Below are 101279 nucleotides of genomic sequence, written 5' to 3'. Positions count from 1 at the left end.
ACGCGCGCCCGGCGGCCATCTGCGCCGCCGCCCGCCGCGCAGCAGCGCGCGTCAAGGCCGGAACCAGACAGCCGCCCGGCACGACCGGTCAGTCGCCGCGATATGACACGGCCCCAAAGGCAACCCGAATAAGGCTGTATTATGTGATGGAGGAGTTGCTCGCCGCCCGCTCGTGATGGCGGATGACTTCCTCGATAATGAAACGCAGGAATTTTTCGCTGAATTCAGGGTCAAGCTGGGCTTCTTCGGCCAGCCCGCGTAGCCGCGCGATCTGGCGCGCTTCACGGCCAGGATCAGCCGGGGGCAGCGTCACTCTTGCTTTATACTCGCCAACCGCCTGCGTGATGCGGAACCGTTCTGCCAGCATGTGAATCAGCGCCGCGTCGATATTGTCGATGCTACGCCGGAACGACGCCAATTGCTCGTCATGTGCGGGCATGTGCCCGGTGCTGGCCGTTGTGCTAGCCGCGGTACTGCTGGGGCTGTCTGTGTTGCTCATCCTGCGCAGCTCTATCACGCATTTTGCAACCTTTCTACGCCGCTTCGCACTTGCCATTGAAGCGATGGATGGCCATGTGCGAGTACGTAATGAGCGCAGACATCATCCCCCTCCCGCAAGGGCGCCCGACGCTGGACCCGATGCTGGCGCTGACCGCGCAGGACATGAATTCGGTCAACTCGGTTATTCTGGACCGGATGCAGAGCGAGATACCGCTGATACCGGCACTGGCCGGCCATTTGATATCGGGCGGCGGAAAACGCCTGCGCCCCATGTTGACCTTGGCTGGGGCGGAACTGGTCGGTTATCAGGGCACCCGCCATCACAAACTGGCTGCAGCGGTCGAATTTATTCATACGGCCACATTATTGCATGATGATGTGGTGGACGGATCCGATCTGCGCCGGGGCAAGGCGGCGGCCAATATCATATTCGGTAATCCGGCGACAGTACTGGTCGGCGATTTTCTGTTCAGCAGAGCGTTTGAGCTGATGGTGGAGGATGGCAGCCTGAAAGTTCTGAAAATCCTGTCGAGCGCCAGCGCGATCATCGCAGAGGGCGAAGTTGATCAATTAACCGCGCAGCGCCAGATCGAAACCAGCGAGGAGCGGTACCTCAACATCATCAGCGCAAAAACCGCAGCCCTGTTCGCCGCAGCCAGCCGTATATCGGCGGTTGTTGCTGAGTGTGACGATGCGCAGGAACGCGCCCTGGATGATTATGGCCGCAATCTGGGCGTCGCGTTCCAACTGGTTGACGATGCGATTGATTACGATTCCAACGCTGCTGAAATGGGCAAGGATCAAGGCGATGATTTCCGTGAAGGGAAAATGACGTTACCCGTTATTCTGGCCTATTCACGCGGGACCGAGACCGAACGGAAATTCTGGAAAGCCGCAATTTCGGGCGTACGCAGCTCTGATGATGATCTGGCCGAAGCAATCGCCCTGATTGCCAAATATGATGCGGTAAGCGACACGCGTGAAAGAGCGCGCCATTTCACGCACCGTGCGATCGATGCAATTTCGATCTTTCGCGACAGCAAGGCGCGTCAGGCAATGGCCGAAGCGGCGCAATTTGCCGTTGCACGCGGATATTGAGGCGCAGCCTCTTTTCTTTCGTCTAACCTCCGATCCCGCTACAGCAGCGGCGTGACCACGCTGCCGATCCATTCTGTCCTGCCTGAATTGCTAGAGGCGCTCGGCACATCGGGTGCCGCCGTGCTGATTGCTCCGCCGGGGGCCGGGAAAACGACATCGGTTGCGCCAGCCTTGTTGAACGAGAGCTGGTGCAGCGGCGCGATCATCCTGCTGAGCCCCCGCCGGGTCGCTGCACGGGCAGCGGCTGAACGCATTGCGGACATTCTGGGCGAAAAGCCGGGAGAGACGGCCGGTTATCTGACCCGGATGGACAGCAGGCAATCGGCCAGAACGCGCATTCTGGTCATGACCGAGGCGATTTTCGTGAACCGCATCATCAGCGATCCCGAATTAACCGGGGTCAGCGCGGTGTTGTTCGATGAAGCGCATGAACGCCATCTGGACAGCGATTTGGGGCTGGCGCTGGCGCTGGAAAGCCGCGCTATTGTTCGCGAGGATTTACGCATCTGTGTGATGTCTGCCACCATTGATGGCGAGCGGTTCGGGCAATTGCTGGGCCCTGACGCGGCAATAATCGAAAGCGAAGGCAAGGCCCATCCGCTGCATATTGAATGGCTGGGCACGCGCGCAGAATTGCCATTGGAAGATCAGATGAGCGGGGCGGTCATCACTGCATGGCAGGGCGGCGCAGGCGATATTCTGGCGTTTCTGCCCGGTGTGCGTGAAATTGAGCGATTGCGCGAAAAGCTGACGGTCAAACTACCGAATACGCCGATACATCCGCTTCACGGCCAAGTTGATCCGGCTGGGCAACGCACAGCATTACGCCGTGATCCGGAAGGCAAGCGCCGGATCATTCTGGCGACCTCTATCGCTGAAACGTCATTGACGTTGGATGGTGTGTCCATCGTGGTCGATAGCGGATTATCGCGCCGCGCTGAGTTTGACCGTGCTGCGGGTACGACGCATCTGGTGACAGGACGGGCCAGCCAGGCCGCATCTGCGCAGCGGGCGGGGCGCGCCGCGCGGCAGGGGCCGGGCACGGCCTACCGCCTATGGACCAAAGCCGGTCACGCGGGGCGGCCTGCCTTTGATCCGCCAGAAATGGAAACGGCAGATTTGGCGCCGCTGGTGCTGTCTCTGGCACGGTGGGGTGTGCAGGATGCAGGCTCCTTGGCGTGGCTCGATCAGCCGCCGCCCGCATCGCTGCAATCTGCGCAAGACAGGTTGCGCCAATTGGGCGCGCTGGATGATGGCGGGGCGATTACCGATTGGGGCGAGAAAGTCGCGGCTCTGCCAATGGCACCGTCCCATGCAGCGGCGGTATTATTCGCTGCAAAATCGGGTGATGCCCTGAACGGGGCAAAGCTGGTTTTGCTGCTGCAAGAACGCGCCCTGGGCGGACGCGGGGAAGATTTACTTGGCCGATTGGCGCGCTGGAACACTGACCGTTCGCCTCGCGCGAAAGCATCGACACAATTGGCGGCGCGCTGGGCAAAACAGGCGGAAAAGCTGGTTGATGGCACGCAAGCACAGCCCATTCCGCCCGCCATATATCTCGCGCAGGCGATGCCTGCCAATATCGCAAAGCGGCGCGGTGCGGGCGGTGAACACTGGATTTCTGCGGGCGGGCGCGGCTATGGGCTCGACCCCATATCACCTTTGGCGCGCGCCGAATGGCTGGTGATCGGTGATGCTCAGGGCCATGCGAAAGGCGCACGGATAACTGCGGCTGCGCCTTTGGAGGCGGATGAGGCCGAACATTATCTGGCCGAGATGATCGCTCAGCAATCGGTGCTCAACTGGAACGCGCAGGCACAGCGTGTCGAGGCGCGGCTGGAGCGGCGACTGGGCGCAATCATGCTATCGAGTGGTCCTGATCCGCAACCCGATGATGGTGCCGTGCTGGATATGGTGCGCGGTAAAGCCCTGGACATGCTGGAAACACTCATTCCCGCCGCGCTGCTTGCGCGCGGCCGTTTTGCAGCAATTGCATCGCTGTCACCCGACGCATTGCGGGACAGCGCCCCGCTATGGCTTGATCCGATTTTGGCGGGCAAGCGCACTCTTGATTTTGGCGCGGGACAGATCGCCAATGCGGTGCTCAACATGATGGGTTGGCACGATCGGCAGACGCTGGATGCGCGCGCGCCGGAATATTTCATCAGTCCTGCAGGTTCGCATCATGCAATTGCGTATGCAGGCGATGGCGCCCCATCTGTGGAGGTGCGCGTGCAGGCTCTGTTCGGGTTAGACCGGCATCCGCTTATCGGTGACACGCCGTTGCTGCTCAATCTGACCAGTCCGGCACAGCGCCCGATCCAGGCAACGCGCGATTTGCCCACATTTTGGCGAGGCAGCTGGAATGATGTGCGCAAGGATATGAAGGGGCGATATCCAAAACACCGCTGGCCCGATCAGCCGTGGCTGGAGAAGCCCAGCCTCAAAACCAAGAATGCCTTTTCACGCAGCGATTCCTGATTTAAGGGCGGACACCTTATAAGGCAGGGCATCATGGCAGCACGTATTTATCAAATCCCGAAAAGCGCAATGCAATCTGGCAAGGCAAAAACGGATACATGGCTGCTGGAATTTGAACAAAGCGAAGCGCGCAGGCCCGATCCGCTGATGGGCTGGACCGGCAGCGGTGATACGCAGGCCCAAGTGCAGCTGAAATTCCCGACCAAGGACGCGGCAAAGGGCTATGCTGAAAAGCACGGGATCGCGGCACGGGTGCATCAGACCCCGCCCAGAACGCTCAAAATACAGGCTTACGCGGATAATTTCCGCTAAGGTTCTGACGGCTTTATCGCAGGTTTAGCTGGCCAGCTTCATACGCCGCGCGGCAATCATTGGCATCCCCGCGAATATCTTCATCAAGCAGCGGTGTGGTGGTCATGCCCGGACCTGCAAAACGCGGATCATCGCATTCGCCATCATTGGCCCATTCGCTGCTGTTATCACCGAAATCGATCGATGAAACCGGCTTGCGCGGGGCGGACGCTTTCAGCGTTAATTGCCCTGCCTCATAGGCTGTGCGGCAATCGGTTGCATCGCGTTTAATGTCGGTATCGAGCAAAGTCGTGCGTGTCATGCCGGGGCCCTCAAACCGTGGATCGTCGCATTCGCCATCATTGGCCCATTCGCTGTCATCATTGCCGAAATCAATCGATTGCCCGAGCACTGGCTGCGGCAAAGTGAGAGCGAGGGCAATGCAGCCCGCGGTTAGTTTGGTGATTGCGCGTGTCATATGTGTCCTCTCGCGATTTTCAGTACTGATGGCTGCGTGCCAGCGCGCCAATCCGCTGTCCAGTCTTGGCCAGTAGAGCGAGACATCATTATTGCATTATTGCGGCCACCCCTTGAGATACGCATGTGACGGCAGCGTTGGGGTATGGCGGCGTTGGGGTACGGCGGCGTTGGGGTACGGCGGCCGGGCCAATCCGTTTTCAGCATGACCGCGCTCTTGATTAACCGCCGCCGCTTCGCCATATCGTTCGCGGGAGTCGGGTGGACGTTTGCGTTCGCCAACCTGGTCAGGTCCGGAAGGAAGCAGCCACAACGATTTTGCTGCGGGTCGCCCGGCTCCTTTTTTTCCCCAGAAACAGTTCTGTTCAGCGCACAAATTCATCGCCGAGCGGTCATGACATTGCCGTGGCTTCATCCTACACTGAGGGGATGAGCGACTCACCTGACCAATCTGACACTCCGCCTTGGCAACATGGTGCGCATGATGGCGCTGGTCAAAGCGCCGGGGGGGACGAGCCACAAACCGCGCCGACTGCTGCCGAGCTGGAGGCCGCCGGTCAGGATACGATGTTTGGTTCCGCGGCGCCTGTGCCTACTCCTGCGTCTGTGCCTGCGCCTGCGTGTGAGCCTGAGCCTGGCGCACAAACGCCGCACCTGCATGCCGGGCCGAAACCTGAGGTCAGTGACCAGCCTTACCGTGTTCTGGCGCGCAAATATCGCCCGCAGACATTCAGCGAGCTGATTGGACAAGAGCCGATGGTGCGCACGCTGGCCAATGCGATAGAGCGTGACCGGCTGGCGCATGCGTTTCTGATGACCGGGGTGCGCGGGGTCGGGAAAACCTCGACCGCGCGGCTTATCGCGAAGGCTCTTAATTGCATCGGCGCTGACGGCCAATGCGGCCCGACGATTGACCCATGCGGACAATGCGAACCCTGCGTCGCCATTGCAGAGGGCCGCCATATCGACGTTATCGAAATGGATGCCGCATCGCATACCGGTGTTGATGATGTGCGCGAAATTATCGAGGCGGTCCGCTATGCTGCGGTCAGTGCCCGGTACAAAATCTATATCATCGATGAAGTCCATATGCTGTCGCGCAATGCTTTCAATGCCTTGCTTAAGACACTTGAGGAACCGCCAGCGCATGTGAAATTCCTCTTTGCAACCACCGAGGTGGACAAACTGCCGGTCACAGTGCTCAGCCGGACCCAGCGATTTGATTTGCGGCGTATTACCAGCGATCTGTTGCACCAGCATTTTGCCAAGATTTGCAGCCTCGAAGGGGTTGAGGCGGAGGCCGAGGCGCTGCACATGATCGCCGCCGCTGCCGAGGGATCGGTGCGCGACGGGCTGTCAATACTGGACCAGGCAATCGCCCATGCGGATTTGGGCGGGGACGGCGCGGTTGCGGCCAGCCGCGTTCAGGAAATGCTCGGCCTGGCCGATAAAAGCGCGCAGCGCCGCTTGCTCGGCTGTTTGCTGGATGGCGATGCGACTGGCTTGCTGGCATCAGTGAACAGCCAATATGCGTTGGGCGTAGAGCCGCTGGCATTGATGCGCGGCCTGATGGATCTGGTGCACCGGATCACGGTCAGCCAGGTGAGCGGCGGGGAACCCGATGCGCCAACCAGCGAAGAGCGTGATGCGCTGAAAGACTGGGCAGGGCGCCTGTCCGCCGCGCAGCTCCACCGGCTGTGGCAATTGCTGCTGAAGGGGCATGACGAAACGCGCCAATCGCCCGATCCGCTGATGTCCGCGCAAATGGCGTTGCTGCGTGCATTGCACGCATCCGACATGCCTGATCCGGGTAAGCTCGCCAAAAAGATTGAGCATCTGGCCGCCACCGGTGTGCCGGCCGCATCTGCGGGATCAGGTGACGCATCTGGCACGTCTGGAAGTGCGGCCGGTTCGCTCAATTGGAAGCAACTGGTCGAACAGGTCGAGGCCAATGGCAATCATTTGGCAGCGAGCATCATGCGGATGCAGGTGCGGCCCATCAGTGTCGAAAAAACCAGCTTGATATTTTCTCGCTCGCCGCAGTTCAAGGACGATATCATCCCGCAAATACGTGAGGCGCTGATGGGCGCAACCGGAGAGCGGTGGACAGTCGAGCACGTCGCCGAAGGCGGCGCGCCCTCTCTGGTGGAGGTGAGCGAAGCGCAAAGAGTTTCCGAATTGGAGAAACTTCGCGCCCATCCGCTCGTTCAAGCAACAATGACAGCCTTTCCAGAGGCGGAAATGGTTGAAGAAGATCACGGCCCGCATGCGCAATCTGCGGGCCGAAATACGTGGAGTAAACGCGCATGAAATCGATGGAAGAAATGATCCAGGCGGCGCAAAAAGCTGCTGAAACCATCCAGACCCAGATGAACGATGTTCAGTCCAAACTCGATGCAATCGAAGTCACGGGCGAGGCAGGCGGCGGTCTGGTGAAAGTGAAATGTTCTGCCAAGGGCCGCGTTCTGGGCGTCAACATCGATGACAGCCTGATGAAACCCGAAGAAAAGCAGATGGTGGAGGATCTGGTGACGGCGGCATTCAATGATGCGCGCGGCAAGGCAGACCGTGTTTCTGAAGAGGAAATGAAGAATATCCAGCAGGGTATGGGTCTGCCACCAGGGTTCAACTTGCCCGGTATGGGGTAATACCGGTTCTTAGGACGGTGTTAACATCTCTGCCCTAGGCCGGTAGACGGCTAGGAGGCCACGATAAAAGGTAACGTCATGCGTGACATTATCACCACAATTGCATGTGTTGCAGCGTCGCTTGTCATAGCGGGTTCGGCATCTGCAAGTTCGACATCCAGCACAATGGATGTCTCTGTAGAAGTACAAAATAACTGCCAGATTTCGGCTGGCGCACTGTCATTTCCGGTGGCGCAAATCCGCGATGTTGCATCGGCAAAAACAGCGATTGATGCGCAGAGCCATATCGATGTCCTGTGCACTGCCAACAGCCAGTATCAGCTCGCCATTGATGGCGGATCGAACCCGGTTGACGGCCGCCGCGCCATGTCGAACGATTCTGGCGGGCATCTGTTCTATGATCTTTACACTGACCAGGGCCGCTCGCAAGAATGGCTGGCCGGGACACTGCGTGATGGAGCGCAAGGCTCGGCGACAGGCCCGGTCCGGACGGTGGTATATGGCCGGATCAATGGTCTGTCTGCGACCACCCAGTCAGGCATTTACCGGGATACTCTGACAGTTACAGTCAACTTTTAAGGCGGGATAACATATGCGCCTGTTTGGCCGGGAAAACCGATAATCGTTAATGGCGGGTTATCCTAAGTTTAATCTGTCCCTAAGTCTTTTTGGCTAACCCAGCCGAACAGATAGAGGACTCTGAAACTCGGGTGAGTAAACGCACTATTCTTGGTATGACCGGCTGCCTGGCCGGATTGGTATGTTCTGTGCCGGCATTCGCCCAGTCCGAAAGCGCGAGCATGCCTGTGAGCGGGCAAGTCGTGAACCGCTGCGGCGTACGCGCAACGCCAATGGATTTTGGAACAATCAATCCCCGCAGAACCGGGCCGATTGACGCGACCGCCACTGTCACTGTGCGGTGCACGGTGTTTCAGTATGTTCAGATCCGCATGGATAATGGGCAGAATGCGATTGGAAACCAGCGGCGGATGGTCAATGGATCGGGCGAGTTTATCGAGTATAATGTCTATCTGAATGCTGCGCGCACTTTCCGCTGGGGCCCAGCGCCCGGCGGATATATGCTGGCGGGCAATACTGCCGGCATCAGCGATATCGGCCTTACAGCCTATGGCCGGATTGATGCATTGCCGGCGGGCGTGAACGGCGCATATTCCGATGTCGTAACGGTAAGCGTCATTTTCTGACGGCTTGCCCGATCGCCGCTGGCGGCACTGCACGCATCAACCGGCGGCGGCCCATCCACCACCGCCCGGCACAACGCCATTGCAGCGCGCCGAGTCTATACCCATATCTGTCCAGGCAGCGCATCTGCGCGGCGCAATATCGATCAAACGGACCCTTACATGAGCACTTTCCCCCTTCTTCCCCTTCGCGATATCGTCGTTTTTCCCGGTATGGTCGTGCCGTTATTTGTCGGGCGGGATAAATCTGTGGCGGCATTGGAAGTGGCAATGGAGGGCGATAAGGACATCTTCCTGCTGGCCCAGCTCGATCCCGGCTGCGATGATCCGCAGCGCGACGATCTGTTTGATGTCGGCGTCATCGCTCAGGTCCTGCAATTGCTCAAATTGCCCGATGGCACCGTGCGGGTACTGGTAGAAGGCACCAGCCGCGCAACATTGGAACAGCTTAAGGCTGCTGGCGGGCACACGCTCGCCGATGTCAGCATTGGCGAACCGGTGACCGCATCGGGTAACGAAGTGGTGGCGACCATGCGGTCCGTCACCAAGCAATTCGGCGAATATTCCAAGCTGAATAAGAAGCTGGGTGACGATGCATCGCAGGAGCTGGAAGAGATAGATGATGCCGGGGCGCTGGCCGATGCTGTTGCCGCTGCCATCAATGCCAAGGTGAATGATAAACAGGCTCTGCTGACCGAAGCCGATCCGTTGAAGCGGCTGGAAATGGTCATGTCCTTCATGGAAGGCGAATTGTCTGTTCTGCAGGTCGAACGCAAGATCCGCGGGCGGGTGAAACGCCAGATGGAAAAGACGCAGCGCGAATATTATCTCAACGAGCAGATGAAAGCGATCCAGAACGAGCTGGGCGGTGAAGCGGAAGAGGCCAATGAAATGGCCGAGCTGACCGAAAAAATCGAAAAGCTCAAACTGTCAAAAGAGGCGAAGGCCAAAGCCAAAAGCGAGCTGAAGAAGCTTAAGGGCATGCAGCCGATGAGCGCCGAAGCCACCGTGGTGCGCAACTATCTCGACGTGCTTCTGGGTCTGCCCTGGGGCAAGAAAAGCAAAGTCAAAAAAGACATCGCAGAGGCGCAGGAAATTCTCGATGCCGATCACTATGCACTGGAAAAGGTGAAGGACCGGATCATTGAATATCTGGCCGTGCAGGCGCGGACGAACAAGCTGAAAGGCCCGATCCTGTGTCTGGTCGGCCCGCCCGGTGTTGGTAAGACCAGCTTAGGTAAATCCATTGCCCGTGCCACCGGACGCGAATTTGTGCGCCAGTCATTGGGCGGTGTGCGCGATGAAGCCGAAATTCGCGGCCACCGGCGGACCTATATCGGGTCTTTGCCGGGCAAGATCGTCACCAATCTGAAAAAGGCCGGAACCAGCAACCCGCTGTTTCTGCTCGACGAGATTGACAAGCTTGGTCAGGACTTTCGCGGTGATCCGGCCTCGGCGCTGCTCGAAGTGCTAGATCCGGAACAGAATGGAAAATTCCAGGATCACTATCTCGAACTCGACCTTGACCTGTCGGATATCATGTTCGTGACCACCGCCAACAGCCTGAACCTGCCGCAGCCTTTGCTTGACCGGATGGAGATCATTCGGCTGGAGGGCTATACTGAAGACGAGAAAGTGCAGATTGCCCAGCGCCATCTGATCGCGAAACAGGTGGACGATCACGGGCTGAAAGACGGCGAGTTTGAACTGACTGAAGACGGATTGCGCGATCTGATCCGTTATTACACCCGCGAAGCCGGGGTGCGGACGCTGGAACGCGAAATCGCCCGGCTAGCGCGTAAGAGCCTGCGCAAAATTCTTGAAAAGGAAGCGAGCAGTGTGGTGATCACGCCAGACAATCTTGGCGATTTTGCCGGGGTGCGCAAATTCAAACACGGCATGTCCGACAGCGAAGCGCAGGTGGGCGCGGTCACTGGCCTTGCCTGGACCGAAGTTGGCGGGGAACTGCTGACGATTGAAAGCGTGACCACGCCGGGTAAAGGCGAAATCAAGACCACTGGAAAGCTGGGCGATGTGATGAATGAATCCGTCGCGGCGGCATTCAGTTTTGTAAAAGCGCGGGCACCAGCCTACGGTATTAAACCGTCGATTTTTCAGCGCAAAAATATCCATATACATTTGCCCGAGGGCGCTGTGCCCAAAGATGGCCCCAGCGCAGGTGTCGGCATGGTGACGTCGATCGTATCGACCCTGGCCGGCATTGCCGTGCGCGCCGATGTTGCCATGACAGGCGAAGTCACGTTGCGCGGCCGGGTGCTGCCAATTGGCGGGCTCAAGGAAAAGCTGCTCGCGGCACTGCGCGGCGGCATCACCACCGTGCTGATTCCGGAAGATAATGTGAAGGATCTGGCCGAAATTCCGGCCAATGTGAAAGACGGGCTCAAGATCGTGCCGGTCAGTCACGTTGATCAGGTTCTGGAGACGGCGCTGACATCAATGCCGCGCGCGATCGAGTGGACCGAGGCGGATGATCTTGCATCGCAGCCGGGCGCTGCGGGACATGGCGTGACCCCGCCGACTGCGCATTGAGTACCGCGACGCAACCGATTCGTAACAGAATGAAAACACTGGCGATAATCACCTAGCGCGAATCCGGCAGAGCCGTTTTGGAGAGAATCCGGCGTCTCTGAGTTCAAAAAGTCAGGTTTTGGCGGATTGTCTTTGACAGCCCGCGTAAAATTCCCTTCTAATCGCGTCTTTCGAATTGCTGATTCATATCGGCTGCGGTTGACAAAGATTTCAATGGGGGTTCATCATGAACAAGAACGATCTGATTGGTGCTGTTGCGGAAAATAGCGGCCTGTCCAAAAGCGATTCCGCCAGCGCGGTAGAAGGCGTCTTTCAAACAATCACGAAAGCCCTGTCGAGCGGCGACGAAGTCCGTCTCGTAGGGTTTGGCACTTTTTCTGTCGCCAAGCGGAAGGCATCGACCGGGCGCAATCCGCGTACCGGCGAACCGATGGCGATCAAGGCCTCCAATCAGCCCAAGTTCAAAGCGGGCAAGGGATTGAAAGACGCAGTCAACTAGGGTCCTGACCCTAAGGATCACGTGCAAGCGCGCTGGGTCCAGCCCATCTGAAAAAGCCCCGTTCGGTCCCGTGCCTGACGGGGCTTTTTCAGTGTGGGATCGTCTCCGGCGTGCGCACGACATTCCGGTGGGCATCTGTCCATGCTCCCGCCAGATCCCCGCCAGATCCCCGCCAGATCCCCGCAAGATCCCCGCAAGATCCCCGCCAAATCTTCGCCAAATCTCCGCCATTTCAGCGGGAGCGGGGCGCGTTCCCACCGGCTGCGCGGGGCCGCTTCGGATGTCAGCATCCGGCCAGCGCAGAAACAGCGCGGCAGCGCCGCAGCGCCGCAGCTACCGAGTGGCAATGGCATATAGGGCAATGGCTGCCGCGTTGGACACATTCAGGCTTTCGATGGCGTTGCTGATTGGCAAACGGGCCAGCGCATCGCAATGCGCCGCGATATTTGGCCGCATTCCGCCCCCTTCCGCGCCCATCACCAGCGCCACGCGCCCTGCCGGAAGTGCCTGTGAAAACGTTGCTTCGGCTTCACCTGCCATGCCAATCCGCCAATACCCCGCTGCCGCAATGTCGTCGAGTGCGCGGGCGAGGTTGACCACCCGAACCCACGGCACGGTTTCCAGCGCGCCCGATGCAGATTTCGCGACCACGCCCGATTCCGGCGGCGCGTGCCGGTCCTGCGTGATAATCGCGGCTGCCCCAAATGCCGATGCGGACCGCAGGATCGCGCCGACATTATGCGGATCGGTCACGTGATCCAAAATCAGCAGAGGCCCCTCAGATGGCGTCTCCAGCACATCGCCCAGATGCAAATCCTCCAGCGGCGCGCATTCCAGCACGAGGCCCTGATGCGGGGCATCGCGGCTGACCAGACGGGCCAGATCAGCCACTTCGGCATATTCAATCGGGAAAGTTTCCGGCAGTTCCCCGTCAAGCGATGCAATGCCTTCGCGCGTGGCCCATAATTTGTGGTGGCTGCGCTGGGGGTTTTTCAAGGCAGCCTCTACCGCGTGGCGGCCCCACAGGCGGATTTGGCCGGAACTTGCCCGCCCGCTGCCGCGCCCACCCTGCATCCGGCCCGCGCGGCCACGTAATGCGCGTTTGCTACCGCCTTTGGCCATGAGCACTCCCTTAAAAAATTGGATCAGTTCAGCGGTTGCCCCGCTGATTATCGATGCCATGCCAGCAGACCCCCTTATGCCAGCAGGCCCCCCATGCCAGCAGCCCCATTGACAGGCAAGCGCCGCTTCGCCATTGGGGCGCTTCTCGGCGGGTCAGTCTTGTAAATACGGTCCGTATTTGCAGATCACCAACGCAGCGGGTCTTCCCGTATCAAGCAAGCCAGTGGACAGGTGGCCGAGTGGTTAAAGGCAGCAGACTGTAAATCTGCCCGCGCAAGCGTACATAGGTTCGAATCCTATCCTGTCCACCACTTGCCTCAGCAACTTGCCCGCGCCGCTCATCGCCATGTTGAATGTGCATACGCGGCGCTTTGCGTACCTGTTCCTGTTCGCACGCGGTATCCTGTGCGCATGCGGTAGAGCGTAAAGCGGGGCGGGGCGGGCCGCGCACCCCCGCCATCCCCCTTCTCCCCCGGTGTCAGAACCGCCCAGTTACCAGCGCCCCGGGCACCGCGCGCATGCGCGGCTGGATATGATGCAATTAAGACACTCAAGCGGAATGTTGCGCAAAAAACGACTAACATGTCATTGTGTAACTCTGCATAGCTATGCAATAGCGTTTCGTAACAGCTTTGATCCGCAAAAGCGGGCGCTGCGTAACACAGTATCGGCAACGATACGCGATAAAAAGGGAAGAGGATGAAGAAAGCACTTTTGGGTTCGACAGCTGCCGTCTTGGCATTCGGTCTACCAGCCACGGCCTACGCGCAGGATGCTGACAGCAGCGAGGCTGCATCTGCCCTTGATGATGAAGACATTATCATCGTTACGGCGACCCGCCGGGCTCAGGATGTTCAGGATATTCCTCTTGCGGTTACGGCGGTCGGGCCCGCACAGCTGGAGCGGCAGGGCGTGAGTAACATCACCCAGGTTACGTCAGTCGCGCCGAGCTTCTCCAGCTCCACCGCGCAAATCGCATCCGGATCAGTCGTTCTGCGTATTCGGGGCGTTGGTACCACGTCGAATAACATCGGTTTTGAATCGGCAGTGGGCATCTTTGTTGATGGTGCGTACCAGTCCCGTCCTGGCGTTGCCCTGTCTGAATTTGTCGATGTCGAGCGGGTCGAAGTCCTGCGCGGGCCGCAAGGTACATTGTTCGGGCGCAACACATCCGCTGGTGCGCTCAACATTACCAATGTCCGCCCTGATCTCAGCGAATTCGGCGGTTTTGCGAATGCGTCTTACGGCAATTTCGATGAGTTGAGTCTGCAAGGCGCGGTGAACGTGCCGATTGTTCAGGATTCATTGGCTCTTCGTGTGACCGGCGCTTACCGTAAGCGGGACGGCTATCTCACCGTTGTGGACGAGAACGGTACACCGTTCGATGATACGAATGATGTCGATCAGTTCTTGGTCAGGGGCCAGCTGGGTTTTGAAACCGAAGGCGGCATTCGCGGCCGTCTGATCGCGGATTATTCAAAAAGTACCAGCAGTTGCTGCGGCGCTATCGAGCTATATGAAACGCCGCTGGTCGCTTTGGGCGCGTTTAATGCAGTCGGCCTTGGCCCAAATGCGGGTAACGGACAAAGAACCGTATCGCGCAATCCGTTTGGCCAGGATACCTTCCAGCAGGCGGTTGACGATCGTATTGTGTCGCTCAATTTTGCACCCGAGGCCAATGTCAAAAATTATGGTGTGACGGGTGAGATTGAAGTACCGATCAGCGATAGTGCGGATCTGATCTTCATTGGTTCCTATCGTAATTTTGACTCGTTCGAACGGTATGACAGCGACTTTACAGCACTCGATATTTTCGATGTTGATCCAAACCTCGTTAAAATTGAAACATACACCGCCGAATTGCGCCTCCAGGGCGAAGCTGCTGGCGGTCGTTTGAATTATCTGATCGGCGGTTATTATTCTGACGAGCAGATTAATACCGAACAAACATTTGTTCTGGGCGAAGATTACGGTGAAAATGTTGGTGCATTTCTGGGTGGGGGCTTCGGCGCAAACCCGCTGACGACATTTACCGGCGTGGAGCCTGCCGGCACGCGTACCACCAATGCGTTCAACCAAAGCGCGCAAAGCTATTCGCTTTTCACGCATAATTCATTCGAACTGGTCGACGGTCTGACGCTGACACTCGGCGCACGATATTCGTTTGAGGAGAAGCAAGGCGGCTTCGATCAGCTCTCTACCAATAATGCAATCTGCCCGGCATCGGTAAACACCGTTCTGGCGGCTCCAACCAGTCCGCTTGTACCGGCACTGATCGGATTGGGTTGCTTTGGTTTTGCAGCGCCAGCGGATTTGCCTCAGGCTTTCGCGCCGTTCAACTTGCCGCTGGTCCGGACATTTGACGCGGCGTTTGAAGATGAAGAGCTGATTTATACCATCAATGTCGGGTATGAATTTGCCGCGCCGGTCAATGTTTACGCCAGCTTCACACATGGCTACAAATCAGGTGGTATCAACCTCGATACCACGGCGGCTGTGGGCGGCGCTGACCCGACCTTTGCCTCCGAAGAGGTCGATGCCTATGAAGTCGGCCTGAAAGCCAAACTGCTTGATAATGCGGTAACGCTGAACCTGGCTGGTTTCCACGAGGAGTTTACAAACTTCCAGGTGCTGGAATTCACGGGCACCGCATTCCAGACTTTCAATGTCCCGGTTGCAAAATCGACCGGGGTTGAGCTGGAAACCGTTATCAGACCGAGTGATTACCTTACGGTTAGTGGCGGCATGACAATTCTGGATGCACGCTATCCTGAAAATTGTGCGGGTACATCCACTGCCATTACGGTAAATTCGCTGTGCGGAAACGATCTGACAAATGCGCCGAATATCGTCGGATTGCTGGGTGTCCTGTACGAGCGTCCGATCTCTGATGATTATGAATTCTCTCTGTCAGGCCAATTGCGGATCGAGAGTGATCAGCGGACGTCGACCCAAGCAATTGTACCGCCAAGTGCAGCCCAGGTGGCGGCACTTGGGCTTCAAGCGGCGATTGATGCAGCGCCGCTGATTATTGCCGATGTTCAAGATGGCAGCGCGTTTGTTAATCTGCGGGCCGGTTTTGGCCGTATTGATGATATGTTCAAAATCGAGTTCTACGTAAACAACCTGACTGACCGTGTGACCCGCGGCGTTACGTTCAACACCACTTTGCGGAGCACTGGTGCGAACAACTCACGCTCGGCGTTCACCCTGGCACCGCGGACATATGGCGTGACTGTCCGGACAAAGTTCTAAGGGCTGACTGCACTGAAGAAGAAAGGGCGCTTGCCGCAGGGCAGGCGCCCTTTTTCGTGTCATGTAGTGTGCGTGCGAAATTGAGCCGTCACAAATCTTGCGGCATCCCGCTGCTGCCATTAGTGGAAGATGATGCAATATACACACGCCCCAGTGATTTCATCGACCGGCCTGTTTACGCCCGAGGACAGCATTTCCAACGCGGAACTGGTCGATAGCTTCAACAAATATGTCGATGAATTCAATCGCGACAATGCCGCTGCGATCGGGGCGGGCGAGATCGAGGCGCTCTCGCCAAGCTCGGTCGAATTTATCGAGAAAGCCAGCGGTATCAAGGCCCGCCATGTCATGTCCAAAACCCCGGTTCTGGATACCGCCATCATGGAGCCGCGCTGGGAAGAACGCAGCAATGACGAGATTTCGGTACTTGCAGAGATTGGCGTGAAGGCCGCCCGGCAGGCGCTCGAGAAGGCAGGGCGCGACCCAAAAGATGTCGATGCGGTGCTCTGCGCGGCCTCCAATATGGAGCGGCCCTATCCGGCGATGGCTATCGAGATTCAGCAGGCGCTGGGAATTGACGGTTTTGGCTTTGACATGAATGTCGCCTGTTCGTCTGCGACCTTTGGTATCCAGACTGCGGCCGATTATGTCCGCGCGGGCAATGCGCGTTCGGTTCTGGTGGTCAGCCCCGAAATAACCAGCGGCCATCTGAACTGGCGCGACCGGGACAGTCACTTCATCTTCGGCGATGTCGCCACGGCGGTGCTGGTGGAAGATGCCGCATTGGCGCCGGCCCGGCATTGGGACATTTTGGGGACCAGGCTGAAAACGGTCTTTTCCAACAATATCCGCAATAATTTCGGCTATTTGAACAAGGCCAGCCCCGAAACCGCAGATGCGCCGGACAAATTATTCGTGCAGGAAGGGCGTAAAGTTTTCAAGGAAGTCGTGCCGATGGTTGCCCAGATGATCATCGAGGAGGCGGACCGGCTTCAGATCGATCCGGCAGAATTGCGCCGCCTGTGGCTGCACCAGGCCAATGCCGGGATGAACCGCCTGATTGCGCAAAGGGTATTGGGGCATGAAGCCAGCGCGGATGAAAGCCCGACCGTGCTCGATACCTATGGCAATACGTCCAGTGCAGGTTCAATCATCGCGTTTCATTTGAACAATGATGATCTTGCCGCCGGTGACACCGGTCTGATTTGCAGCTTTGGCGCGGGCTATTCAGCTGGCACGGTCTTTGTCCGCGCGGCCGGGTAAGCCGATTGATTTAACAGACTGTCCCATGCGCCGATCACTGCGCCGCTGACTTTCCAGAAGACTGTGACGGCCAGTACCGATACCAGCCCGTCGACCGCATAGTGATAGGCAAGGTGGACCGAGCTGAGCCATGTGACCGCGAAAAATGCAGCGAATGCCGTTCCGAAACGGTGTGAATGCCTGCGCACGGCCAGCCAGAACAGGAATGCGATGGCGACATGCATACTGGGCATGGCGGTGATACCACTACCCAGGCCGTTGGCATCGGCGGCAAACCAGTCGAGCAGCATTTGCTGTACGGTCAAGGTCATGACCGGGAGCTGATCATTGGCGGCATTGAGATAGGCCATCTGTTCATCGAATGCAGGATTGCCCAATATCGGGCCGACAAAGCACGGACCGACCGATGCAAGCCATGTTGCCATCGCCCCGCCAATCAGGCTCCAGCTCAAAACATAGGTCAGGAAAAACTGCCGTTTCAGCAACGGATCGATGCGCGCAAACGCAAAGAACAGGCAGCCGGGATAGAGTAGTAAAAACCAGACCTGATAAAGAAACGCCAGAAACGCGGTGATGACTGGATAGCCTATCACGGGCTGCATAATCTCCCACGCATCATATCCGCCAAAAATCGCGCGGTCCCACGCGATAAAGGCTGCATCCCAGGTATAATCGTTAAACAGAGGGATCGCCGCCTTCATTTTGGAGAAAAACGGTATCAGGACAATCAGGATCACGAGACAGGGCAATCCGCGCAGCGCCTGTTTGATCGCGCAGCGGGAGGTATAGCGCGCAGTGACAGCGGCAACCGGGTCAGCAGGGCGTTCTCGCCACAGAAACACCCCCGTATCCACCGCGCCCAGACCCAGGATAGTCAGCAGATAAAGATGCCCGTTGGCAAGTATCGGCGCGAAGTCAGGATAGATCCCGTTTTGCGCCAGCAGAGTGATGCACGCGGCAAACAGCGTCAGCGTGACCGCGTAAAGCGGAATTTCCCCGCACCATGTTGCAGGAATGGATGCGCTGGTATTCATTCATTCGGGTTAGGCAATCGTGGTCAAAAAAAGGTTAACATGCAGATATAGGCTGTGCAGCACAGCCGCGCGGCGTCTTGTTTGCGGCGCTGGCAGCGCCTACGAGGGAGTAATGGCAGGCGATATAGTTGATAATCAGGGGCGCGGCGAGACGGATTGGCAGTGGCCGTCAATTCATACCGAGGGGCGCAAATTCGGAGTAATCTCCGGCGTTCTTGCGCTGGTGTTTCTGGTGTTGTTCGATGTGTCGTGGATCGGATGGCCATTGGCTGCGCTCACCATCGCAATTCTGGCGTTTTTCCGCGATCCGGAGCGCGTTGTCCCGCAGGGCGAGATGGCCATATTGTCGCCCGCTGACGGACATGTAAGCCAGATAGCTATCGTCGATCCGCCTGCCGAACTGGTTGGTGATGATGCCGCAGGACACCCCGGGCTGCGCGCCGAACCGGTCACGCGCATCTCGATTTTTATGAGCGTGTTTGATGTCCATATAAACCGCTCCCCGATAGGCGGGATGGTGCGCCGTTTGGTGTATATGCCGGGCAAATTCATGAGCGCAGATCTCGACAAGGCGAGCGAAGAGAATGAACGCCAGCATATTCTGGTCGAGCGCGGTGACGGAGTGATGATTGGCTTCACCCAGATTGCGGGTCTTGTCGCGCGGCGAATTGTGCCGTTTGTGAAGCCGGGCGATCTGATTGCCGCGGGCCAGCGGGTTGGCCTGATCCGATTTGGCAGCCGCGTGGACATATATCTACCCGCTGGTACCAGCGCGAAAGTGTTGCTTGGCCAAAAAATGGTCGCGGGCGAAACGGTGCTTGCTGAACTGGGTGAGCAGCCTGTGATTGAGGGTGTGTATCAATGAGTGATAATAACAATCCCCGGCTTGGCCCCAAATCCGCCGAAGATGAACCGCCGTCCAAAGGGCGAAAGAGCAAAGGCCTAGCCTTGAGAGGGGTGATCCCCAATGCAATTACCGCAGCGGCCCTGTGTTCCGGTTTGACCGGCATAAAATTTGCAATCGCACAGCAGTGGTCTTTTGCCGTTCTTGCCATTGTGGTGGCGGGCGTACTTGATGGTATTGATGGCCGGATTGCCAGACTGCTCAACGCGCAATCGCGTTTCGGGGCCGAGCTTGACAGCTTGGCGGACTCGCTGTCTTTTGGAATGGCCCCGGCGATCATTTTCTATCTGTGGACATTGCAGGAATTGCCGCGGGTGGGCTGGCTGGCGGCATTGGCATTTGCGATTTGTTGCGCGCTGCGACTGGCACGGTTCAACGCGCAGATTGATATGGATGAACAACCCCATAAATCAGCAGGATTTCTGACCGGTATTCCCGCGCCAGTGGCAGCGGGGCTGATGTTCCTGCCGTTCTATCTATGGACTGCGACCGGTATCGAAGAATTCCGGCTGCCAATACTCAATGCGGTGTGGATGGTTGTCATCGCGTTCTGGATGATTTCGAATACGGCGACACTCAGCTGGTCATCGCTGAGGCCCCGGCGCAATATTCGATTGGAATTTATCGCACTGTTCGGGCTGATTTTTGGAGGGGCAATCTGGATCGATCCGTGGTGGACCCTTGCGATTATCTCCATCGGCTATCTGGCGTTGATGCCGTATGGCTGGCTGCGTTACGCAAAAGTCAAGCGGCTGCGCAAAACGGCTGGGTGAGGGCAGGAAACCTGGCCGGGATTACAGCGATGTTTGCGACCGGCGCAGGACGGGCTGTCGCAGGACGGGGTGTCTCGGGATGGGGGCGCGTTTGGCCCAATTGGCGATCACTCGCCCGGCCAGCCACATTGCCAGTCACATTTCCTGCCACATTGCCAGAAACCTCGACAGCGGCTGACGTCAATGCTCCGGCCGAGCCAATAACACGCTGCAATTGTGTGTAGCGCGCTTTACCCCGAATAAATCCGTCAGCCAGTACGGCGGCCGCAGCGATGCTGGCAATCGCGAACAATACTGTAATTCCAAAACTTAACATGACAGTCGCTTCCTTTCGCCCGTTACCCGTTTTGCACAACCCTGTTGAAAACATGTGAATTCAAGGTTGATAATTGCTGTTCGGTTCATTGGTTCCACGGTGTTCACTGTTTGTTCCGTCATGTCAAGCGTTTTTGCGCCCAACCCCCTTTTTTTATCGATAGATTGAGGCTGGATTTATCGATTGGTGGCCGGTATAGGCGCGAGCTCTAGAGAGAATGTTGCCCATTCCGGGCTGCGCAAACGCTAGAAAATCCACATGGAAAGCACACATACCGGTGCCGGAGAGAGCAATCTCGGCGGTTCCAGCTTTTCAGAGGCATAACCGGAAGGAATTTACCTATGGCGGCACCTACCGTCTCAATGCAGCAATTGATCGAGGCCGGAGCACATTTCGGCCACCAGACCCACCGCTGGAACCCGCGTATGAAACCGTATATTTTCGGTGCGCGCAACGGTGTTCACATTCTTGACCTGTCGCAGACCGTGCCTTTGTTCGCACGCGCGCTGGACTTTGTGGAATCCACAGTCCGCGCTGGCGGCAAGGTGCTGTTCGTCGGCACCAAACGTCAGGCGCAGGAACCGATCGCGGAAGCGGCACGCCGCAGCGGCCAGCATTTCGTCAATCACCGCTGGCTCGGCGGAATGCTGACCAATTGGCAAACCATTTCAGGATCGATCAAGCGTCTGAAAACGCTTGAAGAGCAGCTGTCGGGTGAACAATCCGGCCTGACCAAGAAAGAGATCCTGCAACTGACGCGTGAGCGTGACAAGCTCGAACTCTCGCTTGGCGGTATCCGCGACATGGGCGGCATCCCCGATGTCATGTTCGTGATAGATGCCAACAAGGAAGAACTGGCGATCAAGGAAGCCAACGTCCTGGGCATTCCGGTCGTCGGTATCCTCGACACCAATGTTGACCCGTCGGGCATCGCGTTCCCGGTTCCGGCCAATGATGATGCCAGCCGGGCGGTGCGGATGTATTGTGATGCGATTGCAGAGGCTGCGATGTCGGGCAAGGGCGGTAAGGCTGCCGATTCGGGCGTTGACGTCGGGGCAATGGCAGAGCCGCCCGTCGAAGCATAATATTGGCGTAACAAACGCATAATACCAGCGCCGGACAATCCGATTGACCCCGTAAGACCTTCGGGGTCCGGCGCCGCATATTTTTGAAAGGATCAGACAATGGCTGCATTCTCAGTCGCTGACGTAAAAACACTGCGCGAAAAAACCGGCGCAGGCATGATGGATGCCAAGAAGGCACTCACCGAAGCTATGGGCGATATCGAAGCCGCAGTGGACGCATTGCGCGCCAAGGGCCTTGCCACCGCACAGAAAAAGTCCAGCCGTACTGCGGCAGAGGGCCTTGTCGGTGTGGCGGTCGAGGGTACACGCGGCGTGGCTGTGGAAGTGAATTCGGAAACAGACTTTGTTGCGAAAAACGAACAGTTTCAGGACTTCGTCCGGCAGACCACCAAAGCGGCCCTGGGCGTGGACGGTGATGATGTGGAGGCGCTGAAAGGCGCGCCCTATCCCGCGGGCGGCACTGTGGCTGACAAGCTGACTGACAATGTCGCTACGATTGGTGAAAACCAGCAAGTGCGCCGGATGAAAACCGTGACTGTATCAAACGGCGTCGTGGTTCCATACATGCACAATGCGGCTGCAGAAGGCCTCGGCAAGATCGGTGTTCTGGTTGCGCTGGAAAGCGACGCCGGTGCGGACGTGCTGGAGCCTTTGGGCAAGCAACTGGCGATGCATATTGCCGCTGCATTCCCGCAGGCGCTGAACGCTGAGGGTCTTGATGCAGACATGATCGCCCGCGAACGCGCGATTGCGGCAGAAAAAGCGGCTGAGAGCGGCAAGCCTGACAACGTGCAGGAAAAAATGGTTGACGGCGCGGTGAACAAATTCGCCAAGGAAAACGCGCTTCTCAGCCAGATTTTCGTGATGGACAACAAAACCCCGATTGCCGATGTTGTTGCCAATGCGGGCAAAGATGCGGGCAAGGACATCGTGCTGAAGGATTACGTCCGCTTCCAGCTCGGTGAGGGAATCGAGAAAGAAGAAAGCGATTTCGCAGCGGAGGTTGCGGCTGCCGTTGGCGGATAGTCGGAGCGCATGGATCGTTCAGACGGGCGGGGTGACTTCGGTTTCCCCGCCCTTCTTTTTACCCATTTCCTACGCGGAAACAAAAGCGTAGGCTCGGCATGTGCCGGAAATGTTTCCCGTGCTTGCTCTTTCATATGGTGGATACTCTGCGGCACGCTGCCGCGCCGCGCGTGACCGGGCAAAGGTCACACGCTTTTGTTAGGCGGCACGGCCAACCATCTGATTTTTCATGCGTTAAGCCGGAAAGTCACAGATGTGCAAGATGCGCTAAGCGTCCTTTTCCTACTGATAGGCTTGCTGACACGCGAGAATGCAAGCGGTTGCTGGACTGCAAAGGCTGGTCAAATGTGGCTGCGGCCCGGCGGGCTTTCTCTTTGCGCGTGACCGAGTGTCAGGCTAAGGAACGCAACAGCCATTCATTTACCGGATTCTACTGACCCATGCCTGCACCTAAATATAAGCGCGTCCTGTTGAAACTTTCGGGCGAGGTTTTGATGGGCGGGCAGGAGTACGGGATCGATCCCGCCTATGTGGCGCGGCTGGCTGAGGAAGTGAAAGCGGCAAAGGATACGGGGCTTGAGATCTGCCTCGTTATCGGCGGCGGGAATATCTTCCGCGGTGTAGCGGGCGCGGCGCGGGGGCTGGACCGCACGACTGGCGATTATATGGGTATGCTGGCCACGGTAATGAACGCACTGGCGATGCAGAACGCGCTGGAACAAGCGGGCGTGCCCACCCGGGTGCAATCGGCCATCCCCATGTCCTCTGTGTGTGAGCCCTATATCCGCCGCCGGGCAGAGCGGCATCTTGAAAAGGGGCGGATCGTTATTTTCGCGGCGGGCACGGGCAATCCGTTTTTCACCACCGATACAGGCGCGGCCTTGCGCGCGGCGGAGATGAACTGCGATGCGCTGCTCAAGGGGACCAGCGTTGATGGTGTCTATGACAGTGATCCCAAAACCAATCCCGCTGCAAAACGGTTTGACGAGATTACCTATAGCCGCGTGCTGAATGACAATTTGAAAGTTATGGATGCCACCGCGATTGCCCTTTGCCGCGAAAACAGCATTCCCATCGTGGTTTTTTCGATCCGGGAGAAAGGCAATGTCGCGCAAGTGATTGATGGCAAAGGCACGCAAACTGTGGTGAGTGAGCCGCAAAACTGATCGGCTGACCCATTACCCAAACCACTGCATAATTGAGAGGATGCCCAAGATGGCAAAATTTGACAAAGCCGACATCGAACGCCGCATGGCGGGCGCTGTGGAATCGCTCAAAAGCGATCTTGGTGGTTTGCGAACTGGCCGCGCCAATGTGACCTTGCTCGATCCGGTGGTGTGCGATGTATATGGCGCGCATATGCCGCTCAATCAGGTCGCGACAGTGTCGGCCCCGGAACCGCGCATGTTGACAGTGCAGGTGTGGGACAAGTCCAACATGGCTGCGGTGGAGAAAGGTATCGCCTATGCCAATCTTGGCCTCAATCCCATGATTGACGGGCAAACGCTGCGTCTGCCAATGCCCGATCTGACCGAGGAGCGCCGCAAGGATCTGGCCAAGCTGGCGGGCAAATATGCCGAGAATGCGAAAATCGCCATCCGCAATGTCCGCCGCGACGGTATGGAGGCTCTGAAAGAGGATGAAAAGAAGAAGGAAATCTCCGAGGATGACCGCAAACGGTCCGAGGATGAGGTCCAGAAGCTGACCGATAAATTTGTTGCCGAATGTGACAGCGCCGCAGAGGCCAAAGAAAAAGAAATTATGACCCAGTGATTGTTTTCGCCGGGAGTTTTTTTAATGGATAGCGACCACCAGCAGGCCAAACATGTCGCCATTATCATGGATGGCAATGGCCGCTGGGCCAAACGCAAGCATTTGCCGCGTCTGATGGGGCACCAGCGCGGGGTTGAGGCTGTGCGCAAGCTCGTCCGCAGTGTGGAGGATATGGGCATTGACTGCCTGACTCTCTACGCATTTTCTTCCGAAAACTGGAAGCGGCCAGAGGACGAAGTCGGCGATTTGATGGATCTGCTGCGCAAATTTATCAAATCCGATCTGCCCGAATTTATTGCCCATGATGTACGTCTGAAAATTATCGGTGATTACAAAAGCCTGGCGCCCGATATTGTCGCCCAGCTCGAAGACGCCCTGGAGCAGACCAGCAAGGGTTCGCGCATTTTGGCGGTTGCGTTGAATTATGGTTCGCACGACGAAATCGTCCGTGCCGCCAATGCTGCATCGGCGGAAGGCGCGATTACGGCGGAGGGGTTGGAGAAGCATCTCGATACCGCCGATATGCCGCCGCTCGACCTGCTGATCCGTACGAGCGGTGAAGTTCGTCTGTCCAACTTTCTGCTCTGGCAATGCGCCTATGCGGAAATGAGTTTTGTCGATGTGCTATGGCCTGATTTTACGCCGGAGCATTTGCAAGCCGAGCTTGATAATTTTGCCGTGCGGGAGAGACGTTATGGCGCACGGTAATATCTCGATCGCGCCGCTCCATCCTGTTTTCTGGGAGGGGAGGCCCGGTGGGGGTGTCTGGCCTTGGCAATTGCCGTGCCGCCAATCCGCGCCGAACATACGCCTCCGACGCCCTCGTCAGGGGAGCGGGGCAGTATGAGCGCGACCGAACCAGTAAAGAATAACTCTGACCTTCCGGTTCGGGTGGCATCCGCAATTATTATGCTGGTGATTGCGGGCGGCGCATTGTGGTTTGGTGGCTGGCTGTGGTACGGATTTGTCGCGCTGGTCGCAGGCGCGTGCTTTTTTGAGCTAGCGCGGTTGGTCCGCAAAGCTTTCGGGTCCGGACTTCGTGCGACGCTGGGTGTGCTGGCCGGTGCAGCCTATGTCGGGCTGGCCGGATTGTCGCTTGTAAATTTGCCGACCGGCGTTTTGCTGGGCGTTATTCTGGTTGTGATCGGCACCGATGTCGGGGCATATTTCAGCGGACGGGCCATTGGCGGCCCCAAAATTGCGCCCACAATCAGCCCGTCAAAAACCTGGGCCGGATTGGTGGGCGGGGCATTATTGGCGGGCACGGTTTCAATGTCCCTGTTTGTCTATAATGTCGGTGCGCTCACACTGTCGGTCATGCTGATCATCGCATTTCTGATCGGTGCGGCGCTTGCCGTGGTGGCGCAATGCGGTGACTTTCTGGAAAGCTGGCTCAAGCGCAAAGCCGGGCAGAAAGACAGCTCCACCCTGATCCCCGGACATGGCGGAGTGTTTGACCGGATTGACGGGCTGTTGCCGGTCGCGATTGCGGCGATGCCTTTATGGGCGCTGCATCCGGCATGACCCGCTCAATCTCCATCCTGGGCGCGACAGGTTCGGTTGGCGCGTCAACGCTTGATCTGATCCGGCGGGAGCGCGATCAGTGGCATGTGGCGGCACTCACGGCCAATTGCAGCGCCGCCGAGCTGGCGCGGCTGGCGATCGAATTTGATGCAGAGACAGCCATTGTCGGTGATGAGAGCTGCCTTGCCGATCTGCGCGAGGCGTTGTCGGGCACCGGTATCAAGGCGGCGGGCGGCGCCCGGGCATTGTGCGATGCGGCCGCGCGTCCGGTGGATATAACCGTTGCCGCCATAGTCGGCTGCGCCGGGCTCGCACCGGTGATGGCCGCGATAGAGCAGGGCGGCACGATCGCGCTCGCCAACAAGGAAGCGTTGGTTTCTGCAGGCGATGTGATGATTGCGGCTGTCGCGAAACATGGCGCGGTTCTGCTGCCGGTGGATTCTGAACACAACGCGATTTTCCAATGCCTGCAAGGGAACAATATTGCCGATGTGCGCTGGATTACGCTGACAGCGAGCGGCGGCCCGTTCCGCGAATGGACGCAGGCGCAATTGGACGCTGCGACGCCCAAGCAGGCCGTGGCGCATCCCAATTGGGATATGGGTGCCAAGATCAGCGTCGATTCCGCGACGATGATGAACAAGGGGCTGGAATTTATCGAAGCGCATCATCTGTTCCCGGTTGGGCTCGACCGGCTGCGGATTGTGGTTCACCCGCAAAGCGTCATCCATTCAATGGTGGAGTACCGCGACGGATCGACACTGGCGCAGCTTGGCCCGTCCGACATGAAAGTGCCGATCGCATCGTGTCTGGCTTGGCCGAAGCGGATGGAGACCGGCTGCGCGCCGCTTGATCTACCGGCAATAGGCACCTTGCAGTTCTGTGCGCCTGATGAAGGCCGCTTCCCGGCCACCAGGCTCGCGCGCGATGCTGTCCATGCGGGCGGTGCCGCACCGGCCACATTGAACGCGGCTAATGAAGTGGCGGTGGCAGCATTTCTTTCCGGTCAGATCGGGTTCACGCAGATTGCGGCAATAGTGGCGCAAACGCTGGACGGCAGTATAGGGTCTGCACCTGCATCGCTTGACGAGGTGCTGGATGTCGATGCCGCCGCCCGCCAGCGCGCGCAAGAAATTCTGGAGTTGCTGTAACAGTGCTTGAATCGGTACCTATCTGGATGTGGCCTGTTGGCTTTCTGCTGATCCTCGGGCCGCTCGTCACCGTGCATGAGCTGGGACACTATCTGGTAGGCCGCTGGTTTGGTGTGAAGGCAGAGGCTTTTTCCGTCGGGTTTGGCAAAGAAATCGCCGGTTTCAACGACCGGCGCGGTACGCGCTGGAAGCTGTCGGTGCTGCCGCTGGGCGGATATGTGCAGTTCAAAGGCGATATGAACCCGGCCAGCATGCCGGACCGCGAAGCGATCAGAAATCTCTCGCCAGAGGAACGCGATGGCAGCTTTGAACAGGCGGCGCTGTGGCAACGCGCGTTGATCGTATTTGCAGGGCCTGCGACGAATATCATCGTCGCCATCGCCATTTTTGCCGCTTTCCTGATGGTGTTTGGCAAATCGGTACCCGCCGATCCCGCTACTGAAAATATCATCGCTGAATTTGCCGAAGAGTCCCCCGCGCGCGATGCCGGCCTTCAAGTGGGGGACCGGATTACCGCCGTCGATGGGGAGCAATTGACCGATTTTCGTCACTTGCTCCGGTTGGTGGCGCTTTATCCCAATAAAAATATCGCGCTGACTTATGTCCGCAATGGGCAGGAAGTGACCGTGCCCATCACCATTGGCAGCGTGTCCACGACAGACAACTTCGGCAATGAATCGACAGTGGGCAGGATTGGCATATCGCCAGCGCCCTTCGAAACCGAAATGATGCCCGTCGGGCCGATTGATGCGGTTGTTCTGGGTGCGCGGCAGACGGTCGATGTCACCGATATGATGGTTACCGGCCTGGTTCAGATCATCACGGGCAAGCGGTCTGTGCGTGAAATGGGCGGGCCGATCAAGATCGCGAAATTCTCTGGCGAGCAGCTTAGCCTCGGGTTGACACAATTTGTCTGGTTCGCGGCAATGATCTCGCTTAACTTGGCATTCATCAATCTCCTGCCAATCCCTGCGCTCGACGGCGGCCATCTGGCATTTTATGCTGCAGAAGCCATCCGGCGCAAACCGGTTGGTCCGCAGGGCACTGAATGGGCATATCGTATTGGAGTGGGCATGGTGCTGACGCTGATGGTGTTCGTCACGATAAATGATGTGATTTCTTTGCCCATTTTTTCAGGGTGAAACAGTCCGCAACCTAGCTGTTGCAAAAGCCATTGGGGGCCAATTTTCTTACGCTGCTTGATTGGGGGGACAGCATCGGGCAAAGGCGTGCGCACACGCTTGGGCTGATGGGGTGTCAGGCATAGCGAAGAAACAGATTTTTGGACGGGATATCCGTGTCGATGAATGAACTTACAATGCGCGGCGAGACTATGCCAATATCTGCCACCGGCGCAGCGGGTTTCACCCGTTTGACCGGCCGCCGCTTGGCATTGGTGCTGCTCGGCGGAACGATGCTGGGGGGAATGCCTGCGCCAGCATTCGCGCAGACGGCGGGTGAAGCGGCGGATGCGGCACCTGCGCCGGTTATCCCGCAGGCACAGATCATCCGGTCTATCCAAATTACCGGTTCGCAGCGTTTGGAGCCCACCACCATCCTGAGCTATATTCGTCTGCGCGTGGGAGATGAATACACCCAGGCCGCAGCTGACCAGGCGTTGAAAGAGCTGTACGCGACAGAGCTGTTTGCCAATGCCAGCGTCCGCAATGAAGGCGGAAATGTGATTATCGAGGTGGTGGAAAACCCGGTCATCAACCGGATCATTCTGGAAGGCAACAGACGCCTGAAGAATGACAAGATTCTACCCGAAATCAAATTGGCGCCGCGGCAGATTTTCACCCGTTCAAAAGTCCGCGCCGATGTCGCGCGGATTATTGAACTGTATAAACGGCAGGGGCGCTTTGCAGCCACTGTCGAGCCGAAAATGGTCGAACTGAGCCAGAACCGTGTCGATATTGTCTTTGAGATCACCGAAGGTCCGAAATCCAAAGTCCGCCAGATCAACATTATCGGCAACGAGGTGTTTTCCGACGGCGCCTTGCGCGGGGAAATGGTGACCAAGCAAGCGCGCCTCACCAGTTTTCTCAGTTCCAATACCAGCTACGATCCTGATCGTCTGGCGTTTGACCAGCAAAAGTTGCGGCAGTTCTATCTGACCGAAGGTTACGCAGATTTCCGGGTCGTGTCAGCCGTTGCGGAACTGACGCCCGATAAAGAAGACTTCATCATCACTTACGTCGTCGAAGAAGGCGAACGGTACAAATTCGGTGAAGTTCTGGTGGATAGCCAGATCCGGGATTTCGACAGTGATGCTCTGGCGGTCAATCTGCCGATGAAAGCAGATGATTGGTACGATGCCAAGCTGGTTGAAGACACGGTGGAGCAATTAACCGAGCTTGCCGGTTCGTTTGGTTATGCCTTTGCCGAGGTCCAGCCCAGTTTCAGCCGGAATAAAGATGACCTGACAATGGGTATCACTTTCGTGCTGAACGAGGCCCCGCGGGTTTATGTTGAGCGGGTTGATGTGAACGGGAACACGCTCACGCAGGATAAGGTTCTGCGCCGCGAATTCCGCGTTTCCGAAGGGGATGCATTCAGCACCATCGGGGTTAAGCGAACCACCAACCGAATTAAGTCGCTTGGGTTCTTTCAGGAAAACTTTGAAGTTGAACAGCGCGAAGGGTCCCAGCCTGACCGGATTATCCTGGAGGCTAATATTGAAGAGCAGCCGACCGGTGAAATCCAGCTTTCGGCAGGTTTTTCATCAATCGAAAGCTTCATTCTGTCGGCGTCGATCCGTCAACGCAATTTTCGTGGACGCGGGCAAACGGTTGGTGCCGGGATCAATTACTCGCGCTTCTCCCGCTCTTTCAATCTGAGTTTTACAGAGCCATATCTGTTCGACCGCAATATCTCGGCCGGGCTGGATGTCTACCGGCGTGATTTCAATAATTTCGGCTTCAACAATAATAACCGCGTCAGCAGTTACGAACAATCGACGACCGGTTTTTCCGGCCGGGTTGGCGTGCCCTTGTCTGAATTCATGTCGCTTGTCGGCAGCTATACATTCAACATTGACGATGTCAGCTTGGGCAACCAGTTTTTCCGCGATATCAATGGCGATGGTATTCAAAATTGCGATCCATTGACCGCTGGCCGTTTCTTATGCGATGCGATCGGCAAGCGGACCAGTTCGATCGTCGGCGCAACGGTGGCCTTCAATAACCTGAACAGCAACTTCCGTCCGACGCGCGGTGAACAGGTGTCGCTTACGGCCGAATTTGCCGGACTGGGCGGGGACGTGAAATATGCCCGCATGCGGGCGAATGCATCCAAATACTGGAACGTGTTTAACGGCTTTATTTTCTCGGTCGCTGCCGAAGGCGGATGGATCAAGGGGTATGGCGGGGATGATGTTCAGCTCACGGACCGCTTCTTCCTCGGGGAGCCACAGATTCGCGGGTTTGACATTCGCGGTATTGGACCGCGCGTTCTGCGCCAGCCCATCATTGACGATGGCGATGGTGGCCCGCTTGTCTTAACCGATCGTGACCGGATCCAGGACGATGCGATTGGCGGGGAAGCCTTCTATCGCGGGCGCGCTGAACTTGAAATTCCGCTCGGCTCCGGCGCTTCGGAGCTGGGGCTGCGGCCCTCTATATTCATGGATGTCGGCGCGGTATTCAACGTTGACCGGCCTGACTTGCAGCAAAGCCCGTTTCCCGGGGGCATAGACATTCCTGTTCGGGATGCTGATGGCAATGCTCTGTTCCGGCAGTCGATTGTGAATACAGACGGCACCACGACGGTTACGACAGTCACTAGCCCAACGGCACCTGATGGCAGCGCGAACACCGCTCTCACCAGCAATATCCCGGCATTCCAGGAGGTTTTCCTTGGGGACTCCGCCAAACCCCGTGTCACCATCGGTATTGGCGTAAACTGGAACTCACCCTTTGGTCCTTTCAGGATCGACTTCGCGCACGCTCTTTCCACTGTGGAAGGCGACGATACGAAGAAATTCTCCTTTAACGTAGGAACGCAATTCTAATGAAAATTCTTTTGAAACCGGTATTTGCTGCCGGCCTCCTTCTGACTGCAACGGCTGGCGTAATGGTTGCCGCACCAGTTTCTGCGCAACAGACGCAGAATATCGGCGTGGTCAATTTACCCGCGATCATTGTCAATTCTGAAGCCTATAAACTGGCTGAGCAACAGCGCCCGGTCACCTATAAGCCGCAGATAGACCAGGCGAATGCGCGCCGTCAGGCGATTGCTACCCAGCTTGAACCGCTTTACACCAAATTGCAGGCTGACCAGCAGGCCAATGTGGCCCAGGCGACCTTACAGCAACAGGCGGCACAGATTCAGCAGATCGAGCAAAACGGCCAACGCGAATTGCAGCAGCTGGTTGCTCCCGTTCAATTGAGCCGGGCCTATGTGACCGAACAGATTGAGGATAAGCTGGACGAAGCAGTACAGGCCGCCGCGACCAGGAAAGGTGTCGGGATCATTCTTGAAACGTCGGGCGGGCAAGTTGTGTTCGCCCAGGCGAGTTACAATATAAACCAGGATGTTCTGGCAGAACTCAACAGACTTCTTCCAACGGCTGTTCTGGTACCGCCGCAAGGGTGGTTGCCGCGTGAAATTCGCCAGCAGCAGGCCGCTGCACAGGCTGCTCAGGCTGCACAGCAGGGCACGGCGCCAGCCGCCCCTGCGCCGGCACAACCGTCGGGCCGGTAATTCCTGCCGCGTTGGCGACACGAGATTTCTGGGGGCAGGGCAATGGGTATAGATACCGAAAGCAAGGATGGCGGCGGCAAAATGCCCTATGACATCCAAAAAATACTCAAGGCTCTGCCGCACCGCTATCCATTATTGCTGGTTGACCGGGTAAAATCGATTACGCTGGGTGAGCGTATCCATGCAGTGAAGGCAGTGTCGTTTAATGAAGAATTCTTTCAGGGGCATTTCCCCGGCGCGCCGATTATGCCCGGTGTTCTGCAGATCGAGGCGATGGCGCAGGCTGCCGCGATACTCGGTATAGAAACGCTTGAACTGGCTGGTACGGGCAAGCTGGTATTCTTCATGGGTATCGATAATGCAAAATTTCGCGCGCCTGTAACGCCGGGATGTCTGCTCGATATGGATGTAGAATTTGTCCAGAAACGCAGCCGCGTCTATAAATTCAAGGGCAAGGCGAGCGTAGAAGGTACCGTAACCTGTCAGGCGGAATTTACCGCAATGATCGCCGATCCGCCGTCCAGCGATTAATTCCGGCAACCGATATCCGCGACTGATATTGGCGACGGATATCTGCGACTATCGCTTGCCAAAATTGCTGTCTGCGCCTATTGGCCCGCAGCAGATTTCATTGCTGGTCCGGTCGGAACCGGTCCGAACGCATAAAGGACAGATGATATGAAGGCCGAAGGTCACCCCGATTACCACATGATCACAGTCAAAATGACTGATGGCACCGAATTTCAAACCAAATCCACATGGGGCAAGGAAGGCGACACGCTCGCTCTGGAAATTGACCCGACCAGCCATCCCGCCTGGACTGGCGGTAAGCAGCAATTGCAGGAAGGTGGCCGGGTGGCCCAGTTCAACAAACGTTTCGGCGGGCTCAGCCTCAAGAAATAAGCCACCTGCGCAGTATTGGAACCACTAAAAGGCGGTCCTGCGGGCCGCCTTTTTTGTAGGTTATTGCGCAGTTTTCTCTCACCTCCACTCGCGTTCGCGGTACCATTTGTGATCACATATATGGTCCCTTTGCGCACTTTCATTCCGTGATGCAGCGTATCGGGGTTCACGCCCCCATCGGGCTGGCGGTTATTCCAGCACAGCAATTTTCCCGGCTCGGGCTTGAATATCTTGTTGAACGCTTTGAAACGGGTCGCTCCGCCTGCGCTGACCGATTTGAGATAGACCATAAAAGTCCATGTCCGCTGTCCGGCGACAGAACAGAATTGCTGGTAATCCTGACCGCCTGTTTGAAAATAATCGGTATGGGGTTTGAACGCCTGCCCCTGGGCATAACGTTGCCCCTGCAGGGGCTCGCCATATTTCGCATCGACACCGGACACGGTACTGAGTAAGGCTTCCAGTTCCTGCACGCTGCCATTGCCGGGCGGTAAGTCGCACGTCTCGCTGGTCCAGAAATACCGATCCCCGTTGCTATCTGCGATGGTGGAGGGGCGCCGTTTCTGGTCAATCAAGGCAATCAGTCTGGAGCACAGTTCCGCCCCGGCCAATCCGCGCATCTGAACCAGCTCGATCTTGGGCGAAGGCACGCGCTGCATCGCCGGATGCCAGGCCAAAATGAGGGCGCCAAAATGAGCGCGCCAAAATGAGGGCAGAAGATTTGCGGCGGCTGCGCATCTGCCATTGGTGCCGCGAACCGGCACGCACTGCAAGCGGCGAAACAATCTTGCGTAAATTGGTATTTGAGGCAGTTTTCGCTTCCAAAAACTGAAAAGCTATGCAATTGGCGCAGCCCTGCACCCGAAGCGGCTTGACCCGCGGCGAACGGGCCTTAACAGGCCCCGCAAGGCGGCATGTTTTCGATATGCGGGCTGGATATGTGGCGACCGTAGCTCAGTTGGTTAGAGCGCCGGTTTGTGGTACCGGAGGTCGGGGATTCGAGCTCCCTCGGTCGCCCCACTATCCTTTTCTGACACGTGTGTCCGTCCTGCCGCGCGCAGACTGCCTGCGCGAACAAAGGGGATGTGTGATGGCTGCGTTTTGGACCGAACCGGATTTTGACGATCATGAACATGTGCAGGTCGTGCGCGATCGCATGTCCGGCCTGACCGCCATTATCGCGCTGCATTCCACGCATCTGGGCCCCGGCGCGGGCGGCACGCGGTACTGGCATTATCCAGAACCCAAAGACGCTGTGCGCGATGCGCTGCGGCTGAGCCGCGGCATGAGCTATAAAAATGCGATGGCAGGGCTGCCTTTAGGCGGCGGCAAAGCGGTTATTCTGGCGGATAAGAGCGGGCAGAAAACCCAGTCGATGCTCGAAGCCTTTGGCGATAGCGTCAACGCGCTGGGCGGCCGCTATGTGACCGCAGAGGATGTCGGCATTAGCGAGGCCGATATGGTCACTGTTGCGGGCAGAACGCGCTATGTATCGGGATTGCCAGTCGCTGGCGAGAATGCAGCTGGCGGCGATCCTGGACCCTTTACCGCGATGGGCATCTATCATGGGATCAGGGCAGCCGTGCGGCATAGACTTGGTAAAGACAGCATGGCTGGCATCCATGTCGCGATACAAGGCACCGGCAGTGTTGGGACGGGGGTGGCGCGATTGCTGGCCCGCGACGGTGCCACACTGACAGTGGCCGATATTAATGACGAGCGCGCTGCAGGATTGGCGCGCGAACTGGGCGGCAAAGCTGTTCCCAGCGAAGCGATCATGAGCGTGGAGTGTGATGTATTCAGCCCCAACGCGCTGGGTGCGATCCTTGACGATGACGGCATAGCCCGTCTGCAAGCGCCGATTGTCGCTGGCGGCGCCAATAACCAGCTGGCGCGGCAGGAACATGGCGCGAAATTGGCCGCGCGCGATATTTTATATGCGCCGGATTATGTCATCAATGCGGGCGGCATCATCAGCGTTGCGATGGAATATCTGGCCAAGCGTCAGGGCGAGCCGAGCGACATTAACGAAGTGCGCAAACGGATCGCCACCATTCCGGGGCGGCTGGAAGACATCTGGCGCGAAAGCGATGCGACCGGTGTGTCGTCCGATGCCGTGGCAGACGCAATGGCGCAAAAGCTGATCGGACGCTGATTCGTACTCTTGATTGCACCATAAAGCCCTGCCATTACTGCATTTACTCTATCGGGTGATTGACGCTCCATGCATGGCTTTGCCAATCCAAAACGGTTCCTCTCTCTGGCGCGCTGGCTTACGCCGCTGCTGCTGCTTAGCGGGATTGTGATTGCCGCACTTGCACTGGTCTGGGGTATGTTTTTCGTTCCGCCTGACAGGCTGATGGGCGAAACTGTGCGGATCCTGTTTGTCCACGTCCCTGCTGCCTGGCTGGGCATGGGTGGGTGGACCGCAATCGCCGTCTCCAGCCTGGTATTTTTGGTGTGGAAACATCCGCTCGCCAGCCTGGCTGCGCGTGCTGCGGCGGTGCCCGGGGCGGTCTTCACAGCTATCTGTCTTGTCACCGGCGCCGTCTGGGGCCGCCCGACATGGGGCACGTGGTGGGTCTGGGATGGGCGGCTAACCTCCATGCTGATACTGCTGTTTCTGTATTTTGGATATATCGCCCTGTCCCAAGCGGTCAGCCGCGAAGGTGGATCGAGCAAAATTCCGGCCATTTTCGGACTTGTTGGCGCGATCAACATCCCGATCATCAACCGTTCGGTCGTGTGGTGGAATTCGCTGCACCAACCGCCCAGCATCACCGTCGGCAAAAGCGCGATTGATGCAGAATTTCTGGTGCCATTGCTGATTGCGGTGATTGGGTTTTCGCTGATTTTTGGCGGGATTGTCCTGGCGTGCATGCGTACGCTGCTGGCAGACATTCAGACACAGGCCCGTTTGCGCCGCAAGGCTCTGGGCTGAAGGCTGGCAAATTGATGCGCGAAAATCTTGATCAATGGGACTATGTCCTTGCCTGCTACGCCGTCACGATTGCAGCAACGCTGGCGACGATGGTATGGGCATGGATGGCAATGCGGCGCGCGGAAAACCGCCGCGACGAGGTGAAACGGAAATGACCGGAACTGCAAAAACAGGGATTAAGGCCAAGCATCAGAGGCTGGTTCTGGTAATGATTGCACTGGTTGCGATCATTGGCGCGGGGGTGCTTGCTGCCTATGCGCTGCGGAATGAGGTGAATTATTTTTACTTGCCGGGCCAGATGGCCGCCAATCCGCCCGAAGCGGGGCAGGCGGTACGCCTCGGTGGAATGGTGCAGGAAGGGTCGATCACCACATTGGCCGACGGGGTCACGGTATCCTTTGTTGTGACGGACAAGGAAAGCGCGACCGTGCCAGTACGCTATACCGGCATTCTGCCAGATCTGTTCGTCGAGGGGTCGGGCGTGGTCGCCGATGGCCGGCTGGATGATGGCGGGGTGTTCGTGGCCGATGAGCTGCTCGCCAAACATGATGAAAACTATGTTCCCCGTGAATTGGAGGATCTGGACCAGCATAGCGCGGACCAGACCCTGGCTGCGACGGAGACCTATTGATGCTGGCAGAGCTTGGCCTTGCTGCCTTGTGGCTGGCGGCGGCATTGTCGGCTCTGCAACTGATTGGCGGTGCGCTGGCCCTGCGCGATCCGCATGGCGACATCGCGCAACTGGTCCGGCCCGCTGCGATTATGCAAGGTGTGCTGGCGGGTTTTGCCTTTCTGATGTTATTGTGGCTGTTTGCGGTGACCGATCTGTCGGTCAAGCTGGTTGCGGCCAATTCACATTCCGACAAGCCGATGATTTTCAAACTGGCCGGAACCTGGGGCAATCATGAAGGCTCCATGCTGTTATGGATCACCGTGATGGCGATGGCGGGCGCGCTGATCGGGTGGCTGGAGCGGCGCTTGCCCGAACAGACGATGATGGCGACATTATCTGCCCAGGCCTTTGTTGGGTTGGGGTTCTATGCCTTCCTGCTGCTGAGTTCCAACCCGTTTGAGCGGCTGCCGGAACCTGCCTTGCAGGGTATGGGGCTTAATCCGCTGCTGCAGGATATCGGCCTCGCATTCCACCCGCCGACATTATATTTCGGGTATGTCGGCCTCTCGGTCGCGTTTAGTTTTGCGGTGGGTGCGCTGATAACCCGCCAGGTCAATCCGGACTTCGCGCGCGCAATGCGGCCTTGGGTTCTGGGCGCGTGGATATTCCTGACGCTGGGGATCACAGCAGGCAGTTACTGGGCGTATTATGAGCTGGGCTGGGGCGGCTGGTGGTTTTGGGATCCGGTTGAAAACGCCTCGCTCATGCCGTGGCTCGCGGCGACCGCTTTGCTCCATTCGGTTAGCGTGCTGGCCGCGCGCGACGCATTGCGGACATGGACGATCATGCTGGGCGTGATCGCGTTCTCAATGTCGATGCTGGGGACGTTTTTGGTCCGTTCCGGTATTTTGACCAGCGTGCATGCTTTTGCGGTGGATCCGGAACGCGGCTCTTTCATTCTGGTGTTGCTGATCCTGTATATTGGCGGGGCGCTGTTACTGTTCGGGCTGCGCGCCGCGAGCATTTCGGAAGGGGATAGGTTTTCCTTCACCAGCCGAGAGGGCGCGCTGGTATTCAATAATGTGATGCTCAGCGCAATCCTCGGCATCGTGCTGCTGGGCACACTCTACCCCTTGCTGACCGAGGCATTTGATGTGCGGGTTTCGGTTGGGCCGCCATATTTCAATCCGGTTGGGGCGATCTTCACAATCCCAATGCTGATGGTGATGGCGGTTGGTCCGCTGCTGCGCTGGCGGCAAGATTCGTTTGAGCGGGTCAAGACGCCAATATTGATATCTGCGGCGGTTATGGCCGCAGTGCTGATATTGGTGGTCTTGCTGGGATCATACAGCATTCTGGCTGACCTCGGCCTCGCGGTGGCGGCGGCTTTGGCAGTTGGCAGCTTCATGCCGCTGCGGGGGCGCAAGCTGACCCGCGTGCCGATGGCAAGCTGGGGTATGGTTATTGCGCATTTCGGCATCGCTGTGGCTTTGTTCGGTATGGCAAGCGAATCGGCTTTTTCCGAAGAAAAATTGGCGGCTGTGGCGGTGGGTGATAGCACGCAGGTCGGCCCGTGGACGGTTAGGCTTGACGCGGTGAAGCCGGTTGCCGGGCCCAATTGGACCGCGATCCGGGGCGATCTCGCGGCCAGCTATGACGGCGGTACTCCGCGCGAATTGGCGCCGCAATCACGCAATTTCTGGGCCCCTCCGCAGGAAACCACCGAAAGCGTTCTGGCAACGCGCTGGAACGGCCAGCTCTACGCTGTGATCGGCAATCAGGCAGGCGATGGCAGGTGGCAATTGCGGCTGTGGTGGAAACCGTTTGTTACGCTGATCTGGTATGGCGGGATGCTGGTGGCGCTAGGCGGTCTGCTCGCTCTGGCCGGACGGCTGAGGACTGATCTGAAACGGCGCTATGTCACCAGGCGCGCCCAATTGCGCCGTGCGGAGATGGCTGCGTGAACAAGCTGTCAATCTGGGTACCGCTGGGCATTTTTCTGATATTCTGCGGTTTGGCAGGATATCAGTTGAGCCAGCCCAAGAATGCATTCGTTCAAAGCACGATGATCGGCAAGCCGGTACCCGCCTTTGAATTACCCGCTGCCCATAATGGCCAGCCCGGATTGTCGCTGGCGGATTTGCAGGATGGCAGGCCCAAACTGCTGAATATCTGGGCCAGCTGGTGCGTGCCGTGCATTGCAGAGGCGCCGCATCTGGAAATGTTGAAACAGCAAGGGGCCGAGATTGTCGGCGTCGCCATTCGCGACCGGCCCGCCGATGTCGCGCGGTTTTTGGCCCGCAACGGCAATCCCTATACCCGGATTGGCGCGGACGATATCTCGGCAGTGCAGGTGAGCATCGGTTCGTCCGGGGTACCGGAAACATTTGTTGTCGATGGCAATGGTATTATCCGTCACCAGCATATTGGCGATGTCCGCGCAGAACATGTCCCCATGTTGCTTGAAAAACTTGCCGAAGCAGGAGCAGGCGCGTGATGCGGCTTTATGTCGCGCTGCTGTGCGCGCTGCTGATGGTGCCTCCGGCGGCGGCGCAGCAATCGCTCCCGCCAGCACCGCTGGCCTATGTCCAGTTAGACAATCCGGCTGATGAGGCGAGGGCACAGGCGTTGATGGCGACATTGCGCTGCCTCACATGCCAGAGCCAGTCGATTGCCGACAGCGATGCACCAATGGCGGGCGATATGCGCCATCAGGTGCGCGCCCGTATACAGGCGGGAGAGGACCCCGAAGCGATCCGTGCATGGCTGGTGGAGCGGTATGGCGATTATGTCAGTTACGCGCCAACGGCGAGCAATACCACATGGCCGCTTTTTGCCATTCCGCTGCTGCTGTTGATTGGGGCAATTATCATCATCCGCAGCAGAGTCGGCAAACGCGCAGTCAGTGCGCCGTCATGAGCTTTGCACCGATCCTTGTTCTGGCGGCTGCGGTGTTCGCGATGGCAGCCCTGATCCTCCGATTACCACGGGCGGGCTGGATGCTTTTTGGCGCGACGCTGTTATTCGGACTGACCGGATATGCAATGCAAGGTGCGCCCGGTTATGCTGGTTCGCCAACGCCCCCCAGAGCGGAGATATCGCAAAGCAATTTTGCAATGATTGATGCGCGGCGGGACTTTTTCGGGCGGACCACTGTGCCCAGCCGTTATGTCACGATATCGGACGGGTTTGCGCGTCAGGGACAGTTCAAGGATGCTGCTGATTTTCTCAACAATGCGCTTGAAGAGAACGCTCAGGATGCGGAGGCATGGGTTGCGCTCGGCAATGCCATCAGCGAGCATGCTGACGGCGCGCTGACACCGGCGTCGCTCTATGCCTATGCCCAGGCGGATAGCGCCGCCCCGGGCAATCCTGCGGCGTCTTATTTTCTCGGCGTCGGTTTGATCCGGTCTGGCCGTCCGGGCGATGCGCGCGGCGTGTGGGCGGATATATTGGCCAAAGCGCCGCCGGATGCGGAATGGCGCGAGCAGTTGGCGGGCCGCCTGGCACGGCTGGATGAGGTGCTTGCCCAAATCAGTCCGGTAGACCCCGCGGCGCCTGCGGGACAATAGCGCACCCGTGGTTGCGGCACGGGTTTGATGCTGCTACGCGCGCTGCCTTCCGGTGGTGATTGTGGTACCGGAGTAACGCCGCCGGGATACCCGTTCTATGAGCGAAACCGCCAAGCACGTTGTTTCTGCCCCGCCTGGTTCTGAAGCCGGGCATCACGCATCGACCACCAAGCTGGCCGTTGGCGCGATTGGCATTGTCTTCGGCGATATCGGCACCAGCCCGCTTTACGCGTTCCGCGAGACATTTGTTGGCGCGCACCAATTGCCGCTGGATACTGACCATGTGCTGGGTGTGGTCAGCCTGATTTTCTGGTCGATGACGCTGGTCGTCTCGATCCAGTATGTCACCATTCTGATGCGCGCCGACAATAAGGGGCAGGGCGGCAGCCTCGCTTTGGTTGCGCTGATTTCCAGCAAGATCAGCGGGTCGAAATATGGCTGGGTGGCGGTATTGCTGGGTGTGTTTGCCACCGCCCTGTTCTATGGTGACAGCATGATCACGCCCGCAATTTCGGTATTGTCGGCGGTGGAGGGGCTTACCGTGGTGGAGAAGAGCCTGTCCCCCTTTGTTATCCCGATTGCGGTGGTGCTGCTGATTTGTCTGTTCCTGTTGCAGAAACGCGGCACGGCGAAAGTGGGGGCTCTGTTTGCGCCGGTTATGATCATCTATTTCACGGTGATTGCGTTTCTGGGCATTTCGCAAATCATCATGACTCCCGAAGTGCTCTATGCGCTCAATCCGTGGTATGCGGTGAAATTCTTTATCACAGACGGTTTTCTGGCGTTTCTCGCACTGGGTTCGGTGGTTCTGGCTGTGACCGGGTCGGAGGCACTGTATTCCGATATGGGCCATTTCGGGCGCGGACCCATGCGGCTGAGCTGGTTCGGTTTTGTGATGCCGTGTCTGCTGCTCAATTATTTTGGACAGGGCGCGATGATTATCGGGCTCGATTCGGCCAGCGCGGCAGAAGCGATCCAGAACCCGTTCTTCTTCCTTGCGCCGGAAATGTGGCGTTTGCCGCTGGTGATCCTCGCGACGTTCGCGACATTCATCGCCAGCCAAGCGGTTATTTCTGGCGCGTTTTCGATCACGCATCAAGCGATGCAGATGGGTTTCATCCCGCGCCTGTCGATCCGTCACACGAGCGAGACCGAGGGCGGTCAGATTTACATCCCGATTGTCAATTGGGCGCTGATGATTGCGGTTCTGGTTCTGGTATTTACCTTCCAGAACAGCTCCAACCTCGCGTCCGCCTATGGCATTGCTGTGACCGGTGCGGTTACCATTGATACGCTGCTGATGGCGGTATTGCTGGTCGGCGTGTGGAAATGGAAATGGTGGTATGCCGCGCCAGTGGTGATCCTGTTCCTGATCGTCGATGGCGCCTATTTCGCCGCGAACCTGACCAAAGTGCCCGATGGCGGCTGGTTCCCGCTGCTGGTGGGCGCAATTGCCTTTACCTTGCTGACCACGTGGGCGCGCGGCCGCAAGCTGATGCGCGAACGGATGGGCGAAGTGGCTCTGCCAATGGAAATCTTCGCCAAATCGGCCAAGAACAGCGCCACCCGCGTGCCCGGCACGGCCATCTTTATGGCCTCTGCCAAGGGCGGAGTGCCATCAGCGTTGCTGCATAATATAAAGCATAACAGGGTCCTGCACGAGCGGGTCGTGATCCTGACGGTAGAAATCGCCGAAATACCCTATGTCGATCCCGATGGGCGGTGCGAATATCACGATCTGGGTGACGGGTTCTTCCGCGCCGTTCTGCATTATGGCTTCATGGAAGAAACCAATGTGCCCGAAGGCCTCAAGAAAATGGACCGTTGCGGCGGCGAATTTGACATGATGCAAACCAGCTTCTTCCTCTCGCGGCAGACCCTATTGCCATCGGACAAGCCGGGAATGCCGATCTGGCGGGAGAAGATCTTCGCATGGATGCTGCGCAATTCCGCAACCGCGATGGAGTTCTTCAGACTGCCGACCAACCGCGTCGTGGAACTGGGCAGCCAGGTTCGGATTTAGGCGTTCATCTGCGCGCGGTGCGTGATTGGCGCTTGACACTTGCTTGACACAATTGACACTGTGTCAAGCGACCTGTATCATAGATAATATAGTACAATCAACAGCTTACAGGCAAGACATCCATATTGACCTTCGAGGAGAGGCCCCCCGGCTTTACTTGTCCGTCCACCCGTCCGTATGTTCCATTTGAAGTGTGATACGGCAGGCAGTGGCAGCAATTCAGCGTGTAGGAAAACGCTATCGTGTCACTCGCCAGTTGGCGGCTTGTTTTCAATCACTTCATCTTCCTGCCCCACATCCAAACCATGCTTCAGTAACATCGGGATCTGGCTGAATGTGAACAGGAATGTCAGCGGCATAAACACCCAGAATTTGGCCCATAGCCATGTTTCAAAGGTGCCATTTTCGACATTGTAGACATAGCGCAGAGCCTCGTTAAGAACGGCGAGAGCAAGGAAGAAAAACCCCCAATTGCGCGAGAGTTTGAGCCATCCCTGATCGCTCAACCCTTCAAAGGCGGCTTCGAGCAAGACTTTCAGCATCGCCTTGCCTTTCCAGAAATATCCGGCGAGCAAGATCATGCCAAAGGCAGCGTAAATGATGGTGGGTTTGAGCTGGACGAAAGTCGGATCGCCAAAGAAAATCGTCAATGCGCCAAATCCGACAATCAGCGCGGTGGAGAACCACAGCATGGGAGAGATTTTGCCCAGTTTCCATTTGGAAAAGGCCAAAGCAATCACGGCGGCGACCATAAAGGCGAGCGTGCCTTTGATCACGGCTGCGATCTCTGCAATCGCTTCGCTTTCTTCAGGCGCGTGATATTTATACACGCCGAGGAACACGATCAGCGGCCCGTAATCGACCAGCACAGTGAGCCAGCCGGAACCTTGCGGTCTGTGCTGGGTGGCGGATTGGCTCTGGGTGTCCGGGTTGCCCATCACGCCACTCCTGCAATAACGCGCGCGACCAGATCGGGATCGAAGGGGCGCAAATCATCAATTTTCTCGCCCACGCCAATGGCATGGATCGGCAGCCCGAATTGCTCGGCAGCCGCGACCAGAACGCCGCCGCGCGCGGTCCCGTCCAGCTTGGTCATAATCAGGCCGGTAACGCCGGCGACCTGTTTGAAAGTATCGATCTGGGCGAGGGCATTCTGGCCGTTGGTGGCATCGAGCACCAGCACGACATCATGCGGTGCCTCTGGGTTGAGGCGGCCCAGAACTTTGCGGATCTTGGCAAGTTCATCCATCAGCTCGCGCTTGTTCTGCAACCGGCCGGCAGTGTCGACAATCAGCGCATCGATGCCTTGCTGCGTGGCGGCTTTCACGCCGTCAAATACGACACTGGCCGGGTCGCCGCCTTCGGGGCCGCGGATCAGCGAAACGCCGATCCGCTCTGCCCAGGTCGCCAATTGGCCGATGGCTGCGGCGCGGAACGTATCGCCAGCGGCGAGCATAACGCCGTAATCATCTTCCTGAAACAGATGGGCGAGTTTCGCGATAGTGGTGGTTTTGCCGCTGCCATTGACACCGATCACCAGCACCACTTGCGGGCGCGGAAACGCAGTCACTTCCAGCGGCTGTGCCACGGGGCGCAAAATCTCGGCGATTTCTTCCGCAACTGCCTCTTTCAATTCGGTTTCGGTGATGTTCAACCCGAACTTTTTTTCCGACAGTTTGGCACGGATACGCGCTGCGGCGGACGGGCCAAGATCGGACAGGATCAGCGCATCCTCGACCGTGTCGAGCGTGGTATCGTCCAGCTTGGCAGTGCCGACGACGCTGGCCAGATTTTCGGAAAGCCGCTCTGATGTCTTGCGGAACCCGCCAAACAGGCGCTCGCTCCAGCCTGCCTCACTCATCGCGGTGACCCTTCATTGCAACAAACCCTTATCCAAGCCGGTCGGTGTAATTGTGGCGATGGTACCGCCGCTCAGCTCGGCGGGCAGCTGAACCCGCGCGAAATTGGGCGCATAGCCGGTTCCGTCCCGTTCGGCGAGAACCGATAGCGGCTTACCAATATGTGCGGCCAGCCAGCTATCGCGCTGGGCCGCCACCGCTTGGCGCAGCTGCGCCGCGCGCCGTTTGATGATGGGCCGGTCCACTTGCGGCATCCGTGCAGCAGGCGTGTTCGGGCGCGGTGAATAAGGAAAAATATGCCCATGCACGATCGACAGTTCTTCTATCACCGAAAGGTTGGCGGCATGCATGGCGTCATCCTCGGTCGGGAAACCCGCAATCAGATCAGCCCCGATGGCGATCTCCGGGCGCGCAGCTTTCAGCCGGGTGACCAGTTGCACCGCGTCCCCGCGCAAATGGCGGCGTTTCATCCGTTTCAGGACCAGATCATGGCCGTGTTGCAGCGACAGGTGGAGATGCGGCATCAGCCGCTCTTCGCTGATAAACAGCTCTTCGAGCAGAGGATCAATCTCGATCCCGTCAAGCGATGACATGCGCAGGCGCTGCAATTCCGGGAATACGCGCAGTATCGCGGCGACCAGCGATCCCAGCGGCGGGGTGTCAGGCAGATCATGGCCCCAAGATGTTACGTCCACACCGGTCAGGACAATCTCTGGCGCGCCTTGCTCCAGATGGGTTTCCACCTGTTTCAGGACCCGCGCGATAGGCATCGACCGGCTGGCGCCGCGCCCCTGCGGAATGACGCAGAAGGTACAGGCATGGTCGCATCCATTCTGCACCGCGATAAAGGCGCGCGTGCGGGCGGGCACATGGGGCGGGACATCGAGCGGAACATTCCAGGCGCGCGGATCGAGCTTGGCCGTATTGGCGATCAGGCCGTCCACTTCGGGCATGGCGCCCAATTGGTCACGTTCAATATCAGCCGCGCAGCCGGTCACCAGCAGCCGTGCCTCGGGCCGTAACTTGCGAGTCTTGCGGATCGCCTGGCGGGTTTGCCGGACGGCTTCTAATGTCACCGCGCAGCTATTGATGACAACGACATTATCCTCTGCGGCGAGCATGGCCTCAATCTGCTCGCTTTCCGATATGTTAAGACGGCAGCCGAGCGAGATCACTTTGTCAGAGCGCCCCGATTTAGACACCGGCGCAGTCATGCGAAATCGCTCCATTCAAACGTCCCGCGAAATGATTCTGCGGCCGGGCCCTCCATCATTATTGAACCGCCCCTCTGCCACGCAACCTGCAAATCTCCACCAGGTAAGCGAATATGGGCCGGGGAAGTGACCAGCCCCTTGTCAATCGCCGCAACCGCTGCGGCGCAGGCACCGGTGCCGCATGCTTTGGTCAGGCCTACACCGCGTTCCCACACGCGCAGATTGATGATACCGCCGCGTATATCCGCCACATTTACGTTGATCCGGGCGGGGAACAGCGCGTCATGCTCTATCAGCGGGCCCAGCCTGTCGAGCGGCACCGCCTCGCTATCAGCTACGAAAAAGACGACATGCGGGTTGCCTACATTCACCGCAAATGGCGCTTTCAGCATTTCCCATGAAACCGGCATCGCCGCGCAATCCATCGGATAATCGAGCGGAATTGCATCCCAGGCGAAGCGCGGCTTCCCCATATCAACCCGGGCGCCGTTGCGAGTTGGGGACAATGCGATAATACCGCCCGCCGTTTCGACCTGCGCATCACGGCCATGCAGCAGGGCAACCGCGCGCGACGCATTACCGCACGCCTCCACCTCGCCGCCATCGCTGTTGAAAATCCGCATGGTGAAGTCCGCGGTATCTGACGGTTCGAGCAGTATCACCTGATCGCAGCCAATTCCGGTATGCCGGTTAGCCAGCGCAGCCGCGGCGCCCAGCGTCAGATCAGGCACATTATGCCTGCGCCCGTCCAGCACAACGAAATCATTGCCCAAACCGTGCATTTTGATGAAAGCGACGCGCATGATCCTGCGCATCTATGCGCCGCAGGTCGCTGCGTCCAGTATTATGGCCAACGTAACGGGCCGGGTTTTGGGGCCGGGTTATGGAGATGCCCGGGTGCAGGGGGTCACGCGCGTTTGCGCAAGCCCAATTGGTGCGTGCGGCCCGCTGTGCCGTTCGAAGCACCGGCAGGTGTGGCGCGGGCGGGCGCGTTTGCCAGCAGCCCTTGGGCGGCCAGCCGCTCACGAACTTTCGCAGCGGTTTCAGGTCGGCCATACAGATAGCCTTGCCCCTTTATCGCCCCCTTGTCTTTCAGCACGTCCACGACGCGCTGATCTTCAATACCCTCCGCAGTGACCGGCATGTCCAAACCGTCGCCCAGCGAAATGATCGCATTGACGATTTTCTCGCTCGCATCCTCTTCCTTCAATTCGCCGACAAAGCTGCGATCGATTTTAAGCCGATCAAATGGCAGGCTGCGCAGCTGTGACAGGCTGGAATAGCCGGTGCCAAAATCATCCAGGCTGATTTTTATGCCCTGGGTCTTGAGGCTGGTGATCATGGATTTCACCACCCCGATATTTTCATGCAGGCAGCTTTCGGTAATCTCGATTTCCAGCCGTTGCGGAGGAAAATTATGTTTGACCAGCAGTTTGAGCAGTTTTTGCGAGAACCACGGGTCACGCAACTGGATTGGCGATATGTTGACGGATAAAGTCAGGCTGGGGTGCCAATCCTTGGCGTCTTTCAGCGATTGTTCGATCAATTGCTCCGACAGGGCGGCGATGACGCCCAGTTCTTCAGCGACAGGGATGAACACGGCCGGATTGACCAGGCCCAATTCTGGCGAATTCCACCGGGCCAGCATTTCAAACCCGACAATCTCGTTGGTAGCCAGATCGATTTGCTGTTCATAATAGGGTTCATATTCGCCCTCAAGAATGCCGCGCTTTATCCCGGATTCCAGTTCGTTGCGAAACCGCAATTCTTTTTCCATCGACGGATCGAACCAGAAATAGCGGTCCTTGCCCTGCTTTTTCGCGTGATACATGGCAATATCTGCGCGGTGCATCATCGCCTCTCCATCAAGCAATACCGCATCCTCGGACGGCTGATGCATATTGGTCGCAATGCCGACTGATATAGTGATTTCCACAGGATAGCCATCAATCGTCATCGGTTTGCCGACTGCGGTAATGAGCGCGCTGGCGATTTGGTCTATGGTGTCGGGCGCGTTTTTCGCAAAAGTCATTATGCAGGCAAACTCATCTCCGCCTAGGCGGGCAATTTTGCCGTCGGCGGGCATGGTTTTCCGCAATGTGTCAGCGGTTTCTTTCAACAGCCGGTCGCCGACCTTATGTCCATTAAGGTCATTGACCTGCTTGAAATTGTCGAGATCAATCATCAGGAAAGCGACAGCGCGGTCAGATTTGGCGGCGGTTTTGATCAGTGTATCTGTTTCGGGGGTCACGCTACGGCGGTTAAGGCATCCGGTCAGCGGGTCGGTTTCCGCCAGCATCTGTGCGCGGGATTCCGCTTTGCACCGTTCCTCAATTTCAGCAATCAGTTCGCGGTACCGGCGCAAGCCAAAAATGATTAGCGCAATATTCAGCAACAAAGCATTCACCAGAACGGCGTCAGGCCCGGCAGAACCGGTTGACCAGCTGCGCAGTATCTGCGGCAATACAGTGCCGCCGGTGCCGACAAACATGACAATCGCCGCGACGGCGATACCGATGGCGATAATGTCCCGGCTGGCCTTGGTTCTGGTGTCTGCCCGTTTGTCTGTTTTGTGCACCGCTGCCCCCATTGCGGATAGTGTGTATCAATGGATTTCCACGCAATCCGAGATAGCGGTACACGACACCCCTTAAATAAGGCGTTAATTCAGGCCAGCCCGAGGAGGGGAATTGCCCGTGAGTGAACGCTGGCCGGCAACCGGCGCAACAGTAAAGGAGATATGATGGCGCGGCGGTGGCTGATGAAATCGGAACCCGATGTCTATAGCTGGGATGATCTGGTTGCAGAGGGCGAAGGCACTTGGGATGGTGTGCGCAATCACCGTGCCAAGAACAATATGATCGCTATGGCACGAGGCGATCAGCTGTTCTTCTATCATTCGAATACCGGATTGGAGATTGTCGGTATCGCCCAGGTGAGCGTGACGGGCATCAAGGATCCGACTGACCCGGACGGCAAATGGGCTTGTGTGAAAATCAAGCCCGTGCGTAAACTGGCCCGCCCGGTGAGCCTGAAAGAGATCAAGGCCGATCCGCGTTTGGCGAGGATGGAGCTGGTCAGGCTGATGCGCCTCTCGGTGAGCGAGGTGCTACCGGCGGAATGGGACATTATTCTGGACATGGCGAAAGAGGCAAACGCGCCAATGCGGGCACGCAGCACGGACAGCTGACCAAGCCGATGCAGTGCGGTAACAAACACCGTTAACGTCCCATGCTGTGACAGGCGCGATGGGGTGCGCGCGCTATAGTTAGCGATGCGTTAACGGCGGGCGCATGAGACGATCCCTAGTTCTGACCGATGAAACCGCAGGCCACCCATTTCTGGCATCGCTTCCCCCGCATATCCGCGAGGAAGCGATACCTGTTCAGGCACGGCCAAAGCTGCGGGTCACACGCGAAGATATTCGCGGCTTTGCCTTGGCCTATGTCGCCTGTTTCGTCGCTGTAACTGTCTTTATCATGTGATCTGTGCGGCTGCCGTCTCGGCGCGGAACAGGCGGTAGCCGAGCCACGACGATACCAGGCACATCACGGCGCTGAGCAGGATCTGTTCGGTGATTGCAACACCCGCTGCGGTCAGCGCCATCGATATCAATGCCCCGGCCACCATTGCCCCGGAATTGATGATATTATTTGCCGCAATGGTGCGGGCGGCCTGTTCGGGCCGCGCCCTGGTGGTCAGAAATGCGTAAAGCGGAACCACAAACATGCCCCCGGCAACCGCAATCCCCAGCAAAGTCAGCAGCAATACGGTGGCCATCGGCCATGCCAGAAACTCGCCCACCGACAGCAATTGCGCCGGTTGATCTGCCTCCCACATTTTCGTGACAAGATAGAACGCCACCACGAACAGACCCATCACGATCACCGACATTGGCGAATAACGCGCTGAGACTGTGCCTTTCAGCATGGTGTTGACCGCGACAGACCCTGCCGCCACGCCGACCGAGAACACGACCAGAAACAGGCTCGCGACTTCCTTGCTGGCCATGATCGTATTTTTAGCCAGCGGGGGGAACTGGATGAACAGCACCGCGCCAATCGTCCAGAAAAAACTGATGGCCAGAATGGCATAGAATATTTCGCGATTGCCGGTGGTTTCACGAATCAAATTCACCGAGGCGCGGAAGATATTCCAGTCGATTTTCTCAAGCGCCCCCTGCCGCGGGGCGTCAGGTATCTGGCGGCTGACCATATAGCCAATAATCGCCGTGACAATGATGCCGCCCGCTGCCCATTCCACATCGATCCAGCCGGCCAGAATCGTACCTGTCAAAATCGCGACATAGGTACCGGCCTCGACCAGTCCGGTGCCCGCCAGAACTTCCTCTTTACGCAGATGCTGCGGCAAGATGGCATATTTGATCGGCCCCAGAAATGTCGACTGAACCCCGGTCAGAAACAGCGCAAACAGCAGCAATAGGATGGGCACGGTGGTATCGATGGCGGTAAAGCCGAGCGGAATGGTCACCGGCATCATATAGCCTTGCCAGGCCAATAGCAGGCCCGCGCTGCCGATGATCATCAGAACAATCTCGCACGCTTTCACCTTACGGACGATGGCCGCCTTGTCGTGCATATCAGCCAGCTGGCCCGCCAGAGCGGACAGGATGAAGAAAGGCAGGATAAACAGGCCGGAGGCAACCGCGCTGAACAGGCCTTCCGCCTCTTCTGAATCGTAAATGCTATAGACCACGAACAGCACCATCGCGGTTTTGTACAGATTGTCATTAAAGGCATTAAACAGCTGGGTTATGAACAGCGGCAGGAAACGCCTGCGGCGCAACAGAAGCGTCGTTGTGGTCATAATGCGCAGTTTCCCCTTGCGATCTGTGCGCGTGTAGAGGTTTGGCCGTATTGGACAAGCAGAAAACCGGTAAAGAGGGGAGAGTGGGCTCACAAACGCTTTTGCACGGCGGGCGGTTCGGCTAAGGCGCTGCGGTAATGATGACGCTTCCCAACATACTCACCCTGTCGCGGATCGTTGCGGTACCTCTGCTGGCAGCGTTGCTGTGGTGGCCAAACTGGTCGCTTGGTTACTGGATGGCATTGGTATTATACGGGTTAATGGCCATTACCGATTATTTCGATGGCTATCTCGCCCGGTCGAGCGGGGCGGTGTCGAAACTGGGCATCTTTCTTGATCCGATTGCGGACAAGATCATGGTCGCTTCGGTTATCCTGGTGCTGACCGCGCAAGGGTATTTGCGCGGACCCTATGTTGGCGATTTGCACGTGATTGCCGGGCTCATCATCCTGATCCGCGAAATTGCCGTGTCTGGCCTCAGGGAATTTCTCGCCGGAGCGCAGGTGTCTGTGCCCGTGACCCAATTGGCCAAATGGAAAACGACATTGCAATTGGTGGCGCTGGGCGCATTGATCGGCGGCGGCGCGGTGCATGGGCCGCCGCCGGTTCTGTTGGAGAATGCCGTCCGGCCGCTGTCCGATCAGTGGATCCATCTGGTTGGTCTGGCAAGCCTGTGGGGCGCTGCCATATTGACCGTGATAACCGGTTGGGATTACCTCCGCGTAGGCCTAAAGCATATGGACTGACGCATATTTATTTGCGGGCGCGGCTGGTGCGTGCCCAGCGGATGCGTTCCTAGCCTACACCGATATGAGACAGTAGCTCGATATAGGGATCATCCGCAATCAGCGGTATTCCGAAGCGGTCACGCGGATCGTGTTGATCGAAATCTTCCTGCCCGCCCGAAAAACCGAAATATTCAACCACACGCTGGTGCAGAATGGTTTCAAATTTCACACCGGCATTGCGTCCGACTTTCCAGACTATTTTTCCCGGAACCGCGCCCATATCTTTCAGCACAACGTCAATCGCATCGCCTTTGGCTGCATCAGGGTTGGAAATTTCAATCATGCAGCCGCCGCTGGAAAGGTTGTACAGCATGACATAATCACGCGCGCCATTTAAAACGCATTCGATTTCCTGATCGACGATAAATCGGTTGTATGAACGCATTGCAGCCTCCTAGCTGTCAGCAATGTTTGCCTTGGTGATGGTAATCAATCATATATTTACCAATAAATTATGAATGGCGACGCCGCTAATATCTGGCAGCGGATACGCCTCAGCCGATCCGAAATTCCTCTGCCAGCAGCCGGAAATCATCCGCGCGGGGCGAATTCCTGCGCCAGACCAGCGCAATATCGCGGTTGGCATTCGCAGCTTTCAAAGGGCGCGCGACAATGTCCGTTCCGGTCAGGATACCGGCATCGATGGCCATTTCAGGCAATATGGTCACGCCCAGCCTGTTATCCACCATCTGCACCAGAGTGTGCAGGCTGGTGCCGATCATCGTGGCGCCAGTGCCCAGTTCCGGCCGGTTGCAAGCGGCCAATGCGTGTTCTTTCAAACAGTGCCCATCCTCCAGCAGGAGCAGCTGCCCTTCATCCAGCATTGCGGGGGTGATGATCTGTGGCGGATCGCGCGGTTCACCCTGCGGGAACGCAACGAATAATCTGTCGTCTGCGATATGTTCATAATCGACGTCGCCGGTTGTGAAAGGCAGCGCCAGCAGCACGCAATCCGCGCGCCCGTGATGCAGTGATTCGATCGCGTCGGCGCTGGTTTCCTCGCGCAGAAACAATTTAAGGGCAGGGCGCTCTTGCCGCAATCTGGGCAGAATGCGCGGCAGCAGAAACGGTGCAATAGTGGGGATCACGCTCATACGCAGTTCGCCCGATAACGGTTTGCCCGCTGCCTGAACCAGTTCGCTTAATTCTTCCGCCTCGCGCAGCAGCCGGTGCGCTTTGGCGACGACCGAATTGCCCAGCGGGGTGAAGCGCACGACGCGGCGGCTGCGTTCGACCAGAGTGATACCCAGCAGCGTTTCAAGCTCGCGAATGCCGGCGGACAGAGTGGATTGCGAGACAAAGCTGGCCTCCGCCGCACGGCCGAAATGGCCATGTTCATGCAGCGCAACCAGATATTGCAGCTGTTTGATAGTGGGGAGGTAGGTACTCACTCGGCTGCTTCGCCCACCTCATCATTATCTGCGCCGCTATTGGCTTTTGCCCCTTCCGCATCGCTGCTCTCCACGTTGAGCATATCGGCCCGCATATCGGCCCGCATATCCGCCCGCATGGCATCGGCGCTGCTCATGATCAGCTTGCCGTTCTTGACCGTAAAGCCGGTCTTCCCTTCGACCAAGGCCAGCGCATCCTTGCCAAACACGTCATAGCGCCAGCCTTTCAGGATCGGGACATCGCGCATGCCAGCGGCCAAAGCCTCCAGCTCGTCCGACCTGGTCAGCAGGCGGCTCGCCACATCAATCTCACGCGCGCGGATTTTCAGCAGCAGCTTGAGCAGATCGGCCACCAATGCGCCTTCCTTGCCGAGCGGCGCGCCGCGCTTTTTCTTGTCGGGCATTTCACCGGGAGGAAGCGGTTTGGCATTTTCGATAACGCCCATCATCCGCTTGCCGATATCATTCTCTCGCCAGGCGTTGGACAGTCCGCGCACTTTGGCAAGGTCAGCCTGGCTCTTGGGCGGATGGCTGGCCACATCGGACAGAGTTTCATCGCGCATGATGCGGCCGCGCGGAATATCTTTATGCTGCGCCTCGCTTTCGCGCCAGGCAGCCAGTGCTTTCAGGCGGCCGAGAACGTGCGGATTGCGCCCGACAGAGCGGATACGCCGCCACGCATGTTCCGGCGTGTTGCGGTAATTCTCCGGATCGGCGAGCTTCTCCATCTCGGCATTGAGCCATGCCCCGCGCCCCGTCTTGATCAGCTTTTTCAGCATCATCGGGAAAATTTGCGCCAGATGGGTGACATCGCCAATGGCATATTCGATCTGCCGCTCGGTCAGCGGGCGACGGGCCCAATCGGTGAAGCGTGCCCCCTTGTCGACCGTAATGCCGAGCCAGCTTTCGCAGAGGTTGGCGTAACCGATCTGCTCGCTCTGGCTGATTGCCATCATCGCAATCTGGGTGTCAAAAATCGGTTGCGGGGTCTTGCCGGTGAGATTGTAGATAATCTCCACATCCTGCCCGCCGGCGTGAAATATTTTGAGGATATCCTCGTTGTCGCACATCAGATCGAGCAGACTGGTCAGGTCGATCCCGCTCGCCATCGGATCAATCGCAGCCGCCTCCTGTTCATTGCCAATTTGGATCAGGCACAATTCCGGCCAATAGGTGTTCTCGCGCATGAACTCGGTATCGATGCAGACGAACTCCGATTGTGCGAGGCGGGCGACCAGATCATCGAGTGCGCCGGTGGTGGTAATCAGATCATGTATTTTCATGCGGACCATTCTATAGTCGGGCGGAGTACCGCCGCTCGGGACCCGCATTGGCGCTCTGTCATCTTGACAAACCCAAGCGGTTCCCCTGTTAGCGCGCCCATAGACCAGAGCGCAGGAGTAGTTGGTGCGCATAGCGCCATAGCCGCCAAATTGGAAAGATATTAGATGCACGCCTATCGTACCCACACTTGCGCCGCCCTGACCCGGGCGAATGTTGGCGAAACCGTTCGGCTATCCGGCTGGGTTCACCGTAAGCGCGATCATGGCGGGGTCCTGTTTGCCGATTTGCGCGATCATTACGGCCTGACCCAGATTGTCGCGGATGAGGATTCGCCTGCCTTGCCGGTTCTGGACGGTCTGCGTGTTGAAAGCGTTGTAACCATCGATGGCGAAGTGAAAGCCCGCGCCGAAGGGACCACTAACGCCAACCTGCCAACCGGCGATATTGAAGTGTTTGCGCGGTCGATCACCATTCAGTCAAGGGCCGACGAATTGCCGCTCCCGGTCGCGGGGGAGCAGGAATATCCCGAAGAAATCCGCTTGAAATACCGCTTCGTCGATTTGCGGCGGGACCGGGTCCATAAAAATATTATGCTGCGCAGCCAAGTGATCACATCGCTTCGTTCCCGCATGACGGCCCAAGGTTTTACCGAGTTCCAGACGCCCATCCTGGGCGCTTCCAGCCCGGAAGGCGCGCGCGATTATCTGGTACCGAGCCGGTTGCATCCCGGCAGCTTCTATGCGCTGCCGCAAGCCCCGCAGATGTTCAAGCAATTGTTGATGGTGGCCGGGTTTGACCGCTATTTCCAGATCGCGCCCTGTTTCCGTGATGAAGATCTGCGGTCTGACCGTAGCCCGGAATTCTATCAGCTCGATCTGGAAATGAGTTTTGTCACGCAGGAAGATGTGTTTCAGGCGCTGGAGCCGGTACTTGCCGGCGTGTTTGAGGAATTTTCGGGCGGCAAGACCGTAACGCCGGCAGGCGAATTTCCGCGTATTGCGTATAAGGACGCGATGCTGAAATATGGCAGCGACAAGCCCGATTTGCGCAATCCGCTGCTGATCTCGGATGTTACCAGCCATTTTACCACATCGGGTTTCGGCTTGTTTGAGAAGATTGTCAGCGGGGGCGGGGTGGTCCGGGTCATTCCGGCACCCAACACCCACGAGAAAAGCCGCAAATTCTTTGACGATATGAACAACTGGGCGCGCGGCGAAGGGTTTGCAGGGCTGGGCTATGTCACGCGCAAAGGCGGCGAATTTGGCGGACCAATTGCGAAAAACCACGGCGCGGAGAGAATGGCGCAGCTTTATGAGGAGCTGGGCCTTGGCGATGATGACGGATTGTTTTTCGCCGCCGGTAAGGAGAAAGAAGCCGCCAAATTGGCAGGCGCGGCGCGCACCCGGTGTGCAGAAGAGCTTGGCCTGATCGAGCAGGGCTGCTTCAAATTCTGCTGGATCGTCGATTTCCCGATGTTCGAATATGACGAGGAAACCAAGAAAGTCGATTTCAGCCACAACCCGTTCTCCATGCCGCAGGGCGAGATGGAGGCGCTCGAGACGCAGGACCCGCTCGATATTCTGGCGTGGCAATATGACATTGTCTGTAACGGCTATGAGCTGTCGAGCGGCGCGATCCGGAATCACAAGCCGGAGATCATGTATAAGGCGTTTGAAGTCGCCGGGTATGATAATGCCACCGTTGACAAGGAATTTGGCGGGATGATCGAAGCGTTCAAGCTGGGCGCGCCGCCGCATGGCGGTTCTGCGCCGGGGATCGACCGGATCGTGATGCTGCTGGCGGATGAACCGAACATCCGTGAAGTCATTGCTTTCCCGCTTAACCAGAAAGCGCAGGATTTGATGATGGGCGCGCCGGGCGGTGTGTCCAGCCAGCAATTGCGCGATGTCCATGTCCGGGTGGTGGAGCCGCCCAAACCCGCCGGATAGCTCATATACGCGCCGGATCTCCCCGGTACTGCCGGTCAGGCCCTACACCGCCAAGGGTGCCGGTATCGGCTTCGTAACCGCCATTCCATCGGTTGGAACAGGCGCATTGCTGAAGAATGTCCGGTGTATGGCAATCATGCCAAGGGCCACGATCGTACCGGCGATAATGTCTGCCGCATAATGGCTGCCAAACACTGGGGTGGATGCAATCATGAGCAGGTTGATGGCCAGCATCGGGCCAAACAGCCACCACGTCCCGCGAGAACAATAGATGGCGATAACCCCCATCGCGGTATGGAATGATGGAAACGTCACGAGGCCCGGCAATTGCTGCAAATGCAGCACATGGCCAGGGTCCGTGCGCAGCGCGGTGAGCGATTGCATATGATAGGATCCGGTATCATGCGTTGCCCACAGGAACAACGATTCGTCAGGCGCATAATAGAGCATCGCAGCCTCTGCCGGAAATAACGCGCCCACACCCATGCAGAACAGTGCAGTCCACAAAAACAGCCGGATAAATTCTCCGCATCTTTCGCGCGCATTGCTGCGCAGGGCAAGTAGCAGGAACAGCAATGCGGCATAATGGTCAAGCCGGGTATAGGCCTGGTCCATCGCATAGCGTAGCCAGTAATTCTGATCGACCCACAAAGAATATGCCAGCCAGTCAAACCCGATGGCGTGGTCCAATGCGGATATCCAGGGGTCAGCAAAAGGCATGCTGTTGGCCATGCTGATATGGTTGAGAAGGCGCAGCACCGGCCAAGCCGCCAGCATGACGCCCGCACCTGCCAGAACCGCGCTAAGCCGTTCAAGATGGCGCAGCAAATATGCCAGCCATGCAGCACAGACAGACAGGATACCGACCTGGAACAGTTGAAACAGCGTTCCATCTGCAAGGCGAATGGGTGAAACTGCTATCCAGAGGCTGACAAGCCACGCGGCCGCCAGCACGGTCGCCCAGTTCCATCCGTTCCAGTACCGGTTTGGCCAGTACCGATTTGGCCAGTACCGATTTGGCCAGTACCGGTTTGGCCAGTACCGGTTTGGCCAGTACCGGTTTGGCCGACCCGCGCCAGTCATAGCCGCACGCGCCACGCCCTCCTGCAAGCCGGCCACCATTTCCGCCCTTGGCCGCGCCCGTAGGGCAGGAGATGCAATATGTTTCATCCTGCAGCGGCTAGGCACGCATGGTTAAATTTGATTTAAGGCCGCTGTTAAATCGGGCCAGCGGCACGTGTTTATGGCTTGCGCTGCGCGAATATCCGCCTACCTTTTACATTATGCACAATCTGCGTGTGGTCCATTGCGGCGGGGCCAAGTATGGGCGCCAAGTACAGGCGCCAAGTATGGGGGGCAAGTACGGGGGCCATATCACAGCATCCCCCTTGCCACAGCGCCCGCCGTTCATTAGGGCGAAAGAATAGTTTTTAACCCCTAATCTCTGAGAGGGAAAATATGTCCGATACTGCTGACCGCGTTTCCAAAATTGTTGTTGAGCACCTTGGCGTAGAAGCCGATAAAGTGAATCAGGAAGCCAGCTTCATTGACGATCTGGGCGCTGACAGCCTCGATATCGTCGAGCTGGTGATGGCTTTTGAAGAAGAATTCGGCGTCGAGATTCCGGATGATGCGGCGGAGAAAATCACCACTGTCGGTGATGCCACGAAATTCATCGAAGAGCATAATAAAGGCTAATCGCCTATTCCCGCCGCGCTTACCCGACAGCCAGTGCTCGGCATCGACATGCCGGGATGCTTGTGACAGGCCGCAGGGGGGAAACTGACAGGCTCGGCCCAAAGGCCGGGCCTGTTCTGTTTTGGCCGAGCATAATGGTCAGGCCGCAGATCTGCGGCCTTGCTCGCTATATTGGAGAAGATAATGCGCCGTGTCGTCGTAACTGGTCTGGGTCTTGTCACGCCGTTGGGCGGAGATGTCGAAACAAGCTGGGCCAACCTTCTGGCCAGCAAAAGCGGTGCCGGGCCGATTACCCATTTTGACACAGAGGGGCAGAAATGCACCATCGCGTGTGAGGTCAAACCCAAAGACCACGCATACGGCTTTGACCCGGACAAGCGTGTCGATCACAAGGTCCAGCGCCAGGTGGACCCGTTCATCATTTACGGTATTGATGCCGCCGGCCAGGCGTTGGAAGACGCCGGACTGGAGGATATGGACGATGCGCTGAAAATGCGAACCGGCTGTTCGATCGGCTCCGGTATTGGGGGACTTCCGGGGATTGAGCGCGAATCCATCGTGCTGAAGGAACGCGGTCCGGGCCGCGTCAGCCCGCATTTCGTCCACGGACGCCTGATCAATCTCATCTCAGGCCAGGTTTCGATCAAATACGGGTTGATGGGGCCAAACCATGCGGTCGTGACGGCCTGCTCCACTGGCGCGCACTCAATCGGCGATGCTGCACGGATGATCCGCGACGATGATGCCGACATCATGCTCGCGGGCGGTGCGGAAAGCACTGTCAACCCGCTCGGCGTGGCCGGATTTGCGCAGGCACGCGCGCTCAATACCAGCATGAATGACCGCCCGGCGGAGGCAAGCCGCCCCTATGACCGGGACCGCGATGGCTTCGTGATGGGCGAGGGGGCCGGGGTGCTGGTGCTGGAAGAATATGACCATGCCCGGGCGCGCGGCGCGAAAATCTATGCCGAAGTCGTGGGATACGGCCTATCTGGCGATGCCTATCACGTCACTGCGCCCCATCCCGAGGGCAAAGGCGCAGAACTTGCCATGACTATGGCGCTGCGCAAAGCCGGGCTGTCAGCGGGCGATATTGATTATGTCAACGCGCACGGAACATCGACGATGGCCGACACGATCGAGCTGGCCGCAGTGAAACGCGTGCTGGGGCACGATCTGGGCGGGGCATCGATGAGCTCGACAAAATCCGCCATTGGTCACTTGCTGGGCGGTGCGGGTGCGGTTGAGGCAATTTTCTGTATTCTGGCCATCCGCGATCAGATTGTGCCGCCGACGCTCAATCTCGACAATCCTGACGAGGGGACTGAAGGCGTTGACCTGGTGCCGCATATCGCAAAAAAGCGTGCCGTGAATGCGGTGCTCAATAACAGTTTCGGTTTTGGCGGCACGAATGCCAGCCTGGTGATGAAAAAGGTCGATTGATCCGATGAAGCGGGTGGGTATTATTCTGGGCGGGGCGGCGCTGATAGGTCTTCTCGCCATCACGCTGTTTTTCTCAAGCTGGTGGCGGGCCGCCAATGTGGCGCAAGACACGGTATTTATGGTCAGCCAGGGCGATACTCTGACCGCGGTCGCCAATCGCCTGGAGGAACGCGGCGTCATAGGCGATGCGGACCGGTTCTTGCTGGCAGCCAAGATATTTGGCGCCTCCGATCCGGTGCAGGCGGGCGAATTCAATCTGCCCGTCGGGGTGTCTCCATCGCAAATCCTGGGTATTATGCAATCGGGCAATGTCGTTAGGCAGTTCATCACCATCCCGGAGGGCATGCCCTCCATCATGGTGTATGAGCGGCTGATGGCCGAACCGCTGCTGGACGGGGAGATCCCGATCCCGGTTGAGGGGTCTGTCCTGCCCGACACCTACGATTTTGAGCGCGGCGAAGACAGGATGAAGGTCCTCGCGCGGATGCAAGTTGCGATGCGCACCTATCTGGCTGAAGCGTGGCCCAAGCGCACGGCAGATATTGCTGTCAAATCGGTGGAGGAAGCGGTTGTGCTGGCCTCCATCGTGGAAAAAGAAACAGGGATCGCATCGGAACGGCGCAAAGTAGCGGGCCTCTATTCAAACCGGGTGAAGGCCGGCATGTTGCTGCAAGCCGACCCGACAATAATCTATCCGATTACCAAGGGAAAACCGCTGGGGCGCCGCATCCGGCAATCTGAAATTGCCGCTGTGAATGATTACAATACCTATACCATGACCGGGTTGCCGAAAGGGCCGATTACCAATCCAGGGCGCGCAGCCATTGCGGCTGTACTTGATCCGGAGGAAACGAGCGCGCTGTATATGGTGGCAGATGGCAAGGGCGGTCACATATTCGGCGACACTCTGGCGGAACACAACGCCAATGTCGAACAATGGTTCGCTTTGCGGCGCGAACGCGGCGAGATGTGAGGCAGCATCATTTCTGACACCGTGAATGCTGACGCTCCATTTATTATCACTGCGCAATTGCCGCCTGATCTGGGGCGCTGGGCAACGCGGCTTCGCACCGCGCATTTTCCGCCAGAGCGTAATTTTCTCGATGCGCATGTTACGTTGTTTCACTCGCTGCCGCCGTCCTGTGCGGGCGAGATAAAGACGGCTCTGGCTTCGCTCACAGCGGAATATGCGCCGGTCAATGCCTGTCTTGAGGGCGTAATGCCTTTGGGGAAGGGAACTGCATTGCGGATTGCCAGCCCAGCCATGCTGGATGTGTGGCGCGATCTGGCTGACCGGTTTTTCGGCCTCTTGACCCCGCAAGACGAACATGCCCCGCAGCTTCATGTGACCGTGCAGAACAAGGTCAGTATCGAGGAGGCGAAAGCTCTGCAGACACAGCTGTCATTATCGATCGAGCCGCGCGCGTTCCGCTTTGCCGGGCTGTCGCTGTATATCTATCGCGGCGGCCCGTGGGAACTGGTGCGCATATACCCGTTTCGCGGTAAGCATGGCTGATCAGCTGTTGCGCTGCTAAAGTGTTGACGGGCGCGCCAGCCAGCCCTAAACGCGCCGCCTGCACCGGATATTTGCCCGGCATGGCCCGATCGGGGCGGAGTAGCTCAGCTGGTTAGAGCAGCGGAATCATAATCCGCGTGTCGGGGGTTCGAGTCCCTCCTCCGCTACCACCATCAACCGCGCCTGATCCTATCGGGCGATCAGCCTTTGCAGGTGAGGGCGATATCGCAAGAATATACGGTAGGCGCGCTCCAACAGCCAGAGAACAGCGGGTATCTGCGCCAGTTTTCCCAGCGGGCGAAGCATGGGAACCGCGCGCCACATGGCCGCAAATGCCGCCGCGCCGGACAGGATTTCGCCATTTTCCTTGGCATGGAAGCGGGCCAGCAGCTGCGCGCGGTCGATCGGACAATTTTCTACGGAATTTTCAGATATATCAACGAATTCTATAGCATTATGCCTGTCAATTCGGCGCATGAAAGCGATCTCTTTCAGGCATAGGGGGCATGCGCCATCATACCAAACGGTGACTGTGTGTTGCATTGTGTGAATATGGGGAGGGACGAGCAAAATTCCAGCAGGCCGGGGGGCTCTTCCGCGTGCCCCATTTGCGGCCAGCGGCAGTCGCGCAATTGCGGAGGGTGACGTGGCCGCCGCAATCGCCTAGTGCCTGTTCATGCAGTTTGAGATTATCTTCGCAATCGGGTGGGCGCTTATCCTGGCGGGCGGCGGCGGATTGCTGACAACCATAGATGACTGGTATCATGATCTGAAGAAGCCCAGCTGGCAACCGCCGAACTGGTTGTTCGGGCCTGCCTGGACAATCATTCTGGGCCTGGCTGCGTGGGCTTTCGTGCTTGCCTGGCGCGGCACGGCGACAGATGCGGACCGTGTGCTGTTGCTGGCACTCTACAGCGCAAATTTTGTATTTCATTTCCTCTGGTCGCCGTTATTTTTCAAGTTGCAGCGGCCCGACTGGGCATTGATCGAGGTGCCTTTTCTATGGGGTTCGGTGCTCGCGCTTTTCTTGCTGCTCGGCCAGTGGTCAGCGCCTGCAATGTGGATGATAACCCCCTATCTCGCATGGGTGAGCTTCGCGGCGGTGCTGAACTGGAAGATAGTCCGGCTGAACCGGCCGTTTGGTAAAGTCTAAACGAATGTGAGACGCGCCGATTGGCGGCGGTATTGCAGCGCAGCGGCTGTCCCCAAAGCACCTGTGACCCGGGCGCGCGGGCAGGCCGCAGATGTGGCGTGGGCTTGTGATTGTGCACGCAAACTGGCACTGTTAGGGAATGGATTTTCAACGCGTATTACCGCTTAGCGGGGTGCATAATTTCCGCGATTATGGCGGCTACCGGGTTACTGGCGGCGGGCAAGTGAAAACCGGCATTCTGTTCCGGTCCGGCGAACACGGCCGAGCGAGCGATGCCGATCTGGCTGTGATCGGTGCGCTGGATGTGCGCCATGTCATTGATCTGCGCGGGAATAGCGAACGCCGCGCCAATCCGTGCCGCCGCAGCGAGGGTTTTTCAGCCGAAGTCCATTTTTTCGATGGTGAAACAGCCGGCCTTGCCCCGCATGTGGAGGCGGCCAGGGACGCCATTGATACCGCGGCTGCCCATGCAGCGATGGAGCGGCTTTATTCTCAATTACCGGCGCGCGACAATTTGATCTGGATATTTCGGCGCTATTTCAGAGCTTTGGCTGAGGGCAGCGGCGCCAGCGTGATCCATTGCCTTGCCGGAAAGGATCGCACCGGAATGGCCGTCGACATGCTGCATCACATTCTGGGCGTCCATCCTGATGATGCGATGGAGGATTATTTGCTGACCAATACGGCCGGGGATCTGGACGCACGGGTGGCCGCCGGGGCCCGCGCGGTGCGCGCAAAATACGGCGATATTGATGACGCAACAATCCGGGTCTTGATGGGGGTTGATGCGCGCTATCTACACGCCTCGCGCAAAGCTGTGGAGACAGAGCACGGGTCCATTGATGCGTTCCTGAAAGATGTGCTGCATGTCGATGATGCTATGCGCGAATCGCTTCGGTTGCATCTCATCGAAGCGTAACCAAGTTCACCCATATAACAAAGACAGTGCCGATCAGTTATACCGGCATGCAATTGGACATTCCTATGGCGACCCATCACACCAAAATGCTCATCATCGGTTCCGGACCGGCGGGATATTCCGCTGCGATTTACGGTGCGCGCGCGATGCTGGAACCGATTGTGGTGCAGGGCCTGCAACCCGGCGGCCAGTTGACCATCACCACCGATGTGGAAAACTATCCTGGCTACCGCGATGTGGTGCAGGGCCCGTGGCTGATGGAGGAAATGCAGGCACAGGCCGAGCATGTCGGAACGCGGATGATGTGGGATACGATCGTTGAGGTCGATATCGCGAAGGGATCGCCGTTCCGCGCGATTGGCGATAGCGGCGATGAATATATTGGCGATACGCTGGTGATCGCGACCGGGGCGCAGGCCAAATGGCTGGGCGTGCCGGGGGAACAGGAACTGGGCGGCAAGGGCGTTTCCGCCTGCGCGACCTGCGACGGGTTTTTCTATCGCGGCAAGAAAGTGGTGGTAATCGGCGGCGGCAATACTGCGGTTGAGGAGGCGTTATATCTGACCAACCATTCCGATGATGTGACGCTGATCCACCGGCGCGATGAATTGCGGGCGGAGAAAATTCTGCAGGAACGGCTCTTCGCATCCGACAAGACCAACACTTTATGGAACAAGACCGTGTCCGCCTTTGTCGCTGGTGATAATGGCGCGCTTAGCCATCTGGAATTAACCGATACAGTGACTGGCGAAAGGTCCACGCTGGATGCTGACGGCGCATTTGTCGCGATTGGCCATGCTCCGGCAACGGAACTGTTCAAAGGCAAATTGCCAATGGATGATGGCGGCTATCTGCTGGTTCAACCGGGCACCCCGATGACGGAGATTCCGGGTGTATTTGCATGCGGCGACGTGATGGACCATACCTATCGTCAGGCGGTCACGGCTGCGGGCACAGGCTGCATGGCTGCGCTTGATGCCGAGCGGTTCCTGGCGACGCTCGATTTTGCGAAGAACGAGGCCGAAGCCGCTGAATGATAGATGGACAGGCGCGGCCCTGGTGGCTGCTGACCGCTGACCGCGCCATACCCATTACATGTGAATATCAAACACCGTCACGGCGGCGTGGAATATGAGCGCAATCAGCACCAGGCTCGACAGGGCGAACAATATGAAACGGACCATAACCTTATTGGCGGTCGCTTGCACCAGAGAGTGAGCGATCCGCAGGCCGACATAGATCCATGCCAGCAAAGCATTCATGCCATCACCCTGGCCAATGCTCGCCAATATAATCGTAACCGCATAAAATACCGTAGGTTGCTCGTGCAAGTGATTGTAATTATGGGCTTTTGATTGCACGCTGGAGGGCAAGGCCTGGTCCAGTTTTCCGGTCACCGCAGCCTCGTCGGGGGCAATTCCGGCTTTTGACATGGCCGGAATACGCGTGACGTACATCCATGCCCACATCACCATAGTCCACGCCATCAGGATGATGACAGGTTTGAAAATTGCAGCGTCCAGCATCAAAATACTCCAGGATCAGCGAACAGGGTGGCCATTACAGCGCGGACAGCAAGCACGCCCAGAGCAACCGCGCTTAGCAGAAATAATGCAAAGCGCACGGGGATGGTATTGACCAGAATTTGCCACAGCGAATGGATGATCCGCACGGCGACATATATCCACGCAAACAGCACATCGACCGGGCCTGCGCCCATCATCGCCAAGATCACAATTACCGCATAAAAGGTGGTTGGCTGCTCCATCAGATGCGCAAAATTATGCGCCGGCCAATTGGCCTTGTCGGGCAGCAGGCCTTCCAGATCCTGACCGCGAACGCCGTGCTTCTTGGGCAGGGCAGATTTGTCCATCCTGCCAATTGCCCCAAACCGGCGCGGTATTATCCATACCATGACCACCAGCGTCCAAAGTACCAACACCGCAGCGGGTGCCAGAATTTGAGCCTGCATTAGAGTGTCTCCCTGTGATTGGCGGGCTGAATGGGCAAAGGGTTGCCAATTGTCAAACGCGGCCGTTTTTAAGCTGTTATTGTCGCGGCATAGCTGTCCGCGTCGGTATTGCCGCCGGTCAGCATGATCACGCTATCGCCATCCAGCGCGGCTTTACCGGCCAAGGCAGCAGCCAGCGCGGCGGCGCCGCCGGGTTCCAGCACCAGCTGCAAGCGGGAGAAAGCGAACCGCTGCGCCTCGCGGACCTCCTCGTCAGTTACAGTGACGCCGGGCTGCGACCGGCCCTGCAATACGGCCAGATTGATTGGCGCGGTGGCGGGCGGCTGCAACGCATCGCAAATGGTTTTGGGCGCATCATCACCTGCGCAGATAATTGCGCCGTGTTTTAACGCCCGCCCGACCATGTCCCAGCCGACCGGCTCGACCGGAACGATCTGCGCATCGGGGCAAGCAAGCGACAGGCCTGCGGCCAATCCGCCGCCGCCGCAGCAGGTGATAATACGCGTAGGCTGGCGGCCCAGTTGGGCTGTTATTTCCACGCCTGCGCTGCCTTGCCCTTCTATCACCCAGGGGTCGGCGAAGGCATGGACGAGCACCGAGCCGGTTGCGGCGAGTATGTCTGCGGCGACTGCATCGCGGTTTTCGCCGGGACGATCATAGAGAACGACGCTGGCCCCCAGCGCCCTGGTCGCGGCCAGTTTTACCGCCGGCGCATCCCGCGGCATCACTATCGTCGCGGCAATCCCCAGCTTTTGCGCTGCCCAGGCGACTCCTTGCGCGTGATTGCCGCTGCTGACGGCGACGACACCCCGCGCACGTTCCTGTGCTGTCAGATCGCTCAGCCGGTGCCACCCGCCACGTATTTTGAAAGCGCCAATGGGCTGCAGGTTCTCTGCCTTGACCCAGCAGGATGTTGTGCCAATTTGCACCGGCAGTAACGGCGTTTCTGGCAGAATCGCCGCGATCTTGCCAGCGGCTCTGCGGACACCATTCAGCGTTGGCATGCGGTCGATTTTCATGCAAAATCCTGTAGGGAAATGAAACATTCTTGTAGGGAAGGGACACATGGGACACAGTACAAAGGCAGAAAACTAATCGGCCCAAATCCCTTTGGCCGAGCGTGCTCTGCACGGCCAATTTTCGGGCGGGGCACCGGGGCCAATAAAGATCGCGGGTGTATCATCATGCCGCTGTGCCAGCTTTGTCGGCGGTAGGAAATGGACCACCGCCGGATGGATCGTTTTACGCCGCCGAAGCATTGCCTTACACAGCCCCCGTAAACAGCACCGTAAACAGAACCGCAAGATTCGCATTTGAAAGGTTTTTCCATGTCCACCGTACTCGTTATCGGCGCAGGCGGCGTCAGTTCCGTATGTGTCCACAAGATGGCGTTCAATGCGCAGATATTCTCCAGCATTCACCTGGCCAGCCGTACCAAGAGCAAATGCGATGCGATTGCCGCCTCGGTCAAAGAGCGCAGCGGACAGGATGTTACCACCTATGAGATTGATGCGGAAGAAGTGCCCGCGATGGTCAATCTGATCCGCAAGGTTCAGCCCAGCCTGGTCGTCAACCTTGCGCTGCCTTATCAGGATCTGCCGATCATGGATGCGTGCCTCGAAGCGGGCGTCGCCTATCTCGATACGGCAAATTACGAACCGAAAGACGAAGCCAAGTTCGAATATCACTGGCAATGGGCCTATCATGACCGGTTCAGAAAAGCGGGCATTATGGCGCTGCTCGGTTCAGGTTTCGATCCCGGCGTGACCAGCGTGTTCACCATGTGGCTGCGGAAACACAAGCTGAAAACTATCCGCACGCTCGATATTCTTGACTGCAATGGCGGCGATCACGGGCAGGCTTTCGCGACCAATTTCAATCCCGAAATCAATATTCGCGAAGTGACCGCGCCCGCCCGTCATTGGGAGAACGGCCAGTTTGTCGAAACCCCTGCGCTGAGCAAAAAGGTTGAATTTGACTTCGAAGCGGTTGGCCCCAAGACGATGTATATGATGTATCACGAGGAGCTGGAAAGCCTTTCCAAATTCATCCCGGAGCTGGAGCGGGGCCGCTTCTGGATGACCTTTGGCGATGAATATATCAAGCATCTGACCGTGCTGCAGAATGTCGGCATGACCGGGATTGATCCGATCAAATATCAGGGCAAGGACATTATCCCGCTGCAATTCCTCGCGGCGGTATTGCCCAAGCCGGAAACGCTGGGCGAAACCACCACCGGCAACACCAATATCGGCGTAATCGCCACCGGAGAGGCACTAGATGGCTCGGGCGAGAAGACGTTCTACATCAACAATATTTGTTCGCATGAGGCCGCGTATAAAGAAACCGGCAACCAAGGCGTCAGCTATACCACCGGCGTGCCCGCGATGATTGGCAGCGCCCTGATGCTGCAGGGAACATGGGCCGGAGACGGCGTGTTCAATATGGAGCAGTTCGATCCCGATCCGTTCATGGAAATGCTGGGTGACCACGGCCTGCCGTGGAACGTGGTGGAGATGGACGGACCGGTCGGGTTTTAAGTATTCTTTCGCACAGAGGCGCGAAATCAATTGGACTTGCTAAAAATGGAAACCAAAGCTGGCGATCCGGGGGCATTTGCGCGGTTCGATCTGAACCGTGTCGATAGCCCGGCTTTCGTGGTGGATGCCGCGAAACTGCGCGCGAACTTGCAGATACTCGCCGAAATCCGCGATGCGGCGGATATCAAGATGCTCGGCGCGCTCAAGGCGTTTTCGATGTGGTCGGTCGCGCCGATCATGGGCGATTATCTGGACGGTGTATGCTCCTCCGGCCTGTGGGAATCGCGGCTGGCGGGCGAGTTTTATGACGGGGAAATCTCCACCTATTGCGCGGCTTACAAGCCCGATGAGCTCGAAGAAGTCTGCCGCCTGTCCGATCATGTGATCTTCAACACACCCTCCCAGATGGAGCGTGCTGCGTTGATCATGGAGCAAGCACGCGCCACGGGCGGCGCGTTCGATGTGGGTCTGCGGATCAACCCGATGCATGCCGAGGGGGAAGTTGAAAAATATGATCCCTCCGCGCCGTTCTCGCGCCTTGGCTTCCCGATTGACCAGCTTGAGGACGAACATATCGAGCCGCTCGACGGTATCCACTTTCACAATCTGTGCGAGCAGGGTTTTGCGCCGCTGCGCAATACATGGGATGCGGTGCGCGAGCATCTCGAACCCTATTTCGGGCATTTCAAATGGATCAATCTGGGCGGCGGACACCATATTACTCGCGCCGATTATGACCGTGATGCGCTGGTGGAATTCCTGATCGAAGTGAAGGAAGAAACCGGCGCAGAGATATATATGGAACCGGGCGAGGCAATTGCGCTCGATGCGGGCATCCTGGCCGGTACCATTCTGGATAGCCACTGGAACGCAATGCCGCTGGCCATCACCGATATTTCCGCCACCTGCCATATGCCCGATGTGATCGAGGCACCGTACCGCCCGGCCATGCTGGGTGAGGCAGAGGATGGCACGGGCGATCCGGTGCGGCTGGGCGGGCCGTCATGCCTTGCAGGCGATGTGATCGGTGATTATCAATTGCCCGTGCCATGCGAGGCAGGGCAGCGGATCGCGTTCCTCGATCAGGCGCATTATTCGATGGTCAAAACCAATACGTTTAATGGCGTACAATTGCCGTCTATCTGGCTGTGGGATAGCGGGCTGGACCAGCTGGAGCAGATCAAGAGCTTCGGTTACGAGGATTTTCGCGGCCGTTTGAGCTGAGCGGATCGCGCTATCGCCGATCGGGCGCGATTATGCGTCGTTCTGCAGGAAGAGCCCGGAACTCTCCGGGCGTTCGGCGATTATAGCCGGTACAGCCTGTCACTGGCGCGGCTGGCATGCACATTTCGCTTGCAGTTTCGCCCGCCGATTATATACGCACCGGTTACTGCCAAACGCTCCTGATCTCAGGGGGACCAATCGCCAGGCAGCCTTGGCCGTTTATTACCTTCAGGGGGTCCCTTGAGTTGCACATCTATCCCGATGCCACTGCTGTAATCCGCGACTTATCGCCGGATGAACCGGTTATCCTCAACCGCCCGCACGCCGCCGCGCGCGCTGCCCGCTTCTTTGCCGAAAAGTTTCCCGGCAAATCACTTTATGCGGTGAAGGCCAATCCGTCTCCTGAATTGCTGCGCATCCTGTTCGATAATGGCATCACCCATTTTGATGTGGCATCCATTGCCGAAGTACGTTTGGCGCGCAAAGCTGTGCCAGAGGCGGTGCTGTGCTTCATGCATCCGGTCAAAACCGCCCGCGCGATAAGCGAAGCCTATCACGATCACGGCGTTAGAACATTCACACTTGATACGGTGGACGAGCTGGAGAAGATTGTCAGCGCATGCCGCGATGCTGACGGTAATGCTGCGGCCGATCTACGTCTGCTGGTGCGGCTGCGCGTGTCGAGCGAATATGCCGAATTGTCGCTCGCGTCCAAATTCGGCATTGACCTTGCCGATGCGGGCGAACTGCTGCAAATCACGCGCCAGCATTGCGATTGGCTGGGCGTCTGTTTCCATGTCGGCAGCCAGGCAATGACGCCGTTTGCCTATGTCCAGGCGCTGGAACGGGTACGCGCGGCAATTGCCGATGCCAGCGTGGTGATTGATATGGTCGATGTCGGCGGGGGCTTCCCCAGCGTCTATCCCGATATGGAACCGCCCCCGCTGGAAGATTATTTCAGCGTCATCCATCGCCATTTTTACGAGCTGCCGATTGCCTATAATGCGGAGCTGTGGTGCGAACCGGGCAGGGCACTGGCGGCGGAATATTCATCGCTGATCGTGCGCGTGGAAAAGCGGCGCGGGGATGAGCTTTATATCAATGACGGAGCCTATGGCGCGCTGTATGATGCAGCCCATGTCGGCTGGCGTTTTCCGGTCGAGGCACTCGAAGACGATCTGCGCGACCCGCTGGAAGAGTTTAGCTTCTTTGGCCCGACCTGCGATGATGCGGATTTTATGAAAGGCCCGTTCTGGCTCCCCGGCGATATCAAGGCCGATGATTATATCGAAGTCGGCATGCTGGGCGCCTATGGCTCGGCAATGAAAACCGGCTTCAACGGGTTTGGCGATGCCGAGCAAGTGAATGTGGCCGATGAACCAATGGCGAGCCTGTACCGCGGCGACCGTATCGATCCCCGAGCGAATGGGCGTGAGAGTGATAATGTGGTGAGTTTGCGGTGATCAGGTTGAACGGCGCAAAGCCGAGAATTTCAGCTACTTAGTCGCTGCACCGACCGTATGATGGTCAGCAAGTATTAGCGGCAGGTTTGTAGGAAGCATACGCGAAACCATTACGCTCAGCGACAATCCGGATGCTTGGGTCAAGGCGCAGACTTTGATGCGTGAATTGCGGCTAAGCCGAAAGGCCCAGGCCGATTTGTCGGATATTGCGCATTATACAATTGCTGCACTTGGTAGCATCCGATTGCGCAAATATCGCAATCAGTTTCAGCCATGTTTCAGTTATTTTGGTCGACAATTCAATGCTGGGCCGCAATGCCGGAGACATTGCACCCAACTTACAGCAGAATAGGCAGCCAACCCGCATACTCTTCTATGTCGCCAATGAGAGCGATATTTCCAATATGAGAGTTCTTCATCACAGCGTGCATTTTGGGCGACATGTGGGAATTAACCCTCAATCAAACCCGACAAACCGAGCTGCTTCATCAACCTCGCGCCGGGTGATTTTCACCGGATTGGCGGGGAAATCTTCATCCGGCCAGCCCATGGCTACGGCTTTCATGATGACCTGATCGTCAGGGATATTTGCATGTTCGCGCACCACGGGGCTTTGCATGATGCCTTGCGAATTGATTACGCAGCCGAGGCCTCTGCTCCATGCCGCATTGACCAGCGCGGTCGTGACAGCGCCGCAGTCGAAAGCGGTATCGTCGCTGCCCGATAGTTCCTTGTCATAGGTCACAATAATGCAGACGGGCGCGTCAAACTGGCGGAAGCCGCGCAGCACCCAGTCCTGCCGTTTTTCCTTGTCATCGCGCGCGATACCCATCGCCTCGAACAGCTGAATAGCGCAGCCAACCTGCCGCTGCCGGTGGACCCCGGCGAAGGGTTCGCCCATGCGAAATTCGCGGCTGTCGGGCTTTCCGGCCAGAATATTTTCGGTGTTGCCCGTACGGATTTTGTCGAGCGGCTCGCCGGTAATGACATGAAAATGGTACGGCTGCGTATTCATCGAGGAAGGCGAGCGCATGGCGAGCCGCAGCACATCTTCGATCACGTCACGCGGGACCGGCTTGTCGAGGTACCCGCGGATGGAACGGCGGCCGAGGACGACCTCGTCATAATTCATATCGGTCATAGATACTTTCAGTAAGCGCCTTTTATACAGCGCAAATTATATAGCGGCGATTATGCGGCGGCCTGCAATTCAAGATCGAGCCGGTCCCAAATTTCCACCAGAGCGCCAACCAGTTCGTCGATCATGTCCTGCGTATGCGCAGGTCCAGGAGTGAAGCGGAGCCGCTCCGTGCCGCGCGGGACGGTGGGAAAATTGATCGGCTGCACATAGACACCGTACTCAGCGAGCAGGATGTCGCTGATCTTTTTTGCGCGAACAGGGTCGCCGACCATCAGCGGCACGATGTGCGTTTCACTGCGCATGACCGGCAGCCCCGCATCGGCCATTTTCGCCTTGAGCGACGCGGCATTGGCGTGCTGCGCATCACGTTCCGCACTGGAATGTTTGAGATGCTTCACCGATGCCAGAACCCCCGCCACCAATGCCGGGCTGAGCGATGTGGTGAAGATAAAGCCTGGCGCATAGGACCGGATGCAATCGACGATCTTCTGATCGGCCGCGATATAGCCGCCCATTACCCCGAATGCCTTACCCAAGGTGCCTTCGATGATGTCGATCCGGTCAGCGGCTTCATCGCGTTCGGAAATGCCGCCGCCATGTTCCCCGTACATGCCCACGGCGTGGACTTCATCGATATAGGTCAGCGCGTTATATTTCTCTGCCAGATCGCAAATTGCATGGATTGGCGCGACATCTCCATCCATCGAATAGACGCTTTCAAATGCGATTAATTTGGGCGTGTCCAGTTCTTCTTCCGCCAGCAATTCTTCCAGATGGTCCAGATCATTATGGCGGAAAACCCGTTTCGGGCAGCCCGAATTACGGATCCCCGCAATCATGCTGGCATGGTTGAGTTCATCGGAAAATATAACACAGCCAGGCAGCAGCTTGGCCATAGTCGAGAGCGTCGCATCATTGGAGACATACCCGCTGGTGAACAACAGCGCGCTTTCCTTGCCATGCAGCTGCGCCAGTTCATGTTCCAGCTCGACATGGTAATGCGTGTTGCCGCCAATATTGCGGGTGCCGCCCGATCCGGCGCCAACATCATGCAGCGCATCCTCCATCGCGGAAATTACCTTCGGGTGCTGGCCCATTGTCAGATAATCGTTGGAACACCACACGGTAATCGGTTTGGGGCCGTTATGGCCGTGGAAACAGCGCGCATTGGGAAACTGCCCCTTATTGCGCAGGATGTCGATAAAGACGCGGTAACGCCCTTCGGTATGGAGACGGTCAATCGCTTGGTCAAAAACCTGATTGTAATTCATTGCCTGCCCTGCGTCTTGCGCCGGATCCGGACCGGCCGCTATCGCCTGACGATCTAATCGCAGAATCGGTTCAATGCCACCCCGATCTTTGCGAATGGTTCGCGATTAAAACTGGTCAAACTGATCGATTCCATACGTGGCAAGATGCGGCAATAGCTGGCCGAAACTGTCTGCATCTCCGGTTGTGACGGCGCGTATCCGGGGTGCGGGCGGAAAGGCGTTGTCCCCGCACAACACCGCAATCCGGCGGGCAATGCCGGCAGCACCATCGATCAGCTGGACATCGGGGCCGAAGGCGGCGGACAGTTCCTTTGCCAGTAACGGAAAATGGGTACAGGCCAGCACTACCGTATCAATCCTGTCGCCGCCGGGCTGACCGCGCAAGCCATCGACCGCGCTGCGAATGGCCGCAGGATCCACTGGCTGGCCGCGCATCTTTGCTTCTGCTGGCCCAACCAGTTCGGGTGCGCCGTGCCGCAGCAGCACTTTGCCCACGGCAAATTGCGCCTCCAACCGGTCAACATAGGATTGGCGGATGGTCGCCTGCGTACCGAGCAATCCGATCGTGCCGGTTCTGGTCAGCGCAGCGGCGGGCTTGATCGCGGGGACCGTTCCGACGATGGGAATTTCGAGCACCTCGCGGACCATATCCAGCGCGATTGTAGAGGCTGTGTTGCACGCGATACAGACCAGACGCGGGCGGTAGCGTTCGCTCATCCGCCCGAGCAGGCCGGCGACCCGCGCGGCAATTTCCGCCTCGGATTTGGAGCCATAGGGCAGTCCTGCCTGATCGGAGGCAAACAGGATCGGCGCAGCGGGCAAGGCTTTGCGCGTTTCGGCAAGCACGGTCAGTCCGCCCACACCGGAATCGAAAATCAGAATAGGCGCATCAACGGCGGTTATCTCAGTCATGCGCGCGGGTTTCCTTCGGTTTTGCAGTGCCTCCTTATTTTTCCGGTGACCGATTGCAAGTATTTGCCTTAGAGTGCTCTACAGCAGGAGACTTTGCAGGCATGGATTCCACCATCATAATTTCGGCGTTGCTGGCGTTTATATTGGGCTCGGTTCCATTCGGGCTGCTATTGACCCGGGCGGCGGGGCTGGGCGATGTGCGCGATATCGGATCAGGCAGTATCGGGGCCACCAATGTTTTGCGCACCGGCAATAAGGGGCTGGCAGGCGCGACTGTATTGCTCGATGCGGCCAAGGGCGCGGTGCCGGTTTTCATCGCCGCACATATCTGGCCAGGGACAGCGGGTGTTGCTGCGGTCGCGGCGGTGGCGGCGGTGGCGGGGCATTGCTTCACCCCGTGGCTGAAATTCCGGGGCGGCAAGGGGTTTGCCACCGCCGCCGGAGTGTTATTGGCTTTGGCCTGGCCGGTGCTGCTCGTCTGCGCCGCAATATGGGCGGTGACGCTGGCAGTCAGCCGTATCTCTTCGGTATCGTCGATGGTCACTGTTGTGGCGGCGCCCGTCGCGGCGTGGGGCATGAGCTACCCGCAGATCATCATGCCGCTCATTGCGGTTGCCGCCATTGTGTTGGTCCAGCACCGCGCCAATATTGGCCGGTTGTTACGCGGGGAGGAACCCGCAATCGGCAGTAAAACACAATGACGGGCGGAGCAGAGACTGCATCGGCTCTGTCTCAGGAGGAAGCCTATGCCCGGATCCGCCTGCTCCGTTCTCCCAATATCGGGCCGGTGACCTATACCCAGTTACTCGCCCGGTTTGGAAGTGCGGTGGAGGCGCTGGACGCTTTGCCTGAATTGGGGCGGAAAGGCGGGCGGACCTATGCTCCAGCCAAACCCGCTCAGATCGACCGCGAAGTGGCCGCAACGAGGCAAGCGGGCGCGAAATATGTGTTTCACGATTCGCCAGACTATCCGGCGTTGCTGCGCACTTATGATAGCGCGCCGCCGATCCTGACATATCGCGGCGATCTGGCGGTTGCGGCCAGGCCCTGCGTGGCGATGGTCGGTGCGCGCAACGCCTCTGCCGTCGCCGTAAAGCTGTCGCGCGATTTTGCTGCGGGGCTGTCCTCTGCCGGATTTGCGGTTGTTTCGGGACTGGCACGCGGAATTGATGGGGCGGCGCATCGCGGCGCGCTACCCGCGACGATTGGCGTGATCGCCAGCGGGATCGAGATTTCCTATCCGCCGCAGCATGCAGAGCTGCAGGAACAGATCGCGCAAGAAGGCTTGCTGCTGGCCGAACAGCCCCCCGGCACAGAGCCGCGCGGCAGCCACTTCCCCAGCCGCAACCGGATTATTGCGGGCATCGCATCGGGAACTCTGGTGGTGGAAGCCGCGCCGAAATCCGGCTCGCTGATTACCGCGCGGCTTGCCGGCGAGGCAGGGCGCGAAGTGATGGCGATCCCTGGCAGTCCGCTTGATGCAAGATCGCAAGGGTGCAACCATCTGATCCGTGAGGGCGCGGTGCTGGTGCAATCGGTGGAGGATGTGGTGGAGTTGCTGTCGGGTTTTGACGGCGTGCCTCTATCATCCTTTCGCGAGGCGGCAGCGCATTATGACGCGCCCCTTTGCGCCGATGGCGACGAACTGGCCGATGCCGAGCCCGCCAATATCGCCGGTCTGCTCACCACCGCGCCGATTGCGGTGGATGAACTGATCCGCCAATCGGGCACAAGCGCGGCCTCTGTGCAATTGGCGCTGCTGGAAATGGAGATTGCGGGCCAGATTACGCGCCATGCGGCGGGAAAAGTGAGTTTGGCGTGATGGCCGTGAGGTGAAAATCACGCCGGTATGATCGCGCCTTTGTGAGGGGCAGGTTTGACTAAACCATGCCGCACTGTAGTGGAGGCACAATTTTGCCGCAGCAGGGCGGGCTTTGAGACCCACTTGACGACCATTACACTATGGCCCCACCCTGACGCGCATACTCATACGACCACGTAGGCACACGTAAGGATATTTGAACTTCCCATGCAGCTTGTCATTGTTGAATCGCCCGCCAAGGCGAAAACTATCGAGAACTATCTGGGCAAGGATTTCAAAGTCCTCGCATCCTATGGTCATGTCCGCGATTTGCCGCCCAAGGATGGCAGCGTGCGCCCGGATGAAGATTTCGCGATGGATTGGGAACTCTACCGCGACAAGCAGAAGCGGTTCAAGGAAATCGCCGATGCGGCCAAGGGCGCCACCCGTCTGATCCTGGCCACCGACCCTGACCGCGAAGGCGAGGCGATCAGCTGGCACGTGCAGGAGCTGCTGAAAAAGCGCAAGGCTCTGCCCAAGGAAGTGGACCGCGTAACCTTTAACGCGATCACCAAAGCGGCGGTGACCGAGGCGATGGGCAAGCCGCGCGGTCTCGATACCGATCTGATCGACGCCTATCTTGCGCGCCGCGCGCTCGATTATCTATTCGGCTTCACGCTCAGCCCGGTATTGTGGCGCAAGCTGCCCGGTGCGAAAAGTGCAGGCCGGGTGCAATCGGTCGCCTTGCGGATTATCGTCGACCGCGAGCGCGAGATCGAAGCGTTCAGATCGGATGAATACTGGTCCATCGTCGCCATGATGGAGCAAGACGGCACCGCCTTTGATGCGCGGCTGGTCAAATATGATGGCACAAAGCTGGAAAAGCTGACCATTGGCAGCGAGGGCAGTGCAACCGAGGCGCGAAAGAAGATCGAGAACGCACCGTTCACGGTTGAACTGGTCGAAACCAAGCCGCAGAAACGCCACCCGTCTCCGCCCTTTACGACCTCTACCTTGCAGCAGGAAGCATCGCGCAAGCTGGGCTATAATGCCAGCCACACCATGCGGCTGGCGCAGAAGCTGTATGAGGCGGGCGACATCACCTATATGCGGACCGATGGTGTGCAGATGGATGGCAGCGCAATCTCCGCCTGCCGCAAAGCCATCAGCGAACGGTATGACGGGCATTATCTGCCGGAGAAACCGCGCCATTATTCCACCAAAGCCAAAAACGCACAGGAAGCGCATGAGGCGATCCGCCCGACCAGCTTCCTCAAATCGCGCAGCGGCTCGGGTGACGAGGCGAAGCTGTATGATCTGATTTTCAAACGCGCGATGGCCAGCCAGATGCAATCGGCCAGTCTGGAACGCACCACGGTGACACTGCGCGATCCGGCCGGCTTGCATGAATTGCGCGCGACCGGGCAGGTTATCAAGTTTCCCGGCTTCCTTGCTGTCTATCAGGAAGGGTTTGACGATAGGGACGATGATGATGACGGCTTGTTGCCGGTAATGAACAAAGGCGATAGCCCGGCCAAGAAATCGGTCGATGCCAACCAGCATTTCACGCAGCCGCCGCCGCGCTATTCAGAGGCCTCGCTGGTCAAACGGCTGGAGGAACTGGGCATTGGCCGCCCGTCCACTTACGCCTCCACCATCCAGACGATCCGCGACCGCAATTATGTCCGCGTGGAGAAAAACCGTTTCTTTGTCGAAGAGTCCGGGCGGCTTCTCACAGCATTTCTCGAACGGTTCTTTGACCGCTATGTCGCCTATGAATTTACCGCCGGAATGGAGGATGAGCTCGATGTCGTCTCCGACGGTAAATCCGAATATAAGGCGCTGCTGGAGAAATTCTGGAAGGATTTCAAACCCAAAACCGATGAGGTGATGGAGCAGCAACCGTCCGAAGTGACCAAGGTGCTCGACGAGTATCTCTCCGACTATCTGTTCCCCGAACGCGAAGACGGCAAAGACCCGCGTTTCTGCCCTCTGTGCGAGAAGGAAGGCCGCGCCGATGGGCGCCTCGCACTGCGCGGTGGGCGCTACGGTGCTTTCGTCGCCTGTGCCAATTACCCCGAATGCAAATTCACGCGCCGCTTTGCGCAGCCAGGCGCTGATGGTGAAGATGCCGCAGAAGATGCGGTGCTGGGCGAACACCCCGACACCAATCTGCCGGTGGAGCGCAAATCAGGCCGTTTCGGCCCATATGTGCAAATGGGCGAGGGCAAGGAGGCCAAACGCGCCTCCATCCCCAAAGACATCGACGATTTCGGTTTGGAATGGGCGGTGAAGCTGCTCGATCTGCCGCGCATTGTCGGCCAGCACCCTGAAACCGATAAGGATATTGAGGCTGCAATTGGCCGCTATGGTCCCTATCTGCGGCATGACGGCAAATATGCGAAGCTGACCAGCACGGCGGATGTGTTCGACACCGGCATGAATGCGGCGGTTACTCTGCTGGCAGAGGCGGCCAATCGCAAAGGCGGCGGAAGGCAAAAAGCAGAGCCGATCAAGACGTTCAAGGAACATCCCGAAAGCGGGGGCGAGATGAAAGTCCTGCCAGGACGGTACGGTCCCTATGTGACTGATGGCACCAATAATGCGACTATCCCGCGCGATATGAAGCCCGAAGATGTGACCGAAGAACAGGCGATTGAGCTGATCAACGAACGCATCGCCAAAGGCCCGCCGAAAAAGCGCGCAAAGAAGAAAGCTGCACCCAAGAAGAAGCCAGCAGCGAAAAAGAAAGCACCGGCTAAAAAACCAGCCGCAAAGAAGTAATACAATCCTCCCCGCTTTTCCTGAAAGGACAAGTGGGGAGGTGGCAGCCCGAATGGGCTGACGGAGGGGCAATATCCCAAGGCCGAAAACTCCCCGCAACGTCACCGCAGCGCGCAAACTCCGCGCCAACATGTCACTGCCCGAACTGCTCCTATGGCGCGAACTCCGTGCCCAAACCCGCGTAAAATTCCGCCGCCAACACCCGATTGGCGAGTATGTTCTCGATTTCTATTGCGCGTCTGCAAGGCTGTGCGTGGAGATTGACGGGATCGCGCATGATATGGGGGATAGGCCAGAGCGCGATCAACTGCGTGATACGTGGCTGACAGCGCAGAATATCGAAGTCATCCGCATTCCGGCGCGGGATGTTTTGCGCTCGCCTGCAAATATTGCAGAGGCTTTAGTCCGGCATTGCGAGCAGTAGCTGCCCCTCCGTCAGCCGCCTGTGGCGACTGCCACCTCCCCACTTGTCGCTACACGAAAAGCGGGGAGGATCGCCTTGCGCTTTCCCGCCAGCCCGCGCACATAGACCCTTATGGGAAAAGAGATATTTGTCCGCCACAAACAACCTTGGAATGCGGAGGAAGCTGCCAAACTGCGCTTGCTCGCGGGCAAAGGGCAGGGCCTGAAACAAATCGCAAAGGCCCTGACTCGCAGCGAGGAATCGACCAAAGACTTTGCCAAAAAGAACAAGATTGCGGTGGCTAAGAAGCGGTGAGCTTCTGCTTTTAATCTAAATCAATCACAGCTCGCATCGGACCGCCCGTAATTGGGCGAAAAAGTAAGGCATAGTTGCTTGGTCCTTTCTCGTCGGGCCAGCCTATTTTAGCAAAGGCCGCTTCTGTGGCTTTTGTAGCCTCTTCACACTCTTTCAGCGTTTCACCGTACCCAATGAATGCCAGTGGCATGCGGTTAGCAACTGGCCATTCAAACGGATTAAAGCAGGCTACTCCTGGTGTGAGATCGAAAAGTTCGTCGCCCACATTTTGCTCAACATCGCTTTCGAGTTCAATGTCATGCAGGCTATAACCCTTTGCAAAAAGGGTATTTAGATTTCCTGCGGCAATGCAACCGGCGCAGACAATCGCTTCACCTTGTGCATAGATATTGCCAGTATATTTCCAAACACATCTATTTCTGCAGCAGTCACATTTATCTAGAGAAGCTACCAACGGACCTCCGTTGTCATAAGCTGTGGGATAAAACCGGAAGTCTGGCTTCTCTTCTAGCCGCACAGGTTTTTTACGAAAAAACCTCACCGCCCGAAGTCCAGCCCCATTTCTTCAAACACTTCCTTATCTTCAGCCCAGTTTTCATCGACTTTCACGTGCAGGAACAAATGCACTTTCTGGCCCAAAACTTCGCTGAGTTCCATACGGGCGGCCTCTCCGATCGATTTGATCATCGACCCGCCTTTGCCGAGCACAATCGGTTTCTGGCTGTCGCGGCCGACCACGATTTGCTGGCGCACTTCCACGCTGCCGTCCTTGCGCTGAGTATAGCTTTCCGGGCGAACGGCGCTGTCATAGGGCAGTTCTTCGTGGAGCTGTTTATAGAGCTGCTCGCGCGTGATTTCGGTGGCCAGTAACCGCTCGCTGGCATCCGAAACCTGATCTTCGGGATAGTGCCACACGCCTTTCGGCATCAGGCTGGCAAGGTGATCCTTTAACTCGTCCACACCGTCACCAGTCAATGCGGAGACGAAATAAACCTCCTCAAACGGCAGCATATCGGTGAGTTCCTGCGCCAAAGCGAGCAGCGGTTCCTTCACCGCCTTATCGACTTTATTCAGCACCAGAATCTTGCGTTCGGGGCGCTTGATCAGTGCCTCGACCAGAGGGATCATTTCATGGCGGCGCTGTTTGATCGGATCGACCAGCAAAACAATCGCATCGGCATCCTCCGCGCCTTCCCAAGCCGAGGTCACCATTGCACGGTCGAGTTTGCGGCGCGGCGCGAAAATGCCTGGCGTATCGACCAGTATGATCTGCGTCTTGCCGTGCAAGGCAATGCCCATCAGGCGGGCGCGGGTGGTCTGCGCCTTCGCACTGGTAATCGCGACTTTCTGGCCTACCAGCTGGTTCACCAGTGTCGATTTGCCCGCATTGGGCGCGCCGATTATGGCGACCACACCGCATTTGGGATCTGCTTTGGTGTCGGAAAATGGTGTGGTTTCGGTCAACCGAAAGTCTCCATAAAATTCTCTGCGGCTGCTGTCTCAGCCTCCTGCTTACTCGATGCGGTGGCCTGCGCGCTGCCAACATTATTGACAGTGACGCGCACAGTGAATGTCGCGGCGTGATCGGGGCCGGACCGGTCCACCAGTTCATATCGCGGCGGGCGGCGCTGATTACCGGCGGCCCATTCCTGCAGCGCGCTTTTGGGATGTTTGCTTTTGCCCGCACCGCCGCCATGCTCGCCCGCCCAAAGGGTGCGGATGAGCGACTGCGTAGCGGTAAAACCGCTATCCAGAAATGCCGCGCCAAGCAGCGATTCCATAACATCACCCAGCACGTTGTCGCTGTTGGCAGCGCCATCATCGCGCGCCTGCTTGCCAAGGCGAACATGCTTGGCGATACCGATTGAGCGGGCCACGCTGGCGCAGGTGCGTTTGCTCACCAGGGCGTTTAACCGCTGTGCCAATGCGCCTTCTGCGCCGGTCAATTCGCCAAACAGCCAATCGGCAATCGTCAGGCCCAATACGCGGTCACCCAGAAATTCCAGCCGCTGGTAATCCCGGTCTTCCCCGGTGCTGCCATGCGTCAGCGCCTCCACCCACAAGGGTTCATGCGTCGGCTGAAAGCCGGTTGTTATCAGCCAAGCCCGCGCGCCTTTTTCCAGTTTGAGAGTATCCGATGCGCTCACAGGCCGTTGCCCAAACGCTCTGTCCGAAGCGCGGTGAACCAGGTCCACGGGAGCAGCCACTCCGCGCTGCCATCGGTGGACCACATGATGAAGGTGGCGCGGGCGAGCAGCAGATCCTGCGGGACGAGGCCGACGCCGCCCTGCGGTTCTGCGGGGAAGCGGCTGTCCTGCGAATTGTCGCGGTTGTCGCCCATCACGAACATTTCGCCTTCTGGAACGATGATCGGTGCGAAATTATCTTGAAACTGCGGACCAAAATCGAGCACCTCATACGTCTCGCCAGAGGGCAGAGTTTCGCGGAAGCGGGTGTAATTGCAGACCGTGCTGCCGTCCTCCTGAACGACTTTTTCCGACATTACGTGGCAAACGGTGTTGGGCGAGGGCGCAATTTCGAAATTGGCCATCGGTTCTTTCGGGATAGGCTCACCGTTCAGAATGATCTGGCCGCCCTCCATCGCGATAGTGTCACCCGGAATGCCGATCACCCGTTTAATGTAATCGGTGCCGTCCACCGGGTGTTTGAAAATCGCAATGTCACCGCGCTCCGGTGCGCTTCCCAGAATGCGCCCGGGGATCAGCGGCGCACCAAACGGCAGGGAATCGCTGGTAAATCCGTAGGGCCATTTTGCCGCCAGCAGATAATCGCCATTGGCCAATGTCGGCAGCATGCTTTCACTGGGGATATTGAATGGGGAGAAAATGAAGCTGCGGAAAATCACCACGATCAGTACCAGCTTGGTGATGAAAACGAAGAAATTGTCCTCGTTCTTAGCGGGCTTCTTGTCTGGCTGTGCGGCGGCGGGTGATACGTCTTCAGTCATAGATCCTGCGTGTTTTTCCTAATCTTTTGGGGCTGACCGGAGCCATGACACAGAAAATTCCTATGCGCGGCGGCCTCCCGGCTTCCCATTCATTGCCGGTGTCTCTACTCCGGGAAGTCAAAGGTAGGAAGGTTTTTTGCATGAGCGACACAGCAGCATCGATCTGGGACACATTGAAAGCGCATCAGCCGCAAACATTGCTGGAGCTTTTCAGCGATGACGGGCGAGTGGGGAAACTGTCAGACCGGATCGATTGGCACATGGGTGAGGGTGACAGCGCGATGACTGCGGGCATCCAGTTTGACTGGTCGAAAACGCATCTCGATGATGGCCTGATGGATCAGTTCGAGCAATTGGCCGAGGCGATGGACTTTACTGCCAAGCGTGCGGCACTGTTTGGCGGCGAGGCAATCAACAATACCGAAGGCCGCGCGGCCACGCATACGGCTCAGCGCGGTGTCGGCACCGATGCCGCGGTGGAAGAGGCGGCAGCTCTGCATGCCCGGATGAAAATGCTGGTGAAGGCGATCCATGACGGCGCGCTGGGCCCGATCAAGCATCTGATCCATGTCGGCATTGGCGGCAGCGCGCTGGGCCCGGCATTGGCGATTGATGCGCTCACTCGCGATCTGGCGAAAGTGGATGTGCATGTCGTCTCCAACATCGATGGCACCGCGCTGGAACAGGCCTTCGCCGCATGCGATCCGCAAACCACGATGATTGCGGTCGCTTCCAAAACCTTCACTACTATTGAAACCATGACCAATGCAGACAGCGCGCTGAAATGGCTCGCCGATAACGGCGTGGCTGATCCCTCGGGCCGCGTGGTGGCGCTTACCGCCAGTCCTGAAAAGGCAGTTGAGTGGGGGGTGGATGAAACCCGAATCCTGCCATTTAACGAAACGGTTGGCGGGCGCTATTCGCTATGGTCGAGTATCGGTTTTCCGGTTGCTCTGGCGATCGGGTGGGAGGAATTTACCGAATTTCTCGCCGGTGCACGGGCGGTCGATCAGCATTTCCGCGATACGGACGGGCGGGCCAACCTGCCGCTGCGCGCGGCCTTCGCCGATCAGTATTATACGCGCATTCGCGGCTGCCAGACGCGGGCGGTGTTCGCCTATGATGAACGGCTCGGTCTGTTTCCTGACTATCTACAGCAGCTGGAGATGGAAAGTAATGGCAAGAGCGTGACGGCGGCGGGTGATCCGGTCGGCGGCGCAACCGCGCCGATTACCTGGGGCGGAGTGGGTACCGATGCGCAGCACGCAGTGTTCCAATTGCTGCATCAGGGCACGCATCTGATTCCGGTGGATTTCATTGCCAGCATCGCGCCGGGTGATGATCTGGACCCGGCGCATCACCGGATATTGCTGACCAATTGTTTTGCCCAAGGCGCAGCGTTGATGGCGGGCAAGGCAAGCGATGACGGCGCGCGCAATTTTGAAGGCAATCGCCCCAGCGCAACCATGCTGTGCGATGATCTGGATGCAGCCACATTGGGCGCGCTGATCGCGTTTCACGAACACCGGACTTTTGCCAACGCGATGCTGATGGGCATCAACCCGTTCGACCAGTTTGGGGTCGAGCTCGGCAAGCAAATGGCGAATGCGATTGAGGCGGGCGGGCAGAGTTTCGATGCGAGCACGCACGCATTGTTGGCGCGAGCTGATCTCAGCTGATTTTGCCCAGCAGCGCGCGGCAGTCGAACCGGCTATTCCTGTGAAAAAGCCATGCGGACGTGGAAACGAAACCGGACGATAGAGCGTATTTAATATCACCAACCGGAATGGCGCGGCCTTTTTGACGACCTTTCCAGTAAACAGCGCATGCGGCCCGCAAGCGGGTCACGAAAGGTATCCAATGTCCGACTACGATTTCGACCTTTTCACCATCGGTGCCGGTTCTGGCGGCGTGCGGGCTTCGCGCGTGGCATCGGCGCATGGCGCGAAAGTGGCTGTGGCGGAGGAATACCGGGTGGGCGGGACCTGCGTCATTCGTGGGTGCGTGCCCAAAAAGATGCTCGTCTACGGTGCCCATTTTGCCGAGGATCTGGAAGACGCGAAACAGTTTGGCTGGGATCTTGGCGAGACCTCATTCGATTGGGAGCGTTTGCGGGATACCGTGCTGGGTGATGTGGACCGTCTCAGCAAGCTCTACACAGAAACACTCGAAAATCATGATGTGACTGTCTTTGAAGAGCGTGCAGAGATTACCGGAGATCACGAGATTACTCTTGCCAGCGGCAAAGTCGTAACCGCAAAATATATCCTGATCGCGACCGGCGCAGAGCCCGCTGTGCTGGACTTTCCCGGTAGCGAGCATGCGATTACTTCGAATGAGGCCTTTCACCTGCCAGAGGTGCCAAAACGCATCATGATTGCCGGCGGCGGCTATATCGCGAATGAATTTGCCGGCATTTTCCACGAATTTGGCGCGAAGGTTTGTATCGTCAATCGCAGCGACACGCTGCTGCGCGGTTACGATCAGGCGCTGAGCGACCGGCTGCTCAAGATCAGCATGACCAAAGGGATCAATTTCCACTTCAACACCACATTCAAAAGCATCACGAAAAATGATGATGGCAGTTTGCATGTCGAGTTGAACGGTGATGATGACCAGACTGTCGATTGCGTGCTGTTTGCCACCGGCCGCAGCCCCAATGTGGAAGGCCTGGGGCTTGATGTTGCGGGCGTTGAGCAGGGCAGGATTGGCGAAATTCTGGTCGATGAATATTCGAAAACCAATGTCGATCATATCTATGCCGTGGGTGATGTGACCAACCGGGTGCAATTGACGCCTGTGGCGATTAGAGAGGGGCAGGCCTTTGCCGATACAGTGTTCAATAATGATCCCAGAACAGTCAGTTATGACCACATCCCCAGCGCCGTGTTCAGTCATCCGCCAATCTCTGCTGTCGGCTTGACCGAAGGCGAAGCGCGCAATCAGCTTGGCAATATCAGAGTCTATCAATCCGATTTTCGCCCGATGAAAAATGTTGTGGCCGGGCGCAATGAACGCGGACTGTATAAGATGATCGTCGATGCGGCGACGGACAAGGTCGTGGGTATCCATATGATCGGGCCGGACTCGCCCGAAATCATGCAAGGTTTTGCCGTGGCGGTGAAAGCGGGCCTGACCAAAGCCGATTTTGATGCAACGGTCGCGATCCACCCGACTATGGCGGAAGAGCTTGTCCTGTTGAAGTGACGATATTCATCGACATTGCAGCTAAAATCACGTCATGCGATATATTGTATTTTCATTTATCTGCGTCTTAGCGCCAGCCTGCACGCAGTCCAACGAAGGCAGCTCGCCAACTGAAACGTCTAGCGTGTTTGGGAGTCAGCTCGCGGTGCCACCGCCGGATTATAGCAAGCTACTCGCGATGCCTCAATTGGCGCGGAACCTAGGCGAAACCTGGGAGGCCGGCGGCCCGGTCCCGCTGGACGCGCTTGAGACTGGTGAAATATGGCTTGCTCGGCTGGAAGCGCGCGGATTGTTGACCTCGGCCACGTATAGCGGCGGCGGTGCGGATGCCCGTGTTGTTGCCATTGATGTGGGTATGACCCCGTCAGCTTTTCGGCAACTGATTAAGGCTGAAGGGTGGGAAATACCGGCTTTCATCACTTTCAATTTACCTGGAGAACTCAACCTTCCCAGGGTTTCCCAAGCTGCTGAGGGGGCGCCGAAGATCTGGCCTGCCTCGGACACGCGCTCGGGCATCCAAAACCTTGCTCTGTTTCGCGGACGGATAACATTGCGCGTTGGCTGTTTTTTCGTTGAGGGTGGCACTTTAGGCGAAGACGCATCCCGTCATGCTATTCTCCTCGCAGAAACAGGGCTGGATCGCGATAGCGAAAATTATCTTACTCTGATTGATCGCATGACAGGAGAAACGCTGATGCGAGTGGGCGAAGAGGCCTTTTGGGCCGGTCCGGCAAGCACATTTGTTTCAGAAAAAATGAAAGCCGATTTGCGTAAGGAGTGCGGTGACGCGGACATTATGATTGTGGGCATGCCCGAAGCGCGGAAGCGATTCAAACTTCAATACCCGCACATAAATTCAAATGCTGGCGCTCTGGCTGCCGATTGACCCTGCCGCGAGGGTAGGGCAACAGGCCTCGCAAACGATAAGTTTTAAGAGCAATCGGGGGCCTTTTACCAGTGTCAGCCAATACAGCCGGAATGGCCAATCTTCTTGAATTGGAACGCCGCCGAGAAGCGGCCCGCATGGGCGGCGGGCAAAAGCGGATCGAAGCGCAGCATGCCAAGGGAAAACTAACTGCGCGCGAACGGATCGACGTGCTGCTCGATGAAGGCAGTTTTGAAGAAGTCGATATGTATGTCGAGCATGATTGCGTCGATTTTGGCATGGCGGAACAGAAGATCCCCGGTGACGGCGTGGTAACCGGCAGCGGGACCATCAATGGCCGCCTGGTCTATGTCTATAGTCAGGACTTTACCGTGTTTGGCGGCAGCCTGTCCAAACGCCATGCGGAGAAAATCTGCAAGCTGATGGAAACCGCGATGAAAAACGGCGCGCCCATTATCGGTATGAATGATAGCGGCGGCGCACGGATTCAGGAGGGCGTCGCATCGCTGGGCGGATATGCCGATGTGTTTCAGCGCAACGTGCTGGCCAGCGGCGTGGTGCCGCAGATCAGCCTGATTATGGGGCCATGCGCGGGCGGGGCGGTCTATTCCCCCGCGATGACTGATTTTATCTTTATGGTGAAAGACAGCTCCTACATGTTCGTGACCGGTCCTGATGTGGTGAAAACGGTGACCAATGAAGTGGTGACACAGGAAGAATTGGGCGGCGCGGTAACGCATACGACCAAGACCAGCGTGGCCGATCTGGCATTTGAGAATGACATCGAAACGCTGATCGCGACGCGCGACTTCTTTGACTTTTTGCCCTTGTCCAACCGCGAAGACGTGCCCGAGCGGCCCACCGCCGATCCGTTTGACCGCGAGGAAGCAAGCCTCGACACGCTGATCCCCGACAATGCCAACCAGCCTTACGATATGCATGAAGTAATCCGTAAGGTGCTGGACGAAGGCGATTTCTTTGAAATTCAACCCGCCCATGCGGGCAATATTTTATGCGGGTTTGGCCGGATCGAAGGGCGCACCGTGGGCGTGGTGGCGAACCAGCCAATGGTGCTGGCGGGTGTGCTCGATATCAATGCATCCAAAAAAGCTGCGCGGTTTGTTCGGTTCTGCGATGCGTTTGACATACCGATTATCACTCTGGTGGATGTCCCCGGCTTCCTGCCCGGCACTGCGCAGGAGCATAACGGTATCATCAAACACGGCGCGAAATTGCTGTTCGCCTATGCCGAGGCAACCGTGCCCAAAATCACCATTATCACCCGCAAGGCTTACGGCGGGGCGTATGACGTCATGGCGTCCAAGCATTTGCGCGGTGATTTGAATTTGGCGTGGCCGACTGCCGAAATCGCGGTGATGGGCGCGAAAGGCGCGGTGGAGATTATCTTCCGCCAGGACCGCGGCGATGCGGAAAAGATTGCGGAAAAGACCAAGGAATATGAAGACCGCTTTGCCAACCCCTTCGTCGCGGCACAGCGCGGCTATATCGACAATGTCATCTATCCGCATTCCACACGGCGCCGGATTGCTCTGGGCCTACGCAAACTGCGGAATAAGCAGTTGGAGAACCCGTGGAAGAAGCATGACAATATCCCGTTGTGATGGACGCTATATTTGTCGCCTTGATTGGATTGATCGCTGCATTGCTTGGTGGTGCAATACAGGCTTACTCGACCGGTCGTTTTCAAAGGTCTAAGTTTGAAATGGACGCAAAGTGGGAGCTCTACAGTTCATACTTTGTCACTTTAGGTGAGTTGTCCTTTGCGCGGAACAATCCAGCAAAACTGGCCGAAGGACACGCGCGAATGGCGAACATCAGAGGGCGAATTGGTATTCAAGGCTCTCCCGAAGTAGTGGTTGCTGTTGGAAATGTCTTCCGTTTCCCCGATCTCCATTCAGACGAGGCACAAGAAGCTATGGCCATTGCGCTTAGTGCTATGCGCTCTGATTTGGGTAAGGGAAATAAGACGATAACCAAAGATATGCTGAAGCAAATTATGTTCAACTCCCGCGACGTATGATGCGCGATGGCTCAAACCATCCGACCGTTACCTTGAACTTGTTTCAGGTTCCATCTGTTCGCAAGTGGCTTCGGTGCGGATGGAGGAATGGATGCTGAAACGAGTTCAGCATGACGGGACGACGAAGGATAGAAAATGAAACTAGGCCGCCTCAATCACATTGGTGTCGCTACGCCCTCTATCGCAGCCTCCATCGCGCATTACCGCGATGTGATGGGTGCGACCTACATCACCGAACCCTTCGACTTGCCCGAGCAGGGGGTGAGGGTCTGCTTCATTGATACGCCAACCATGTCGGGAATGGACGGCACGCAGATCGAGCTGATCGAGCCGCTTGCGCCGGATACTCCGGTCGGGAAATGGCTTGAGAACAAACCGTATGGCGGGCAGCATCATCTGTGTTTTGAAGTGCCTGATATCGAGATTGCGCGCGGAGAATTTGAAGCGCTGGGCAAGCGTATCCTCGGCCCCACGCGCATCGGGGCGCATGGCACGCCGATTTTCTTCCTCCATCCCAAAGATATGGAGGGCATACTGACCGAAATTATGGAAACACCGAAGGGCGAGGGACACTAAATGAGCTACGAAACCATCAAGCTAGAGCGCGAAGGCCCGCTGATGATCATTACGCTGAACCGTCCGGAGCGGCTCAATGCGATGCCGCCGCAAATGGCGGATGAAATTGGCGAAGCGTTTTATGATCTGGGTGATGCCCGCGCGGTGCTGATTACGGGCGAGGGCAAAGGGTTTTGCTCCGGCGCTGATCTGTCTGCACGGTCGAGCGATTCCAAAGGCGGCAGCCATCAGGCGCTGCAGAACCATTACAACCCCGCCATCAGCCAAGTAATGCGTGCGCCCGTTCCGGTGATTAGCGCGGTCAACGGCCCGGCGGCAGGCGTTGGGTGCTCGCTCGCATTGGCGGCGGATTTTACCATTGCCAGCAAGACAGCCTATTTCCTGCAGGCCTTCGTCAATATCGGCCTGGTGCCCGATGGCGGCTCCACCTGGCTGCTCGCCCGCGCAATTGGCCGCGCCCGCGCCACCCGCATGATGATGTTGGGCGAAAAAATCAGCGCGGAACAGGCCGAAGATTGGGGCCTGATTTACAAAGCCGTCGACGCCGGTGATCTGATGATTGAAGCCCGGGCGCTGGCAGAGAAGCTCGCCAATGGGCCGACGCTGGCGATCAAGACAATGAAGGCGAATATCAACGCCGCGCTCGATGGCACTCTGCCAGAGGTGCTCGTAAATGAAGCCGAGGGCCAACGCCTTGCTGGTGCAAGCGCCGATGCGATGGAAGGCGGGATGGCCTTCCTGCAGAAGCGCAAGGCGGAATTTAAGGGTAAGTGAAACCCGTTTCTTCTGCCCTTCGTCACTCCCAATTCTTGCTTTCGCCACTCCCGCGAGAGCAGGAGCCCACAACGATGTTGTTCCGAGATTTACTCCCGGTTCCCGCTTTCGCGGGGGTGACCGGCGGTGTAAGGTAGTGTCATGACTGATAAACCGACGATATCTGACTGGGAAACCCTTGCTGACAAGGAATCCAGAGGGCGCGACCTGACCATGAATATGCCCGAAGGGTTTCAGGTCAAGCCGCTTTATACCGCCGAAGATAGTTCCGATCCCGGACTGCCAGGCTTCGCGCCGTTCACACGCGGGGTGAAGGCGACCATGTATGCGGGCCGCCCGTGGACGATCCGCCAATATGCCGGTTTCTCGACCGCGGAGGAATCGAACGCGTTTTACCGCCGCAATCTGGCGGCGGGGCAGAAGGGCCTGTCGGTCGCGTTCGATCTTGCCACCCATCGCGGTTACGATTCCGATCATCCGCGCGTTGTCGGTGATGTCGGCAAAGCGGGCGTGGCGATTGATACGGTCGAGGATATGCAGATCCTGTTCGACCAGATTCCGCTGGAGAGCATGTCGGTTTCGATGACCATGAACGGCGCGGTTATCCCGGTACTGGCATTCTACATCGTGGCGGGTGAGGAACAGGGCGTTTCAACACAGCAGCTCAGCGGCACCATTCAGAACGATATTCTGAAAGAGTTTATGGTGCGCAACACCTATATCTATCCCCCGGCGCCCAGCATGCGGATCGTATCGGACATCATTGGGTATACCTCCGCCAATATGCCAAAATTCAACAGCATTTCGATCAGCGGCTATCACATGCACGAGGCCGGCGCGACCGCGGTGCAGGAACTGGCTTTCACCATTGCCGACGGCAAGGAATATGTGAAACGCGCGATGGCGACCGGGCTGGATATTGATGCCTTTGCCGGGCGCCTGTCCTTCTTTTTCGGCATCGGCATGAATTTCTTCATGGAAATCGCGAAACTGCGCGCTGCGCGCACGCTGTGGTACAAAGTGATGGACGATCTGGGCGCGCAGTCTGAACGCTCCAAAATGCTGCGCACACATTGCCAGACCTCGGGCGTGTCTCTGCAAGAACAGGACCCGTATAATAACGTCATCCGCACCACAGTGGAGGCGATGGCGGCGACGCTTGGCGGTACCCAGTCGCTCCACACCAATGCGCTGGATGAAGCGATTGCACTGCCAACAGATTTCAGCGCGCGGATTGCACGCAATACGCAGCTGGTGTTGCAGGAAGAAACTGGCATTACCAACGTCGTCGATCCGCTGGGCGGGAGCTATTACATCGAAGCTCTGACCGCGAAACTGGTCGAGGAAGCCGAAGTGCTGATGACCGAAATTGACGGGCTTGGCGGGATGACCATCGCCGTCGATAGCGGAATGCCGAAGCAGCGCATTGAAGAGGCCGCCGCAGCCAAGCAGACACGCATCGACAAGGGCGTGGACGTGATCGTCGGGGTGAACACATACCGCCTTGCCGAGGAAGAGCAGATCGAAACGCTCGAAGTGGACAATCACAAAGTGCGTACCGGCCAGATCGCGCGTCTGAAGAAAAACCGCGAAAGCCGTGATGAAGCAGCATGTCAGGCGGCGCTCAAGGCGCTTACGGAAGGGGCAAGGAGCGACGGCAATATGTTGGCGCTGGCTGTAGATGCGGCGCGTCAGCGGGCAACATTGGGTGAGATTTCTTCCGCGATGGAGGAAGTGTTTGGCCGATATGACACCACACCCAAACCCGTCACCGGCATCTACACATCCGCCTATGCATTTGATCGCCGCTGGGCGCAGGTGTTGGAAGGGGTCGACGCTGTCGAGCGCCGCCTTGGCCGCAAGCCCAAAATCATGGTCGCGAAGATGGGCCAGGACGGGCATGATCGCGGCGCGAATGTGATCGCCAGCGCGTTTACCGATATGGGTTTTGAAGTTGTCTCTGGCCCGCTGTTTCAAACGCCGGATGAGACGGTGAAAATGGCGCTCGAAAATGATGTCGATGCGATTGGCGCCAGCTCACTCGCGGCAGGGCACAAAACGCTCATTCCCGAATTGATCGACCTGCTGAAGGGCGCAGGCCGCGGCGATATCAAGGTCGTCGCTGGCGGTGTTATCCCGCCGCAGGATTATGATGTGCTGCGCGAAGCAGGTGTGCAGGGCATCTATGGTCCGGGGTCCAACGTTGTCGAATGCGGGGCGGATATGCTGCGGTTGCTCGGGCATAACATGCCGCCTGCGGGTGATGATAGCGATCCATCCTAGAACTTGTGCCAGTGCTGGAAATTCTACCTCGCAAATAAATGCGTTATGATGGCAGAACAGCCAGTAATGCACCAATGCACGCCAGCATCCATATATTATCGGAAACATTGATATGACCGTACAGAATACTGAAACTGCCAAGCTTGAGACAATGGCCGTCCACGCTGGCTGTGAACCAGACCCGGCAACCAACGCGCGGATTACGCCTGTCTACCAGACTGCGTCCTACACCTTTGACGATGTTGACCATGCTTCGCGCCTGTTCAACCTTCAGGAATTCGGGAATATCTACACCCGCATCATGAACCCCACCAACGCCGCGCTGGAAGGCAAGATTGCCGCGATGCACGGCGGCGTTGGTGCGCTGGCGGTGGCATCGGGCCATGCGGCGCAAATGATCGTGTTCCACACGCTGATGGAACCGGGCGCAGAGATTGTCGCGGCGAAGAAACTCTATGGCGGATCGCTGAATCAACTCGGCCATAGCTTCAAGAAAATGGGCTGGCACACCCATTTCGTCGATGCCGATGATGCGGCAAATGTCGCCGCCGCAATTACCGACAAGACCCGCGCGGTATTCATCGAAAGTCTCGCCAATCCTGGCGGTGTGGTTCAGGATATCTCCGCTATCGCCAAGGCGGCACATGATGCCGGACTTCCGCTGATCGTTGATAACACTATGGCCAGCCCCGTACTGTGCCGCCCGATTGAACATGGCGCAGATATCGTCGTGGAATCGACCACAAAGTTTCTTAACGGGCACGGCAATTCAGTTGGCGGCGTGATTGTGGATTCGGGCAGGTTCGATTGGACCGCATCGAATAAGTTTCCGACAATGAGCCAGCCGAACGATTCCTATCACGGTGCGGTGCTGAGCGATGCGGTTGGTGAAATTGCGTTCATTATCGCTTGCCGCGTTCTGGCTTTGCGCGATCTGGGTCCTGCTATGGCACCGATGAATGCGTTTTTGACGCTGACCGGGATGGAAACATTGGCACTGCGGATGGAGCGGCATTGTGACAATGCTCTCGCGCTGGCCAAATGGCTTAAGGACCACGAAAAAGTCGCGTGGGTTGGGTATGCCGGCCTGGCGGACAGCCCGTATAATGCGCTGGCCCAGCACTATCTTGGCGGTCGCGGCGGCGCGGTATTCACCTTCGGTTTGAAAGGCGGATATGATGCCGGTGTGAAGCTGGTGTCAGGTGCCAAACTGTTCGGCCATTTGGCCAATATCGGCGACACGCGATCATTGATCATTCATCCCGCTTCCACCACGCATAGCCAGTTGAGCGAAGCGGAATTGCTCGCCGCTGGCGCGGGCCCCGACGTGGTGCGGGTATCGGTCGGCATCGAACATATTGGTGATATCATCGCCGATATGGAGCAGGCGCTGGCGCAGATATAACCGGCTCCGGTCTGACGCATGCGTCTGGGTTTCTCTGTCGATCAATTGCTGCCCCGCGCGCGCGGCGGCGGACAATTGAAGATGGGGCTGCTAAGCCTGGCCGAGCGGGATTGGTTGCAGCCTTCGCCCGATGTGGCTGCGCGTGAAGCGGCATTTGCATGCTGCCCGGACGCGGTTCAGCTGTCGGCAGCGGCAGACGCACCCGGCGAGGAACTGGCCGCTATGCTGGGGGTAAGCGGCGCTTTGCCAAACGCTGCATTGTCGCGGCATGAGGACATGTGCTTGCTCACGCGCCGGTCTGATGAGGATATCTACCGTTTGGTCGGCGCAGCGGTTGCTTACCCGACGGATTGGCAGCCGAAAGATAAAATGGGCCTACCGCTTGCCGCTATGCATGCGCCAATCCACGGCTATCAGCAACAGCTTGCCAGCGGTGTCGACCATTTCATGGCCAGGCTGAAACCGGGCAGAATATTCGGCCGCTGCAATTGGTTTATCGCGCCAACACCGCAATTGCGCTGGATCGCGGATAGCGCGCCAGAGGCAGCATTTGGCCACGTTGATGGCGCCAATGCCGGCGAGACGCTATTCATCCGCAGCGAACGCCAGACCCTGCGCCGTCTGCCTGAAACGGGCGCAATCGTTTTCACGATCGGCGTTTATGTCGCCCCGCTTGGCAGTCTTTCGCCGGGAAATATCGCCATGTTGGCGGGTGCGATACGGTCTTTGGTCAGCGGAGAGGGTGACCGGCGCGGCTCCGCCTATTATGCAGAGGCTTTGCTGCGTTACGCTGCCGCTTATCCGGAGGTACTCACATGATATTTGCCGCTTTTCTGTCAGTCCTGAACCCCGTGCCCGCGATTGATTGCGAGGAGCCGATGACGCAAATGGCGATGAACCACTGCGCTTTTCAGGATTACATGGAGGCGGATATGGGATTGAATACGCAATGGGCACTGACCTCTGCAGCGATGAAGCGGCGTGACAAAGATAGCCCGCCGGCCGGCCGGGATGATCGCCCCGGATATTTCGACGCGCTGCTGGCGGCACAGCGCGCCTGGATACGCTACCGCGATGCCCATTGCCAAAGCGAAGGATATCGCGCGCGCGGCGGCACGCTGGAACCGCTATTGGTGAGTTCTTGCAAGGCCCATCTAACCCGATTACGCACGGCAGACCTGGAAGAACTGGCGAGAACCTATTGATGTTCAAAAAGATCCTGATTGCGAACCGCGGCGAAATTGCGTGCCGGGTTATCAAGACCGCTCGCCGCATGGGTATTGCCACGGTCGCGGTATATTCCGATGCGGATGCGCGTGCGCCATTTGTGAAGATGGCGGACGAGGCGGTACATATCGGACCGGCACCAGCGGCGGAAAGCTATCTGATCGCGGACAAGATTATCGCCGCGTGCAAACAAACCGGAGCAGACGCCGTGCATCCCGGCTATGGCTTCTTGTCGGAGCGGACCAGTTTTGCGGAAGCGTTGGCACAGGAAAATATCGAATTTATCGGGCCGCCAATCGGGGCGATTGCGGCAATGGGTGACAAGATCGAGTCCAAGAAACTGGCAATGGAAGCGGGTGTGAATGTCGTCCCGGGTTTTGTGGGCGAAATTGAAGACACCGAACATGCGGTGCGGATTTCGCAGGAGATCGGTTATCCGGTGATGATGAAAGCGAGCGCCGGCGGCGGGGGCAAGGGTATGCGGCTCGCCTATTGCGAAAAGGACGTGCGCGAAGGCTTTGAAGCGACGAGGCGGGAAGGGCATAACAGCTTCGGCGATGACCGGGTGTTTATCGAAAAATTCATCCTCAATCCGCGCCATATCGAAATCCAGATCCTTGGCGACAAGCACGGCAATATCATCTATCTGAACGAGCGCGAGTGCAGCATCCAGCGCCGCCACCAAAAGGTGGTAGAGGAAGCGCCATCGCCCTTCGTAACCCCGCAAATGCGTAAGGCTATGGGCGAACAATGCGTCGCTCTGGCCGCTGCGGTGGATTATCATTCCGCAGGCACTGTTGAACTGATTGTCAGCGGCGCGGATCCCAGCGGGGAAAGTTTTTACTTCCTCGAAATGAATACGCGGCTGCAGGTTGAACATCCTGTGACCGAAGCGATTACCGGCGTCGATCTGGTCGAACAGATGATCCGTGTCGCGGCGGGCGAGCCGCTGTCCATGACGCAGGATGATGTTACCATTGACGGCTGGTCGATTGAGAACCGCGTCTATGCTGAAGACCCCTATCGCGGGTTCTTGCCGAGCACGGGCCGGTTAGTGGAATACGAGCCGCCGGTGGAACCCTGGGCGGATGACGGCACTGCCAATGGGCGGCGCGGCGTGGATGGTATCCGCGTTGATGACGGCGTGTTCGAAGGCGGCGAGGTCAGCATGTTCTATGACCCGATGATCGCCAAACTCATCACCTGGGGTGAAACCCGCAATGCGGCGGCAGATTTGCAAGTGCAGGCGCTCGACGCGTTTGGTATCCAGGGGCTGGGGCATAATGTCGATTTCCTCAGCGCGATTATGCAACATGATCGTTTCCGGTCTGGTGATCTGACCACCGGATTTATCGCGGAGGAATATCCTGACGGTTTTGAAGGCGCGCCTGCCAGCGGCCATTTGCAACGCGGGCTTGCCGCGATTGCGGGCGTGATCGCGACGGCCAATGCAGACCGCGCGCGCAGGATCGACCAGCAATTGAACGGGCGCAATGCCCCGCCAGGCGACTGGTCTGTCACGCTGGATGGGCGGGATTATGCCGTGGCGTTGGAAGAGGACGGTATTACCGTTGACGGTGTCCTGATCGATCTGGAGATGGAATATACCCCAGGCGACCGGATGGTCGATGTCGTACTGGATGCAGAGGGGTTGACGATCCAGCTTGCATTGACGCGCGCCGGCTACGCCATCACCACGCGCGGAGCGTCGCATGATCTGCGCATCTTGCCGGCCCATATTGCGCCGCTGGCCCAGCATATCATTGAAAAAATTCCGCCCGATCTTAGCAAGTTTCTGATTTGCCCGATGCCCGGATTGCTGGTGAAGCTGCATGTTGGGGAGGGCGAAGAAGTCCAGCCTGGCCAGCCACTCGCGACTGTTGAGGCGATGAAGATGGAGAATATCCTCCGCGCGGAAAAACAGGGCGTGATCGCGAAAGTCAACAGCGCCGAGGGGGAGAGCCTGGCGGTGGATGCGATTATATTGGAGCTGGAATAATGCACCTCAACCACAATCCGCGCGCGCCCGCGCAGCCCGTGATCAGCTTCGACGATTTTCTGAAAGTCGATATTCGGATCGGAACCATTGTTTCTGCCGAAGAATTTCCTGAAGCGCGCAATCCCGCCTATAAGCTGGTGATCGATTTCGGCGCGGCAATCGGAACCAGGAAAAGCTGCGCGCAGATCGTTACCAATTATCCGATCGACACGCTGCCAGGCCGGCAAATTGCTGCGGTGATCAATTTCCAGCCGCGCCAGATAGGGCCAGCGATGTCGGAAGTTCTGACTTTGGGCTTTGCTGACGAGGGGGGTGAAGTCGTCTTGTTCGCACCCGACGTGACAGTGCCGGATGGATCGAAACTTTTCTGACCGATCGATATATCGATCAGCCGACACGAGACAGACGGATTGAATTTTATGTGGTTTGATACTTGGAAAGACATTGTGCGGGTTCTGCTGATTACGTTGGCATCCTACAGCGCGATCATAGTGATTTTACGGATCAGCGGAAAACGTTCGCTGTCGAAACTGAATGCCTTTGATTTCGTGGTCACGATTGCTCTGGGCTCCATTCTGGCTTCTGTGATTTTGACCAAGTCGGTATCGCTGAGCGAAGGCGTTGCTGCGTTTTTTGGCTTGGCAGCGTTGCAATGGCTGGTGACGGCGCTGTCCAATAAATCGGATACGTTTGCCAAGGCATTGCGGTCTGAGCCCAAACTGCTTCTAAAGGATGGCCGGTTTCAGGATGAAGCACTCGCAAATGAACGGGTCACGCGCGATGAGGTGGAAGCGGCAATTCGCAAGAAAGGGCACGGACATGTGGATGAAATCGCCGCAGTCGTATTGGAATCCGATGGCGAAATGAGCGTCATCTGCGGCGGCGAGGCCAGCGATTGCACGGCTTTGCGCTCGGTCTTGAAACCTGGCGAGACAAGCCTTTAAGCGGGCGCGTTATGTACCCGCCAGCTGTTCGTCCATAAATGCCGCGACATCATGCAAAGACACATCGCGGGCAATGAATGCCGCGCCAATGCTGCGCAGCAAGATAAACGGCAGAGTGCCCGCATCCATTTTCTTGTCATGGCGCATGTGATCGACCAGTCTGGTGCCGCGGCATGATACTCCGGCCGCCGCCACTGCAGTGGGCAGACCCGCTGAAGCTATCGCCGCCGTTACACGCTCCGCATCGGGCGCGCTGATCAATCCGAGCCGTGCGGAATAGCGCGCGGCAAGCACCATACCCAGAGCAACCGCTTCGCCGTGCAAGAGCGTGTCGCAATATCCTGTTTCCGCCTCCAGCGCGTGACCGAATGTGTGCCCTAGATTGAGCAATGCCCGCACCCCCGATGTTTCCCGCTCGTCCTGCGCGACAATCCTGGCTTTGGCAGCGACGCTTTGCGAAACGGCGGACTCCAGTGCGTCATCCTCACCGCCGACAACACGGCTGCCATTATTCTCACACCAATCAAAAAACGCGCGATCTCCCAGAATACCGTATTTGATGACTTCTGCATAACCCGCCCGCATCTCGCGCGCGGGCAAAGTTTTAAGCGAGTCTGTATCGGCCAGAACAAGGGAGGGTTGATGAAATGCCCCGATCAAATTTTTACCTGTCGCAGTGTTGATCGCAGTCTTGCCCCCGACCGAGGAGTCGACTTGCGCCAGCAATGTCGTGGGCATTTGCACAAAGCCGCAGCCGCGTTTCAGTATCGAACAGGCAAAACCGGTCAAATCACCGACCACGCCGCCGCCCAGCGCAAAAACATGGTCGCCGCGCTCCACCTCGAGTTCCAGCAGCCAGGCGGTCAGCCGCTGCAATTCTTCCCAGCTTTTCGATTGCTCGCCCGATGCCACATCAAACCAGGCAATCTGTTTGCCAGCAGCGGTCAGAGAGCGGGCCAGCCGGTCACCATGATGGCGGCGGGCATTGACATCCGCCGCAACCGCAACAGTCTGTTTGCGCAGGAATTGCGCGGCCAAGCCTCCGACATCGTCGGTCAGTCCTCGGCCCACGAGCACGTCATAGGGGCGGCCAGCCAATTCAACGGGGATCACAGCCATCTGTCAATCGCCTCAATAATAAGCATTGCGGTATCCTGATGCGGCCCGTCCCTGCTTTCAACACGGATCGGGGCCTGGGAATAAAAGGGTTCACGTTCCGCATGGAGCCGTGAGAGAATTTCGTGCGGGTCACCGTTTTGCAGCAGTGGGCGTGTGTTCTTGCGGCCTGTGCGTTCGACCAGAATACCGATCTCGCAATCGATCCACACGGTGATCGCCTGGTCCAAAATCAGGCTGCGTGTGTCATCATTGATGAAAGCGCCGCCACCGGTCGCGATCACGCCAGTATGTCCGGCCAGCAAACGGGCAATCACCCGGCGTTCCCCGTCACGAAAATATGCCTCACCATAGGTTTCGAAAATTTCAGCGATGGATTGCTGCGCAGCTTCTTCAATGGCATCGTCAGAATCGATGAATTCCCGATCGAGCATGAATGCCAGCTTGCGGCCAACCGACGATTTGCCGGTCCCCATAAGCCCAATCAAGACCACAGGCCGGACAATCCGCTGCGCTACGGAGCCGATAAAGGCACTATTATCATCCATTGCGGCATCGCCTATAGATGGGCTAGGTGGCTGGCAACTGCAGAGGTTCACTTCAATCGCGCAGGCAAGTACCATTATGAAGTTTTGGGCCGTAAACATATGTCCGGAAAGCGGATGATTTTGATAGGTAGCATTGTGATAGTCGCGGTCATCGCGCTGGCATGGTTTCACGGCGGGGAAGAACCGCTGCGGCCGATCACGCAGGCCGTGCCATTGCCCGAGACGCAGCCTGTTATTCCGGCGGAGGACGGCCAATGAAGCGCACTGTGTTGATCAGCGCGGCGGCACTGGCGCTTGGGTCAAGCCTCGCGATGGCGCAGTCCTCTCCGGAATCACTGCTACCGCCGGGGTTTGATGATCCCGCGCCTACTGCGACACCCCCGGCAACCCGCCAGCAGCCAGCGCCCCGCCAGCCGCCAGCGCCCCGTCAGCAGCCCGCTCCCAGCCAGACGCGTGCGCCTGCGCCAAACATTTCTGTACCCAGCGCGCCAACCGCGCCATCCGGCAGCACCAGCGTTCCGGCGGTTCAGCCGGTTCCGTCCGGCCCGGCACCCGATGCGCGCTCTACAGGGCCGGTTGCGGGTGTGCCATCTATCGCTGATTTGGAAAAGCTCAACCCGGACGAACTGGACGAACTGCTTGGCTTGAAGCCCAAATTTGACATGCCGGCTTCTGCGCAGCGGTCGATGGAACGGGTCGGCTTGCTGGGCACTGGTGAGGGCGGCCTGGCTGCTGGCGCATTGCGTAATCAATCGGCAACGCTTGTGCGGGCGGCATTGACTGGCATGAAGGGGCCGGTGGTTTCACGCTGGGGGCATATCATGGCCCGCCGCGCGCTGGCCAGCCGGTTGGAGGCACCATCCGGGATGGACCCGGCAGATTTTGTCGCATTACGGGCGCGGGCGCTCAATGCGATGAGCGAGCATGGTGTCACCAGAGCCCTGGCACAGGATGTGGATACCGGCAACTGGAGCGAGGCGCTGACCGATGCGGCGATTGAAGCCTATCTCGCCACGTCGGATATTGTTGGCGCGTGTCCGATTGTCCAGATGAAAGGCGGCGAGCGTGACGATCCTGAGTGGGTTATGCTGCAGTCGATCTGCTATGCGTTTCTGGGCCAGGGTTCGCGCGCCCAGGCCAATTTGAACCGGGCCTTCCGTAACAAGATCGCACCTGAAATTGATGTTTTGCTGGCGCAACGCTTCGCAGGCGCAGCAGGTCGCGGGCGCCGAGCGATCAATCTGGAATGGGAAGGGGTTGAGGAACTGACCCCGTGGCGTTTCGGACTGGCAACAGCAGTTGGTGCGGAGCTGCCCGCCGAATTGCTCGGTAACGCGCCGCGCTATTTCCAGCAGGCTGCGGCGCAAAATCCGGCCCTGTCCCTGACGGAAAGAATGGCCGGTGTGGACATGTCCGCCGAGCAGGGGGTCTTATCATCCTCTGCAGCTGTGGCATTCTACAGCGAAATTCTCGCGCGCGGCGGAGCGGCGGCAGAACCTACCTCTGTCGCGGCAGATTTACGGCAAGCCTATGTTGCGGTGGAACCCGCTGCGCGATTGGCAGCCATGCGAACGTTGTGGGGAGAGGGGCAGGCGGATTATGCGCGGCAGGTCCTGACTGCCTATGCCGCAGCACGGATGCCGCCAAGCGAGGCATTGGCCAGCGATGCAGCAGATTTGATAGCATCAATGTTGACCGCCGGGCTCGATGCCGACGCGCTCACCTGGGCGCCATTCGCACCTCAGGGCAGCGAGGCGTGGGCTTTGCTGGTGCTTGCGCAGCCGAACCGCAACAGCCCGGTGACCACAGGCCAGTTTGACGGTTTCATGAGTGCTGATGAAAGCAAGGATGCGCGCGCATCGAAAATGTTTCTTGCCGGCCTGGCGGGCCTGGGACGCATAGGCCAGTCCGATGCGCTTGAGCTTGCAGATGACCTTTCGATATCGCTCAATAGGCAATCCAAATGGAGCCAGCTGATTTCGCAGGCGGCCGAGGTGAATAATGCGCCGCTGGTGGCATTTCTGGCGGCCACAGGGATGCAGGGCGATGATTGGAGCGATATGACGCCGCGCCATGTGTATTTTATTGTCGCCGCGCTCAACCAGGCCGGTTTGTCTGCCGAAGCACGGATGATTGCGGCAGAGGCTGTTGCGCGCAGCTGAACCGGGGGATGTCGCAATCGGTAGATAGCTTCTTGGCGATGCTGGCCGCAGAACGCGGGGCCGCTGCCAATACGCTGGCTGCATATCGGCGCGATTTGGAAGCTACAGAGGCGTTGATTGGCGATCTTGCCAGCGCGTCCAGCATGCAGCTTGGCAGTTTAAGCCGCGCTTGGGCTGATCTTGCCCCAGCCAGTGCTGCCCGCAAGGCATCGGCACTGCGCCAGTATTTTGGCTTTCTGGTCGATGAAGGGCTGCGCGCCGATGATCCATCGCCTGCCTTGCCCACAGCAAAATCACGCCGCCCGCTGCCCAAAATACTTACCCATCAACATGTTGCGGCTTTGTTTGAGCGGGCAGAGATGGAGGCAGAGGCGGGCCGCGTCCCGGCCATCCGAATGCTGGCTTTGCTGGAGCTGCTTTATGGTTCCGGACTGCGGGCGACCGAATTGGTGTCACTGCCCTTGTCTGCGGTTCCGCGCGATGCCCCTTTTCTGACGGTAACCGGAAAAGGCGGCGCCAGCCGGATGGTGCCGGTAAGCCGCCGTGCGCAGGCGGCCTTGTCGCGGTGGCTTGCAGTCCGGCCCGATGCACCCGGATACCTCTTCCCGTCTCGCGGCAAGCATATCTCGCGAATCAGATTGTACCAGATGCTCAAAGAGCTCGCGGTGCGCGCTGATCTGCCCCCTGAAGGGATCAGTCCCCATGTGCTGCGCCACGCCTTTGCCACACATTTGCTGGAGGGCGGGGCCGATTTGCGCGTGCTGCAAACTATGCTCGGTCATGCCGATATTGCGACCACACAAATCTACACGCATGTGAACAGCGCGCGTCTGGTGGAACTGGTCAACCAGAAGCATCCTCTTGCCCAGCCCAGCACTTAGGACTAGCGCGGGTCTTATGATATCTTTCCTCGAATTCGAGAAACCGATTGCCCGGCTGGAGGCCCGCATTGCCGAATTGCGCAGTGCGGCAGAAGGTGATGATGTGGACATCTCCGCCGAGCTGAAACGACTTGAGCAGAAAAACATCGATCTGGTGGCAAGCACCTATGCCTCGCTCACGCCGTGGCAGAAAACCCAGGTTGCCCGCCACCCAGCGCGCCCGCATTTTCGCGATTTTGTCGAGCATGCATTTGATGAATTCATGCCGCTTGGCGGGGACCGCAATTATGGTGATGACCAGGCAATTCTCGGCGGCTTTGCGAGGCTCGATGGCAAAAAGATAGTCCTGATCGGGCATGAGAAAGGCCATGACACCGCCAGTCGGCTGAAACATAATTTCGGCATGGGCAAACCGGAGGGGTACCGCAAGGCGATCCGCCTGATGGAATTGGCGGGCCGGTTTGGTCTGCCGGTGGTGACACTGGTGGATACTTCGGGCGCATTTCCCGGGGTTGAAGCAGAAGAGCGCGGCCAGGCCGAAGCCATCGCCCGCTCGACCGAGGCCTGTCTGGCCTTGCCGGTGCCAATGGTATCAACCATCGTGGGGGAGGGCGGTTCTGGCGGGGCGGTCGCCTTGGCCAGCGCAGAGCGTGTGTTGATGCTGGA

99 protein-coding genes, 3 tRNA genes, 1 other RNA gene and 1 pseudogene (1 of these 104 only partly in view) are annotated in these 101279 nt (G+C 57.9%); 75 read left to right on the top strand and 29 right to left on the bottom strand.

Features of this window, described 5'->3' with window-relative positions:
* Positions 1-139: 139 nt before the first annotated feature.
* Positions 140-439, bottom strand: a complete 300-nt coding sequence (locus tag WA922_RS02090) for a chorismate mutase (RefSeq protein WP_424770023.1) — start codon at positions 437-439, stop codon at positions 140-142.
* Between the two features lie 149 nt (positions 440-588).
* On the opposite strand from WA922_RS02090, the gene WA922_RS02085 reads away from it, so the two are divergent.
* The 3 genes from WA922_RS02085 to WA922_RS02075 are packed head-to-tail and all read left to right on the top strand — an operon-like array spanning position 589 to position 4392.
* Positions 589-1599, top strand: a complete 1011-nt coding sequence (locus WA922_RS02085) for a polyprenyl synthetase family protein (RefSeq protein WP_424770012.1) — start codon at positions 589-591, stop codon at positions 1597-1599.
* Positions 1600-1650: 51 nt separating this feature from the next.
* Entirely contained in the window at positions 1651-4080 is a 2430-nt protein-coding gene (gene hrpB, locus WA922_RS02080) for an ATP-dependent helicase HrpB (RefSeq protein WP_424770011.1), read from the top strand.
* A gap of 33 nt (positions 4081-4113) precedes the next feature.
* Complete coding sequence (locus WA922_RS02075) at positions 4114-4392, top strand: ETC complex I subunit (protein WP_424770010.1); 279 nt, start codon at positions 4114-4116, stop codon at positions 4390-4392.
* A 13-nt stretch (positions 4393-4405) separates the two neighbouring features.
* Here the strand turns inward: WA922_RS02075 and WA922_RS02070 are convergent, their stop codons facing one another.
* Entirely contained in the window at positions 4406-4849 is a 444-nt protein-coding gene (locus WA922_RS02070; RefSeq protein ID WP_424770009.1) for a hypothetical protein, read from the bottom strand.
* Between the two features lie 249 nt (positions 4850-5098).
* Between WA922_RS02070 and ffs the strand changes: the two genes are divergently transcribed.
* From ffs to WA922_RS02035, 7 genes are all read left to right on the top strand, one after another.
* Positions 5099-5194, top strand: an RNA gene (gene ffs / locus WA922_RS02065) — signal recognition particle sRNA small type.
* Positions 5195-5277: 83 nt separating this feature from the next.
* Positions 5278-7158, top strand: coding sequence for a DNA polymerase III subunit gamma/tau (locus tag WA922_RS02060; protein WP_424770008.1), 1881 nt, complete (start codon positions 5278-5280; stop codon positions 7156-7158).
* Positions 7155-7496: a YbaB/EbfC family nucleoid-associated protein gene (locus tag WA922_RS02055; RefSeq protein WP_424770007.1), complete on the top strand. Its 342-nt coding sequence runs from the start codon at positions 7155-7157 to the stop codon at positions 7494-7496. The genes WA922_RS02060 and WA922_RS02055 overlap by 4 nt, the downstream gene beginning before the upstream one ends.
* A 78-nt stretch (positions 7497-7574) precedes the next feature.
* Complete coding sequence (locus tag WA922_RS02050) at positions 7575-8075, top strand: Csu type fimbrial protein (RefSeq protein ID WP_424770006.1); 501 nt, start codon at positions 7575-7577, stop codon at positions 8073-8075.
* A gap of 155 nt (positions 8076-8230) precedes the next feature.
* On the top strand, positions 8231-8701 hold the full coding sequence (locus tag WA922_RS02045; RefSeq protein WP_424770005.1) for a Csu type fimbrial protein: 471 nt from the start codon (positions 8231-8233) through the stop codon (positions 8699-8701).
* Positions 8702-8860: 159 nt separating this feature from the next.
* Positions 8861-11248, top strand: a complete 2388-nt coding sequence (gene lon / locus WA922_RS02040; RefSeq protein WP_424770004.1) for an endopeptidase La — start codon at positions 8861-8863, stop codon at positions 11246-11248.
* A gap of 226 nt (positions 11249-11474) precedes the next feature.
* On the top strand, positions 11475-11747 hold the full coding sequence (locus WA922_RS02035; RefSeq protein ID WP_424770003.1) for an HU family DNA-binding protein: 273 nt from the start codon (positions 11475-11477) through the stop codon (positions 11745-11747).
* A 333-nt stretch (positions 11748-12080) separates the two neighbouring features.
* Here WA922_RS02035 and rlmB read toward each other — a convergent pair whose 3' ends face one another.
* Entirely contained in the window at positions 12081-12869 is a 789-nt protein-coding gene (gene rlmB / locus WA922_RS02030) for a 23S rRNA (guanosine(2251)-2'-O)-methyltransferase RlmB (RefSeq protein WP_424770022.1), read from the bottom strand.
* A gap of 225 nt (positions 12870-13094) precedes the next feature.
* On the opposite strand from rlmB, the gene WA922_RS02025 reads away from it, so the two are divergent.
* From WA922_RS02025 to WA922_RS02015, 3 genes are all read left to right on the top strand, one after another.
* A tRNA-Tyr gene (locus WA922_RS02025) sits at positions 13095-13180 on the top strand.
* 388 nt (positions 13181-13568) lie between these two features.
* A complete protein-coding gene (locus WA922_RS02020; protein ID WP_424770002.1) occupies positions 13569-16124 on the top strand; it encodes a TonB-dependent receptor in 2556 nt (851 codons plus the stop codon).
* Positions 16125-16256: 132 nt separating this feature from the next.
* Complete coding sequence (locus WA922_RS02015; protein WP_424770021.1) at positions 16257-17387, top strand: beta-ketoacyl-ACP synthase III; 1131 nt, start codon at positions 16257-16259, stop codon at positions 17385-17387.
* Here the strand turns inward: WA922_RS02015 and WA922_RS02010 are convergent.
* Entirely contained in the window at positions 17348-18421 is a 1074-nt protein-coding gene (locus tag WA922_RS02010) for a phosphatase PAP2 family protein (protein ID WP_424770001.1), read from the bottom strand. The two genes, WA922_RS02015 and WA922_RS02010, sit on opposite strands and share 40 nt — an antisense overlap.
* A 112-nt stretch (positions 18422-18533) precedes the next feature.
* Here WA922_RS02010 and WA922_RS02005 point away from each other — a divergent pair, with 112 nt between their 5' ends.
* Both WA922_RS02005 and pssA read left to right on the top strand, forming a co-directional pair.
* Positions 18534-19286 (top strand): phosphatidylserine decarboxylase, encoded by a 753-nt coding sequence (locus tag WA922_RS02005; RefSeq protein ID WP_424770000.1) that lies wholly within the window; start codon positions 18534-18536, stop codon positions 19284-19286.
* On the top strand, positions 19283-20098 hold the full coding sequence (gene pssA / locus WA922_RS02000) for a CDP-diacylglycerol--serine O-phosphatidyltransferase (protein ID WP_424769999.1): 816 nt from the start codon (positions 19283-19285) through the stop codon (positions 20096-20098). The genes WA922_RS02005 and pssA overlap by 4 nt, the downstream gene beginning before the upstream one ends.
* On the opposite strand, the gene WA922_RS01995 is transcribed toward pssA, so the two are convergent.
* Positions 20070-20414, bottom strand: coding sequence for a hypothetical protein (locus WA922_RS01995; protein ID WP_424769998.1), 345 nt, complete (start codon positions 20412-20414; stop codon positions 20070-20072). The two genes, pssA and WA922_RS01995, sit on opposite strands and share 29 nt — an antisense overlap.
* A 341-nt stretch (positions 20415-20755) precedes the next feature.
* Here WA922_RS01995 and rpsB point away from each other — a divergent pair, with 341 nt between their 5' ends.
* The 12 genes from rpsB (at position 20756) to rpmE (ending at position 32580) form a co-directional block, all read left to right on the top strand.
* Complete coding sequence (gene rpsB / locus WA922_RS01990; RefSeq protein WP_424769997.1) at positions 20756-21499, top strand: 30S ribosomal protein S2; 744 nt, start codon at positions 20756-20758, stop codon at positions 21497-21499.
* A 99-nt stretch (positions 21500-21598) separates the two neighbouring features.
* The gene (tsf, locus tag WA922_RS01985; protein ID WP_424769996.1) at positions 21599-22525 is read left to right on the top strand and encodes a translation elongation factor Ts; all 927 of its coding nucleotides are present in this window, start codon (positions 21599-21601) and stop codon (positions 22523-22525) included.
* 440 nt (positions 22526-22965) lie between these two features.
* A complete protein-coding gene (pyrH, locus tag WA922_RS01980) occupies positions 22966-23691 on the top strand; it encodes a UMP kinase (RefSeq protein ID WP_424769995.1) in 726 nt (241 codons plus the stop codon).
* Positions 23692-23740: 49 nt separating this feature from the next.
* Complete coding sequence (gene frr, locus WA922_RS01975) at positions 23741-24298, top strand: ribosome recycling factor (RefSeq protein ID WP_424769994.1); 558 nt, start codon at positions 23741-23743, stop codon at positions 24296-24298.
* A 24-nt stretch (positions 24299-24322) separates the two neighbouring features.
* Positions 24323-25006 carry a polyprenyl diphosphate synthase gene (uppS, locus tag WA922_RS01970; protein ID WP_424769993.1) on the top strand — a complete coding sequence of 228 codons (684 nt, stop codon included), beginning with the start codon at positions 24323-24325 and terminating at the stop codon, positions 25004-25006.
* A gap of 135 nt (positions 25007-25141) precedes the next feature.
* Positions 25142-25822: a phosphatidate cytidylyltransferase gene (locus tag WA922_RS01965; RefSeq protein WP_424769992.1), complete on the top strand. Its 681-nt coding sequence runs from the start codon at positions 25142-25144 to the stop codon at positions 25820-25822.
* Positions 25819-26973, top strand: coding sequence for a 1-deoxy-D-xylulose-5-phosphate reductoisomerase (dxr, locus tag WA922_RS01960; RefSeq protein ID WP_424769991.1), 1155 nt, complete (start codon positions 25819-25821; stop codon positions 26971-26973). The genes WA922_RS01965 and dxr overlap by 4 nt, the downstream gene beginning before the upstream one ends.
* Before the next feature lie 2 nt (positions 26974-26975).
* The gene (rseP, locus tag WA922_RS01955; RefSeq protein WP_424769990.1) at positions 26976-28115 is read left to right on the top strand and encodes an RIP metalloprotease RseP; all 1140 of its coding nucleotides are present in this window, start codon (positions 26976-26978) and stop codon (positions 28113-28115) included.
* Between the two features lie 191 nt (positions 28116-28306).
* A complete protein-coding gene (gene bamA / locus WA922_RS01950; RefSeq protein ID WP_424770020.1) occupies positions 28307-30985 on the top strand; it encodes an outer membrane protein assembly factor BamA in 2679 nt (892 codons plus the stop codon).
* Complete coding sequence (locus tag WA922_RS01945; protein ID WP_424769989.1) at positions 30985-31677, top strand: OmpH family outer membrane protein; 693 nt, start codon at positions 30985-30987, stop codon at positions 31675-31677. The genes bamA and WA922_RS01945 overlap by 1 nt, the downstream gene beginning before the upstream one ends.
* A gap of 42 nt (positions 31678-31719) precedes the next feature.
* Positions 31720-32208 (top strand): 3-hydroxyacyl-ACP dehydratase FabZ, encoded by a 489-nt coding sequence (gene fabZ, locus WA922_RS01940; RefSeq protein WP_424769988.1) that lies wholly within the window; start codon positions 31720-31722, stop codon positions 32206-32208.
* A 147-nt stretch (positions 32209-32355) separates the two neighbouring features.
* Positions 32356-32580: a 50S ribosomal protein L31 gene (gene rpmE / locus WA922_RS01935; RefSeq protein ID WP_424769987.1), complete on the top strand. Its 225-nt coding sequence runs from the start codon at positions 32356-32358 to the stop codon at positions 32578-32580.
* A 170-nt stretch (positions 32581-32750) separates the two neighbouring features.
* On the opposite strand, the pseudogene WA922_RS01930 reads toward rpmE, so the two are convergent.
* A pseudogene (locus WA922_RS01930) lies at positions 32751-33200 on the bottom strand (2OG-Fe(II) oxygenase); the annotation flags it as partial.
* A gap of 323 nt (positions 33201-33523) precedes the next feature.
* Here WA922_RS01930 and WA922_RS01925 point away from each other — a divergent pair.
* The 10 genes from WA922_RS01925 to WA922_RS01880 all read left to right on the top strand — a co-directional run bounded on the left by WA922_RS01925 (position 33524) and on the right by WA922_RS01880 (position 41729).
* Positions 33524-33600: transfer RNA gene (locus tag WA922_RS01925), tRNA-His, on the top strand.
* A 70-nt stretch (positions 33601-33670) separates the two neighbouring features.
* A complete protein-coding gene (locus tag WA922_RS01920; protein WP_424769986.1) occupies positions 33671-34735 on the top strand; it encodes a Glu/Leu/Phe/Val family dehydrogenase in 1065 nt (354 codons plus the stop codon).
* Between the two features lie 69 nt (positions 34736-34804).
* Positions 34805-35521, top strand: coding sequence for a heme ABC transporter permease CcmC (gene ccmC, locus WA922_RS01915; RefSeq protein WP_424769985.1), 717 nt, complete (start codon positions 34805-34807; stop codon positions 35519-35521).
* A gap of 14 nt (positions 35522-35535) precedes the next feature.
* Positions 35536-35676: a hypothetical protein gene (locus WA922_RS01910; protein ID WP_424769984.1), complete on the top strand. Its 141-nt coding sequence runs from the start codon at positions 35536-35538 to the stop codon at positions 35674-35676.
* Entirely contained in the window at positions 35673-36152 is a 480-nt protein-coding gene (gene ccmE, locus WA922_RS01905; RefSeq protein ID WP_424769983.1) for a cytochrome c maturation protein CcmE, read from the top strand. The genes WA922_RS01910 and ccmE overlap by 4 nt, the downstream gene beginning before the upstream one ends.
* Complete coding sequence (locus WA922_RS01900) at positions 36152-38098, top strand: heme lyase CcmF/NrfE family subunit (RefSeq protein WP_424769982.1); 1947 nt, start codon at positions 36152-36154, stop codon at positions 38096-38098. The genes ccmE and WA922_RS01900 overlap by 1 nt, the downstream gene beginning before the upstream one ends.
* The gene (locus WA922_RS01895) at positions 38095-38631 is read left to right on the top strand and encodes a DsbE family thiol:disulfide interchange protein (RefSeq protein WP_424769981.1); all 537 of its coding nucleotides are present in this window, start codon (positions 38095-38097) and stop codon (positions 38629-38631) included. Before WA922_RS01900 ends, WA922_RS01895 begins: the two co-directional genes overlap by 4 nt.
* Positions 38631-39053 carry a cytochrome c-type biogenesis protein gene (locus WA922_RS01890; RefSeq protein ID WP_424770019.1) on the top strand — a complete coding sequence of 141 codons (423 nt, stop codon included), beginning with the start codon at positions 38631-38633 and terminating at the stop codon, positions 39051-39053. Before WA922_RS01895 ends, WA922_RS01890 begins: the two co-directional genes overlap by 1 nt.
* On the top strand, positions 39050-39706 hold the full coding sequence (locus WA922_RS01885; protein WP_424769980.1) for a tetratricopeptide repeat protein: 657 nt from the start codon (positions 39050-39052) through the stop codon (positions 39704-39706). The genes WA922_RS01890 and WA922_RS01885 overlap by 4 nt, the downstream gene beginning before the upstream one ends.
* Positions 39707-39803: 97 nt before the next feature.
* Positions 39804-41729, top strand: a complete 1926-nt coding sequence (locus WA922_RS01880; RefSeq protein ID WP_424769979.1) for a potassium transporter Kup — start codon at positions 39804-39806, stop codon at positions 41727-41729.
* 245 nt (positions 41730-41974) lie between these two features.
* Here WA922_RS01880 and WA922_RS01875 read toward each other — a convergent pair whose 3' ends face one another.
* The 5 genes from WA922_RS01875 to WA922_RS01855 form a co-directional block, all read right to left on the bottom strand.
* Positions 41975-42667: an inner membrane-spanning protein YciB gene (locus WA922_RS01875; RefSeq protein WP_424769978.1), complete on the bottom strand. Its 693-nt coding sequence runs from the start codon at positions 42665-42667 to the stop codon at positions 41975-41977.
* The gene (ftsY, locus tag WA922_RS01870; protein ID WP_424769977.1) at positions 42667-43590 is read right to left on the bottom strand and encodes a signal recognition particle-docking protein FtsY; all 924 of its coding nucleotides are present in this window, start codon (positions 43588-43590) and stop codon (positions 42667-42669) included. Before ftsY ends, WA922_RS01875 begins: the two co-directional genes overlap by 1 nt.
* A 12-nt stretch (positions 43591-43602) precedes the next feature.
* Entirely contained in the window at positions 43603-44802 is a 1200-nt protein-coding gene (locus WA922_RS01865) for a MiaB/RimO family radical SAM methylthiotransferase (RefSeq protein WP_424769976.1), read from the bottom strand.
* A complete protein-coding gene (dapF, locus tag WA922_RS01860) occupies positions 44799-45605 on the bottom strand; it encodes a diaminopimelate epimerase (RefSeq protein WP_424769975.1) in 807 nt (268 codons plus the stop codon). Before dapF ends, WA922_RS01865 begins: the two co-directional genes overlap by 4 nt.
* A gap of 104 nt (positions 45606-45709) precedes the next feature.
* Positions 45710-47380, bottom strand: a complete 1671-nt coding sequence (locus WA922_RS01855; protein WP_424769974.1) for a putative bifunctional diguanylate cyclase/phosphodiesterase — start codon at positions 47378-47380, stop codon at positions 45710-45712.
* A 165-nt stretch (positions 47381-47545) separates the two neighbouring features.
* Here WA922_RS01855 and WA922_RS01850 point away from each other — a divergent pair, with 165 nt between their 5' ends.
* On the top strand, positions 47546-47992 hold the full coding sequence (locus WA922_RS01850) for an EVE domain-containing protein (RefSeq protein ID WP_424770018.1): 447 nt from the start codon (positions 47546-47548) through the stop codon (positions 47990-47992).
* 103 nt (positions 47993-48095) lie between these two features.
* A complete protein-coding gene (locus WA922_RS01845) occupies positions 48096-48287 on the top strand; it encodes a hypothetical protein (RefSeq protein ID WP_424769973.1) in 192 nt (63 codons plus the stop codon).
* Here WA922_RS01845 and WA922_RS01840 read toward each other — a convergent pair.
* Positions 48280-49629 carry an MFS transporter gene (locus WA922_RS01840; RefSeq protein WP_424769972.1) on the bottom strand — a complete coding sequence of 450 codons (1350 nt, stop codon included), beginning with the start codon at positions 49627-49629 and terminating at the stop codon, positions 48280-48282. The two genes, WA922_RS01845 and WA922_RS01840, sit on opposite strands and share 8 nt — an antisense overlap.
* 137 nt (positions 49630-49766) lie before the next feature.
* Between WA922_RS01840 and pgsA the strand changes: the two genes are divergently transcribed.
* Positions 49767-50375, top strand: a complete 609-nt coding sequence (pgsA, locus tag WA922_RS01835) for a CDP-diacylglycerol--glycerol-3-phosphate 3-phosphatidyltransferase (RefSeq protein WP_424769971.1) — start codon at positions 49767-49769, stop codon at positions 50373-50375.
* 49 nt (positions 50376-50424) lie between these two features.
* Here the strand turns inward: pgsA and WA922_RS01830 are convergent, their stop codons facing one another.
* The 3 genes from WA922_RS01830 to rnd form a co-directional block, all read right to left on the bottom strand.
* Positions 50425-50802, bottom strand: coding sequence for a PilZ domain-containing protein (locus tag WA922_RS01830; RefSeq protein ID WP_424769970.1), 378 nt, complete (start codon positions 50800-50802; stop codon positions 50425-50427).
* A 109-nt stretch (positions 50803-50911) separates the two neighbouring features.
* Positions 50912-51808, bottom strand: coding sequence for a hydrogen peroxide-inducible genes activator (locus tag WA922_RS01825; RefSeq protein WP_424769969.1), 897 nt, complete (start codon positions 51806-51808; stop codon positions 50912-50914).
* A complete protein-coding gene (gene rnd, locus WA922_RS01820) occupies positions 51805-53091 on the bottom strand; it encodes a ribonuclease D (RefSeq protein ID WP_424769968.1) in 1287 nt (428 codons plus the stop codon). The genes WA922_RS01825 and rnd overlap by 4 nt, the downstream gene beginning before the upstream one ends.
* A 165-nt stretch (positions 53092-53256) precedes the next feature.
* Between rnd and aspS the strand changes: the two genes are divergently transcribed.
* Positions 53257-55041: an aspartate--tRNA ligase gene (gene aspS, locus WA922_RS01815; RefSeq protein WP_424769967.1), complete on the top strand. Its 1785-nt coding sequence runs from the start codon at positions 53257-53259 to the stop codon at positions 55039-55041.
* 42 nt (positions 55042-55083) lie between these two features.
* On the opposite strand, the gene WA922_RS01810 is transcribed toward aspS, so the two are convergent.
* A complete protein-coding gene (locus WA922_RS01810; protein ID WP_424769966.1) occupies positions 55084-56211 on the bottom strand; it encodes a phosphatase PAP2 family protein in 1128 nt (375 codons plus the stop codon).
* 288 nt (positions 56212-56499) lie between these two features.
* Between WA922_RS01810 and WA922_RS01805 the strand changes: the two genes are divergently transcribed.
* From WA922_RS01805 to WA922_RS01785, 5 genes are all read left to right on the top strand, one after another.
* Entirely contained in the window at positions 56500-56739 is a 240-nt protein-coding gene (locus WA922_RS01805) for an acyl carrier protein (RefSeq protein ID WP_170010300.1), read from the top strand.
* 183 nt (positions 56740-56922) lie between these two features.
* Positions 56923-58182 carry a beta-ketoacyl-ACP synthase II gene (fabF, locus tag WA922_RS01800; protein WP_424769965.1) on the top strand — a complete coding sequence of 420 codons (1260 nt, stop codon included), beginning with the start codon at positions 56923-56925 and terminating at the stop codon, positions 58180-58182.
* Positions 58183-58186: 4 nt separating this feature from the next.
* Entirely contained in the window at positions 58187-59155 is a 969-nt protein-coding gene (gene mltG, locus WA922_RS01795) for an endolytic transglycosylase MltG (RefSeq protein WP_424769964.1), read from the top strand.
* 21 nt (positions 59156-59176) lie between these two features.
* Complete coding sequence (locus WA922_RS01790) at positions 59177-59698, top strand: 2'-5' RNA ligase family protein (RefSeq protein WP_424769963.1); 522 nt, start codon at positions 59177-59179, stop codon at positions 59696-59698.
* Positions 59699-59791: 93 nt separating this feature from the next.
* Positions 59792-59868: transfer RNA gene (locus tag WA922_RS01785), tRNA-Met, on the top strand.
* Between the two features lie 19 nt (positions 59869-59887).
* Here the strand turns inward: WA922_RS01785 and WA922_RS01780 are convergent.
* Complete coding sequence (locus tag WA922_RS01780) at positions 59888-60241, bottom strand: thiol-disulfide oxidoreductase DCC family protein (RefSeq protein ID WP_424769962.1); 354 nt, start codon at positions 60239-60241, stop codon at positions 59888-59890.
* 133 nt (positions 60242-60374) lie between these two features.
* Here WA922_RS01780 and WA922_RS01775 point away from each other — a divergent pair, with 133 nt between their 5' ends.
* The 3 genes from WA922_RS01775 to trxB all read left to right on the top strand — a co-directional run bounded on the left by WA922_RS01775 (position 60375) and on the right by trxB (position 62807).
* Complete coding sequence (locus WA922_RS01775) at positions 60375-60851, top strand: TspO/MBR family protein (protein ID WP_424769961.1); 477 nt, start codon at positions 60375-60377, stop codon at positions 60849-60851.
* 139 nt (positions 60852-60990) lie between these two features.
* Positions 60991-61770 carry a tyrosine-protein phosphatase gene (locus WA922_RS01770; RefSeq protein ID WP_424769960.1) on the top strand — a complete coding sequence of 260 codons (780 nt, stop codon included), beginning with the start codon at positions 60991-60993 and terminating at the stop codon, positions 61768-61770.
* 65 nt (positions 61771-61835) lie between these two features.
* Positions 61836-62807 carry a thioredoxin-disulfide reductase gene (trxB, locus tag WA922_RS01765; RefSeq protein ID WP_424769959.1) on the top strand — a complete coding sequence of 324 codons (972 nt, stop codon included), beginning with the start codon at positions 61836-61838 and terminating at the stop codon, positions 62805-62807.
* Between the two features lie 54 nt (positions 62808-62861).
* Here trxB and WA922_RS01760 read toward each other — a convergent pair whose 3' ends face one another.
* The 3 genes from WA922_RS01760 to WA922_RS01750 form a co-directional block, all read right to left on the bottom strand.
* Complete coding sequence (locus WA922_RS01760; protein ID WP_424769958.1) at positions 62862-63296, bottom strand: MAPEG family protein; 435 nt, start codon at positions 63294-63296, stop codon at positions 62862-62864.
* Entirely contained in the window at positions 63296-63742 is a 447-nt protein-coding gene (locus tag WA922_RS01755) for an MAPEG family protein (RefSeq protein WP_424769957.1), read from the bottom strand. The genes WA922_RS01760 and WA922_RS01755 overlap by 1 nt, the downstream gene beginning before the upstream one ends.
* A gap of 68 nt (positions 63743-63810) precedes the next feature.
* Positions 63811-64761 carry a threonine ammonia-lyase gene (locus tag WA922_RS01750; protein WP_424769956.1) on the bottom strand — a complete coding sequence of 317 codons (951 nt, stop codon included), beginning with the start codon at positions 64759-64761 and terminating at the stop codon, positions 63811-63813.
* A gap of 309 nt (positions 64762-65070) precedes the next feature.
* On the opposite strand from WA922_RS01750, the gene WA922_RS01745 reads away from it, so the two are divergent.
* From WA922_RS01745 to WA922_RS01735, 3 genes are all read left to right on the top strand, one after another.
* Entirely contained in the window at positions 65071-66282 is a 1212-nt protein-coding gene (locus WA922_RS01745) for a saccharopine dehydrogenase family protein (protein WP_424769955.1), read from the top strand.
* Positions 66283-66327: 45 nt separating this feature from the next.
* Positions 66328-67506 (top strand): carboxynorspermidine decarboxylase, encoded by a 1179-nt coding sequence (locus WA922_RS01740; RefSeq protein ID WP_424769954.1) that lies wholly within the window; start codon positions 66328-66330, stop codon positions 67504-67506.
* 245 nt (positions 67507-67751) lie between these two features.
* Positions 67752-68969 carry a type III PLP-dependent enzyme gene (locus tag WA922_RS01735; protein ID WP_424769953.1) on the top strand — a complete coding sequence of 406 codons (1218 nt, stop codon included), beginning with the start codon at positions 67752-67754 and terminating at the stop codon, positions 68967-68969.
* A gap of 457 nt (positions 68970-69426) precedes the next feature.
* Here the strand turns inward: WA922_RS01735 and WA922_RS01730 are convergent, their stop codons facing one another.
* From WA922_RS01730 to murI, 3 genes are all read right to left on the bottom strand, one after another.
* Complete coding sequence (locus WA922_RS01730; RefSeq protein ID WP_424770017.1) at positions 69427-70101, bottom strand: nitroreductase; 675 nt, start codon at positions 70099-70101, stop codon at positions 69427-69429.
* Positions 70102-70160: 59 nt separating this feature from the next.
* Complete coding sequence (hemA, locus tag WA922_RS01725) at positions 70161-71381, bottom strand: 5-aminolevulinate synthase (protein WP_424769952.1); 1221 nt, start codon at positions 71379-71381, stop codon at positions 70161-70163.
* A gap of 105 nt (positions 71382-71486) precedes the next feature.
* A complete protein-coding gene (gene murI, locus WA922_RS01720; protein ID WP_424769951.1) occupies positions 71487-72293 on the bottom strand; it encodes a glutamate racemase in 807 nt (268 codons plus the stop codon).
* A 101-nt stretch (positions 72294-72394) separates the two neighbouring features.
* Between murI and plsY the strand changes: the two genes are divergently transcribed.
* The 5 genes from plsY (at position 72395) to WA922_RS01695 (ending at position 77596) form a co-directional block, all read left to right on the top strand.
* Positions 72395-72994, top strand: coding sequence for a glycerol-3-phosphate 1-O-acyltransferase PlsY (plsY, locus tag WA922_RS01715; RefSeq protein ID WP_424769950.1), 600 nt, complete (start codon positions 72395-72397; stop codon positions 72992-72994).
* On the top strand, positions 72991-74115 hold the full coding sequence (dprA, locus tag WA922_RS01710; RefSeq protein WP_424769949.1) for a DNA-processing protein DprA: 1125 nt from the start codon (positions 72991-72993) through the stop codon (positions 74113-74115). Before plsY ends, dprA begins: the two co-directional genes overlap by 4 nt.
* Before the next feature lie 207 nt (positions 74116-74322).
* The gene (gene topA / locus WA922_RS01705) at positions 74323-76878 is read left to right on the top strand and encodes a type I DNA topoisomerase (protein ID WP_424769948.1); all 2556 of its coding nucleotides are present in this window, start codon (positions 74323-74325) and stop codon (positions 76876-76878) included.
* A gap of 73 nt (positions 76879-76951) precedes the next feature.
* Positions 76952-77302 carry an endonuclease domain-containing protein gene (locus WA922_RS01700; RefSeq protein ID WP_424770016.1) on the top strand — a complete coding sequence of 117 codons (351 nt, stop codon included), beginning with the start codon at positions 76952-76954 and terminating at the stop codon, positions 77300-77302.
* Between the two features lie 111 nt (positions 77303-77413).
* A complete protein-coding gene (locus tag WA922_RS01695) occupies positions 77414-77596 on the top strand; it encodes a hypothetical protein (RefSeq protein WP_170010361.1) in 183 nt (60 codons plus the stop codon).
* A gap of 10 nt (positions 77597-77606) precedes the next feature.
* Here WA922_RS01695 and WA922_RS01690 read toward each other — a convergent pair whose 3' ends face one another.
* From WA922_RS01690 to lepB, 4 genes are read right to left on the bottom strand one after another with little or no spacing between them, the layout of a single operon-like run.
* The gene (locus tag WA922_RS01690) at positions 77607-78137 is read right to left on the bottom strand and encodes a CbrC family protein (protein WP_424769947.1); all 531 of its coding nucleotides are present in this window, start codon (positions 78135-78137) and stop codon (positions 77607-77609) included.
* Positions 78134-79060 carry a GTPase Era gene (era, locus tag WA922_RS01685; RefSeq protein ID WP_424769946.1) on the bottom strand — a complete coding sequence of 309 codons (927 nt, stop codon included), beginning with the start codon at positions 79058-79060 and terminating at the stop codon, positions 78134-78136. The genes WA922_RS01690 and era overlap by 4 nt, the downstream gene beginning before the upstream one ends.
* Positions 79057-79743: a ribonuclease III gene (rnc, locus tag WA922_RS01680; RefSeq protein ID WP_424769945.1), complete on the bottom strand. Its 687-nt coding sequence runs from the start codon at positions 79741-79743 to the stop codon at positions 79057-79059. The genes era and rnc overlap by 4 nt, the downstream gene beginning before the upstream one ends.
* Positions 79740-80564, bottom strand: a complete 825-nt coding sequence (lepB, locus tag WA922_RS01675) for a signal peptidase I (RefSeq protein WP_424769944.1) — start codon at positions 80562-80564, stop codon at positions 79740-79742. Before lepB ends, rnc begins: the two co-directional genes overlap by 4 nt.
* A gap of 140 nt (positions 80565-80704) precedes the next feature.
* On the opposite strand from lepB, the gene pgi reads away from it, so the two are divergent.
* The 14 genes from pgi to WA922_RS01605 all read left to right on the top strand — a co-directional run bounded on the left by pgi (position 80705) and on the right by WA922_RS01605 (position 95906).
* The gene (gene pgi, locus WA922_RS01670) at positions 80705-82243 is read left to right on the top strand and encodes a glucose-6-phosphate isomerase (RefSeq protein WP_424769943.1); all 1539 of its coding nucleotides are present in this window, start codon (positions 80705-80707) and stop codon (positions 82241-82243) included.
* Between the two features lie 181 nt (positions 82244-82424).
* Entirely contained in the window at positions 82425-83771 is a 1347-nt protein-coding gene (gene gorA, locus WA922_RS01665; protein ID WP_424769942.1) for a glutathione-disulfide reductase, read from the top strand.
* A gap of 178 nt (positions 83772-83949) precedes the next feature.
* Positions 83950-84657 (top strand): hypothetical protein, encoded by a 708-nt coding sequence (locus tag WA922_RS01660; RefSeq protein ID WP_424769941.1) that lies wholly within the window; start codon positions 83950-83952, stop codon positions 84655-84657.
* 92 nt (positions 84658-84749) lie between these two features.
* Positions 84750-86279 carry an acyl-CoA carboxylase subunit beta gene (locus WA922_RS01655; RefSeq protein ID WP_424769940.1) on the top strand — a complete coding sequence of 510 codons (1530 nt, stop codon included), beginning with the start codon at positions 84750-84752 and terminating at the stop codon, positions 86277-86279.
* Positions 86279-86698 carry a hypothetical protein gene (locus tag WA922_RS01650; protein WP_424769939.1) on the top strand — a complete coding sequence of 140 codons (420 nt, stop codon included), beginning with the start codon at positions 86279-86281 and terminating at the stop codon, positions 86696-86698. Before WA922_RS01655 ends, WA922_RS01650 begins: the two co-directional genes overlap by 1 nt.
* A gap of 135 nt (positions 86699-86833) precedes the next feature.
* Positions 86834-87274, top strand: coding sequence for a methylmalonyl-CoA epimerase (gene mce / locus WA922_RS01645; protein WP_424769938.1), 441 nt, complete (start codon positions 86834-86836; stop codon positions 87272-87274).
* Positions 87275-88048 (top strand): enoyl-CoA hydratase-related protein, encoded by a 774-nt coding sequence (locus WA922_RS01640; RefSeq protein ID WP_424769937.1) that lies wholly within the window; start codon positions 87275-87277, stop codon positions 88046-88048. It begins immediately after the preceding gene.
* A gap of 141 nt (positions 88049-88189) precedes the next feature.
* On the top strand, positions 88190-90331 hold the full coding sequence (gene scpA / locus WA922_RS01635) for a methylmalonyl-CoA mutase (protein ID WP_424769936.1): 2142 nt from the start codon (positions 88190-88192) through the stop codon (positions 90329-90331).
* Positions 90332-90443: 112 nt separating this feature from the next.
* Positions 90444-91736, top strand: coding sequence for an O-acetylhomoserine aminocarboxypropyltransferase (locus WA922_RS01630; RefSeq protein WP_424769935.1), 1293 nt, complete (start codon positions 90444-90446; stop codon positions 91734-91736).
* Positions 91737-91754: 18 nt separating this feature from the next.
* Positions 91755-92555 carry a heme-dependent oxidative N-demethylase family protein gene (locus tag WA922_RS01625; protein WP_424769934.1) on the top strand — a complete coding sequence of 267 codons (801 nt, stop codon included), beginning with the start codon at positions 91755-91757 and terminating at the stop codon, positions 92553-92555.
* Positions 92552-92941 (top strand): lysozyme inhibitor LprI family protein, encoded by a 390-nt coding sequence (locus WA922_RS01620; RefSeq protein WP_424769933.1) that lies wholly within the window; start codon positions 92552-92554, stop codon positions 92939-92941. Before WA922_RS01625 ends, WA922_RS01620 begins: the two co-directional genes overlap by 4 nt.
* A complete protein-coding gene (locus tag WA922_RS01615; RefSeq protein WP_424769932.1) occupies positions 92941-94962 on the top strand; it encodes a biotin carboxylase N-terminal domain-containing protein in 2022 nt (673 codons plus the stop codon). The genes WA922_RS01620 and WA922_RS01615 overlap by 1 nt, the downstream gene beginning before the upstream one ends.
* Complete coding sequence (locus WA922_RS01610) at positions 94962-95333, top strand: tRNA-binding protein (RefSeq protein ID WP_424769931.1); 372 nt, start codon at positions 94962-94964, stop codon at positions 95331-95333. Before WA922_RS01615 ends, WA922_RS01610 begins: the two co-directional genes overlap by 1 nt.
* A gap of 48 nt (positions 95334-95381) precedes the next feature.
* Complete coding sequence (locus tag WA922_RS01605) at positions 95382-95906, top strand: DUF421 domain-containing protein (protein WP_424769930.1); 525 nt, start codon at positions 95382-95384, stop codon at positions 95904-95906.
* A 9-nt stretch (positions 95907-95915) separates the two neighbouring features.
* On the opposite strand, the gene aroB is transcribed toward WA922_RS01605, so the two are convergent.
* Entirely contained in the window at positions 95916-97025 is a 1110-nt protein-coding gene (aroB, locus tag WA922_RS01600; protein ID WP_424769929.1) for a 3-dehydroquinate synthase, read from the bottom strand.
* The gene (locus WA922_RS01595) at positions 97016-97570 is read right to left on the bottom strand and encodes a shikimate kinase (protein ID WP_424769928.1); all 555 of its coding nucleotides are present in this window, start codon (positions 97568-97570) and stop codon (positions 97016-97018) included. The genes aroB and WA922_RS01595 overlap by 10 nt, the downstream gene beginning before the upstream one ends.
* A gap of 114 nt (positions 97571-97684) precedes the next feature.
* On the opposite strand from WA922_RS01595, the gene WA922_RS01590 reads away from it, so the two are divergent.
* The 4 genes in view from WA922_RS01590 to WA922_RS01575 are tightly spaced (at most 16 nt apart) and all read left to right on the top strand, a layout consistent with a single transcriptional unit that may run on beyond the window.
* Positions 97685-97828, top strand: coding sequence for a hypothetical protein (locus WA922_RS01590; RefSeq protein WP_424769927.1), 144 nt, complete (start codon positions 97685-97687; stop codon positions 97826-97828).
* Positions 97825-99732 (top strand): hypothetical protein, encoded by a 1908-nt coding sequence (locus tag WA922_RS01585; RefSeq protein ID WP_424769926.1) that lies wholly within the window; start codon positions 97825-97827, stop codon positions 99730-99732. The genes WA922_RS01590 and WA922_RS01585 overlap by 4 nt, the downstream gene beginning before the upstream one ends.
* Positions 99733-99740: 8 nt before the next feature.
* Complete coding sequence (locus tag WA922_RS01580) at positions 99741-100613, top strand: tyrosine recombinase (RefSeq protein ID WP_424769925.1); 873 nt, start codon at positions 99741-99743, stop codon at positions 100611-100613.
* A gap of 16 nt (positions 100614-100629) precedes the next feature.
* Positions 100630-101279 carry the 5' portion of an acetyl-CoA carboxylase carboxyltransferase subunit alpha gene (locus WA922_RS01575; protein ID WP_424769924.1) on the top strand. 298 nt of this gene lie beyond the right edge of the window, so only the first 650 of its 948 coding nucleotides appear in the window; the start codon lies at positions 100630-100632; its stop codon lies off the right edge, out of view.

The sequence above is a fragment of the Pontixanthobacter sp. genome (genome assembly GCF_049682855.1).
In the GTDB taxonomy this organism is placed as follows: Bacteria; Pseudomonadota; Alphaproteobacteria; order Sphingomonadales; family Sphingomonadaceae; genus Pontixanthobacter.
This window is presented reverse-complemented; position numbering and strand designations above follow the sequence as displayed.

Excerpts from the sequence above, each read along its gene's own strand:
- WA922_RS02090 (WP_424770023.1), bottom strand. The coding sequence starts at position 439 with ATGCCCGCACATGACGAGCAATTGGCGTCGTTCCGGCGTAGCATCGAC.
- WA922_RS02085 (WP_424770012.1), top strand. The coding sequence starts at position 589 with ATGAGCGCAGACATCATCCCCCTCCCGCAAGGGCGCCCGACGCTGGAC.
- WA922_RS02075 (WP_424770010.1), top strand. The coding sequence starts at position 4,114 with ATGGCAGCACGTATTTATCAAATCCCGAAAAGCGCAATGCAATCTGGC.
- WA922_RS02070 (WP_424770009.1), bottom strand. The coding sequence starts at position 4,849 with ATGACACGCGCAATCACCAAACTAACCGCGGGCTGCATTGCCCTCGCT.
- WA922_RS02060 (WP_424770008.1), top strand. The coding sequence starts at position 5,278 with ATGAGCGACTCACCTGACCAATCTGACACTCCGCCTTGGCAACATGGT.
- WA922_RS02055 (WP_424770007.1), top strand. The coding sequence starts at position 7,155 with ATGAAATCGATGGAAGAAATGATCCAGGCGGCGCAAAAAGCTGCTGAA.
- WA922_RS02050 (WP_424770006.1), top strand. The coding sequence starts at position 7,575 with ATGCGTGACATTATCACCACAATTGCATGTGTTGCAGCGTCGCTTGTC.
- WA922_RS02045 (WP_424770005.1), top strand. The coding sequence starts at position 8,231 with ATGACCGGCTGCCTGGCCGGATTGGTATGTTCTGTGCCGGCATTCGCC.
- lon (WP_424770004.1), top strand. The coding sequence starts at position 8,861 with ATGAGCACTTTCCCCCTTCTTCCCCTTCGCGATATCGTCGTTTTTCCC.
- WA922_RS02035 (WP_424770003.1), top strand. The coding sequence starts at position 11,475 with ATGAACAAGAACGATCTGATTGGTGCTGTTGCGGAAAATAGCGGCCTG.
- rlmB (WP_424770022.1), bottom strand. The coding sequence starts at position 12,869 with ATGGCCAAAGGCGGTAGCAAACGCGCATTACGTGGCCGCGCGGGCCGG.
- WA922_RS02020 (WP_424770002.1), top strand. The coding sequence starts at position 13,569 with ATGAAGAAAGCACTTTTGGGTTCGACAGCTGCCGTCTTGGCATTCGGT.
- WA922_RS02015 (WP_424770021.1), top strand. The coding sequence starts at position 16,257 with ATGCAATATACACACGCCCCAGTGATTTCATCGACCGGCCTGTTTACG.
- WA922_RS02010 (WP_424770001.1), bottom strand. The coding sequence starts at position 18,421 with ATGAATACCAGCGCATCCATTCCTGCAACATGGTGCGGGGAAATTCCG.
- WA922_RS02005 (WP_424770000.1), top strand. The coding sequence starts at position 18,534 with ATGGCAGGCGATATAGTTGATAATCAGGGGCGCGGCGAGACGGATTGG.
- pssA (WP_424769999.1), top strand. The coding sequence starts at position 19,283 with ATGAGTGATAATAACAATCCCCGGCTTGGCCCCAAATCCGCCGAAGAT.
- WA922_RS01995 (WP_424769998.1), bottom strand. The coding sequence starts at position 20,414 with ATGTTAAGTTTTGGAATTACAGTATTGTTCGCGATTGCCAGCATCGCT.
- rpsB (WP_424769997.1), top strand. The coding sequence starts at position 20,756 with ATGGCGGCACCTACCGTCTCAATGCAGCAATTGATCGAGGCCGGAGCA.
- tsf (WP_424769996.1), top strand. The coding sequence starts at position 21,599 with ATGGCTGCATTCTCAGTCGCTGACGTAAAAACACTGCGCGAAAAAACC.
- pyrH (WP_424769995.1), top strand. The coding sequence starts at position 22,966 with ATGCCTGCACCTAAATATAAGCGCGTCCTGTTGAAACTTTCGGGCGAG.
- frr (WP_424769994.1), top strand. The coding sequence starts at position 23,741 with ATGGCAAAATTTGACAAAGCCGACATCGAACGCCGCATGGCGGGCGCT.
- uppS (WP_424769993.1), top strand. The coding sequence starts at position 24,323 with ATGGATAGCGACCACCAGCAGGCCAAACATGTCGCCATTATCATGGAT.
- WA922_RS01965 (WP_424769992.1), top strand. The coding sequence starts at position 25,142 with ATGAGCGCGACCGAACCAGTAAAGAATAACTCTGACCTTCCGGTTCGG.
- dxr (WP_424769991.1), top strand. The coding sequence starts at position 25,819 with ATGACCCGCTCAATCTCCATCCTGGGCGCGACAGGTTCGGTTGGCGCG.
- bamA (WP_424770020.1), top strand. The coding sequence starts at position 28,307 with ATGCCAATATCTGCCACCGGCGCAGCGGGTTTCACCCGTTTGACCGGC.
- WA922_RS01945 (WP_424769989.1), top strand. The coding sequence starts at position 30,985 with ATGAAAATTCTTTTGAAACCGGTATTTGCTGCCGGCCTCCTTCTGACT.
- fabZ (WP_424769988.1), top strand. The coding sequence starts at position 31,720 with ATGGGTATAGATACCGAAAGCAAGGATGGCGGCGGCAAAATGCCCTAT.
- rpmE (WP_424769987.1), top strand. The coding sequence starts at position 32,356 with ATGAAGGCCGAAGGTCACCCCGATTACCACATGATCACAGTCAAAATG.
- WA922_RS01920 (WP_424769986.1), top strand. The coding sequence starts at position 33,671 with ATGGCTGCGTTTTGGACCGAACCGGATTTTGACGATCATGAACATGTG.
- ccmC (WP_424769985.1), top strand. The coding sequence starts at position 34,805 with ATGCATGGCTTTGCCAATCCAAAACGGTTCCTCTCTCTGGCGCGCTGG.
- WA922_RS01910 (WP_424769984.1), top strand. The coding sequence starts at position 35,536 with ATGCGCGAAAATCTTGATCAATGGGACTATGTCCTTGCCTGCTACGCC.
- ccmE (WP_424769983.1), top strand. The coding sequence starts at position 35,673 with ATGACCGGAACTGCAAAAACAGGGATTAAGGCCAAGCATCAGAGGCTG.
- WA922_RS01900 (WP_424769982.1), top strand. The coding sequence starts at position 36,152 with ATGCTGGCAGAGCTTGGCCTTGCTGCCTTGTGGCTGGCGGCGGCATTG.
- WA922_RS01890 (WP_424770019.1), top strand. The coding sequence starts at position 38,631 with ATGCGGCTTTATGTCGCGCTGCTGTGCGCGCTGCTGATGGTGCCTCCG.
- WA922_RS01885 (WP_424769980.1), top strand. The coding sequence starts at position 39,050 with ATGAGCTTTGCACCGATCCTTGTTCTGGCGGCTGCGGTGTTCGCGATG.
- WA922_RS01880 (WP_424769979.1), top strand. The coding sequence starts at position 39,804 with ATGAGCGAAACCGCCAAGCACGTTGTTTCTGCCCCGCCTGGTTCTGAA.
- WA922_RS01875 (WP_424769978.1), bottom strand. The coding sequence starts at position 42,667 with ATGGGCAACCCGGACACCCAGAGCCAATCCGCCACCCAGCACAGACCG.
- ftsY (WP_424769977.1), bottom strand. The coding sequence starts at position 43,590 with ATGAGTGAGGCAGGCTGGAGCGAGCGCCTGTTTGGCGGGTTCCGCAAG.
- WA922_RS01865 (WP_424769976.1), bottom strand. The coding sequence starts at position 44,802 with ATGACTGCGCCGGTGTCTAAATCGGGGCGCTCTGACAAAGTGATCTCG.
- dapF (WP_424769975.1), bottom strand. The coding sequence starts at position 45,605 with ATGCGCGTCGCTTTCATCAAAATGCACGGTTTGGGCAATGATTTCGTT.
- WA922_RS01850 (WP_424770018.1), top strand. The coding sequence starts at position 47,546 with ATGGCGCGGCGGTGGCTGATGAAATCGGAACCCGATGTCTATAGCTGG.
- WA922_RS01845 (WP_424769973.1), top strand. The coding sequence starts at position 48,096 with ATGAGACGATCCCTAGTTCTGACCGATGAAACCGCAGGCCACCCATTT.
- WA922_RS01840 (WP_424769972.1), bottom strand. The coding sequence starts at position 49,629 with ATGACCACAACGACGCTTCTGTTGCGCCGCAGGCGTTTCCTGCCGCTG.
- pgsA (WP_424769971.1), top strand. The coding sequence starts at position 49,767 with ATGATGACGCTTCCCAACATACTCACCCTGTCGCGGATCGTTGCGGTA.
- WA922_RS01830 (WP_424769970.1), bottom strand. The coding sequence starts at position 50,802 with ATGCGTTCATACAACCGATTTATCGTCGATCAGGAAATCGAATGCGTT.
- rnd (WP_424769968.1), bottom strand. The coding sequence starts at position 53,091 with ATGAAAATACATGATCTGATTACCACCACCGGCGCACTCGATGATCTG.
- aspS (WP_424769967.1), top strand. The coding sequence starts at position 53,257 with ATGCACGCCTATCGTACCCACACTTGCGCCGCCCTGACCCGGGCGAAT.
- WA922_RS01810 (WP_424769966.1), bottom strand. The coding sequence starts at position 56,211 with ATGAAACATATTGCATCTCCTGCCCTACGGGCGCGGCCAAGGGCGGAA.
- WA922_RS01805 (WP_170010300.1), top strand. The coding sequence starts at position 56,500 with ATGTCCGATACTGCTGACCGCGTTTCCAAAATTGTTGTTGAGCACCTT.
- fabF (WP_424769965.1), top strand. The coding sequence starts at position 56,923 with ATGCGCCGTGTCGTCGTAACTGGTCTGGGTCTTGTCACGCCGTTGGGC.
- mltG (WP_424769964.1), top strand. The coding sequence starts at position 58,187 with ATGAAGCGGGTGGGTATTATTCTGGGCGGGGCGGCGCTGATAGGTCTT.
- WA922_RS01780 (WP_424769962.1), bottom strand. The coding sequence starts at position 60,241 with ATGCAACACACAGTCACCGTTTGGTATGATGGCGCATGCCCCCTATGC.
- WA922_RS01775 (WP_424769961.1), top strand. The coding sequence starts at position 60,375 with ATGCAGTTTGAGATTATCTTCGCAATCGGGTGGGCGCTTATCCTGGCG.
- WA922_RS01770 (WP_424769960.1), top strand. The coding sequence starts at position 60,991 with ATGGATTTTCAACGCGTATTACCGCTTAGCGGGGTGCATAATTTCCGC.
- trxB (WP_424769959.1), top strand. The coding sequence starts at position 61,836 with ATGGCGACCCATCACACCAAAATGCTCATCATCGGTTCCGGACCGGCG.
- WA922_RS01760 (WP_424769958.1), bottom strand. The coding sequence starts at position 63,296 with ATGCTGGACGCTGCAATTTTCAAACCTGTCATCATCCTGATGGCGTGG.
- WA922_RS01755 (WP_424769957.1), bottom strand. The coding sequence starts at position 63,742 with ATGCAGGCTCAAATTCTGGCACCCGCTGCGGTGTTGGTACTTTGGACG.
- WA922_RS01750 (WP_424769956.1), bottom strand. The coding sequence starts at position 64,761 with ATGAAAATCGACCGCATGCCAACGCTGAATGGTGTCCGCAGAGCCGCT.
- WA922_RS01745 (WP_424769955.1), top strand. The coding sequence starts at position 65,071 with ATGTCCACCGTACTCGTTATCGGCGCAGGCGGCGTCAGTTCCGTATGT.
- WA922_RS01740 (WP_424769954.1), top strand. The coding sequence starts at position 66,328 with ATGGAAACCAAAGCTGGCGATCCGGGGGCATTTGCGCGGTTCGATCTG.
- WA922_RS01730 (WP_424770017.1), bottom strand. The coding sequence starts at position 70,101 with ATGAATTATGACGAGGTCGTCCTCGGCCGCCGTTCCATCCGCGGGTAC.
- hemA (WP_424769952.1), bottom strand. The coding sequence starts at position 71,381 with ATGAATTACAATCAGGTTTTTGACCAAGCGATTGACCGTCTCCATACC.
- murI (WP_424769951.1), bottom strand. The coding sequence starts at position 72,293 with ATGACTGAGATAACCGCCGTTGATGCGCCTATTCTGATTTTCGATTCC.
- plsY (WP_424769950.1), top strand. The coding sequence starts at position 72,395 with ATGGATTCCACCATCATAATTTCGGCGTTGCTGGCGTTTATATTGGGC.
- dprA (WP_424769949.1), top strand. The coding sequence starts at position 72,991 with ATGACGGGCGGAGCAGAGACTGCATCGGCTCTGTCTCAGGAGGAAGCC.
- topA (WP_424769948.1), top strand. The coding sequence starts at position 74,323 with ATGCAGCTTGTCATTGTTGAATCGCCCGCCAAGGCGAAAACTATCGAG.
- WA922_RS01695 (WP_170010361.1), top strand. The coding sequence starts at position 77,414 with ATGGGAAAAGAGATATTTGTCCGCCACAAACAACCTTGGAATGCGGAG.
- lepB (WP_424769944.1), bottom strand. The coding sequence starts at position 80,564 with ATGACTGAAGACGTATCACCCGCCGCCGCACAGCCAGACAAGAAGCCC.
- pgi (WP_424769943.1), top strand. The coding sequence starts at position 80,705 with ATGAGCGACACAGCAGCATCGATCTGGGACACATTGAAAGCGCATCAG.
- gorA (WP_424769942.1), top strand. The coding sequence starts at position 82,425 with ATGTCCGACTACGATTTCGACCTTTTCACCATCGGTGCCGGTTCTGGC.
- WA922_RS01660 (WP_424769941.1), top strand. The coding sequence starts at position 83,950 with ATGCCTCAATTGGCGCGGAACCTAGGCGAAACCTGGGAGGCCGGCGGC.
- WA922_RS01655 (WP_424769940.1), top strand. The coding sequence starts at position 84,750 with ATGGCCAATCTTCTTGAATTGGAACGCCGCCGAGAAGCGGCCCGCATG.
- WA922_RS01650 (WP_424769939.1), top strand. The coding sequence starts at position 86,279 with ATGGACGCTATATTTGTCGCCTTGATTGGATTGATCGCTGCATTGCTT.
- mce (WP_424769938.1), top strand. The coding sequence starts at position 86,834 with ATGAAACTAGGCCGCCTCAATCACATTGGTGTCGCTACGCCCTCTATC.
- WA922_RS01640 (WP_424769937.1), top strand. The coding sequence starts at position 87,275 with ATGAGCTACGAAACCATCAAGCTAGAGCGCGAAGGCCCGCTGATGATC.
- scpA (WP_424769936.1), top strand. The coding sequence starts at position 88,190 with ATGACTGATAAACCGACGATATCTGACTGGGAAACCCTTGCTGACAAG.
- WA922_RS01630 (WP_424769935.1), top strand. The coding sequence starts at position 90,444 with ATGACCGTACAGAATACTGAAACTGCCAAGCTTGAGACAATGGCCGTC.
- WA922_RS01625 (WP_424769934.1), top strand. The coding sequence starts at position 91,755 with ATGCGTCTGGGTTTCTCTGTCGATCAATTGCTGCCCCGCGCGCGCGGC.
- WA922_RS01620 (WP_424769933.1), top strand. The coding sequence starts at position 92,552 with ATGATATTTGCCGCTTTTCTGTCAGTCCTGAACCCCGTGCCCGCGATT.
- WA922_RS01615 (WP_424769932.1), top strand. The coding sequence starts at position 92,941 with ATGTTCAAAAAGATCCTGATTGCGAACCGCGGCGAAATTGCGTGCCGG.
- WA922_RS01610 (WP_424769931.1), top strand. The coding sequence starts at position 94,962 with ATGCACCTCAACCACAATCCGCGCGCGCCCGCGCAGCCCGTGATCAGC.
- WA922_RS01605 (WP_424769930.1), top strand. The coding sequence starts at position 95,382 with ATGTGGTTTGATACTTGGAAAGACATTGTGCGGGTTCTGCTGATTACG.
- aroB (WP_424769929.1), bottom strand. The coding sequence starts at position 97,025 with ATGGCTGTGATCCCCGTTGAATTGGCTGGCCGCCCCTATGACGTGCTC.
- WA922_RS01595 (WP_424769928.1), bottom strand. The coding sequence starts at position 97,570 with ATGGATGATAATAGTGCCTTTATCGGCTCCGTAGCGCAGCGGATTGTC.
- WA922_RS01590 (WP_424769927.1), top strand. The coding sequence starts at position 97,685 with ATGATTTTGATAGGTAGCATTGTGATAGTCGCGGTCATCGCGCTGGCA.
- WA922_RS01585 (WP_424769926.1), top strand. The coding sequence starts at position 97,825 with ATGAAGCGCACTGTGTTGATCAGCGCGGCGGCACTGGCGCTTGGGTCA.
- WA922_RS01580 (WP_424769925.1), top strand. The coding sequence starts at position 99,741 with ATGTCGCAATCGGTAGATAGCTTCTTGGCGATGCTGGCCGCAGAACGC.